We start from the raw sequence: 115,343 nt of genomic DNA on the forward strand, positions 1-115,343 counted from the left end.
TGATGAGTTCTTCCCGTTTATCCAAAATCAGCCCTCCCCTCTTAATAAAATATATGAGGGGAGGGCTGATTTATGCTTGCACTTTGTCCTTGTTTATGAGGTCTGTAAAACTCCGTTGCCATCGAAGCGGTAAACTACACCGTCTATGTTCCGTTCTCCGGTCACCATGGAACCCGCAGGAAGTCCGGCCGCCGTATCGGCTGCCGGCAGGCAATAGTAGCGCTGCCCGTTCCAGTCGATCCATCCGGTCATCATATAACCCTGCTCATTGAAGAAATACCATCTTGTGGTCGCCGGGTCCTGCCACCAGGTGTTGGCCGGGAACGTCCCGTCTGAATTGCGGTACCACCACGCCTGGGCCTGATCACTGTAAAGCCACTCGGCTTTATATACCACGCTGGTATCCTTCACCGGCTGTCCGGGGGTGCCGGTGGCTCCCGGGCCGGAGTTCTGGGTATCGATCACGCCGCCGTTCTTCATCAGCTCTGCAAAGGATGCGTCGATATAGATCCCGTCGGATTCGTCCGACCAGTAACCGTCACGGAACTCCTTGGACTTATTCTTGGCGAGGGCGCGGACCTTGAAGGTGTACTCTCCCTCCGCAGTCATCTTCCGTTCCATATTAAAATAATTCTTCTTTGTCTTAAAGGTATCTACACGGCTCTCATTGCGGTAAAGATAGACCTCGTACTGGTACGCATCCTCCACCTCTTCCCATCTTGCCATCGTGATATCATCGTCATCCCAATAAGTGTCCTGGACTGTAGCCAGCCTGGTCGCCGCCCATGCAGTCACCGTACCCGCCACGGACAACAATGCGACTGCCGCCAGCATAGCCAGCCGCCTGCCAAACTTCATATGTCTCATAACGTATCCTCCTTTATCTGTCTTCTGACATACCTGTTTTTCATAATCTCATTATAGCATAGATCCGGCGGATAAATATGGAAAATTTCTTTCGATTTTCTGACATTTCTACAATCTGATATCCCCTGTCCCACCCGCCTCACAGTCAGCAATATGGTATTAACAATACACCTTATCTTTACCCGTCTGACAATACTGAACATTTCAATCAATCGTGCATCATGTTCCGCTCTGCCCAAGGAGGTAGTGATTCATTCTCAATCACCAGAGATCTTGCTCGCCCTGCAAGGCTGCCAAAATGTCAGCTTTTCTTTGCTCTGTTTCCAGCCGCTTATCAGATGTACTTTTGTCAGTCCTCGATCAATTCCGTAGTCCAGTTCAGGCCCTGTATCTTCACGTCCAGTTCCCGCATTTCTTTGGAGATCCGGTCTGTCTCTTTCTGCATCTGGCTGACATTGACCGTGCTTTTGATACGGATCTCACTGCTGGAATAGCGCTCAAACTTTTCACTTGCGCACTTCACAAAATCCTGAAGGATCGAATTCTTCAGCGCCAGCGCATCACGTTTTGCTATCATATCCGTCAGGGAAACCCCATCCACGACGGTACCGCAGTTTGTCCTGTTGATATTCCGGATCAGTTTTTCAAGAAGCAAAATGCCTTCGTCCAGCTCCGCCAGCAGATCCTCCGGAGCTTCCGACGGCAGTTCCCCTTCCTGGACTTTCGCATTATTCACCAGGCGGACCCTAAGCTGTGCCAGTCTTTTTTGCAGGTCAGCCCTCAGGCTGAGCGCTTCTGCCAATTTCATGATGTATTCCTCCTTTTTACGAAGATACCGCTAAAACGCGGGGTCATTCTGTTCATACACATCTTGTCCATATGATTATAATCTATCTACACCGCTGAATCAAGTTAATCTCCTTCTTGAGTTCCCCAGAACTTCCCAATCTCATCCTCCGTCAGTTCTTCCACAAACTTCTTTTTGATCTCCAAAAACTGCTCCAGTTCCAGCAGGATCCGGTACAATACCGCGCGGCTCTCGAACTCCTCACGGGTATCCGGAAGGGGCTGCGTCCTCATGTCTTCCTTTACCCGGTCCAGCTCTGCTAACAGGCTTAAGGCATTGTTGTACTCATGAAAGCTCGCGCTGATCTGCCGGATAAACTCTGCAATCTGTTCTGACTGGACCGGCAGCATCCGCAGATGACCGATATTTTCTGCGATCCGTCCCAGCGCCGCAGACTGGTTCCACCGCATATTCATATACCGCAGATAATATTTTGTCTCCGTGAGCAGTTTGTTTTCCATCTCCTCGTAGGCGTTTTTCTCGCCTTCTTTCAGCTTTGATTCCAGCTCCTTCAAGCTGTTTCCAAGCTTCTCTGACCGCTCAAGTGAGCTGCATGGCCCCTGTGCACCACACTCCCGTGGCAGAAACGACAGCATATCCGCCATACTCTCCAGGATCCCCCGGATGCGGCTTTCGATCTCCCTCTGCTTTACACGGATCTGTTCTGCTTTTCCAGGAATATAGAGATTCAAGAGTACCCCAAGCCCCGCGCCGACGGTCAGCAGGGCCAGTTCATTGACAATATCCGGAAACGACATGGACTGCTCCGCCATAAAGTGGGTCATCAGCACCGTATTCACGGAAATCCCTTCCGGGATATGGAGCACCAAACTCACACCGGAGAAAAACAGCAGAAAAACCCCCAGAGCCAGCGCGCCGTATCCAAACACAGAAAAACAGGCAAAGGAGAAGGCAAGAGCCAGCCCAAAGGAAAACAGGCGGCGCACCATCACACGGATCGTCTCCTTCTTCGTATCCTGGATGCTTAGCAGGGTGATGACCCCGGCTGAAGCCGCATAGTTCAGCCCCAGCCCCTCCGCCAGAGCCATAGCCATGCCAGCCCCAGCGGCTATCTTTAGTACCTTTATATAATCAGGTTTTTGAAACATAGAATCTCCATCTCCATTTTTCTCTCTCAATTTCACCCCTGGATCAGAGTTCGTCCAGAGGCTTAACTCCGTTTACCATTCAGGATTTCCTCGCCTCTTACTCCGGTCCATGGCAGAGGTCCATAACTTCAAATACTGTCTGACTGTGTCAAAGCGCGGCGACGCATATGCCCTGTCCGGTGTGTTTTCTCTGTTCATATGAATGTACACAGAAACGTGGATATTCAGCTGCGCCTCGATCTGTTGTTTGCAGTCGTCCATAATACTTTGTATCCCATGATGGAGCATTCCCGGATGGACAGACAGAACCATGATCCCGCCCCTCTCCTCTGGCCCATAATCGTGAAATTCAAACAGCTCCATCTGGACCGCACTGCCGTAGGGACGAAGGATCTGTGCAATCCGCTCTGTCTCCTCCTGGCTCAAGCCTTCCCCTAAAAGCAGACTGACATTTTTCATAAATGACTTGATCCCATCCACAGCTATCATACCTGCAAGCAGCAGACCTGCAATCCCGTCAACAGGCAGCGAGGTAAGCTGGTGAAGGACAGGAGTCACTGCAACCAGAATGATCCCCTTTATATCCGCCAGCACATTTTTCTGATACGCTTCCATCGCAGGGGATTTCATCTCTTTATTTTCCTTCTCTATACACTTCGCCATCGCCATCTTCACACCAGCCCCGGCTGCTGCCGTCAGCAGGATCGGGAACAGCGCTCCAACCGGCTCTGGATGAAGCAGCCTCCCTACAGATTCTTTCCCCAGGGCAAATGCAGCCAGCAGGACCATCTCAGAGATAAGAAGTCCTGTAATATACTCAATCCGTCCATGTCCATTGGGGTGCATTGAATCTTTCCCCCTGCCGGAAATCTTAAATCCCAGCAGCATGAGCAGAGAATTGCATGCATCGATCAGATTATCTATTCCTTCCGAGACGACGGCAATACTGTTCCCCATTGTTCCCACAATAATATACACAAGAAACAGACAGAAATTCCCTGACGCCATCAGGATGCTTGTTTTGTATCCTTTTTCCTGCCTGCATGTTCCATCAGCCATAATATCACCTCCTAAAAGGTCCGGTTCCCGGGAAATGTTCGAATCCAAATCTGTTTTCTACGTCACCTTCAAATACCCGGTCCCGGTAATCCCCACCTCTGCGCTGTCCCATGTGCCTCCTGTCCAGGGTTCCATCATTCTGCCATGATGCGATCAGGCGTTCCAGGTATTCACCCAGATTCTTCTGTTCCTCCCGGGTCAGGCACTGAAACAGGTCCTCTGACCCATCTCCATCAAGATCCATCTCATCCGATACCGTCCGTCCTTTTTCCGTCAGCGTGACGATCATTACCCGGCCGTCTTCCTCAGACGGCGTCCTCGTAATATAGCCGCAATGCTCCAGCTTGCTTAAAAGCTCACCGATCGCCTGCTTGCTCATATCCAGGATATAAGTCAGTTCCTTTTGTGTGATTTCCCTCTTCATTCTCAATATGGACAGTACCCGCCCCTGCCCTCTGTGAGGATTCATCACTGCTCTTTGTCTTCCGCCCATCATTTGCCTGCGCAGCAAGCCTTCCAGTCTCATTAATAGATTCATTAACTTTTTACTTTCTTCACTCATTTTAACTGTCCTCCATCTCTTATTTCAAAAAGTAATGTACTTGACTATTATAATACAGGTACTTGACCATTTTGTCAAGTACCTGTATTATAATTCAAATTTTTCTATGTTATATATTCCTTCCCCGTCCTTTACCTCAACCACCGCCATAGTAACCGGAAGGTGAAAACGTTTTGGGCCACAGCCTCCCGGATTCAACATCGTAATCCCATTTCTCTGATCCAGATCAAACTTATGTGAATGTCCATAAACCACAAGGTCAAAATTCTCTGTGTTCTCAGGAATCTGCCTTTTATCATGGGTTATATAAATCCTTAAGCCAAATAATTCTATATCCAGGCTATTTGGCAGATTTTCAGCCCACTCCCTGTCATTATTTCCTCTTACCGCATAGACCGCAGCAATTTGTTCCAGTTCATGGAGCAGGGCCTCCCGGTCGATATCCCCGCCATGCAAGATCACTTCACAGGTGGCAAGGATTGCCTTTACTTCTTCTCTGAGCAGTCCATGCGTATCGGAGATCACCCCGATCCTGTGAAGCTTATGTTCTTTGACGGTATTATGATTGGTCATTATCAATTGTTTAACGTTCTCCAATCTTTCAAAAGGTCAAATTGCACCCCATCCCGCTCGTAAAACTGATCTGTAATGATCTGTGGATTCCTGTCATGGAGCGCCTGGATAACCTCATTACAGCTCGTTATTGTAAAATTTGCATTATAATAGAGCTCATCATCCTGTTTCGAAACAAAAACCAGACCTTGCTTATAACCACCGATCCCGGGAATTGTTTTACAATAAATCGCTGCCATCACATCTTCAAGCCTTCTTATGTAACTCTTTCCTAATGGCGACGGCATAACAAGGTAATTCCTGGTTATGAAACATCCAACCTGAAGGTCCTTCAGCGCAGTGCCTGCAGGCATAGTGCTGATGCAAATTACGTCAGAAGCCAACAGTTCCTGGTCGATCCGTTTTATCTCCTCCGCTCCATACCCTGATTCCTTCTGATAAAAGCTGAGATAACCATTCACTTTTTTCTTTTGTAAAATAAAACCCATTAGAAGCATAAGCACTCCGGGTATACCAAAGATTCCTCCAAAAAAAAGACCTATTATTGGTATGGACTTAAATAAAACTCCTGATACGACTGCAGTAATCACCAGAAAGATGCCACCTGCAAAGCATCCCTTATTCATCCCGCCAGTGTTCCTTAAGTACTTTAAAACGCTGCCGTCCTTTGTCATTTTTCTGCGCATCTCTTCTGTTACAGATATAATCATAATTACCTCCCGTCATTTGTGATATGGTTCTCCGTAACGCTACCAACGGTGAAACCATCATTCCTACTAGAATTATATACTATCTTCACTGATTTTTAAACATAGAATTCTATGTTTGAAGTATATGACATAAAAAAAGAAGGCATACCCTTTTGGGTTACATCCTCCTTAATTGTCAAGATACTAATAATGTCGTCATTTAACTGCCTTTAGCCTTTAATCTCTTGTCATTCCTTTAGCAAATCTAGTTTAAATATCCCATATTTATACTATTTTATGCTCCATAATCCATTTTAAAATGCCTTCATAATCAACAGTTCCACCTGCTACCCCCAATCCTAATATAATCAATTCCTCTTGACTATATTTCAAATCAATATGGTTTAGCTTGAGTGTCATTAACATAGATAACATCCCAATTCTCTTATTTCCATCTAAAAAAGCATGGTTATTCACAATACCAAAAGCAAGCCTGGCAGCTTTTTCTTCTATTGTGGAGTAGACCTCTATATCTCCAAATCCACTGGAAGTACTAAAAACAGCTGATTCCAGTAAACCTTTATCTCTAAGCCCGTCCAATCCACCTGTTTTCTTTATTAACAGGCTGTGAATTTCTATTATTTCATCCACTGTCAAAATAATCATTTCGCTAACTCCAGAAAAGCTTCCATGTTCTCTTTAATTAAGGTATCCGCAGTTTCTTTTATCTTCCTTCTTCTGGCTTCCTGAATTCCTTTCACTACCTCATATTCTTCAAAATCTACCACAATATATTTAGGCTTATTATTTTTTAGAATCACAGCAAGGCCATTTTCATCCACCATATGGGTTACTTTTGAAAAATTCTGATTTGCCTCAGTCATCGCCACAAGATTATCCGTATTTATCATCATATTCATCACCTCTCTATTTAGTATATGATAATTATAGGATAAATACAACCTATTTTCTGTAATTTTTTCTCTCCCTGTCATTTGTGATATGGTTCCCCATGTACAATCCGGTAGCTCCTGTAAATCTGCTCCAACAATATCACCCGCATCAGCTGATGCGGGAATGTCATCTTAGAAAAACTCAGCTTATAATCTGCCCGTCTCATAACCGCATCAGAAAGCCCGAGGGAACCGCCGATGATAAATACGATCTGGCTCTGTCCTCCGACGCCTAACCTGTCAATCTTCTCTGCAAGGCCCTCGGAGTCCAGCATTTCTCCCTCAATGGCAAGAGCCATCACATAGGAGCCGTCCTTAATCTGCGCCAGAATCCGCTCCCCTTCTTTTTCCTTGATCTGCCGCTCCTGCAGCTCACTGGCTCCATCCGGGGTCTTTTCATCTGCTACCTGAACAATATCCAGCTTGCAGTACCGGCTCAACCGCTTACTGTATTCTGCAATCGCATCCGTATAAAACTTTTCCTTGATCTTTCCTACGGTTATCAGCGTAATCTTCATATCTATAATGGTTTCCTTTTCCTAATTACCGCCACTCGTTTCTTCCTGGACTTTCTCAAGCCGTCCTATACCTTCTCATAGGTCTTCCGGTGACTTTCCAAACTCCGTTTTCTCCCGGACTTCACCACCTTGACCGGCATACCGGTCACCTTCCGGTCGATCCCGTAGATGATCTTCAAAAAGCGCCCGACCTCTGCCCAGGCCTCCCGGCTCTCCGGGATCAGCCGCAGAGCCATCTGGAACACATGGAACATCCCGTCATACACGGAAAGCCTCAGCCTGCCGTGGGAAGCCCGAAGCTTTGCCGCCACAGTGAGCGTATCACTGAGCAGCACTTCCTCACTGCCCACCTGCATCAGTGTGGGCGGAAAACCATGATAATCGCCGAACACCGGGGACATATACGGGTCTGTCGGGTCAGCTTCTCCAATATAACTGCTGTTATACAGCATGTTGTCCTTCGTGTTCCCAAACTGAGGGTCCCGGGAATAGTTGGTCGTATAGCTCTCCCCGCTGCAGGTTAAATCCGCCCAGGGCGACATCACAATGATACCTGCCGGCATGGGTATGGAGTGATCGCGCAGATACAGAGTCAGGGCAAGGGTAAGGCCGCCGCCTGCCGAGTCCCCGGCGATAATGATCTTCTCCGGCGCATACTTTTTTTCCTCGATCAGCCACAGGTAAGCAGCCACCGCATCCTCCAGCGCCGCCGGATACGGATGCTCCGGCGCCACGCGGTAATCGACGGTCAGTACGTCGCCGCCCAGGCTCCTTCTGGAATATTGGACCGCAAAATCACGGTAGGTATTCTTCATCGGACCAATATAGCCGCCACCGTGGATCTGCAGGATTACCCGCCCGGTGCACACCGCGGAGGGACGCAGATATTCCATCTTAAACGCATCCATCTCCACGATCTCATACTCAAAATCCGGCGGACAGATCCATGCCGGTTCCACCGGGTTCATACGAAACTCCCCGGTCTGAAACTTATGCCCCATGGCGGAATCCATCATGTTCCTCATCATGTCCCGCACCAGTTTGCCGCGCAGGCTTACCTTCTGGTCCCTCATTCATCCTCCTGTTTTACCATTTCTGTCAGATATGGAAGCGCCGGTTCAGCTCTTCCTTCCAGTTCCTTCTTCCGCTCATATAGTCGAAAAGCCCCCGCGCCGCAGTCTCTCCGGTATGGCCTACCTGCTTTGCCATGCGGGTGGCTTTGGCCTCTCCTCCCTTGCGCAGGATCAGCACCTTTCTGATCCGCGGATACATGGTCCTCTTTTTCGCCGCGCACAGCTCGTTCCCCTCCAGGCGCACAGACACACCGTCTTCCCTGAGCCTGCCAAAGAAACTCTTTTGAAGCCTGCTGTCTGCAAACACCGAGGTGAACGTCACCACCATCTCATCCCCATAAGCGCAGACCGCGCACTTGAGCGGCTGTCTCCTGGACACGCCGATCATCAGATGGAACCGCTCAATAGAATCCGCATACTCCGGCTCCATTTTGATCGGTCCCACATTGGAGAGCGTCATCGTATAGGCCCGGTCCTTCAGCCGGAACACCAGCCCCAGCGCCAGGCTTTTGAATACCAGCGGGATTGCTCTTAAATACCATTTCTTTTCATTGGAAACGTTGTAGGAAATACTCTCCTCCAGCTTCTCCCTGTCTATCTTTTTATCCATCTGCCTGCTGATTTTTTTGAGCAGTGCAGGAAATGTCATATCCGGATTCCGGAAGAGATGGCCGATCATGGTCACTGCAAAAAAGTTCGCCATGGTATCCGATCCGAAAAATGCCCGCAGGTTGATCGGCAGATTCAGCACCACCGGGCGTCCGGAGGTCCCGCCTTCTAAATACTCCTGCCAGACCGACCAGATCAGCGCCGCCGCCAGATACTTCGTGATACTGACCCCATGACTGTGGCAGACTTTCTTTAATTCCGCCACCTTTACATAGCCATGGAGCACCTGCCCCGCACCAAGGGGAAGATAATCTCCCTCCAGCCGGAAAGCCGGGCGGGAGCTGTAGCTGTGATGCTCCATCTCACGGTAATTCTCCAGATAGCTGTCCTGTACCTGGAAGTCCTGTTCCTCCGGGCATTTTTCATCCTCTGCGGTCCAGTAGCCCGACTCCCCCTTCGTCAGACGAAGATACTGCTCCGTCAGGCATTTTAAAAAATTCACCGCTCCAAGCCCGTCCGTCAGGGCATGGAACACCTCCAGGTTGATCCTCCGCTCATAGTAGGTGACACGGAACAAAAACTTCTGGCTCCCATGGGGATCGATATACCGGCAGGGATAGGTGTTCTCCCGCTGCACCTGCGGAACCTTCTTATTCTCCTCAAAATAGTACCAGAATATGCCCCTGCGCAGCTTTACCTGGAAATTCCTCATATGGGGCAGAATATCCTCCAGCGCCTGCTGCAATAGCTCCGGCTGCACCTCTTCCTTCAGGGTCGCGGAGATCCGGAACACCTGGCTCATATTCTCATTTGCGATCACAGGAAATATCTTTGCGGTATTGTCCAGTCTTCTCCATGCATTCTTCGACTTTGCCTGTTCCATAGAGCGCCTCTTTTCTTAGATTATCCATGTCATGCTAAAATTCTAATATCATATCGTACCAGACCGCCCCGCCGTGTACGGAATCCGACACGCCCAGGCTGTGGTAGCCAAATCCCTCGTAGAATCCGATCAGCCTGTCCTTGCAGGTCAGGATCAGCCCTTTCCTGCCCTTTTTCCTGGCATCCTCGATCAGATGCCTCATCAGCCGGGAGGCCAGTCCCTGATGCTGGCACTCCGGAACCACATCCAGGCCGAAGATGCTCTGATAGGCCCCATCCGCCTTATGGCAGCCGGTATCCTCGAACATCTCGTCCCGGATCGTCCTCTCATCCGTCACGCATCCGTTAATGAATCCAACGATCTCCCCATCCTTCTCCGCCACAAAAAAGCTCTCCGGAAAAGCTGCGATCCGCTGTGAAAAAGAATCCCGGGTTGCCGCCTCTGCTTCCGGGAAGCAGACCGACTCCACCCGGGCCACAGCGTCCAGATCGTCCGGTATCACCTGCCTGATCAAAACGTCCATGTTCTATTCTCCTCCTCTCCGGTTACTGTGCCCGGAAGTAATATCCTACGCCCCACTTGGTATGCACGTACTTGGGATCGCTGGGGCTTGGCTCGATCTTCTCTCTCAGCCGCCGCACATGCACATCCACCGTGCGCACATCCCCGGACTCGGAAGCCTTATTCCCCCACACAAAAGTCAGCAGGTTTTCCCGGCTGTACACCTTGTTGGGATTGCACACCAAAAGCTCTAAAAGATCAAACTCCTTTGCAGTCAGATTGATCTCTTTCTCACCGATAAACACCTGTCTGCCTTCCCGGTCCAGCTTTAAATCCCCGGCTGTGACCACCCGGTTCTCAGACTGGCCGGAACGCCTGGATTTCTTGGAATTGCGGCGCATGATAGCCTTGATCCTCGCTTTCACCTCCAGGATATTGAACGGCTTGGTGATATAGTCGTCAGCGCCGTACTCCAGCCCCAGGATCTTATCCATATCCCCGCCCTTTGCCGTCAGCATGATGATCGGCATCTCAGAGAACTCCCTGATGGCCTGGCACACCTCAAACCCGTCAAACTTCGGGAGCATCACATCCAGCAGCACCACATCGTATTCCTTCTGCTTTGCCAGATTGATGGCCTCCTCCCCGTCATATGCACAGTCCACTTCCATGCCGTCCTGTTCCAGGCTGAAGCGGATCCCTTTTACAATCAATTTTTCATCGTCAACTACCAATATCTTTGCCATATTCTCTCCTCTATCCCAACCGTGATGTCTCTTCCAGTGCTCTCGTGCCGCGCCACACGGTGATGTCTCTTCTTATGTTCCCGTTATGACCTACACAGTAATGTCATCTTTTATCTTCTGAAATGCTGCGTCTTTGATCCCGGACACCTTCATGATATCCTCAATACTTTCAAATCCGCCCCGCTGCTGCCGGTAACGGATGATATCCTCCGCACGCGCCTCCCCGATTCCCCGCAGGGTCATCAGTTCTTCTTTTGAGGCGGTATTGATATTGATCTTTGTATGGGCAGTATCCGCGTTCTCACCGCCCGGAATGATGATCCCCCCGCTGCTGTAAATACCGCCGCCTGGAAGGCCGGCCGCCACGCTGTCCTGCGCCATAGCCTTATCCGGCACCTGGACCTTCATGCCGTCCCTGACCGGTTCCGCCAGATTGAGAAAGCTCTCCGCCGCATCTGCGGTAAATCCGCCCGCCAGCTCCACTGCCTCAAAAACCCGCTGGCCCTCTGCCAGCTCATAGACTCCCGGACGCTGCACCTCGCCGCACACATGTACAAAGCATGTCTGTACCGGGCTGGATTCTGTACTTCCATCTCCTGCCGTCCCGACTTCCTCCTGGCTTTGTCCGCCGCTCCGGCTATCTCCGGACAGCTCTGCTGATCCGGGTTCAGACCCCTTCGCTGATCCATGTCCAGACGCCTCTGACGATCCGGATTCAGACGCCTTTGAAGCTCCGTCTTCCGTTTCGCTCTGCAGCTCCTCCGCATGGGATATCCCCACAGGCTCACCGCCCAGGCTGCAGCTATAACAGCACCCGACCGCCAGCACAAATACTGCTAACGCCAGCCACTTCACCATACCAGATATTCCTGTTTTCATGTTCATCTCTCCTTTTCCGAGAGAATCCCAAAATCAGCCTACTACTATTCTACCGAAATCCCCCTGCAAATACAAGCGGTATTTTTGGCAAATATTTCTGCTTGAGTTTCCGCATTTTGCAGCGGCAGCAGTCGGGGGATCAGACAGCACGGTTTTTGTGACTTTGCAGGTTTTTAGAAGATGTTAGCCCTCAGGATTTTCTGTTCTGGAAGCGGAAGGGGTTGTCTGAGCGTTAGCGAGTTGCCCCTTCCACTGGCAGGTTTTTAAGAAAATCCTGAGGTCTTACAGCTTCTTAGAACCGAAACCGGAACAAAAACCGTGCTGTCCGATCCCCCGCCTGCCGCCGCTGCAAAATGTGGAAACTCAAGATATTTCTGCGCTTGACATCTGATCCTCCATGGAGTATACTTCCGTTTGAAACGAATATATCACGCTAGGGGAGCCTTTACTGGCTGAGAAAGATGCAGATTCCATCTGACCCTCACTACTTGATCCGGTTCATACCGGCGTAAGGAAGCTTAATACTTCAAGGTAGTCCCCTCCTGTGTACACCACAAAGGAGGATTTTTTATGTCTATTGTTACCCCAGACGGCGGTCTGACCACATTTGGTTACATATTGTGCATCCTTGCCGCCCTCATCCTGTTTTTGATCGCAGGCCTGATCTCCAGGAACCGAAAAACAAAGCTGTCCACCAAACAGCTGGTATTCTGCGGAACCGCCATGGCCCTTGCTTTCGTCGCTTCCTACATAAGGATATTCCATATGCCTTACGGCGGCTCCGTCACCCTGTTCAGTATGCTGTTCATCTGCCTGATCGGCAACTGGTACGGCATTGGGGTTGGCGTCCTGACCGGGCTTGCCTACGGGATCCTCCAGTTTTTGCAGGAACCGTTCGTGCTCTCCCTGTTCCAGGTCTGCTGCGATTACGTGCTGGCATTTGCCGGGCTTGGCCTGGCCGGCGCTTTTGCAAACTCGAAGAACGGGCTGGCAAAAGGCTATCTTCTCGGTATCCTGGCAAGGGGATTTTTCCACTCTCTGGGGGGATACCTGTACTGGATGGATTACATGCCCGAGGATTTTCCGCAGGCCATAACCCAGCTATATCCGATTGTTTACAACTACTCCTACATTCTGGCGGAAGGCGCGTTGACCCTGATCGTGATCGCCCTGCCCCCGGTCCGGAAAGGGCTTGACCAGATAAAGAAAATGGCGCTGAGCTGACAGATCCGCCCCTGCGCCACAAACAATAAAAAATGAAAACACCTGTAGACTTCGGAAATCATGCTTTTCCCGATGCCGCCACAGGTGTTTTATTTTTTAAGCTGCTTTATCAGATAATCCCTCGCCTCATTCCCATCCCGGAAAGAGCCCTGATTTCTCCCAAGCAGGTAATTGATCGCATCCCGCCACTCTGCCAGAGAGTACTCCTCCGCACTTACCGCAGTAAGATGCTGCGCCAGTCTGTCCCAGCAGCAAGCCATCCGCAGATCTGACAGATACAGTATGCCCATCTGCTCCGCTAAATTCTCCAACAATCCCCGGCTCATTTTTATCCTCCGCATTTCGTACAGTATTAGAGTATATTACTCTAATTATAGTGTAATCTACTCTATAAGTCAATAATACCTCCAAACTTCTGTATAATTTGAGTTACTATTCATCCGTCCCTTGGTCTGTGCAGAAATATGTGTAACACTCAGGTTATTATGCGCAGTTCTGCACAAACTGACACCGAGTGCATAGTGACGCAATTTAACTATGAGGTGGAGTCATGACTTACTATGAAATGATCAGGGAGCTGCGGGAGGACAACCGCTATACGCAGAAAGCTATTGCCGAAATCTTAAGTATCGGCCAGCGCACTTATTGCGATTATGAAAGCGGGAGGACCCGGATTCCCGTAGAAAGCCTGATAATCCTTGCGCGTTTTTACAATGTGAGCCTGGATTATATCTGTGGTGTGAGTAATATAAAAAAAGAATTTCCCAAGATTTAAAAATACCAGAAGGCCGAATGCTCCTTAGCATCGCACCTCTGGTATTTTTCATTCGGCAGACGCTTCTTTTATCAGCTCCCGAACACTTCTTCCGCATAATTCACAGACGCCATGGCATCACGGCAGTAACGGTCCGCTCCCATGGTCTTTGCATATTCCTCCGTCAGCACTGCTCCGCCCACCATGACCTTTGTCCAGGGCGCAGCCTGGCGCAGCTGCCGGATCGTGGCTTCCATGCTGGGAACTGTGGTCGTCATCAGAGCGCTTAAGCCCACCAGCTTCACCTGCCGCTCAACCGCAGTCTCTACGATGGATTCCGGCGGTACGTCCTTCCCTAAATCCAGCACATCATAGCTGTAATTTTCCAACAGGACCTTGACAATATTCTTGCCGATGTCATGGATATCCCCCTTCACGGTCGCAAGGATAATGGTACCTTTCTTCTCCTGCTTCTGACCGCTTTTTGTCATCGCATCCTTTATGATCTCAAATGCTGCCTTGGCCGCCTCCGCGCTCATAAGGAGCTGCGGCAAAAACAGGGTGCCATTCTCAAACCCCCTGCCTACAAGATCCAGGGCCGGTATCATCTGCCCGCTTATGATATCCAGGGCATCTTTGGACTCCAGAAGGACACTCACGGCTTTTGCTGCCTGTTCCTTCAGCCCCCGCTCAATGCTGTTTCTTAAAACTGCGCCCGCATCATCCGTACCCATGCTGTCTGCGCCGTCCGCTGCCGCATTCCCGCTGCCGGTTCCTCTGCCCACTGCACCAGTGCGCGATCCCATCTGCCCCGGCGCGCCTGCCGCCTGTCCGCGGACCGCACTCTGTCCCAGGGTCGCGGCCTGCCCGCCGTAAACCTGGATATACTCTCCACATTGCGCATCCATGCCCATCAGCGCACGGAAGCTGTAATACGCGCGCATCATCGCCTCTGAGTTGGGATTGATGATCGCGGCGCTCAAACCATTCTGCATTGCCATCGTAAAGAATGCCGCATTGATGATCTCCCGCTGAGGCAGGCCAAAGGAAATATTGGACACGCCCAGGATCGTCTTTCCATGCAGCTCATCCCGGACCCTGCGCAGGGTCTCCAGAGTCGTTATGGCTCCCTGGCTGTCGGAGCTGACCGTCAGGCACAGTGCATCGATCAGGATATCCTCCGGCCCGATGCCATACTCCGCCGCAGTCCGGTAGATCTTTTCCGCCACGCGGATCCGTCCTTTTGCAGTCTCCGGGATTCCTTCCTCGTCAAGGGCCAGTGCAACCACCACGCCGCCGTACTTCTTCACCAGAGGGAATATGGCGCGCATGGATTCTTCTTTGCCATTCACCGAGTTGATGAGCGGTTTGCCGTTGTAGATGCGCATCGCCTGCTCCATCGCCACCGGGTCGGAAGTATCCAGCTGCAGGGGAAGATCGATAATGCTCTGAAGCTCCCGTACCACCTCCACCATCATAGACGGTTCGTCGATCTCAGGCAGCCCCACATTCACATCCAGCACATGAGCTCCGTGATCCTGTTGGGTCACGCCCTCCTTCAGGATATATTCCAGATTGTGGTCCCGCAGGGCCTGTTTGAATTTGGACTTTCCGGTGGGATTGATCCGCTCTCCGATGATGACCGGACTGCCGCCGATCTCCACCGCCTGGGCGAAGGAAGCCACTACCGTGCGGCTCTTTTTTGCCACCGGAACCGGTGTTTTCTCCCGGCACAGCTCCACCAACTTCCGGATATGCTCCGGAGTAGTTCCACAGCAGCCGCCCACGATCCGCGCCCCCATATCCACAAGCTCCGCCATGGTCTGTGCAAACGCGTCCGCGTCGATATCATAGACAGTATTTCCATGTTCACTGCGCGGCAGGCCCGCATTGGGGTTGACGATCACAGGGATCGAAGAAACCGCCAGGATCTCCTTTAAGGTATCCTTCATCTGTACCGGGCCAAGGCCGCAGTTCATCCCCAGCGCATCCACACCCAGCCCTTCTAACATCGCCACGATAGATGCGGGGCTGCCGCCGGTCAGAAGTTTTCCGCGCTCATCAAAGGTGACCGTCACGAATACAGGAAGGCTGCTGTTCTCCTTTGCCGCCAGCACCGCCGCCTTGGTCTCATAGCTGTCGCTCATGGTCTCGATCAGGATAAGGTCCACCCCTTCCCTGACAGCAATCTCGATCACTTCCTTATAAATCCCGCAGGCATCCTCAAATGCCAGATCCCCCAGGGGCTTTAAAAGCTTCCCGGTCGGCCCCAGATCAAGCGCCACATATGCCTGTTTTCCGCTGAGGCGTATGGCCTCCTTCCCATTGCGGATTGCAGCGGTAATGACCTGCTCCAGGCCATATTCTGTGCCTGCGTGATATTTTAATGAATCCACGCCAAAGGTATTGGTGGTCACAATATCCGCACCGGCTTCCAGATACGCCCTGTGAATATCCACCAGTACTTCCGGGTGGCTGATGTTCCATGTACCCGGCAGCTCCCCCGGTTTTAATCCGTTTGCCTGCAAAAGACTCCCCAATCCTCCGTCGCAGAACAGGATCCGGTTCTGCATTTCCTGTAAAATATCCATGATGTCTCCTTTATTTCATGTCAGTATTTTCTCACAGCCACAGCCGCATTTCTCCGCCGTCTTATCTGCGGTAGGCACAGTCTTTCTTCCCGCACGCCTCGCAGCCCTGCACGGTGCAGTTTCGCGGCAGGCGGCTGGCCCCGATCACAGCCGTCACCGATTTGGACGGCGCCATCAAAAGGCTGTCCGTCAGCGTGACGCCGATCCGTTTTCCCAGCTCCAGCGCCGGGACGAGCTGACGCTGGCACTCCAGGGGGAAATCCCCATATCCCGGGCTGAAACGTGGACGCAGATACCAGCCGGTTTCCAGATATTCCTGCTTGAGCGCTTCATTTTTTTCATCACAAAAGGTCTCCAGCATGGCGACGGACGCCGCCTGAAGGACCACCGCCCTGCTCATCTGGATCTTCCCATAACGCTGAAGCAGCACATCCACCTGGCTTCCCAGGGTCGCCGCAAACAGGATCACCTTTTCACAGTCCTTCAGATTCCGCTCCAGGCTGCGGCTCTCTGTCTGAAAACAGGTCATATCCAGCAGATGCCCCTCTATGGAAAACGGATACTCCCGCCAGACAGCCCTCGGCGCGGCAGTCTGCTCCAGCTCCCGCTCACAGGATTCCATAAGTTCTTTTACATTGTCCGGGATCTCCTGCCCTCTGTGGCCCAGATACCGCAGGACTTCCCGCTCATTCCATTCAAATCGCTCCATCTCAAGTCTCCATAAGCCTTCCCTCTGCATCCTCCGCCGCCCTGCCCCGCCGCAGCTCTACAGGATCTCCGACAGGCTCGCCTGGATTTTAGCCGCCACATCCGGTTTGTTCATGGAATAAATATGTATCCCGTTCACATGATTGGCGATCAGGTCGATGATCTGCTCCGTGGCATAGGCGATGCCCGCCTGTTTCATAGCCGCCGGATTGTCCCCGAACCGGTCTACGATCGCTTTGAACCGGGTTGGCATATAGGTGCCCGACATGGAAAGGATACGGCTGATCTGCGCGGCGTTGGTCACCGGCATAATGCCCGCGATCACCGGCACCGTGATTCCGCGCTCCCGGATCCGGTACAGATAATTATAGAGGATATTATTGTCAAAAAACATCTGGGTAGTCACAAAATCACAGCCCGCTTCCACTTTTTCTTTCAAATGCTGGATATCTGCGGTCTTGTTTGCCGACTCCACATGGCCTTCCGGATAGCAGGCCGCGCCAATGCAGAAATCCCCCGCCGCTTTGATCTCCGCAATCAGCTCAGAAGCATATTTATAATCATGCTCCACTCTGCCGTCCTTCGGAATATCACCCCGAAGCGCCAGCACATTCTCAATATTGTGAGACTTCAGCTCTTCTAAAACCGCATGGACCTTTTCCCTGGTAGATGACACGCAGGTAAGATGTGCAAGGGGCGTCACACCCTGTTTTTTAACGGAAGTCGCAATATCCACCGTATACCGGCTGGTTCCGCCGCCCGCGCCGTACGTCACGCTCATAAACGCAGGCCTCAGCTTGGCGATCTCCAAAGCTGCCGTCTCCACGGATTCGTATTTGTCCTCTGTCTTCGGCGGAAACACCTCAAAAGAAAGTGTCGGCTCCCCCTGTGCCAGGATGTCTTTGATCTTCATAATTGCTGTTCTCCTTCTTATGTCTTTTCTTATCCTCTGATGTCTATTATTTCTCCGCTGGAGCATTAGAGCAGTGAATGCATTGGCCTGCCTTCTGCCGGTCATTCCTCTATACGGTAAATGGATACTACATAATGGTCACCCTCATAATACCCATCCACAGAGAGGGCTCCGCTCTGAAGCTCATAGCTTCCGTCCTGTATCAGCAGACCGGGCATCTCCTCGCTCAGAAGCTCCGCACAGTTTTCTCCAGGGAGCAGCGCCCCGCTCTCCTCCAGCATTTCCAGGACTTCCCCTGACACATCCCCCAAAACCTGCGGGTCCTCAAGGGTGATATCAATCTGGTGGAGCGCCTCTGTCGCTGTGTCATAATCCAGCTCCGCATACTGATAAGCGCCATTCTCTCCGTCATTTAAATCGTACACGGTCCAGGTCACATACCAGGTATCCCCATTGTCATACTGCTCATTATAAGAATAAGTATTGCTGCCCGTCATATCCAGACCGTGGCGGTTCAGGATCTCAGCCAAAGGCTGTTCCATCGCTGTCCCTGACACAGCAAAATGGTACTCCCGGCTGCACTCCACCCCGGCCGCGATCACCTCATCCGCATCCAGCTCTATGTAATCCGCATCCCAGGTCTCTTCTTCTCCATAAAAATCCCCCAGATCCACATCATACTGCGGTTCCGGACTCTTGGGCATGACTGTATTGAACGCTTCCATCCCCATGGAAGCGCAGGAACCCAGCAATTTTATGACCACCAGGACAATGACCACTACAAGGGCTCCCGTGTTTTTCTTTGCTCCGGCACTCATTGGAACCTTTGGACGTTCCTGACGGACCGGAGCCGGAGGCTTCCCCGTACGGCCTGTTTGGCCCTGCGTACTACGTGCGCCCTGCGGCTGCCAGCTGCCCGTCGGGGAACTACCGTTGCCGCCGGATGGCCTGTCTCCATTGGGTGTCCAGCTTCCGCTGTTTTTTCCTGCTGCGGGCGCAGACTTTCCTGCTACTGGCGCTAAACCAGCATGATAGCTGCAGTCTGACTCATTTGCAGGATGGCGTTCATTTAGATAATAGGTAACGTCCCTGACATAAGGATGCTTCACCCAGCTTTTACAATTCTTGCAGTAATGAGACGCGCCCATCACCTGGTCGCATATCGGACAGATCTTCCGTACCATGCAGGTTTCCTCCTTTATTAGTTCTCAAGTGTTCATAGTATACCATGGTCACTAAATTCGTCCATCGCCTTCGGCTCGTTCTCATTAAGTGTCCAGGTATGCATTCTCACTAGGCTCGTAAATTCCTCGCCAAGTGTTCATAGTATACCATGGTCACTAAATTCGTCCATCGCCTTCGGCTCGTTCTCATTAAGTGTCCAGGTATGCATTCTCACCAGGCTCGTAAATTCCTCGCCAAGTGTTCATAGTATACCACAACTTTCCTGTATTTTCCACGTTGCAGTTTGTTATTTAATTAACAATATCGGATCTTTTTTTCCAGATTTCCTTTGCTTTTCCATGTTTTTGTGGTAATATAACACACAACTGCTTTGACCCGGGAAGTCAAATGTGTGCCTTTATGTCCCACAATACATAATATTAAGGAGATTTTATTATGGAACAGACAGGCGTAAAAGCATTTCTACAACGTAAAAACGTCAATATCACCGTCAAAACCTATCTGATCGACGCAATGGGGGCCATGGCATTCGGATTGTTCGCTTCCCTGCTCATCGGAACCATCTTCGGCACCCTCGGAGACAAAACCCATGTAACCTTATTTAACACCATATCGGAATACTGTAAGACCGCCACTGGGGCCGCTCTGGGTGTTTCCATCGCCTATGCGCTGAAAGCCCCGCAGCTGGTGCTGTTCTCCGCCGCTACGGTCGGGATCGCAGGCAACGCCCTGGGCGGGCCGGTTGGAGCTCTCGTATCCACGATTGTCGCGACGGAATTCGGCAAGATCGTCTCAAAGGAAACCCGAGTGGACATCCTGGTGACTCCGGGCGTGACCATTATTTCCGGTGTGCTGATCGCCCAGTTCGTAGGCCCCGGTGTGTCCGCATTCATGACAGCCTTCGGCAACCTGGTCAAGACTACTACCGAGATGCAGCCATTCTTTATGGGGATACTGGTCTCCGCTCTCATCGGCATTGCCCTGACCCTGCCGATCAGCAGCGCCGCCATCTGCATTATGCTGGGCTTAAACGGTCTTGCGGGCGGCGCCGCTACCGCCGGCTGCTGTGCCCAGATGATCGGTTTTGCAGTCCTAAGCTACCGTGAGAATGGCGTGGGCGGGCTTTTGGCCCAGGGGCTTGGAACCTCCATGCTCCAGATGGGCAACATCGTGAAAAACCCACGCATATGGATTGCGCCGACCCTCGCCTCCATGGTGACCGGGCCGATCGCCACCTGCGTCTTCCATCTGGAAAATATCGACGCCGGAGCCGGTATGGGAACCTGCGGCCTGGTCGGGCCGATCGGCGTCTACACTGCCATGGGCGGCGGCGCCAATATGTGGCTCGGGATCCTGCTGATCTGCCTGGTACTGCCGGCCATTCTGACGCTGGTATTTGGGGAGATCCTAAGAAAGATCGAGTGGATCAGGCTGGGGGACTTAAAGCTGGATCTGTGATCGCCAGTCCGGCCCCGACCCTGACTTCCACATAAAAACAGCGGGACTGAATGCACTGCGGACTCCATTTATCGTTCGCAGCCTGCACAATGCCCGCTGTTTTTATTCTCTGTGTTATACTACTTCCTGCTCGCTGTTTCCGGTTTAAGCATACCGGACTTCAAGTTTAAATATTTTGTAAAAACAGCTACTTTCCTGTTCTGCTGTCTGCAAAAAATCAGCCGCGTTTTCATAAACATTCATCAGCCATTCTTTATCGCCTTTGTCTCCCTCTCCAAGGACCGTTCTTCCTGCATTCCGCTCCAACACGATCATCGTTTCATCTGGAAAAACAGCAACAACTGCAACTGCATGAAAATCAGCTGAACCATTGTCTCCGGTGCTGGCAATCAGAATACCATCCCCCACATCAAAACTCCCGCGGTATTCCTTCGCAAGAACCATGCCATTATCCAACTCTCCACTGTCAACATTGCGGATGATCCTGCCAGAAGACGGCCCGCCGCCCACAACCTTTACAGATGTCTTCCTGCTTATAAATTCACTTATGGTCGGATGATAATCATAATGCTTCAGCTCATACGCTTTTGACACAGCAGTAAAATCTTCTATGGCAGAAGAGTCCAAAGCCTGGAACCCCTGCCATATTTTATCCAGGTATTCCCTATCAAAATCATACATCCAATCCGGGAATACCTTGGCACCGGGATAATCAGACCCTATAATACTGGCTTCACTCCCCTCCAATTTTTCAATGTCCATCAAATGCATGGCCCATGCGGCAGATTCAATGCAGGATACAGGCAGGCTGGGCGGAAGCGGTGTTTTCTCATATATATACTTTCCGTCCTGTTCATATTCAAAGAGAAAAATCCTGCTGTAGCCGCAAGCTTTCTGGTCCGATTCAAAAGAACGGTAACCGTCCTCAAAAGTCACCCGTTCTTCATTTTCCTCGCCCGCCTTATATTGATCCCCGTTAATAGAAACCAGCGGTCCCTCTTCCACATCCTGACCATAATACTGCTCCTGCTTCTCCCCAATTCCAGTGACAGTCCTCTGGACCACCGGCGTCCTCCCGCCCCCGACATCACAAATCACACCGCTTTCCCTCATCTGCCTGAGCAACTGCTGGTTCCCCACAACACGTTCAGCCGGGGCGCCGCACGCTCCGCCTGCCTGCTTCCTATACTGGTACATAGCACCTCCCTTATCCCGCAGTAATCACCGGACTGCCACCTGCCGCGTCATTGCTTCCGCTATCCGTCCCTGGTCCGTCGGACACGCCTGGTCCTTCCAGACTTACCGACATATCGGCCGAAGACTGGGAACCGCCTCCAGACTGCTGCCCTGCATCCTGTCCATTATAATCTTTGTATGAAAACTCCAGGCACACATCCCCGGCAATCCCGTTCACCCGTCCCTTGTCTGTCGGCTGCCAGATGGTCCGGTTCGCATACTCGCCTCCTGCGCCATACCTGGCCAGCCAGATATCATACGGGAACTGGCTGGTATCCATCTCATTGGTAAACTTCCAGTAATCGCTGTAAATGATCGGCGTATAACCAGCTGCCGCGATCACCTGGCAGAACGCATTGACCACATCCGTCAGCTCCTGGGTGGACAGATCCATGATATACTGGGACTCCACATCCACCGCGATCGGATAATTCACTGTATAATTCCGCGCCGTATCCACCGCAAACTGCGCCGCAGCCCGCGCCTCCTCCACAGTCTTCGTCTGAAGATAGATATAAGGAGCCGTCTTGATCCCGTGGGCGCTTGCCTCCCGCATGTTGCGGTCAAAATATTCATCCATGGTGATCTCACCCTCATACCCGTAAGAGACCATCCTGACCATGGCAAAAGAGATATCGTCCGCCGCCACCTGAGCCCAGTCAATATTCCCCTGCCATTTAGAAACACTGATCCCACGCTCAAGGACTCCGCTGATCACATTGCCCTGATCATCAAAATACTGTCCGCCAATCTTCGTCCACGGCTGCAGCGCCGCCGCCCCAGGGCCGCCTGGGCCTCCCGGACCGCTCTGGGCTGCACTGCCCTCCCCTGCCACGATCGTAGCCGCCATCGCCGTCATCACCGGCTGCGTACAAAGACACGCCGCCAGACAAGCCACCGCAACCCGTTTGTATTTCAGAATATTTCTATGTATCATAAACTGTCACCTCTCTTAATCCAGAATCATCCCCGGCACTCATACTTCCACGGACCGGAACATGTAGCATAAGTATACTATATTTCACCAGGAATAGAATTTAAAAAAAGCTTACGATTCATTACAGTTTCTGATATACTCGAACTATATGTTCAATCATACAGCCTTACAATAACACAATCGAGGTATCCAGTCATGTATAAGACACCCCAAAAGACCAACGAACCCGCCGACATTGTCATTTACCGGCAGGGCCAGGGCATCCTGCTGAAAGAAACATCTCTGCTGGCCTACGACACAACCACCCAGAAGATCCTGGAGCAAAATGTTACATGTATGTTCATTATGAAATACTTGCCTTAGGAAATGAAATCCTTTATACTTGACCCAAAAGGGTTTTACAAAAAACAGGGGGAGAAAGCTTGTGGAAGGTGAGCAAAGAAAAGAAACTATGATATCGATCATCATGTTTTTGGTGATCGGTATCCTTTTGTCAGGAATATACCTGATCGAAGCACGTCAATCTGTAGTCCAGAACCGGGAGCGGTACCGCTACATAGCCGCCAGCCAGTCCAATCTGATCTGCGGCCGGATCGATACGGTCCTTTCCAGAGTTTTTATGCTCAGCACATTGGTAAACGACAACGGCGGCGATACCAATTTCTTTGAGCGGCAGAGCAAACGCATCTATCAGGAAACCGAAAAAGATACCGGGATCGCACTGAAAAATATCGCCGTAGCCCCGCAGGGAATCGTAGAAAAAGTTTATCCGTCAAAAGGAAATGAGGCGCTGGTCGGCTTTGATTTTATGGACGAGACCAAGCCGGGAAACCTCGAAGCGATCGCGGCATACAAACGCGGAGAACTCATCATCACCAACCCGTTTGAACTGATCCAGGGCGGAAGCGGATTTGCCGGACGTCTACCCGTTTTCCTGGAAAATGACGGTCACCAGGACTTCTGGGGACTCGTCACTGTCACCATCGATTTCGATGAACTGATGAAAACGATCGATCTAAAAACGCTTTCCAACATGGGAGTAGACTATACATTCTGGTATCAAAACGATGACGGAAATAAAACCATCATGGAAGCCTCATCACAAGCCCCGGAACATCCGGTCAGCTATGAGTTCACAGTCGGGAATCTCTCCTGGCATCTGGACGTAGCCCCATCCGATGGCTGGATCGACTATATTGAACTGGCAATAGTACTCTGCGTGATTTTTGTAGTCGCACTGCTCATGGCCCTCCTGCAGCTGAACCGGGGACAGATCAAAAAAGCCAACGAGCGGCTCCAGCGTCTGGCACACTTAGACGGCCTGACCTCCTGTTACTCCAGAAACTATGTCAACACCATACTGCTCAACCAGCGCAACGGAGAATGGAACGACCCGAACCTGAAATATTCCCTGGCGATCGTCGATATCGATAATTTTAAATCCATCAACGACACCTACGGCCACGAAGTCGGAGACCGGGCGATCATCGCCATCTCCCAGACCTTAAAAGACAACTGCAAAAGCGCCAACGGCGACTGCGTGATCCGCCACGGCGGCGATGAATTTATCATTCTCTATAACGATGTAACAAAAGAACGTTTCCAGCAAAAACTCGCATCCATCGTCCAGGAAGTCCGCAACATCCATTTCCCGGACCTGCCGGAAATGAAGCTCTCCGTCAGCATCGGAGGCGAACACTATTCCACCCCCGACCAGTCCCTCTACTACAACATGGTCCGCCAGGCAGACAAAAAACTCTACCAGGCCAAAGAAACCGGCCGAAACAGATACAACCTGTAAATATGTCCCCTACCGCCCATTCACTTCCCCGCCGGCTCCCGCTGCCGTTCACCAGTACCGTCGCCGGGATAAGAAATCCCCCGGGGCGGCAGAAAAAAGATTTCTAAGTGTCTTCCGTTCGCAGACAGAGAAAGGCGGGAGTCGTGAGGATAGCGGACTGCACGCTTTTAGTGCTGTCCGATAGCCACATGACTCCCGCCTTTCCCTGTCGAAGACAGGAAGACACAGAAACTTTTTTCTGCCGCCCCGGGGGATTTCTTATCCCTCACTACCCCCTCACAGAACGTCCGCGTGTCCCCGGCAAGTTCTATTTTTTCAGCGTTTCAATCGCCTTCTGCACCTGATTATCTCTATCCAGCGGCACATCATACTGCCCCTTCAAGTCCTCATCCAGCTCCAGCTCCACTTCCACATCCGGCTCCAGCCCCTTCTTATGCAGGTCATGCCCGCCCGGCGTATAATAATGAGCCGTGGTCAGCTTCACCGCCGAACCGTCCGCCAAAGGCAGCAGGCTCTGTACAATGCCCTTCCCATAAGAAGTTGTGCCTACTAATACCGCTTTCCCATAATCCTTGAGCGCACCTGCAAGCACCTCCGAAGCACTTGCTGACTGTCCATTCATCAGGACTGCGATCGGGATATCCAGTTCAGAATCATCCTTCTTGGGATATTTGGGGTCCTTCTGCTTTCCATCATACACCTCATGACGGATCTGCCCGCCCTCGCAGTAATACCGCTCGGACTGACCTTTCTTGGTTGCCATGGATAAGATCGTCCCGTCAAACTGATCCTCCGGAAGGATATACGCAGCGATCTCCACACAAGAATCCACAACACCGCCCGGATTGTCCCGAAGATCGATGACCAGACGTTCCATTCCCTGGGCCTTTAAATCCTCCACCGCCGCGATAAACTGGTTCCCGGTCACCAGATCAAACTGGGTCACCAGCACATATCCGGTCTTATCCTCCAGAAGCTGGTGCTCCACTGTGGCTACCTCTACCTGCCTGCGTTCCACGCGCAGAGGGATCTCTTCCCCGTCCCGCACCACAGTCAGGTTCACAAAGGTACCTTCCTCGCCCCGGATATACTGCTGTACCAGCATATCCAGATCCTCGGACGTGGCCTCAATATCCTCCACCTTATACAGGATATCCCCTTTCTTCATACCGGCTTCCTCCGCCGGGGAGTTCGGGAATACCCGAAGGGCCGTCACGATCTTTGTCTGGATGTTCTGGCTGACCAGAACGCCGATCCCACAGTAGGTCCCTTCCGTCTCTTCATTGAATGCCTGGAATTCCTCCGGTGTGTAATACATTGCGTAGGGATCGTCCAGCCCTGCCAGCATCCCTTTGTAAATACCTGCCTCCACCTGCTCTATATCTTCATCAAAAAGATAATAATAATCCACAAGCTCCTGCAGGGTATCCAGCTTCTGCTCCACCGCATCCATGTCAAGCTCCTGCTTCACCGGCTGCGCCGTGCCTGAACTCTCCACGATCTGATTCTGCTGGTTATCGATCACCGAACGCCCGATCACCGAGATACCAGCCGCCACTCCCACGATGATAAGCCCGGCAAACGCTGTTACCAGCGCGCCGACTAAGACGCCCTTCCAAAATTTATTTCTGCTCTTATTCTCTCTATCCAATGATGTCACCTGTCTTTCTTCTGCCCGACCTTACGGCCTATATAATTGCCATCCCCGCCGCGGATCTGCACTACGGGCTGACATAATTGCGCGGGTCTACATACCGCCCGCCGGTCCTGACGCCAAAATGCAGATGCGGTCCTGTGGAATATCCCGTTGAACCGACCTTTGCAATGGTCTGCCCCTGGCTCACCTCCTGCCCCTCCGAGACAAGGAGCTGAGAACAGTGCATATACACCGTATAAACTCCTCCGCCATGGCTGAGCATGATATAGTTCCCGGCCGAATAGCTGTATGTAGAAACCACCACCGTGCCCGAAGCTGCCGCTATGATGGCGGATCCGCTGCTGGCGCCGATGTCGATTCCCTGATGGTTGCTGGACGCTCCCTCCGTCGGTGAACTGCGTCCGCCGAACCCTGAGGTGATCCTGCTGCTGGAAGGGCACGGCCATATAAAATTAATATTCCCAAGACTGACTGTTTTATACGATTTTCCTGCCGCCTCCGCCGCTTTCCTGGCCTCTTCCTCCTTGCGTTTGATCTCCGCCTCCAATTGCTGGATTCTTCCCTCCTGGGCCTTTAGATCCTTCTCATATTCACTGATCTGGCCCTGAGCTGCATCGATCTGGTTCTCAAAGTTTTTAAGCTCCCTGCTCTTCTGCGCCAGAAGGGTCTCCACAGACTGCTGCTTTGCCTCTGTCTGCTCCTGTAATCCCAAAAGCTCCGCATGTTCACTTTGAAGCAGCTGTTCATGAGCAGCAATGGTATCCTTTGTCGCCACATACTCATCCATCTTCTGCCTGTCGTACTCGGAGATCTTCTGGATATATTCCGCACGGTTCATCAGCTGCACCATGTCATCCGCCTGGAGGAGCATGTCGATATAGCTGGTCTCCCCCCGCTCATACATATATTTGATGCGCAGCTTCATATCCTCGTACTGCTGATGTTCCACTGCTTTTGCCTCATCAAGCTGCTGGTTCGCCAGGTCAATGTCCGACTCCTTGGCAGCGATCTGCCCCGCCAGCTGTTCCAGCTCCCCGTTTAACGCTTCTAAGTTCCCATCCAGCTGCTTTACATAGGCCGCCGCATCGCTCTTTAACCCCTCCAGGTTCTTTAAGGAGTCCTCGACTTTCTTTTTCTCCTGCTCCAGGGAGGAAACCTTCTTTTTTGCATCCTCCACATCCTGCTTCGTGGCGTATACCGGACTGATGCCCGCCACAGCCAGAAGAAGAGCCAGGACCGCCGAGGCCAGCTGTCTTTTCCTCTCTCGTCTCATCCAATATCACCTATACCCTTAAATATTTGCGAATGGTAAAAAAGCTTCCGAAAAATCCGATCCCCACACCCAGCACCAGCGCCACTCCGATCATCATGGGATAGATTTCCCTGATCGGAATGAAATAAAACATATTGGAGAGTATGCGGAACCGTTCCATCAGATACACCACTGCCCGGGTATACAGCACATACATCCCCGCCAGCGGGACCGCCGCGCCGATCAGGCCGATCAGCACGCCCTCCACAATAAACGGCGCCCGGATCATAAAATTGGTGGCTCCGATCAGACGCATGATCTGGCTCTCCTGCTTCCGGAATGCCGCCGCCACTGAGATGGTGTTGTTGATAAGGAACACCGCCACTGCCAGCAGCACGCCGATGATCACCAGGGACAACAGCCCCACTACCTTATTGAAACTGGAAAATCCCGCCACCGCCGAATTGGAATAATTCACCTGACGCACGCCGGGAATCCCCTGGAGATATTCCACAACCGCATCCTGGTCTGCAATATCATTCAGATAGATCTCATAGGAAGCCGAACCGGCAAGGGGATTGTCATCCGCAAAGCCTTCCGCAAGCTCCTCCCTGCCCGCAAAATATTCAGACTTGAAGGAATCCCACGCCTCCTCGGCGGAGACATAGTGCATCTCTTTGATCTCGCTGCGCTGACCGATCTCCTCACCCAGCGCCAGGATCGCATCTTCACCCAGATCCTCCGAAAACAACACGGTGATCCCCACAGTGCTCTCCACATTTTTCACCATATACTGTATATTCGCAATAATTGAGAAAAATAAACAAAATAAAAAAATACATGCAGAAATCGTGGCTACCGAAGCCAGGGAAAACCAGATATTCCTGCATATATTTTTCACGCCCTGTTTCAGGCAGTATAAAAACGTACTAATTCTCACTGCTAAGTCCACCCTTCGTCTCGTCACTGATTAGCCTGCCCCGGTCAAGGGTGATCACCCGCCCTCCCATCTGGTCTACGATCTCCTGGCTGTGCGTAACCACCACGACTGTGGTTCCCCGCTTGTTGATCTGCGCCAGCAGCTTCATGATCTCGATCGCATTCTCATGGTCCAGATTGCCGGTCGGCTCATCGGCGAGCAGAACCTCAGGCCGGTTGATCAGCGCCCTGGCAATGGCAACGCGCTGCTGTTCCCCGCCGGAGAGCTGCTGCGGCAGCGACTTGTATTTGGCGGAAAGGCCTACCAGCTTAAGCATCTCAGGCACAGACTCCCGGATGCTCCTGGCGGACGCCCCGACCACACGTTGCGCAAATGCCACGTTCTCAAATACATTCCGGTCCCGAAGAAGCCGGAAGTCCTGAAATACGACTCCCAGCCTCCTGCGGTACTTGGGAATGTATCGCCGCGGCATCTTATTCAACTCCATATGATTCACAATGATCCGGCCGGAAGTGGGCTCCGCCTCCTTCAGCAGCAGGCGGATGAGCGTGGACTTACCCGAACCGCTCCGGCCCATGATAAATACAAACTCACCGTCCTCTATCTCGATACTGATATCCTTGAGAGCCCTGTTCCCGGTCTCATATGCCTTACTGACATTTAAAATCTCTATCATCTTAGTAATCCAGGCTCTCCATGTATTTCATGTACTTTACAACCATCAGCGCGATCTTGAAAGTGATGGCGTCCTCAAACACCCGCAGGTCCAGGCCGGTGCTCTTCTGCAGCTTGTCCAGACGGTACACCAGGGTATTCCTGTGGATATAGAGCTGTCTGGAGGTCTCCGATACATTTAAGCTGTTCTCGAAGAACTTGTTGATGGTGGTCAGGGTCTCCTCGTCAAACTCATCCGGGGACTTGCCCTCAAAGATCTCCTTGATGAACATGCGGCACAGCGGCAGCGGCAGCTGGTAGATCAGACGTCCGATACCCAGATTGGAGTACGCCACCACGTTCTTTCCGCTGTAGAAGATCTTGCCGACATCCAGGGCCATCTTCGCTTCCTTGTAGGAGCGGGATACCTCCTTGATATCGCCGACCATGGTTCCGTATGATACATGCACCTTGGTCATGGCCTCGGTGTTCAGCATATCCAGGATCATATTGGCAGTCTTCTCCAGATCCTCATAGGTCTCGCCCGGCTTCACTTCCTTCACCAGGATGATATTCTTCTCATCCACAGCGGTGATAAAGTCCTTGGTCTTAGTCGCAAACAGGCTGCGGACAGTCTCTAATGCGTTCACATCCTTCTCGTGTTTGGTCTCGATCAGGAATACCACGCGCTTTACATTGGTCTCAATGTGCAGCTTCTTGGCGCGGTTGTAGATATCTACCAGCAGCAGGTTGTCCAGCAGCAGGTTCTTGATGAAGTTGTCCTTGTCAAAGCGCTCCTTGTAGGCTACTAACAGGTTCTGAACCTGGAATGCCGCCAGCTTGCCCACCATATATACATCGTCGCTCCCGCCCTTTGCAAGCAGGATATACTCCAGCTGATGCTCGTCAAACACCTTAAAAAACTGGTAGCCCTGGATCACCTGGCTGTCCGCCGGGGAATCCACGAAAGACAGGATGGAGCTCTCATACTCCTCCGCGTCCGGGAAAGTGGACGCCAGTACCTTGCCCTCGGTATCGCAGATACACAGATCAATTCTGGTAATGCCTTTTAATCCGTCAATGGTCGTCTGAAGAATCTGATTTGAAATCATAGCACACGCTCCTTATCGTAATTTTGCCAACATATCTATCAATCATAGCTAATACTGACAATTATAATTATCCTTATCTTATATCTTAATGCAAATTGCAAAAAAAAGCAAGCGAGTATATCACTCGCCTGCCAAATTTAACATATTTTCCAAAAATTTCCAACAACTGTGCCCTGTTGTTGTACATGCATCCTAGTTGGTGATAACCTGCTCGGTCTCCTTGTCGAATACGTGGATCTTGCTTAAATCTAAAGCCAGCTTCACGGTATCGCCAGGTCTTGCCGTGGTACGCGGATTCACACGTGCGGTGCAGTTTGCTTCGTTGATATCGAAGTACAGGTAAACCTCTGCGCCCAGCAGCTCATATACACGGATGGTAGCTTCGATCACGCTCTTCGGAGATGCTGCAAGGAATGCTTCCTCGTCATGCAGATCCTCCGGACGGATACCCAGGGTAACAGCCTTGCCAATATAACCGCCGGCTTCCAGCGCCTTGCCCTTCTCACCCGGCAGAGCGATGGTATGTCCGTCAAAGGTCAGGGTAACGTCTGCGCCGTCCTTGCCTACGGTCGCATCAATCAGGTTCATCTGCGGAGCGCCGATAAATCCTGCAACGAACTTGTTCTGAGGATTGTCGTACAGTCTCTGCGGGGAATCCACCTGCTGGATCACGCCGTCCTTCATAACTACGATCCTGGTACCCAGCGTCATAGCCTCGGTCTGGTCATGGGTTACATAGATGATGGTTGCCTGCAGTCTCTGATGCAGCTTGGAGATCTCGATACGCATCTGGCCTCTCAGCTTGGCATCCAGGTTGGACAGCGGCTCATCCATCAGGAATACTTTCGGGTTACGAACGATAGCACGACCCATGGCAACACGCTGTCTCTGACCGCCGGATAAAGCCTTCGGCTTACGGTCCAGCAAATGGGACAGGTCAAGGATCCTTGCGGCCTCCTGGACCAGCTTGTCGATCTCTTCCTTCGGGGTCTTTCTCAGTTTCAGGCCGAATGCCATGTTGTCATATACAGTCATATGCGGATACAGAGCGTAGTTCTGGAATACCATTGCGATATCTCTGTCCTTCGGCTCCACATCGTTCACCAGTTTACCGTCGATATACAGCTCACCGGAAGAAATATCTTCCAGACCTGCGATCATACGGAGAGTGGTGGACTTACCACATCCGGACGGGCCTACGAAGATAACGAATTCCTTATCCTCGATCTCCAGGTTAAAATCCTTTACTGCCACGAATCCGTTGGGATACGCCTTGGTTACATTCTTAAGTGATAAACTAGCCATACTTATTTTTCCTCCTGAAACAGCTCTTGTTGTTAGTCCTCATAGGTTTTTGTTACTGTAATCATGATACAATAGAAAGAAATTTTCTTCCATATGGCAATTGACCAAATTGTTTTTCTGCTTTTTGTAAAAATTGCTTAAGACCGGAAAAAAGTGCTTTATATTACAAAAGCAGGCTGTTTCCAGCCTGCTTTTACTGTCTAAATTCGATAAATCCCTCGCCTAAAACCTCCCTGGCGTCGGTTACGATCACAAAAGCTTGTGAATCATGCCCAACAACCAGCTCTTTTAATTGTACAATTTCTTTCTTTGACACGACGCAGAACAGAACATTCTTTTCCGCGCCTGAGTACATTCCCCTGGCATGCAGCCCGGTCACTCCCCGGTCTAGCTCCGCCATGACGGCGCGGGAGATCTCCTCGCTTTTTTCCGAGATGATAAATGCAACCTTGGAGAATTTCAGGCCTTCGATGATCCCGTCCGACACCTTCGCCACCGCAAAAATGGCGATCAGCGCATACAGCGCATAGGTGACGCCAAAGATCCCGGCGCCCACCAAAACGATGACCGCATCCAGCACCTGCATGATCTGTGCGATACTGTAATGCCGGTATTTCCTCTGGATCAGCGCCGCCAGCATATCCGTGCCGCCTGTGGTAGCCTGGCAGACAAACACCAGCCCGGCCCCCACTCCGCTGATCAGGCCTCCAAACAGCGCAGTCAAAAACAGATCATCCATCAAAAACGGGATCTCAGGGATCACATACAGAGAGAGGGAGAGAGTCACCGTTGCGATCAGGGTCCGCTTGATGAACCGCCAGCCCTTCAGCCGGATGGAAAACAAAAACAACGGAATATTGAGCACTGTATTGGTCACCCAGAGCGCTACCCCGAACTGGTTCTTGAAAATGATAGCCAGGCCGGATACACCGCCGGTGACAAGCCCCACAGGGTCATAAATATTCTTGATCGCAAATCCCATGATGAACGACCCAAGGATGATCAGCACGTAATCACGGGTCTCAGACTTTCTGTTAAAATTCATGGTTACTCCTTTTTGCCGCGGACAATCAGGATCTCTTCCTGGCGAGCACATGTAAAAGGCGGCTGCCGCTGTCCCGGTCCACATCCTCTGAGGTCCAGATCTTAAGGACCTCCAGGCGGCCCGTCTCCTTCAGCATACGCTCCAAATACTCCTGGGTATATTCACAGAAATAACGTCCGCTCCTAAACCCCTCAAAATCGCCTTCCAAAAACGACAGATACAGGATACCGCCCTGGCAGAGTGCGTCGATGACCCGCTTTAAGATGGCGTCAAGCTCCGCCTCCGGCACATGGATCAGCGCCTCGCTGCCCCAGATGCCGTCGAACACCTCGTCAAACTCCATCTGCTCATACTCCATGTTGAGCACTTCCAGACCGGTATGTATCTCTGCCAGCTTGCACATCTCCTCCGACGCGTCCAGAGGCGTCACATCATAACCCCTCTCGTAAAAGGCAAGGCTGTCCCTACCGGAGCCGCATCCCAGATCCAGGATAGTATCGCCCTCCTCCAGATAGTCAGAAAACTCCTGGCGAAGCTCCTCCGTGTCCTTATCCACCGTATCTTCAAAAATTTTCGATGCATACTTGTTATAGTATTCTATCGTGTCCAAAACCGTCCTCCTATATCCTTTCAATCGTCTTTTCCGTGATCCGGATCTTATTTTCTTTTAAAAGCCGGCCTACTGCGCGCTTGAACGCGTTTTTGCTCAGCTTGAACTCCCGCATGATGGTCTCCGGCTTCGCCTTGTCGTTGAACGGGAGCACGCCGTCAAACTCATCGATGACCTTCAGCACCAGCTCCGCATCCGCATCCATCTGCACATATGCCTTCTGACGGGGGCTCAGATCCAGCTTGCCGTCCTCCCGGACCCGGACCACCCTGGCCTGCACAGTATCACCCGGAAGCAGCTCCCCGTACAGCTCCGCCTTCGGTATCATCCCGTAATAGCGGTTATCCACCGCCACAAACGCCCCCAGGTTCTCATTGATCTCGTAGACCGTTCCGGTCACCTGGTCGTCCTTTTTATAGGGCGAATCTGCGTTCATATAGGGATATACGTTCATGGTCGCCGCCAGCCGTCCGCTCTTGTCAATATAGAGCGCCACCAGGCACTGCTCGCCGGGACGCACCTTGTGATTCTGCTCTTTAAACGGCAGCAGCAGGTCTTTCTCCAGCCCCATATCCAGGAAAGCACCGATCTTTGCCACCTCTTTCACCGGCAGCACCGCCGCTTCCCCGACTTCCAGCTTCGGGCATCCCGCGGTGGCGATCAGCCGGTCCTCAGAATCCCTGTAGACAAATACCCGGAGCTCATCCCCAGGCTTTGTCCCCTCCGGTACCTGCTTTTTCGGAAGCAGGACGGAGTGCTTATCATCCCCCGGTTCTCCCAAGTATACGCCAAAGTCTTTTTCTCGCTGGACGACCAGTGTCTGTGTTTTACCTAATTCTATCATTCTTCTCTCTTTCTGGCCGCACCCTCACGACCGGTTCCTGCTATATTATCACTATTACCACTATGTTTACTGCCCTGTACTTTACTTCTGCTGACCAGCGGCCTGCTCCATAACGGTCTGCTCGATCACCGCCCGCAGCCATACGACCGCATACGGAGTGCCCTCCTCGTCGCAGAGCGCCACGGTAAAGCAATCCCCCTCCCGGCTGACCCGCGGATGCAGGATGTCGCCCTGGACCGCCGCTTTTTTATATTCTGCCCGGAGTTCGCGGATTTTAATACCTGCCGGCAGCGCTTCTCTTGCAATCTCCACATACTGCGCGTTGTTCACATGATGATTGGTATCAATGTGGTGCCTCGCCACCGGGATCACCGGCGCCTCATCATATTGGGAAGGAAGCGCGATCCGTCTCGGCGCGTACTCCATCTCAAGTTTTTTGTCCCCTGCTGTCCCGTACCCCCGCACATCCTTCTCACCCACGCGCACCGGACGCCCGGCCTCCGTGTCAAAAAAGAACCAGACAGAATTCGCCTTAACCAGGTAATCCCCCTGCCTGTCCCGGATCGTAAAATTCCGGTATCCGTATATGCCCTTGAAATCATACGGCCATGTGCTGACGACGATCTCCTCTCCCAGCCTTGGATACCGCTCTATAACGATCTGCCAGGAAGACAGCCACCATGCCCGGTGGTTCTCATTGAGATAATCGATCCCCAGCTTCAAGTCCTCCGACTGGAATGTGGAACAGTCCTGCAGGTAATTGAGGATTCCTGTGACCGACAACTCCTGGTCCTCATCCACCTCGCTGTACCTTACCCGGCTGTTAAATGAATACATGTTTCTTCCTTCTTTCTGCCTGTCCGTGCGGCATTTCCAAGCCGCCGGCCGGCACCATACATTTCATTATCTCATACAACAGGCGGTTTCTCAACTGTTTTTTCACGATTTTGCCGGGATTTTATCGGGATATTATCGGAATTTTGTCCTGGGAGCTTTGATTTTCATAAGAATTTAAAACAGGCCCCGGTTCCGCTTTCGCAGTCCCGAAGCCTGTCTCTGCAATCTCGCCTTGCAGATCTATTATTTCTCACAGATCTTTACAACAACCTTTTTCACCTCGCAGGGCTCTCCTGCCATGGCCTTCGGCTTGTGGCCGTCCCACGGGTTGAAGATCAAAAACTCTCCCGCTCCAGTCACAACCTGCAGTCCCGGGTTGCTGTTGTCGTAGAAAACCACATCCTTGTCCGGATTGTATGGCACCTTCACCGTGAGCGCGTCAACCGGCGCGTAGGTCAGGGTCTCCTTACCGGAGATCACATACTGGATATCGGTGTAGTTCTCATGTGCCTCGAACTTGGCTTCCTCCCACGGAATCGTGGTGTAGCTCATCACGTTCGCAAACACATTCTTCCCGTCGATCTCATACTTGCCGTTCTCTAAAGCAGCCAGATCATGGCTTTTCAGCCAATCCACTGCCTTTGCGTAGCGGCCCTCGACGCCCAGGGTACGGTAAAAATCCAGATTCTTTGCCTGATCAAAAATCATAGTCCTGTCCTCCTTATTCCTGCGCTTATCTCAGCTCTGTAGTCGGGATAACGTCCATATCGTCAAAGGCCTGGTTCTCTCCGCCCATAGCCCAGATAAAGGTGTAGTTGCTGGTGCCTGCGCCTGCGTGGATGCTCCAGGACGGGCTGATGACAGCCTGCTCATTCTGCATCACGATATGGCGGGTCTCATTGCCCTCGCCCATCATATGGAATACCACATTGTCCTCCGGGATCTCGAAGTACATATACACTTCCATACGTCTCTCATGAGTGTGGGCCGGCATGGTGTTCCACACGCTGCCCGGGTCTAAGACCGTCATGCCCATGGAAAGCTGGCAGGTCTCTAAAACATCCGGATGGATGAACTGGTTGATCACGCGCTTGTTGGAAGTCTCCATAGCGCCGAGCGGCTTCTTGGCTGCCTTCTCGATCGGGATAAAGGTGGTCTTGCAGGCCTTGTGGGCCGGTGCGCTCACCATATAGAACTTGGCCGGCTTCTCAGCGTCGTCGCTCTCAAAATACACTTCCTTCGTGCCCTTGGTGATGTACAGGCAGTCCTTATAACCCATCTTGAACACCTCGCCGTCAGCGGTAATGGTGCCTGCGCCGCCGATATTGAAGATACCGATCTCTCTTCTCTCCAGGAAATACTGGGTGCCAAAATTCTTCCATACATCGATGCCCTTGTCGATCGAAACCTTCTCGGTGGTCGGCATACAGCCTAAGGTAACCATGCGGTCCACGTGGGAATATACGGCAACTACCTCATTGGCAGCGTACAGATTCTCAATCAGGAACTCTCTGCGGGTCTCCTCGGTAGTATAACGTTTGAAATCTCTCTGATTTGCGGAATAGCGAATATCCATCTCTCTCATCCTCCATGCATTTTCGTTTTCAGGCAAGATATGCGCAATCTTGCCTGTATACTATTATAATGTTTTTCCTGAAATATGCAATAGAACAATCTTCTGAAAACCCGCACTCTTTTATGAACATTCTCCACAATAAAATCTTGCTGTGCACTGTAAAATCTTGCTCAGTCCTTCCACCGTCTGTCCAGAAAGCACCAGAACCGGTACATCAGATACCCCCAGGCAAAGAACAGCCCGATCAGCACCGCCAGCGGCACATGATTGTCATAGGCATTGACCAGAAAATACTTCTGCCAGCCAGGGATGTCCGTGTAGTAGTACTGGCCCGGGCCAAAATCAATGCCCGGCACCTGCCCCATATTCTGGCTCATCATATACACAGACACTGCGATGGCCGCAATAAAGATGACCACGCCCGCAATCCCGGCGAGCTTAAGGATCTTTCCGTCTTTCTTGTTTTCCATAACGGCGCCTTTCTTTTTAAACCATAATGTTCGGAATCGGGAACAGTCTTCCGCTCAGCAGAAGCCATGCTACGAAAAAGGTCAGAACCAGGTTGAAGGTCTGTCCTACGATGTACAGGGTAAACGGCTTACCGCCCTGGAACTGCTCCGCCATCTCTTTAAAGTTGGTCTCCAGTCCGATGCAGGTGAATGCCAGTGCAAAGCACCAGGTCTGGAATTCTTTCAAGTTGCTTAAGATCGCAGCAGTCGCGTCCACACCGATCGTATTCTGGAACACGAAGGAGAAGAACAGGGATGCTCCCAGAAAGCCCAGGATGAATTTCGGGAATCTGTGCCAGATCTCAGAAGCGCCTACGGTCTGCCCAGATGTCTTGTCCACCTTTGTGGTAAAGAATACCGCCACTGCAAATGCGATAAAGCCGATCAGGATATTCTGGATCATTTTAACCAGCGCTGCCACCTGTCCTGCCACCTCGCCCAGAGCGTTTCCTGCCAGGACCACCGCACCGGTGGAATCCACCGTACCGCCGATCCATGCGCCGCCTACCATCGGGTCCATGGCGATAATTTTACAGAACAACGGCATACATACCATCATGATAACCGTAAAGATCAGGGAAATGCCCACTGCAAAGGTAAGGTCTGTCTTTTTCGCCTTGCAGGCCGCCGCTGTCGCGATCGCTGCAGAAGTTCCGCAGACAGAGGTTGCCGCCGCAATGGTCATGACCATGGGTTTGTTTTTCATCTTCAGCCCCTTAGTCCCCAGCATCCACATGAAAATGATAACGATCGGCGTTACCAGCCAGGCAATACCCAGACCGTACAGGCCAAACTTCTGGATGTTGGAAAACAGTACGGAAGCGCCCATCAGCACCAGTCCCGTCTTGATGTAAAATTCCGTCTGGATCGCCGGCTTCAGCCAGTTCGGAACGGTAAACACATTTGAGATCACCAGACCGATGATCAATGCCCAGAAGGCATACTCCAAATATTTGCTGAATACAACCTGGGAAGAGATCAGGCGGACTACAGCCGTCAGCGCAAAAACACCTACAAATGCGATCAGGTATTTCTTCCAGTCTTTCCCCATCAATTTATTGGCTACGGCAAAAACGACCGCCAGCGCCACCAGTGTCAAAAGAATGCCGGACCAGGTCTTCACACAGGTCTCGCTCCCGTTAAAAAACTTCATGATAGAACCGCTGTCCGCATCGCCCCACTTGCCAAAAGTCCCTGCTTTAAAAACATAGCTGCCTGAGATCACGCCGATCGCCGCCACCGCGATCATCAGAAACGCGCCCCAGATCGAAAGCCAGTCCTCCTTGTGAATCAAATCACTCATATGAAACTTGTCTGCAACTACCAAATCCTCTGCCATTGCCTTTTTGGAACCACTCGCTCCCATTATGTATCCTCCTGAAAATCAGATAGTGTCATGTTATTCCCGACCAGTGCAGATATCTTGTCAAAAAATTAACATGCACGCATAGTATATATAATAAACAATAATAAATCAATGTGTTAAATAGACAATATACGACTAGTTTTTTTAGTAAAATTGACAAGTTTTTTCCACTTGACAAAAAATACAAAATATTTTTCCATAACATTATGTTAACTTTTTGACATTGATGTGATACAGTGAAGTGCTGCTGTCTTGTGAGGTGTCCGCGCTGGGCGGTATAGGTTTCCTTTTATACAATTTTCCTGCATAATTGATATTATTTTCTAATTATGATAAAATCAAAAAAGAAATATCGAAAAGATAAAGCAGCTATTGGCAGGGATATGTCATAAAGATTCAATTGAACGCTTTATCGGACTAAAATACGAGGAGGTGCATCCGTTATCAAAAAAAGAGTTGCTATTTTATTAGTCGTGGTTTTGCTTTTGGTCTTATACTCAGCCGATCTGATTTATGAAAATTATTATAAGATTGACTATGGCGCCTATCATTCCATCCACCTCATAGCATCTGCGGATTCCCCGGATAAAAAGCACGCTTTCGGCGTCACTGCATATAAGGAGGCCTTTGAGGCCGATGAAGTATACCTGCATGTGCTTTTATATGATATTAAAGCGGATGGCCAGCAGGAACGGGGTGGAAAAACCATTATGTGGGATAAAGTGCAGGCATCAGATGTTGAAGCACCCGAGCGGACCCCAGGCGCACTTCCAGGCGCAATTAATTATTCGGTATATGCCGAATGGATCACCCCTGAGAGCATCCTGGTCAATGGAAGGATTGTAGATATAAATAAAGGGTATGACTACCGGAGGCATTAACCCCAGCTGCTTGCCATACCAAGTTATTGTGATATTAAATGCATGTTATGCAAGTATCGAGGGATCTGAGTATGGAAAGAGGCACTGACCGAATCAACTGCTTGGGTTCAAAAAAAGTCCGAAGACTTCGTAAATACAAGGTCTTCGGACTTTCTTCGAGCTGGGCTACAAGGATTCGAACCTTGAAATGACGGAGTCAGAGTCCGTTGCCTTACCATTTGGCGATAGCCCAATAGTCAATCTATCGGAATATGAAATTTTCTAAACTGGGCTACAAGGATTCGAACCTTGAAATGACGGAGTCAGAGTCCGTTGCCTTACCATTTGGCGATAGCCCATTGCTGTGCAACGAAAATCATTATACATGAAAGCGCGTCCGCGGTCAAGTACTTTTTTCAGGAAATTTTTTAAAATTTTTATTCTGTCACCCGCGACCTGCCGCCGGTCTGAAAAAAGGACCATGTCCTGATGGCATGGTCCCTCTGCATTCAAAATATTCACTGTGCGGCAGCTTCGCTGTCCTGTTCCGGAACATGGCCTGCCTTCTCCGGATGATCCTCCCCTGAGGTCTCTCTGCCAGGTGTCTCCTGGCTGGCAGTCTCCTCCTTCGGTCCGGTCTCCTCTTCCGTGGATTCTTCCGTCGTCTCTGCTTCAGACGGCTCGTTTCCAGTGCTGGCTTCAGTACTGTCCTGCGTACTGTCCCCGGCATGATTCCCGCCGCTCTCCTCTGTACTGCCCGGTTCACCGGCGTTTTCCGAATCCCCGCCGGAAGACGTCTCAGATTCCTCCGTCTCGTCCTCCTCCGGTTCCGTCGCCTCCCCGGCGATCTCCGGCTTTTCAAAATAACCGGTCACGGTGGTGGCATTGCCACCCTCCTTCGGGGTCAGCCCGCCCAGCACGAAGGTATAGCTCTTTCCGCCCTGGAGTCCCTTAACGGAAATGGAACACTCATCGCTGGAGGTATCCTCCACCAGCGCCGCGTAAGAATTCCCCTCCTCGTCCCGCACAGATACGGTCGGGTTCTTCCAGTTCACATGGGTGACAAAGTATACGTATACCATGCCATCCTCATATTCCGCATAATCAACCTTGACCCGGTCCGCCTTCACATCTTCCGGCTCCTCCTGCGTGGTCTCCTCTGTGGTGGGCTGTGTAGTCTCCTCTGCTGTGGCAGCCTCCTGAGTGGTAGTTGCCTCTGTGGGAGCTTCCGTAGTCTCCTCCGCCGTGGTAGTTGCCTCTGTAGCAGCTTCTGTGAACGGAGCCGCAGTGGTCTCCTCTGCCTTGTCTGCAAACTCGCCGAGAGCCAGGGAATTTTCTGTGATGCGCTTCGCGATCTCCTCCATGGACAGGGAAGACAGCTCTTCCATATCATCCATGGTCAGCGCCTGGTTCTGGTCGATCAACTCCATCAAAAAATATGCCTTGCCATAGGAAATTCCGTATTCTCCCGCAATCTCCTTCATCTCATCCTTTTCGATCACCTGCTGGTCATACACTACAGCCTGGACCTGGTTCTCCTCCAGTGTCTGTTCAATATCCCCGACCACGCTGGTGCGCAGCTCCGTGGCTTTCCTTATGCTGTCATTGCTGACCGTCACCAGGATCGCATTCTCCAGGTCATCCAGATATCCATGGGTCACCATGGAACCGATAACGGCGTTGACGGCAACATTTAAGTCCACGCCCTCCAGGTCCATACCGTCCATGATCTCCCGTGCATCCTCATTGAGCGGTTCGGCGCTCAACACACGGTTCTTCCGGTTGATGGACAGCTCTACGCTGGGGTTTACATCAATTCCGATGACGGAATCCACCTGCCGGTTCTGATACTGGTAATGGTATGCCCCGCCGCCCGTCAACACCAGGCAGAGGCAGGCTGCCGCAGCCAGGACCATACCGCGCATCCTTCTCTGGAGCGTCAAAAGATGTTCATCCCTGGACGGAAGGCCAGACAGCACCGGCACATCCTGCGGGACCGACAGATCTATCCTGTCAAATACATTGGGAGTAAGCGTGTCCACAGCCGACTTCAAATGCAGCTCAATCTGATCCGTATTCAGTTTTTGCCTGTCAGAATTCTGTGTCACTTACGCTCCCCCCTCTCCTAAATATTGTTTTAGCTTTTTAACGGCGCGGTTGTACTTGGACAGCACGGTTGCAAGCGGCATCTGAAGCCCTGCAGCGATCTCCCGGTGCTTCAGCCCCGCCGACGCATGCAGCAGCACGATCTGCCGTTCATCTTCTTTTAAGATCTCCAGGGCTGCGCGCAGCACCATAGCGTCCGCCAGGTTCTCCAGAGGAAGGCATACTTCCCCTATCTCCTCGCCGGACAGGTCATCCAGCCCGATGTCCGCCATCCGCTTCTGATCGCGGAATTTCATATAGCACAGGTTCCTGGCGATCGTAAACATCCATGCCAGGGGCTTTCCCTGCGCCTGATATGTGGATGCGGAGGTCCATATCTTTATATAGGTCTCCTGCATCACTTCTTCTGCATCCTGGGGATTCTTTAAAATAGACAATATGAAACTGTATATGGTCCTGTCAGTGTTCTGATAGAGCTGCCCAAACGCATCCCTGTCGCCAAGACCCACCTGTCTTAAAAGTTCTTCGTCGTTCAATCGAATACCCTTTCTGATAGTTTAATGCAATAAATAGAGATCTTATTGCACCATCCTGGTAATTATTTTCAATCTCTCTCAACCTGATAAGTGCATTCTGTGGTAATGACACAGTAACAGCGCTCATCCTGTTCCCTTATTCTCTGGCATACCTGCAGTTTTAATGCATCCTGCATCTGCTTTGTATATTCCCGCGGCACCACCAGGTCAAATATCAGGTTGATCCGCTTGGTCCCCTCCACGATCCGGAAATCATGCAGGGTCAGTCTCGCATCCAGTCCCTTGACCGTCGCCACCGCCATCTCCTTTAAAGATATTACCTGGGCATTGTTCGTCTCCACCGGGTCCATATGTATGACCAGGAAGATCCCCAGCTCCCGCTGTGCGTCCCGCTCGATCTTGTCAATGATCTCATGGGATATCTCAATATTTACGTCACTCGGCACCTCCGCATGGATCGACGCCATACTGTGGCCCGGTCCATAATTGTGCACGATCAGGTCATGGCTTCCCACAACCCCTTCGTATTTCTCCACAAATCCGGATATCCTCTGATAGATCTTCGGATCGATCGGCTCGCCGATCAGCGGTGCCAGCGTATCCCGCGCAATGTTTACACCGGCGATCATGACCAGCACAGACACGATCAGACCGACCGCCCCGTCGATATTGACGTGCCAGATGCCAAACACCAGGATCGACAGGATCGTAGCGGACGTGGCTCCCACATCGCCCAGGGAGTCCGCCGACGTCGCCAGCATCACCGCAGAATTGATCCGTTTTCCCAGCCTGCGGTTGAATACTGCCATCCAAAGCTTCATAAGGACCGACAGCACCAGAATCCCTACAGACACCAGGTTAAAGCTCAGCTCCTCCGGCTGGAATATCTTTCCAAGAGAAGTCTTGAACAGGGAAAAACCCACCTGTATCACGATAAACGCTACAATAAATGCGGAGATATACTCGATCCGGCCATGTCCAAAGGGATGATGTTCGTCCGCCGGCTTCTCAGCCATTTTAACGCCCACAAAACCGATAATGGAGGACGCTGCATCCGACAGATTGTTGAACGCGTCCGCCATAACAGAAATACTGTTGACCATCAGCCCGGTCAGCAGTTTTGCCGTAAACAGGATCAGATTGCAGCAGATGCCCACAATGCTGCCCAGCAGTCCGTAACGGGTCCTGACTACCAGGTTTTCTGTCTCTTTATAGTCTTTTACGAATGTTCTAACTAAAAATTCAGTCATGAAACTACTCCTCCTCATACAGCACGCCAGCCAGGCACAGCCCCTGCGCAGGCGCCGTAACTCCCGCCGCCTGCCGGTCCTTCGCCTCCAGCACGTTTTTCATGGACTGCCAGGACCGCTCGCCGAGTCCCACCTCGATCAGGGTGCCGGTCATGATCCGCACCATATTCTGCAAAAATCCATTTCCCACAAATGCCAGGGAAACCACGCTGCTTTTTGGGTCCTCATGGACCGTGATGGAATACACTGTGCGCACTGTGGATTTCTTCATTTTCGGATTGCCGCAGAAGCTCTTGTAATCGTGGGTGCCTTCCAGCAGCACAGCCGCCTTTTTCATGGCTTCCACATCCAGCGTCTTCCCCAGCCCATACTGCATACGCCGGATGAATACATCCCGCTTCTGTCCGGTCTCGATCTGATAGGTATACACCTTTTTCACCGCGCTGAGACGGCTGTGGAACCGGTCATGTACCGGCTCTATGGCTGTCACGGCAATATCCTCCGGAAGATACCGGTTTATGTACGCCATAACCGCGTCTGCCTGGTCCCACCCGTCCGGAAGGCGGAAATTGGCTACCTGACCTATGGCGTGGACTCCCGCATCTGTCCTGCCGGAGCCCTGGACCTCCACCGGCTGCCCCGTCATACGCTCCAGGACATGCTCCAGCTTCCCCTGGATGGTATTTTCCGTATTGCCCTGCTTCTGCCAGCCGTCGTAACGGGTCCCCTCATATTGTATGGTGATCTTATAATTCCGGCTCACTCTGTACCCCTCCATTTTCTATTTCTCCCGGCCGGGCCTTATCCCCGGCATCCTGGTTTTCGGGGGCCTCTCACTCCTGCCCCTTCAATATCCCGCTTCGCTCAATGGCTGCAATAGCCTTTTTAAGCTCCGGCTCGTCCTGCACCAGAGCCATGCGCACATGCCCCTCCCCGGACGGCCCAAAAGCGCTTCCCGGAGTCAACAGCACCCCGCACCGCTCCACCAGCTCCACCGCAAACTCCTCGGAATTCTCAAAACCTGCCGGAACAGGCGCCCACACAAACATGGTCGCCTCCGGTTTTTCCATATCCCAGCCGATGGCCTTCAGACCGTCGCAGAGAATGTCCCTTCGCTTTTCATATGCGGCGCAGGTCGCCTTCACACACTCCTGATCCCCGGTGATGGCTGCCACAGCCGCCTTCTGGAGCGGCAGGAACATGCCGTAATCCATGTTGGACTTGAGCATCTTTAAGTGAGACACCACTTCCTCATTGCCTACACAGAACCCGATCCTGGCGCCAGCCAGCCCGTAAGTCTTGGACAGGGAATTGAACTCCACGCCCACCTCCCGCGCGCCGGGATACTGCAAAAAGCTTCCGCAGCGTTTCCCGTCAAATACCAGCTCACTGTAGGCATTATCATGGAGCACGATGATATCATATTTCTTCGCAAAAGCCACCAGCTCCTCGTAAAAGGAATCGGGCGCCATCACTGTCGTCGGGTTGTTCGGATAGGATACCACCATGAACCTGGCCCGCCTGGCTGTCTCCTCCGGAATATCAGAAAGCCGGATGATATACCCGTTTTCTTCCTTTTGCGGCATATAATAAAGCTCTGCCCCCGCTAAAAGAGGGCCGTCTGCAAACACCGGATAACACGGGTCCGGCACCAGCACCAGCTCGCCCTCATCCACGATGGACATGGCAATATGGGCCAGCCCCTCCTGGGAGCCGAGCAGGGAGCAGATCTCCGTTTCTGGGTCCAGCTCCACGCCATACCTTCTGCGGTACCACTGTGCCACTGCCTCCAGAAGCTCTTTTTTATCGTTGATGGCATAGACATAGTTGCTCTTATCTGCCGCCGCAGTGCAGAGCGCATCCAGGATATGCTGCGCCGGAGGGATATTCGGCGCGCCGATGCTTAGGTCCACCACATCCTCCCCTGCCTCCAGTTTCTTCCGTTTCATCTCTGCCAGCCGGGAAAAAACACCCTCTCCGAACCGGTCCATACGCTCTGCAAATCTCATGGCTTCTTTCTCCTAATATCAATATTTAATGTACATCCTTATCTTCTGCAATGGAAATCTCATGCCGCCGGATCTTATCACGGGAATCCGCCTTTCCTGCCTCCAGAAACAGATACAGCGCCTCTACCACAACCGTCGCCGACACCCTGGAAAAACAGAATTCTTCCAGCAGAAGCTTCTCCCTGGTAGCCGTGATGATATGGCAGTCCGACGCCTTTGCCACCGGAGAATCCGGGTTGTTGGTGATGGCGATCACCTGGCATCCGTTCTCCTTTGCGCCCTCGATCAGGGTCATCAGGCGCCTGGAGGTACCAGAGTTGGAGATCACCACTACCACATCCTCTTTGTTTAAATTCAAGGTATAAGCCACCTGGGTCTCCCAGATGGTCCCTGCCACCGCAGGGATCCCCAGCTGGTTTAACTTGAACGAAAAATCCAGGGCGACCGGGATGGTGTTGCCCACCGCGGCTATCTGCACGGTCCGCGCCTGTTCGATGAGCTGGAGGATCTTTTCCAGATTGTCCGGATCGATCATGGAAAGAGTCTGGGTCAACTCCGCAACCTTGTTGGCCAGGATATTCTGCAGCGACTGCGAAATGTCTTCCCTCAGGATATCGTTGGATACCTGGATCGTACTGTTTTTCTCCTCCACCACTTCCCGCGCCAGGGACATTTTCAGCTGATGGAACCCCTTAAACCCGCACCGCCTGCAGAACCGGGATACGGTGGCGTCGCTGGTGCCGCTGGCCTTTGCCAGCTCCGCAACGGTCATATCGACGACCGCCTCCTTATGCTCAATGATACAATCAGCAATCTTTTTTTCCGCATCAAAATAGGAATCATAGGAGGAACAGATCGCCCCCACTACGCTCTGATTACCACTCATTTCTTCACGCTCCATCCTCATGTAATTTTATTTCATTATACTATTCCTTTTTATCAAGGGCAAGCAGAAATATGGTGGAGAGGATGCAGACAAACCCCAAAAGGTCCATGGCTCCAAAGCTCACATGCATCCAGATCACAGAGAACACAGTCGCAGACACCGGTTCGATCGAAGCAAACAGGCTGCCTTTCTTCGGCCCCACGCACCGGATTCCTTCCATATAGAAAGAAAACGCAATGACCGTTCCGATGATCACCACCGCCGCCATGCCGACCAGCACCTCCGTATCCATAGCCACCTCCATATTCCACGGGCGGAATATGGTACAGAGCATCACGCCGCCGATCAGCATGCCCCAGGCTGTAGTCACCGCAGACCCGTACTCCTCCAGAAGGCGTCCCGGCTGGACCGTATAGACTGCCAGCGCCAGCGCCGACAAAAGCCCCCAGGCAAGGGCCTCTCCCGACAGCACCATATTCCCCGGTTTCCCATGGGTCGCCAGAAGAAACGTCCCTGCCACCGCCAGGGTGATCGCCAAAAATTCCGACGGCCTCGGAAGCTTTTTATTCCTCAAAGACAGATAGATCAGGATCAGCACCGGGCCGATATACTGCAGCACCGTCGCCGTCCCCGCGTTGGACGCGCCGATCGCCGTAAAGTAGGTGTACTGGCACATGCTCATGCCAAAGATCCCAAACACCAGGATGCTGGCCGCATCCCGCTTCCACACATCAAATACCTTCCTGCCGTCCTTCAGCCAGCAGATAAAAAGCAGAAGCGCCCCCGCCGAAAGCAGGCGCACCGGCACCAGCCAGTTGGAGGTCAGTCCTTTGGTCTGCAAGAGGAACTGGCCGCAGGTGCCGGAAAATCCCCACATGGTCCCGCCCGCCAGTGTCAGCAGCGTTCCCCGTATCATTCGTTTCTTTTCCATCACTATTCTCCCCGGAATTCTGATTCCTAATATACAACATGAAAATCATTCTAGCATATTTTTTTTGAAAAGTCTCCCTTTACTTTTAAAAGCAGGCAGGTTATATTAAAACAGTAACAGGATACAGATTCAGAAAGGATAAATTATGCTTACGATCGGATGTCACCTGTCTTCCTCCAAGGGCTACCTTGCCATGGGGAAGGATGCTGTAAAGATAGACGCCAACACATTCCAGTTCTTCACCCGCAATCCCAGGGGAGGCAATGCCAAAGCCATCGTCCCCTCTGACGTGGAGGCGTACCTTGCCTGGGCCGCAGAGCATGGGATCAACCGGATCCTGGCCCACGCCCCCTACACCTTGAACGCCTGCTCCGCCGATGAGGGCCTCCGGGATTTCGCCCGGCGCACCATGGCTGATGATCTGGAGCGGATGGAATACACGCCGGGCAACTGCTACAACTTCCATCCCGGAAGCCATGTAAAACAGGGAACTGAGGTTGGGATCGCTTACATCGCAGATATGCTGAACCAGATATTAAAGCCGGAACAGTCCACCACCGTGCTCCTTGAGACCATGGCCGGAAAAGGCAGCGAGGTGGGCGCACGTTTTGAAGAACTTCGGGAGATCCTGGACCGGGTGGAGCTGACGGACAAGATGGGCGTCTGCCTGGATACCTGCCACGTATGGGACGGCGGATATGATATCGCCGGACATCTGGATGAAGTCCTCACGGAGTTTGACCGGGTCATCGGTCTTTCCCGTCTGCGGGCGATTCATTTGAACGACAGTATGAACCCTCTTGGCGCTCACAAGGACCGCCATGCGAAGATCGGAGAGGGACACATCGGCAAAGAGGCCCTGATCCGCGTGGTCAATCATCCGGCCCTCAAAGACCTGCCATTTTACTTAGAGACGCCCAATGAGCTTCCCGGATATGCGGCGGAGATCGCGCTGATGCGGGAGAATTATGTCTGATACGCCACTAAAATGATCTGGTTTTCAGTGATTCACTCGTCTGGATCTGTCTTTCGCAATCTTCTCTTGAACAACCTCCTATTCTTCCCTATAGTTAATATATAAAGAATGAAAAGGAGGTTGTCCATGTATTTGCATCTGCCGCACATCAAACAAGATACTGTACCTGTTTTCCGCAATATCTTGGGAAACCAGTCCCTTCTCCAGAGGATGACAACAGTTAACAGCAAGAATCCCCCTTCTGCTTTCCCAGGCGTCCTCCAGAGAAAGATAACCCAGGACTACAATACGTTTGCCCAGGCAATGCAGAACCCTGCCGGTACTGCTCCTGCACTTCCCTTAAACCGTATTCAATACATTTATGCGCTGCACGTCCTCACACCTGAGATTGATTTTATAAAAGAGCTTTATACCCGGAATTTTGGCTGGACCGATGATACTACGCAGAATGATCTCTTAACAGTTGATAAACTGGACGAGCTGCTGGAATTCCTAACCCCGATCCAATATTACATGAACCTTCCGTTGGCTGAAAGGGGACCTCTTCTGCAAAATGCAAGCCAACGCCTGATTGCTGCCCTGACCCCGCTCTGGAACCAGGCTCCAGAAAACTGTCGTCAGTTGGAAACCCAAACCCGATACGTAGATCCGGCTCCGGCAAGTGCTCCCGAACTCCAGGCACAGTCAAACGATATTTTTGAATCCAAAGGAATTGCGCTTACAGCGGATCAAAAATCAGGATTGGAATACGTCCCACAGACAGTACATATGACTGTACAGGAATTTCGGGCCGAGTTCCACTCCCCACAGCTCATTCAGCTGCTGTTTGACATATATTATACCTGGAGAACCAATAACGGAGCCCTGGACCGGCGCCGCACAGACCGTCTTTTGCATGCCCCCGAAAACGACGGACCTGCGAACCGTCAGATTCCCGGTGTCACCACAGACAATACTCCCGGCGCAATACGCAGTTTCCACGGAGATGCGCAAAATCGCCTTCCTGTCAGGACACCGGCAGAACTGGCTGCTCCCCCAATGGTTGCCACTACCTATCTGAATCATGCTGAAAACACCGCTAACACAGATCCCCGGAGGCCAAATAAAACTCTAATGGAATATACGGGCATACGTCTTGGTGCGGAGCCTAATCCACACAACAACAAAATTGTTTTTGACTATCATACCGGAATTATGTATGTAACCTTCAACCATTACCACATGCTTTATGAGGTCGATATGACTACATTTTAAACGGGTCACTGCAGAAACCCTGCAGTGACCCGCTTTTATACATTGCTTTGTCTATCTTTCAGAACATTCGTCCTGAAATGATCATAATTTATATTTCTGAACACAATCCGCAATGATCTCAACACACTGCTCCACTCCAAGCTTCCCGCTGTTCAGGCTCAGGTGATAGTTGCGGGGGCTGCCCCATTCATTGCCGCTGTAATACTGGTAATAATCACGGCGCTTCCTGTCGATCTCACGCATCCGCGTCTCTAACTTCTTCACAGTCTCGCCTGGTTCCAGCCTCTGCATACGCTCCACACGCTTCTTCATGCTGGCGCAGATAAATACATGGAAGCCGTCCTCCACGATGATGTCCGAGCACCTGCCGATGATCACACAGGGACCAGACTGCTCCAGCTTGCGGATCATCTGGGACTGAGCCAGGAATACCTGGTCAGAAACCGGCACTTCATATAATGGGGAAAATGGATTCACCGACACATACTCATGGTCGATCCGCTCTTTCCTGCCGATCACCTCGTCATTGGCATCGAACGCCTCTTCTGCAATATTGCTGTCTTCCGCAGCCAGGGATATGATCTCCTTGTCATAAAACGGGATCCCCAGTTTCTCCGACAGACGGAACCCTATCTCGCGCCCGCCGCTTCCAAACTCACGGCTGATCGTAATTACTCTACTCATAACTGCGTGCCTCCTCTCATGTATGAGGCTCCCCGTCTCAGGAACCGGCCTCATCTTCGGTGTAACTATCATATTACCATATCCGGACAAGAATTGCTACACATTCTTTTGTGCACACTCCGTCTTCTCATAAGCAAGCCGCTCCCCGCCGTCCTTCAGGCAGATGATGCCGCACCGGACAAAGCCATTCTTTTCCAGCATCCCCTGCATGGGGAGATTGTCACGATGGGTGTCGATCCGCAGATCGCCGCCGCTCTTTTCATAACACCAGTTTACACAGAACGTCGCCACTCCTTTTTTCTTACCCGGCGCCGCGACCCGGTGCATCACCCCGTAAGGCCCGCTGCCCAGCCAGCTGCCGTCATGGATGACCCGGTAATCCGGATCGTCCTCCTTTGCGAAATAAAAGACGCCCAACAGCTCTCCGTCCTCCGTGCAGACATAGCTTTTCCCTTCCGCGATATCCTGCTCCACCTGCTGCCTGGGGGGATAGACACTGCCCCACTGCTCCGGATTCCCGTGCTCTTTCATAAACCGACGGGCCTGTGCATATAACTCCAGGACTGCGCCTGTCTCCTGTGCGGTTGTTTTTCTGATCTCCATCTTCTCTCCTCCGTTTTCTATCTTAATCGTTCTGTAACGCGGGTTAACACCGTACGATCTCCAGGACCTCCGTCGATACCTTTTCGGTAAATGTCTCATCATGCTCCACCAGGATCATGGTTGGCTGGAATTTCAAGATCAGCGCCTCGATCTGCATCCTGGAGTACACATCGATAAAATTCAGCGGTTCATCCCAGATATACAGATGCGCCTGCTCACACAGGCTGCGCGCGATCAGTACTTTTTTCTTCTGCCCCTCGCTGTAAGTCTCCATCGGCTTGTCAAACTGCTCCCGCGAAAAATCCAGTTTTCTGAGCAGGGCATAAAAGAGCTGTTCCTCCACATCATATTCCCGGGCATATTGGCTCAGGCTGCCGCGAAGATAGCTGGTATCCTGGGAAACGTAGGAAATCTTCATGCCCGCAGCTTCCCATAGCTTTCCTGTACAGGACAGCGCGTTCTCTGATCTACCGTGCGGTCCGCCGTCCCGCCCCTCGTCTGCCCCCGCCAGGATCAGCCTGATCAGACTGGACTTTCCGCAGCCGTTCCTCCCCTGAAAGGACACCCGGCCGCCCCGTCTCAGTTCTAAGCCCACCGCCCGGCATACCGGACTGGGCGGTTCCCCGTAGCATGCCGCCACCTGTTCCAACACCACCAGCCTGTCTGAATGGTGTGTCAGCGGGAACAGCTTTAGATCCTCCACAGACTCTGCATTCTTTAGAAGGTCCTGCTTCTCCTCAATAGCAGCTTCCTGCCTCCGCTCCAGATTCTTCCTGCGCTGCTGCATACGCCGGGATTTTTCACCAATATACGCACGAGTCCCGATAAAGGTCTTTGCTTTCTTCGGACACCACCCGAGCTTCGTGTCCTCCACCTTGTCCGCCCAGTCCCGCGACTGGCGCGCCGCCGACTGAAGCCGCCTGATATCTTTCTTCAGCCGTTCATTCTCCCCCAGTTCAAAAGCATCCTGTCTCTGCCGGTTCTCATACCAGGAAGAGAAGTTCCCCTTCTGTACCTCAATATCCTCCCGGTTGATCGCCAGGATATGATCCACGCATCCGTCCAGGAACGCCCGGTCATGGGACACCAGGATAAAACCTTTTTTACTGTTTAAATACCGGCTGACCAACTGCCTCGCCTCGCGGTCCAGATGATTGGTCGGCTCGTCGATCAGCAGAAAATGCCCATCGCGCAAAAACAGCGCCGCCAGCAGTACCTTCGTCTGTTCCCCATTGGACAGGGTGGAAAATGGACGGTAAAGGACATCCTCCGCCACCTGCAGCCTCGACAGCTCCCGGTCCAGCTGCCAGAACGGCGTATCCCCGAGCACCTGCTCTAAAACCTCCCGCGTTTCCCGCTCCTTATCCTCCACCTGGAACGGAAAATAGTCAAATTCCACGCTGGAGCTGATCCTGCCGGTGTACTCAAGCTCCCCCATAAGCAGTCTTAAAAATGTCGTTTTGCCCCGTCCGTTCCGTCCCGTAAAACCCAGCTTCCAGTCCGTGTCAATCTGGAATGAGACATGCTCAAACACCGGGGCATAGCTTCCCTCATAAGTAAATGATAAATCCGTTACCTGGATCAATGACATATGCATCCCTCCTGTCAGAATACCGGCCGCAGGCCGGAAAACAACTGCAAGAATCCGCATCCCGCCGCCGTATCCTCCCAGGAATCCACCGGTACGCCCTCGTACCTTACATACTTCCTGCCATGAATCCGAAAAATTGCGTACAAAAAAAGAGGCGTGGATGAAATAACATTCTTGCAAATCAGGCATAACAAAAACTGCAGCATCCGCCGCATGATTCCATTATGCAGTTACATCCGCAAGAACTGTTATCTCATCCTTCCACCCCTTTCTGGTTTCCATTTATGGTGTAAGTCTATCACAATGCATACCGCTTGTCAATCCATCGGAAGCTCCGCCGCGGCAAATCCTCCGTTGTGAGTCTTCTTTGCCTCATAAAGCGCCGCATCCGCCGCTTTTGCCAGCGCAGTATAATTGTCCCCCTGTCTGGCGACAACCGCCCCCGCTGACAATGTGATAGAAGGCATATTGCGCTTCTGCGCCTCTTTCATCAAGGTGCTGTTAATATCCTCCATGATCCGTTTTGCCACCTGGTAATCATCCGTGCTGCATACAAAGATGGCAAATTCATCTCCGTGCAGGCGCGACGCAAGGTCTATGGTCCGGATACGTCCTATGATCATCTGTGCAGAAAGCTTGATGACCTCATCTCCCGCCTGGTGCCCGAAATTATCATTCACAGCCTTAAAATGATCTCCGTCGATCATGATCAGGATCCCTGCCTCCTCCGGCTCCATGGACTCCAGCAGCTCGCCAACCCCTTTACGGAACGACTTGAAATTCATAAGACCCGTCAGGTCATCGATCGCCGCAGCCTTTTGCGCCGCGGACAACGCGATCTCCAAACGCTTCTGTGTCTGTCCCAGTTCCACGTAGGCAGCTTTGAGTTCACGGTTTTTCTGCTCCTTGCTCACCCGCCCCAGAATATAGACCAGAAGGAGTTCCAATGCCAGAAGCGGCAAAAGCCATACCTGCACAGTAGCTTTCAGCATGGTCCATACCGGGACAAAAATAAGAAAGCGATATCCTTCTCCATTCAGAAAATATCCATAATTCTGCCTTCCATCCAGATTCACACGCATTACTTTTCTGTCATTTTCAAGAAGACTGTGCAGATCCTGGTCAAAATCCTCACGCATGGAAAGAAATGCCGAGGCCGACACCAGTTCATCCTTGAGCTTATCTGTCTTCTCGCCGACATTTACAGCAGAACGGTTCAGCTGTTCCTCCAAATCCGCCACAACCGCCCTGGCTTCATCAAGGGATGATGTGAGGCTCCCGCCCAGATAGCTCTCATTGCTGCTGCCGACAATCGTGCCATTGGCATCAAATATCATCAACTGCTCCCCGTCAAACGTTTGCAGGTCCGCCACAAGCCGCTGGATATCCCCCATCTTGATATCATAGGCAAAAACAGTCTCCCCGTCCGGCTGGAGCTGTGAGATGGTAGAAAGGATATAATGGTTGGCATAACTCATATAAGGAGGCGTGAATACGATCTCTCCCTTTCCCGCCACCGCATCCAGATACCAGGGGCGCTCAGTTGGGTCATACCCCGTATCCTCATACTCGGAATATGGGGTATTCCAGCTGTATAAATATCTCCCTTTATAATACATATATAAGCCATCAAAGGTATCACCCTCTATCGCCATCAGCTTCGGGTCGATTCCCTTTAAATAGTTCCAGATGTCATCCGGATCCGGCTTATTCTCAATCTCGCCTGCCATCATCTGTGCAAAAAGCTTGAAGGAATGACGGTAATTGTCCATCACCTCCGACACATTTTCCTGGCAATCCGCCCCGTGATCAAGAAAACTCTTCTGCACATAATCTTTCTCCCTGCCTGCAATCAGCAGAATGGCCAGGATATTAACAGCCAGAAATACAGCTGCAAAACGGAAATATCTGACCCGGTCATTTTTCTTCCCCTTTTTACTCCCCATGTTCTCCTCCGGATTACCGTATTATATATCAAAAAGACTCAGCTGTTCCATCTCGTAGCCACGCTTATACGCGCAGATGATATCCTTCATCCTGTAAAGGATCCCATATTTCTCACACTCTGATGCAAACAGTTTATAAAGTGATGACGCCTGCGGGCTATGGCACTCATACTGGTTCCGGTAACGTGTCAGATACCGGTCCTTCAGTCCCTGTCCGGGAAAGAGTTCCTCCAGCCTGTCCAGATACCATTCCCGCTGGTTGTTCCTCAGGGTCATTCCAAATGCCCCAAAGATGAACCTGGCTCCTACCTCATGCGCTCTCCGCACGATCGCCAGGACATTCTCCTCCGTGTCCTCCAGCCACGGCAGGACCGGCATCAGAAGGATGCCATGGAAGATCCCGTGACGGCTCAGCTCCTCCAGCATGGCAAAACGCTCCGAGGACACCGGCGCTCCCGGTTCTATCTTGCGTGACAGCCCGTCATCCGCCGTGGTGATCGTCACCTTGCAGAGCACCGGGGAGTGTTCCTTGATCCCCTCCAAAATATCGATGTCCCGCAAAAGCAGCGTGCTCTTTGTGGCAATCCCTATCCCAAACCCAAAGGCATCCACCAGTTCCAGCGCGTGCCGGGTCAGAAGAAGCTCCTTCTCAAAAGGATTGTACGGATCACTCATAGACCCGGTCCCCACAACCCCGGTCCTGACCTTCCGCCGCAGGTCGTCCCGGATGACCGAAAGCGCATTCTCTTTGGCCCGCACCGTGTCAAAATCATCAATATGATAGCAATCTGAACGGCTGTCGCAGTAAATGCAGCCATGGCAGCAGCCACGGTATATATTCATATTGTAATCCATGCCGAACCATCCGTTGGATTTCGTCTTGGTCACAATGGTTTTGGCTGGTATGTATTGCATGGGTGTCTCCTCTCCAGTGCCTCCTGTCAAAAATATAGGACCCAGGCGCTCACAGAATATTTCCTGCGAATCCTCCTGCGTCTTGTATGATGCACATTCAAAAGTATTGCTCCCTTATAGTATACTGAATTTGAGTGTCAACTGCAAGTAATAAGTGTCTTTTTTATGTAAATTTATCCTATTTTTTGTAACTGCTAAAAATATTTGCAAATAGTAAACTGTAATCTAAAGCTTTGTATAACAAAACGGAACCAGTATTTCTACCGGTTCCGTGCCTCTCATCTGATAAAATTGGTCTTTACCTTTTTCTCTGTCTGCGGATATGAGATCCCGGCCGCTTTGCCCGCCTCAATGCATTTGATCATCCACGCCATGTTCTGGCCGATGCCCCGCATGATCTGCAGGCCCTCCAGGTCCTGCTTCACCTCTTCCGGCGTGTTGCCGTGTACCATATTCCAGTAATTGGACGATACCACCGGCATCCTAGCTATGGTGAAGTACTTGTTGAGTACATCCAGGGACGCTGTCGTTCCCGCCCGTCTTGCCGATGCCACCGCTGCTCCTGGCTTGAACGCAAATGCTCCGCCGCCGGAATAGAACAGCCGGTCCAGGAACGAAAGTATCCTTCCGCTGGGATGCGCATAGTATACCGGCGTGCCGAACACAAAGCCGTCCGCTTCCAGAGCTTTTTCGTGCACCTGGTTTACCAGGTCGTCATCGAAGACGCATTTCCCAAGCTTTGCACAGGCTCCGCAGCCAATGCAGTCGCGGACCGGGTCCTTGCCAAGCTGGATGATCTCGGTTGTGATGCCTTCTTTTTCTAATGTTGCCGCTACCTCGGAGAGGGCGGTGTAAGTGCAGCCGTGCTCGTTGCCGCTGCCGTTGATGAGTAGTACTTTGGACATGTGGATGTTCCTCCTTTTTGTAATCATATTATTTTTTGTATTTGATTTTTATCTCTTCGCCGTCTTCATTTTTGAAAGAGACTTTCTCCAGTCTTTTCGGATTATCATCTTCGTCGAATTCTATATCAATACTGTGGATCCCATTTATATACTCCTCCGATGCTCCCGCATTTTTTAAAATGTACTCCAGGAATATCCGCCTGTCTTTTTCATTTGATATATCGTCTTCCTTGATCTCAATGATATTGTCCTTATCTATTCCCTCCTGCCCAACCAGTTTTTCCTGTAATGTTTTCTCAAAATCTTCCCTGTTGGTTCCACCTGCCACTGCATACTTTTCTCCATCTAATTCAAATATCTTATATGCGCCGGTCAGGTACTTCTCTCCCCAAATTTCAATCTTATTCCATCCTTCGTTAAAGAACCGGAATATATCCTGTGCGATCTGATTTTCAAGATTGGTTGGTTCTCGTTCCGTTTTAGCCTCAATCTCAATCTCGATATTGGAACCTGCCGGATGAAACGGAGCATCATTGCCCCCTTCATTCATGGTGTATTCAAATGTATATTGACACCCTTCCACATGATCAAGCTTCAAAGATGCAGACCATACTTTTGGCGAATAACCTGAAAAGGTTTTTGGACTCAACCATATCGTATCACCGTATTTTCCACTGGCAAGCGTATCCTTCGCCAATAAAATATCACCACATTTGTAGTAAATCGTATATGGCACGTCAACTGGATCACAGGGTATTCTAACTTCGTACCGTTTTGAATCTCCCCATCCACCTGCAGTTAGCTGGCATTTCCCATCTTTAAGAATAACACCATTATAATTCTTTTCCTCTACTTTATAACCATACAGCTTATCATACGGCACATCAAGAATTACCGTTTCATCAGTCCGGATACTCCCCTGCAGAACAGCCAAATCCTCACCACCTGTTCTATAGAAAACGATTCTATAGTTATTTACAAATGGCTCATAATAAAAGACGTATTCGTAATTATCTTTTGTGTATTCCGTCTCGACCCACCACTGTCCGTTAAGATTATATCCATCTATATCTACTGCCTCAAAAGTTATCTTATCACCGTAATTTGCGGAAATGACCCTTTTCTCCCTTATCTCCTTCCCCGTATAGGCAGATTTATAATAGATAGTGAATCCTACAGCTGATTCTTCTGCTCTATTATAATACAATGCAAAACGATTGTCTTTCTCTGTCATGATTTCTTCACGAATGGTTATCCCCAGCAGATAATCATATGAATCATCTTCATTAAATATATATCCGTCTATATCTGGAATTTCATCCGGTTTAAGGTATTTCTTTTCGTTTGGATATGCAAGTCCAACATTATCGTTCTGGTATATCACCTGATTGCCATAGTAACATATTACCCCATATGGGATTGTCGGTTCCTCAGTACCACCGCCGCCTCCGCTCCCATCATACTTGATCACAAAATGTTCTGCTTCCACCGGCGGCGTATCTTCCGGCATTCCAAACTTGTCCGGACGAACCCCCAGATATTTTTTAACCTGTTCCAGCTTATAATTATAGCACTCCGCATACCGGGAAGACCGGTAAGTGAAGCCTGTCCGGTCATTGTGGATTTCCAGATCAATACGGATCACATTGGGATGATTCTCCGGGTCTTCTCTTGAAAAGGTCAGTCCGCCTTCCGTAATGCGATAGCCCATATAAACGCCATTATCAAAATGCCAGTTCATCTCCGGAACTGTTTTTGAAGCACCGGTAATCGCAGCTCCCACCTCGCCCCGGACCGTCTCATAATACCGCAGGCACAAAGCGCCGTCCGGCTCCGCATAGATTGCCAGAGGACTTTTACTACGGTTCCACATGGTGATCCACTCAGAACCAGAGCCAAAATCCATGTTCCCGTCTTTTCCCAGCCAGATGTAATATCCTCCGTGATCAGACGCAACATCACCCTGCATATGGGGCTGCTTTGCAGCTGAGATTTCACCAGCTATCTTATCCAGGAGGATATCACTGACAGTAACCGCGCTGGATACAGACTGCATCCGCGTAAACAGCCTGAGGCTGGATGTCAGCACAAAAGATGCCGCGGTCATGAAAAGACCGATCAATGCAAAGGCTACGATCAGTTCCACCAATGTGATACCAGATTTTTCCTTCCACACCTTAGACCACCGCTGTCTCCACATGCCATCCGCCTCCCTTCGTCATGATTTCATATTTCTCGTTTCTGGACTGCTTTCACGGCTTTACTGCATTCTCTACCTCATACAATCGGATCTCTGAACTTCCTCCAGCCACACTTTTCGTATGGGTTCTAACCTTCGCCTGTACCTCAAAGCCATCTCCGGTATCCGCCCCGTCCTTGGTCACCCGCTTAAACTTAAGCACGGTTGCGTCTTCGCTGACCGAATCAGCCTTTTCCAGAAAATAGTCGCCTGCCAGCTGATGATATTTCACCATCGTGTCTGTAGACCGGTTCATCATCCTCCCTGCCAGTCCCATAGCCTGGGAAAATATTCCCATGAACAGCACCAGGATCACAAATGCAACCATTACTTCCACCATAGTGGTTCCGCTGGTCGTACTTTTGTTTTCCTTCATCATACTTCCCCGCCTTCCCACACATTTTCGTCAAAAGCCCATTCCCAGGAATAGTCTTCATTGACTAGATCAAGCTTGATGTTTTGCGGCCTATAGGTACTTATAATTGTACTTGCCTCCTCCCCAACCATGCAGGTCACCTTAACATACAAGGTTACTTCATTGAATTTCTCACTGCGAACAACAACATCATCAGTCACTACACGATCCTGTTCTTCCGCCTGAGTCCAGTACATCTGAACCATGGTTTTTGTGGAAGGCATATATTCATTTACCAATTCATAATTGTAAACGCCCTTTGCATCAATCCGAATTTGCTCAATTGTATTGGCGTCACTGTGATACTGAACCCAATCTTCAGAAAACACCGTGTGCAGCTTTCCTGCCAGAGTATCTGTCGGACCACCTTTCTTTGGCTCCGTGGCATAATTCCCATATGTTAAGATCTCATCCCGAAGCGCTTCGGACACAGAAACTGCTGCAATCCGGCACTGCTCCTTCTGATTGGAACGGTTTGCATTCATAGCCAAGACGGATGCGGTCAGAAGCAATGCCAGGCTTAATGCCATAACAAAGATCATCACACACATGACCAGTATCATTGCAGAGCCTTCCTGCCTTTTCTTCATAACCGCACCTCCTTCTACGTTTTTATTGTTTTTTACATTATTTCGCATTGCTTCTGTCACTGGGTCAAATTGTTGCGCAGTTCCCCATCCTCTGAATCCGCTTCTGTTCCAGCCTCTTCTTCATCCCGGTAAGAATGCAGGATCGCAAACCATTCCTGCTCCGGCAGTTCATAATAAGGGCTGACCACAGTCGGATACACGGAAATCTGTTCCGTGTTATAGAGACCGCCGTCGTAATAATACTCCGAATTCTGATACTGCTCCGCCGCATTCCCTTTCAACTGTCCTATGGCTGCATCCGGCAGGGTCAGGATGAATTTGAGTCCATCCTTCTTTTCTTCCACGCGCAGTGTGCAGTTCAGGATCAGGATTCCCGGCTGATCCATCACAGAGGATGTTGCCAGGGACGGAATCCTGTTTTGCGCTGCATCGGACGGAGTCGCATTGCTGTCCGTAGCTCTCTCCGGTGCCGCATCGGATGGAGAAGCTGTCGGGACGTCCGATGTAAACGGAATCATATCCCCCTCCAGGTCGTATGCCACGGAGTACAGGAGCCTCCCTTCAGCCGTCATATACTCTTTTAATCCTTCAAACCTGCCAAATTCATCTCTGGTCAGATCTAACTCCAGCGAATAATCCTCTGCCATATTTCCACCACGAACAGTCAGTTCATATCCGGCCGTCTTCGTATCCTTGTACCGGTAGAACCACTCAACCTGCCTCTGTCGGGCTGTTACCTTACGGGTCAGCACACTCCGGCTCCTGCCGTTTACTGTTGTTTCACAAACGATCGGCTCGGACGTATACTGTGCAAGTGAAACCACCGTTACCGGTGTTACCGGCGGGAGAACAAGCTCATAAGTTTCCTCCGAGAACCTGCAAAGACCGCCCTCATACCTGCCGCTGCTCCCTTTCTTTAAGCTGATTATGCTGGCAAAGTTCAGTTTTACCGTCCGCTCGGTATCCGCTGCCAGTTCAATGGGGAGCCAGACATTCTCCACATACTCGCTCTTACTGGTCTTACTGTTATACGGAACGCTGTAGATCCCTAAAAGATTGTCGTCCTCATCCGTTACGCGCACAAGATATCTTGTTGTGCCGCTAAAATCATCCTCCAGCTCATAAGCAAATCCTGTGTAATTTGATTCTTTCACCAATTCACCGTCAATTCCGGCGCCCAGTCCTGGCTCATCAGAACCGTCTGCCGCCATCTCAGGCATTGGTATCGCTTCTGATATTACCGTAAGCTTGTTATCCGTCCTGCCCGCTGCTGCCCAGTCGGAATCATAATAAATCTGATCACTCACACCGCTGGAGCCGGGTTCATTTTCTGCCAGTGACTGGATCAGGATCTGCTCTGTATATTCCAGACTCACACCTTCCGGAAGTTCGATCTCACCCCCTGACGTTTCGTCAATGGATTCTGAATCCGGCAAGACAAGTGAAATCACATTCTTACCCGTCTTCTCATCCCGCGCTGCCTTTATATACGCCTCTACCTGCAATGTATATCTGCCGTCGTCGGTCTCTACGACAGGTATGATTTTTTTGTATGGAAGCGCTGCCGGGTCTCCTCCGATTGTCAGATGGATACTTTGTACCTCTGCCGTCCCGTCATCTCCATCAGCCGCAACCGCGTCTGAAAGTTCGGATGACTGGTATTCCACCGTGTAGCCGTTTCCGTCATCATCCAGCACCAGCTTCATCTGAATCACATCAGATGCCACCATTTCCGCATTCGATGGGGAAGCCGTCCGCTCTGCAGTCTGAGGTGTCTGGATCAGATTGATCTGGTAGTCGTCCGCATAGTCCACCGTAGTAAAGGTCACCACATTCTGTACTGCTGTCACAGAATACCGGCTGTCAGGCTGTCCATTCATCAATAAATGATACTCGTGATTCTCTGTTCCTACGGATTCTTCCAGTTTCACCGGTTCTACCTGAACTGCCGGAAGCTGGAACAGACGGTATGGCTCTACCTTTGTGTGGTTCTTGATTGACGTCCCGTCAAAATATTCCATATCCACATCATCTTCTGTCCACAGAGAACTGATACTGTTGTCGGAAACGCCTCTTAAGATCACCCGAAGCCATTTACCTGCATATTCCGCAGGAATGCCCGTCACCTTATAGATGCAGTCGTCCGTCTGCTCACTCATATATGTGCGGTTTTCATCGCTCTTCTTCGGCAGGCCCTGGATCTCGCCTACAGGATTTTTATTATTCTCCGCATCCGACCGTGTCTCAAATACCTGAAGCGCGATCTGATACTTCACTCCGGTACGCCGCTCCATGTGCAGGGTGATACAGCCCTTTTCAAATTCCCCGACACTTACCAGCGTTTTTATGTCAGCAGTCATATTGGGCGAAGAGTCGCTGTCACTGCCCATATCCGGCGCCTCCAGGCGGATCGGAATATCGGTCTCCAGCGCTGCGCTGGTGATACCGTCCCGATAGGTATTCTTATCCGCTCTGGCAATGGCGGTAACTGTGATACTGATCTTCTCACCCTGGTAAAAGTATTTGTCCCCATCAGCAGATGCGACCGGTTTTGAAAAATCCAGATACATTGAACTGGCTGCCATATCATATTCCGGTGTATAACCTGTATAAACAGTCCCCGAAGTCTTACCGGCAACCACAACTTCATAGTGCCGGAACGCCTCTTTCTGGTCTGCCTTTTCCTGCGCAGTCAGGTTCATCCTGTCAATCCCGGTCCAATTGATCACATACTCCAGGCCATCCTTCTGGATCTCGCCATCCACAGTCCTGTTGGAGATCGAAGGCTTGCCGATCGTTGCCAGGCGTTTCCGCAAAGGATATTCCTTTGTATAGGTAGCCGGGAACTTATTTGTGATTCCGCCGGTACCGGTCTCTCCCAGACGGGTCAAGGTCACGCGTACTGAATCATAGGACCAGTTTGCTGAATTTGCTGTCCACGTATTGTACTCCGCCCTGTTCTCCGTCTTAAAACCGGCATTGGTCACAATAGGCGTGATCTGTTCCGTGACGGTCCCTGCTTCCGAGGTCTTCCGGCTGATCCCATCTACGGACAACATGTACTCCGCTCCAATCTTATACTGATTTTCTGCGGTTCCGTAGGCAGGCGTGTCACCATCCACATAAGCCTGGTCCCAGGTGAGGGTAAAATGATCTGTCGTCTGGTAGTCACCATCCTCCCAGACAGTCTCCCCCTCGCTGTTTTTTATTGTCCGCGCATTGACGTAAGCGATCGGCTCCGGCTGTATCCCTTTTCCGTTCAGCTCCGTATCCAGATCCACCGGATGATAGAATACCTGGCGGTACCGGTAGGTATTCTTCTGTCCATTATTGGTGTATTTCCAGTTATTATTATTGTTTTCCCCATCATTGCTGGCTTTCACCATCTCACGCAGCAAAGTGTTGTAATACAGCGTATACTCATCGTCTCCAGCATATTCGATCACATATCCCGGCTGTAAGGTCTTCTTGCCGCCATTCTCACTGACCAGCATCGGGTCCGAAGCCTTCTTTCCCAGTTGTCCGCCTGTTGTTACCTGAAGATCTGACAGTTCTTCCAGAGACATTGTCTCTCTGCCGTCCGGCAATCTGACCTGCCAGCCCTGGAAGAAAATATCATTGCTCATTTTAGTCGGATACATCCGGATTTTAACGTTGTCGTAGATATAACCGCCGCCCGCAGCCTCCGGTTCCTTGTCAAGAAAATCATTTGGAAGGCCAATCAGGACGATCTTGCTGGTCAGCGTCCCTGCCGGTGATGTTCTGGTAAACGGCGATACAGAATAAGCCACAGGAATTCCCAGAGCGTTCTTCGTCGCCACAAGCTCCGTCCGGTAATTAAGTCCCCATGGATCAATAGCCGTCAATGTGGTCTGATAATAAAGGCTCGTCATGGTATCGCCGAAAAATCCTGTTTCTCCGGAAGATTCCAGTCTGGCATTTGCCATCAGCACGGATGTGCCGTTTCCATTAACATACTGATTTTTGGAGGGAAGCTCTCCCTCTCTGATGCCCTCAGCAGAACGGTCAAATCCATCAACCGTAGTGGATGCATAGGCAACCAGATAGCGGTTTGAATTATCATAGCCTGCCAAAAATTCATAACCGCCGCTGGCATTCAACAACGCTCCCTGCTCTACGGTAAATGTTTTCTGAGTTCCGTCAACCTTACTTGAACCTTTCATCAGCCATGTATTGATCACAATCCTGCTCAGGTCCAGTTCAGGATATTCCTCTTTCAGTTCTTCATATTCACTTTTATTGTCCAGGATAATGCGGTAGCATTTATCCTGATCCAGCCTTGACAGTTCCCAGTGCACCCGTGGGATCGGGAGCGCTATGCCAAAACTAAGTTCTGAGTGCTCAGACCAGTCAGAAATGCTTTCTTTTCCTTCTGTTGTCCTTACAACCGCACGTACCCGGAGCTTTACTCCGTCTGCCGCCACCCCGCCATAACTGTAATCTGTAAGGATATCAATGGAGTTGGTATAAGCCGTATAATTGTTTGTCTGACCCAGCTCGCGGATCGTTCCATCCTCATTATTCGCATAGTAGACATACTCTACATAATAATACTGGGCCTGGACGTCGCCCTTCCAGGAGATCCGGTAATGTCCTCCCATAGGTTCCTTCTTGCTGATCTCCGGGCGTTCCGGCACTTTCTCGTCTTTTGACAGGACCATATATTTGTCTGCATTCAGATACAGCTGATACGACCATCTGGAATCATTCTGCCTTTTATCCACATGCGTCTTCAAAAGCAGGTTCTCCAGGGAATTATCAGTTCCCAGCGTATCGATCTTAGCCCCTGATATAATACTGGACGCCGTATAGATATTTCCCTTTTTCTCCACATAGAGCGGGATACCAAACTGTTTGTCTGTATTCTGCTGCGCCGTACTGCTGCTGCCCGCATTGCCTGCAAAGTAATACCCTCCCGCCACAGATGAGGATGCATTCTGAGAGATCGGATATCCTGCTGCCGCCCTGTCTGTCACGCCAAAGCATTCTGTCATCTTAATGGAATTTCCAGAATAATAGATCCCGCCAAAATTGTTGTTTTTGCCGTTCATATTATAACCGTAGTTCCTGCAGTAATAAAAATTAGCTTTCATGCTTCTCGGAAGGCCAAATATACCAGCGCTGCCATTTGTTCCATTCCCTCCGATGAGTCCCGTGTTCACACAGTTATAAAAATTGGCCGTACGCCCTGAATTGTAGGCGCCGTCTGCCTGACCTACAATACCGCCGGTTGGCGTATTTCTTGTTGCCACGCCAATATCCCCAAAGTTCTTACAGTCAATAAAGTTTATAACCTCCGCCAGATTCAGGCCATATGTCATGGCAATGATACCGCCGCAGGCATCATTGTCTGCAATGACTGTCCCGTAGTTTTCACATTTTTCAAAGGTACCGCCCTTGTATTTTAACTGTCCGAGGATTCCGCCGCCACGTGCCAGCGCTTTCACGGTCCCGTAGTTCCTGCAATCATAGAACCTCCAGGAGCTGGTGGTCGCATTTTCGTTTCTTCCTATGATACCGCCAACGGAGTTTCCTACCATTTTAAATACCCTGGCATGATTGTCACAGTATTCCAGATTCTTTTCTGAGATATTATAGCCTATGATTCCGCCGGTACCATTGTCCTGCTCCTGCTTCGTGGCGCCCACAACCCATCGTCTCCCGGTGACCGCATTGCGGATCGATCCGGTCCTTCTGTTATAGCCTGCCACACCGCCTGTATGTCCGGTACTGTAGATGATGACTGCTGAAAAATCCGTCTCTGCTTTTTCAAAATCTTCTGCATCCGGACCATTATCCACATCTGCATAACCATCCTTCGTATAATACCGGTCCCGGTTATCCTTATAATCCTCCCAGTCATTTACATAGGAAACAGCGCCCTGATTGTAGCCGGCCACTCCGCCTACATGACCAACGCCTTTTTCATGATCTGTCCCTATCCAGACATTTCCCTCGTGTTTCACTCCGCCCAGGGTAGATGTAAAATATTCCGATCCGCCTGTATAGAGTCCTTCCAGGCTGTCTTTGTTCCCAAACAGGACATGGCTGATCTCGGAATCCGTGCCATTGACGCCCGCAGCTCCACCCACGTTGGTCCGGTTGGTCGCACTCCCGATCCCGTTGACACGCGCCATATTGATCAGACAGCGGTTGATTTTGGCATCGCTCCGCCTTCTGTCATCGCCATTCACCCCTGCGATACCGCCATAGCCATAGATCGCACTGTCCGTCTGCTCATAGTCATAATTGGGATTATACTCCGGAGCATTCCCCGGATCATTAGCCGTTCCATGGATAAATCCATTAAACTCATAGGATTCAATCGTACCCTGATTGACACCGGCAACGCCGCCCATGTTCCCATAATAACTCTCAGACCGCTCCGCAAATCCAAGCTCCGCCAGTACCACAGTAAACGCCCGGTCTCCCCTGTTATCCTCATCGATACCCAGGATCGTTCCATTATCTTCATTTTTGCCTGCTTCTTCCGGGAAACGGTTGATACCGGCTACTCCTCCCATGGAAACGTCTGCGGAATTGGACTTCAGGATCACTGCGTTATCGTCATTCTCAAGTGTGTAAGCATCATCTGAATTTGCCTTATTTTGAGTTCTGGCAGTATGTACCGCTTCCATAACCCCTTTGGTAGCCGCCTCATGCCAGTCACCGTATTCAAACTTGCTGTTCTCGTTTTTTGTCTGCTCCGGCTCCCAATCCACACCTACCGTACAGTTCTCGATCATGCCCAGATTCTCTCCGGTCACGCCGCCCATATACCCTTCTGCGGTAAAGGTTTTATTCTGCAGCTCCAAAGCCAGGACCGCACAATTTTCAATCACCGCATCCGGTTTGTTCTTGGCTGTAATACCGCCCACATACTGGTTGCCGCTCAGCTCCATCCTGTCTCCGCTGGCCGTGCTGTTTCCAGCGCTTCCGCCAACTCTGGAATAAGAGATCTTTCCATAGTTTAATGCTGCGATTCCGCCGCTGTAGCCATTCCCGCCGTCCACGATCCCATAATCCACGCACTTTGTGATCGTTCCAAAATTGACGGCTGTAATGCCGCCTGCCGCGGAGCTAAGCAGATCATCATCCTCTGCCTCGATGATCCCGCTGTCTTCATTTTCTTCGGTCTCTCCCGGAAACAACTCGATATCATCATCGTCGCCTTCTGTCAGGGCGCTTATGGCGCCAAAATTCCTGCAATTTTGTATCACCGAGCCGTCTGTGCTTTCACCCGCGCCGCCGGAAGCGGCCTGGGAAACCCACGCGGCGATCCCGCCTGCGAATCCCTGCTCTGCCTGGACCTCCGCATAGTTATGCATATTCTGCAGGCTGGCTTTTCCTTTTTGTACACCAATGAAACCACCCACATAACTATGGCCGATGACACTGTTGCCTTCCATATTTTCAATCACCTGGTCCGTGCTGCTCCCGGCCATGGCTACCGTCACAGTCCCCTCGTTGGTTCCCATCACACCACCCACACGCCGTCCGCTTCCGTTGATATTGATATCAATGCTCACGCCTTTGTCCCAGGTCACACTGCTGCCTGCAAACCCATAACCGGCTACACCGCCCGCGTCCTGTCCGGTGACTTCGATGTAACAGCCCTCTGCTGCACCCACGGACGGATTGATGATCTGACCGTAGTTTTCAGAAACAAGACCGCCGATACGGGAATTCCCCATGATCATGCCGGACACACTGCAGTTTTCTATGATTCCCAGATTGACGCCAACCAGTCCTCCGATATAGTCACGGGTCCCATCTCCCAGGCTTCCCGCCCTGCAGTTCAGGATCCTGCCTTCGTTTAGTTCCGCCAGGCCGCCTGTATACGTACCCTGAGAGCGCACTTCGCCCACATCACGGTTCTTGCAGTTTTCCAGAGTGACATTCTGAGCCACCCTGCCGATGATCCCTCCCGCATAGGAGTAAAGTTTTGTATTGCCCTCCAGATCCACTCCAATCGTCACATTATGAGTGGTTCCATCCTGGTCTGTGACAGTACCGGACTCCTCGCGCTCAATATAGGCAGTGGCTTCCACCAGCGTGATATTTTCAACATTGCTGATCTCAAGAATGGTGGAACTCTGGTTATAGCCCACCACGCCGCCCACATAAACCAATGCTGAGATATTTCCCAGCCTCGCCTGGGTATCCAGGATGCTCTCATCGATCACATCTCCGGTAATGGTCAGCTTGTTGACTGTATTCTCATGTCCGGCCAGAAGCTGTTCCAGCGGCAGCTCCAGATTCTGAAGCATGTCGCTGATACCTGTAAGGCTCATATCTTCTGTGATCTCAGGCAGCGTTCCTGCCGTACATAAGAGGTTGACAGCCTGATCGATCGCTGACGCTTCCGTGTCCGCCTTCAGCAGATAATTATAACCGATAAATCCGCCTGCAAATGCTCCTCTGTCTGCCCGGAGGCTTCCAAGGAAGTTATCTGCCTTAAACCTGGCTGTTATATCCTGATCCGTAGGGATCAGGTTCGCGCCGATGATCCCGCCTGTGAAATAATCGCCCCTCACTTCATTTGGGTTAGAATAAACCCGGGTGTCAAATACACTGGCGTCTGCATTGAGCCCGATAAAGCCGCCGACAAATTTCTCCCCTTTGATATAACCGCCGCGCAGCTCATAGTGGTTGATCCTGCCGCCTACATCATTATAGCCAGCGATCCCGCCCACAAAATTCTTGCCTGATATGACGCTGACCGCAGAAAGGATACTGCTGTCGGCAGCATTCAGCCTCCCGTCGATCAGGCCTGCATTATAACCTGCAATACCGCCTGCGTACTGAGAATCCGTTGTCACCTGCGCTGAGTTTTTGATCTCGTCGGAGTAATCCACATCGCTGTTGCATCCCCGGATCTGCCCCAGATTATATCCGGTAATCCCACCTGCATAATCCCCGCACGCAATGATCGCGCCTTCATTGACCCAGTTGCTGATATAAATATCCTCCGCATCCTCCGCAGGTTTCCCGGCCGCCGCGTTGGCCTCTGCCCTGGAAAGGATCCTGGCTTCCCGTTTATCATCCTCCCACGCTCCGACCGCATTGCATCCGACAATGCCGCCCACAAAATCCATACCGATGACCTGAGTCTGGTTGCGTCCCCGGTCTCCACCGGTAATACCTGTGGTCCCCTCATTAAAACCGACAATACCTCCTACATACTTTTTGCCGATCACATATCCTTTGTCACCAGCTGTCTCACGCAGGGTATCGCAGTTCTCAATGGCAGCTCCCCTGTTTAGGCCCACGATACCGCCCACATAGATGCCGCTTAATTCCGTCGGTTCCCGGTCCTCTCTGATACTTGCTTCTATATCAGCCAGGATTTCCTGGACTCTCTCCGCTTCAAATGAAGGAGAGCTTGTGCAGGTGTCAAATCTAAGTGCAGCCGACCCCACTGCTGAATCTGTCAGCTCAGCATATCCTGCAATACCGCCAATATAATAAGAATCTGGATCTGGGACGCCCGTGCTTTTATCTACACCGGAAACTGCTCCATAGTTAGAGCATCCCTTTAAGGTAATGCCCTGTTTTTCCGCCCGCAGGCTGCCCGCAATGCCGCCCACATACAGATTGCCGGTCACTTCTGCGCGGTTCACAAGCCCGGTGAGAAGGACTTCCCCGACTCCCGCTGTTTTTTTGCTGCCTGTATCGACCGCGCCGAAAATTCCGCCCACATGACTGTCTCCGCTGACCCTTCCGCTCTGAACCTCCAGATTGGAGAGGCTGCCCTGATTCAGACCGCAAAATGCACCGGCAGCGCCCATCTTATAGACATCATCTGCATCGATATGGCTTCCGGAGCTTACTACGATGCTTCCCGGCTCAGCGCCGCGTACCTGTACCGCTTCCATCACCAGGTTTTCGATCACACCCTGATTCAGCACAAATAGACCTACTGTATTTTTCGGGACGATGCTGCCCTCCACCACAGTCGGCACATTGGTGAGATGAAGCTGAAAATTCTTCAGAGTATGAGCCGCTCCGCTCTCTGTAGTCGTCAGGCATGAATTCCTGCCAAGGCTCAGCACCGGTCTGAAATTGACCGCAGCCCTCTCGTCTTCCGGCAGACTGTCCAGGCTTTCGGGGACCACCGGAGAGGCCGTACCCTGATAGACAACTCCGCTGTTGACAGTTGCCGTCCAGTCTAAGTCTGCCAGCAGGCGGTATTCGGTGCTTACCTTTTTTCCACCGGAAACCGGATACTTCTTTTCATAATAACGGATATTATTGAACTGTCTTGTATTTAAGATCGTACAGACGCGGTTCACCTCTGTGTCTGTCTCTTCTTTTTGGAACAGGCCAAAATACTGGTGTTCTGTATTGCTCCGTTTGGGCTTGGTGGTCTCATAGACTCCCGGCCGCATTCCACTGACATAAATGTAGATATTCTCTGCATCCAACATCAGGCGTTCCACCGAGGCGCTGTAAAACATGTCTGTCGTGTCTGCGCTCTCATCTGCACTGATATCGACAGCATCCAGAGTCAAAACGATCGTCCCGTCCGTCTTGTTCACCTTGACGGGAAAACTCATAGCGGTATTCCCTGCTCCAGTCCCGTCATCGACCGTTCTCCAGTGCTCCGTTCCATCTGGATCTATGGATTCCAATACCTTGTATAATGCATTTACATAATAAAAACCATTCCCGGCGTCCTGGACATTAAGACCGGCATCTGCTGTTCCCAGCGTGATGTTACCCAGCCTGGTCTTGTCATCCTCTCCATCCGCCCGGTAAATATCCAGGCTGTAGAACATTTCCTCCAGCGCTTCTGAACCTTTCTCCCCTTTCAGGCTGACTGACCAGGAGAGGTTTAAAGTATCCTCATTATTCAATCTTACATTGTTGATGATCGGTCGGCGAAGATCGTTATCTGTACCTACCGAAAGTGTTTCCACACCATAATACCCAACCTGTTTCTCCCGCCTCTGTTTCACTGTTCTGCCGTCCTTGTCGATGGACGCAAACATCGGATCCAGCTCCGATGAATGATAGGTAAAGCCTTTCAGCCTGGGATTATAGAACGCAGAGTATACCTGCGCTACCTTTGGGTTTGGATCAAATTCAATACAGATAGCTGCATCCAGGATACTTTTATCTGCTATGTATGGATCCAGCATATCAAACAGAGCCTTCAGCCTTCTGCACTCCACAAGCGTGCGGCCCGGCTTCAGGGCGCCGCTCTCGACAACGTCCTTCAGCTCTTTTGTAGTCTTCCCTTTCAGGGCATTGCGGTATATCTGATAATCGCCTTTTTCTGCCTTCAGATAGTACACCTGACTCGTCTGCGTAACCTTGTTGTTGGCGTCTGGCTGCCACAGGGAACTGTCATCGATCCCTTCCTCACTGAGCAGGTATCCCGTCTTTTCTTTTCCATCATTGGTGATCTCATTTTTCAGGGCAGTGAGCTGTCCCCGCTCCCCATATTGGGTCAGCTGGATCTGCGCCGCCGTAAATATACTTTTTGCCGCCTCATTATTCTGTTTGAAGTCCGCATGCTTCTGCCACCCGACCAGGCTCATCACCGCCACAGACATCAAGATCCCCAGCACAACCAGGACCACGATCAGCTCTACCAAAGTAAAGCCGCCGTTGCCCTGGGATCTTTTCCATATGCTGTTTTCTGTCTTCCTTTTATGGCTGGCATTCATATGCGCACTTCCTGTATCTATTTCTTTCTGCCGCTTTCACTGCATTTACTGATGATCTCTGCTGCTTTTCCTCTTCATTCCGCCCGTGCATCTACGCCAAAAACTGCTCCAGATCCCTCTTGTCATTGGAATACTGGTAAGCGTACTCCCTGCTGATCACCCCTTCGCCCGCCAGCCTTGCAAGCTCGCTGTTTAAGGAGTGCATCCCCAGCGCCCTGCCGGACTGCATCACGCTGCCCAGCTGGTGGCACTTGTTCTCACGCACCAGGTTCATGGCGGCATCGGTTCCCAAGAGGATCTCCGTGGCGGCGATCCGGCCGCCGGTCTGCTTCGGGATCAGGCACTGGGTGACCACCGCCTTCAGTACTCCTGCAAGCTGGGTCCGCACCTGGTTCTGGCTGCCTGTGGGGCAGGCGTCGATGATGCGGTCGATGGTCTGGGCCGCGCCTGTGGTATGCAGGGTGGAAAGGACCAGATGTCCGGTCTCTGCCGCCGTCAGGGCCGCAGAAATAGTCTCGTAGTCGCGCATCTCTCCCACCAGGATGATATCCGGGTCTTCACGAAGGGCGGAGCGCAGCGCGGACGCAAAGTCAGTCACATCCCTGCCGGTCTCCCGCTGATGGATCAGGGCCAGCTTCCGCTCGTATACGTACTCGATCGGGTCTTCTATGGTTATGATATGCTCGGCGCGCTTCTGGTTGATATAGTCGATCATGGCCGCCAGGGTGGTGGATTTACCGCTTCCGGTCGGACCTGTCACCAGGATCAGCCCGCGGGGTTCCTCCGCCAGCTTCTGCAGTACGGACGGAAGTTTTAACTCCTGCAAGGTGGGGATATGATTGTTCAGGAGTCGGATGGTTGCCGCCAGTTTATTCTGCTGACGGAACACATTGACTCTCTGACGTTCGCCGCCCGGCAGCTCCACTGAAAAGTCCAAGTCCTCTCCTGCGTTCAGCCTCTCCGCCTGCCCCCCGTCCAGCATGGACAGGATTGCCTGGGCCGTCTCCGAGGCGCTCATTTGGATGGGCGCCTCCAGTATCGTCCCGTCAATGCGGAACATCATGGGAAGCCCCTCTGAGATATGCACATCTGACGCCCGCATCTGACGTCCTGTTTCGATTATGTTCTGTATGATATCTGCCATTTTATTTCCTTTCCTGATTCATACTGTGCCGCTTACTCGTAATACGCCACCTTCACCAGTTCTTCCATGCTGGTGACGCCCTGCTCTACCAGGGCCACGCCGCTCTCTTTTAAGGTCTTCATCCCCAGCTCCCGGATGGCGTAAACCTTGATCTCATCCATATTTGCTCCTGCCGAGATCATTTTCCGCAGTTCCTTATCCACGTATACCACCTCATGGATGGCAATACGCCCGGAATAACCGGTGTGGTTACACCTCGGACAGCCTACGGGAGCTTTGATCTTCGGGATATCTTTTTCCAAATAATCCCGGCTCTTGTCGTCTGTCTCGATCTCTTTTGCACACTCCGGGCACAGCTTGCGCATCAGACGCTGCGCCACCACGCCAACTAAGGAGTTTGCTACCATGTAAGGCTCCACTCCCATATCCTCCAAACGCACGATCGCAGAAAGGGCGTCGTTGGTATGCAGGGTGGAGAGAACTAAGTGTCCGGTGATCGCCGCGCGGACAGATATGGAAGCCGTCTCGCTGTCACGGGTCTCACCGACCATGATGATATCCGGGTCCTGTCTCAGCAGGGCGCGCAGGCCGCTTTCGAAGGTCATACCCGCCATATTGTTCACCTGGCACTGGTTGATCTTATCTAAGTTCCGCTCCACCGGGTCCTCAATGGTGGAAATATTCACCTGACGTTTTGCCAGCTCATTTAAGATCATGTAAAGGGTCGTGGTCTTACCGGAACCGGTCGGCCCCGTCATGTAGATCAGGCCATTGGGGGAACGCAGCATCCGGTTCAGCTTCTCGTAATCCTCCTGATGCATTCCGAAGGTCCCTGGATAATCGATCCTGGAATTGCCCGCCAGCAGACGGATAACCGCCTTCTCACCAAACACCGTTGGGATCACGGAAATACGCATATTGACCATCTGGTCTTCCACCTTCATGCGGAAATGGCCATCCTGCGGAACGCGCCGCTCTGCAATATCCATATCTCCCAATATCTTGATACGAGCGATCAGGGAAGCATGGAGGCTCTTCTGCAGGTTCACAAATTCCACGATCACGCCGTCTATCCTCATGCGGACCGTGGTCCTGTCCTCAAAGGGTTCGATATGGATATCACTGGCATTGTTGTGGAAAGCACGTTGGATCAGGCTGTTTAACAGGTTGATGACCGGTATATCGTCATCGCCCTCCTCCACATTCAGCTCCTCCACCTCCGGCTGCTGGCTGTCATTGGCTACGGAAGCCGCCTTACGCGCCTTGATCTCCGAGTAATAATAGCGGATTGCATTGTCCAAAGCCTGCCCCTCGCAGAGCATAAGCTGAAGGCTCATTCCCGTTGCCTGGCGCACATCCTCCAACCCGTAGAAATTGAGCGGGTCGTTGGTCAGCACAGTCAGGGTGTCCCCATCCTCGTGTATCCCCAGCATCCTGTATTTCTCCGCCATCTCCACCGGGATCCGCTGTACCGCCTGGATATCTACATGGGCCTGGCCCACATCTCCGATCTTCAGCGCAAGGCGGGCTGCCAGCGCTTCTAACATCTGGTGCTCCGTTATATATCCCAGCTCCACCAGTGCGCCTCCCAGGCGGACGCCGCGGTGGGTCTTTTGATATTCCAGCGCATTGCTGATCTGCTCGTCATTTACATAGCCGTATTCTTTTAAAACGTCACCAATCCGGACATTCCGAAAACCTTTTGCATTGTCCATCTGTCTTAATCCTTCCTGCTCATCAGCACTTCCAGCCCCAGGCTCAGGATATCATACCGCTCCGACATTCCGGTGAGCTCATCCGTGGTCCGCCTGTCGCTGCTCCAACTGATATGTGTAACGCGGACGCCCGGCGTATCCAGGGCAAGATCATCGATCAAGCCATCCATAGCCGCCATAGAACCTGCCACTTCCATGGTCACGGAAGCGACCCACACGCCGTCCTTTTTGTCCGGATTGCTCCCGTCGTCGTTAGAACGCCCATAACCGGCCACATTGGCGGATTCTTCCGGCATTGTGATCTGAAGCTTTCTGGCTGACAACCCGTGGAGCATGGTCTTTTCCGTCAGAAGGCGATCGATCTCCTGGCTCTTCAATCTGGGATAGAGATCCTGCTGTATCGTCTCAAGCTGCCCTAAGCGGGACTCATTTTCACTGCGGACCGTGGGCAGGTACAGTTCCTTCTCCTCAATCTCGGCTATCCGTATCTCATTGTCCTCAATCTGATCCTTCATGGCCGCATTGGCCGTATAGAGGGGCATAAAGACCATGACAACATACAACGCCAGTACGCAGAACACTCCCAGGCCCATAAGCAGCTTTTTATCCCGTTCCGTCATCTTGGTCGTCATGGGGTCACCTCCTCAAGTCCATTCTCCGGCGGGGTGAGATATCCCTTCACCGACGCCTTCCACAAACCGCTCTTCTCATCAAACTGGAACCCATCGTAGAAAACAGCCTGAAACAGATCTGTCCTCGCCTCCAGGCGGTCCACAAACTGGTGGGCGCCCTCTGCGTTTCCAGAGGATGCGCTGATGGAAACAGTACCGGTAGCCAGGTCGACATCCGTGACGTCAGCAGACGCAACTCCCGCCGCGCACTCCAGTATGGCCTGTTTCACCTGGCTTGTATAGACAGGATAGCTGTTTAGGTTTTCAACGGTCTTTGTGATCACGCCGATGCGGGAATCCAGCATCGCATTCTCACCGACCAGGCGGTCGTACTCCGCGGCCCGCTCGATGACCATCTGGTTGTCAAGATAGTCAAACTGCCGGTTCACTACCTCCGTGCGGGCAAACCACAGGGCTGCCTGAGCAACGCCTATCCCTCCCAGCAGAAATGCCGCAAGCGCCACAGGAATCACATACCGCAGCAGCTCCCTGTGCCGCCGCACGGTCTCCCGGTCCTGGCTATATTGGTAGAATAAATTGCTCTTTCCCCTGGGAGCCAAAAGCCCGCCCATCATCATGATAAAATTCTCAAACCAGACATGTCCGTCCGCCTGGAACCGGACAGCGCCGTCCTGCTCTTCATAGAGCTTCTCTACGTCCAGGCTGTCATCCATCTGCTGGATGCTCTCCCGGCAGATCTCCACATCTTCATCCTGAAATTCCCCGCCCAGATACACGTGGGTCATGACCTCATCCACCTGCTGGGTCTTTAAAAACTGCTGCATATTGCTGATGCTTCTGGCACATTCTATGCCAAATGCAGGAGTCCCGCGCTCACCGAATATACGGCTGGAATTGTATTGGAAATAAGCTCCGTTCACATAAAGGATATTGGTCAGGCTCATGCCGTCCAGCCCCTGGATGATACAGGTCTTTCCCTTTATGTAGGACAGGCAGTCCACGCTCATGATCTCTGCTACTGCCGACGAGACAACGGAATTAAGCTTAATGCCCATGTTCTTGAAGCGCTGCAGATGCGGCTCCAAATAGCTGCGGTCTATCATCGTGGCAGCCAGATTCACCATAGACCCTTCCTGTCCCAGCACCACATAGCCAAATGCCGGATCCTTGCGTTCCTCCGCAGTGGCAAATTCCCTGGGCAGATGGTCCATCAGCTTCCGGTGGGACATTTTGGGTACCTGAAGCACACGGTTCACTGCCTGGGAACTTCCAAGCACCAGGACCACATCCTTTCTGGGCAGTTCATTTTCCTCCCAGAATTCCGATAAAAACGAATCAAAAGCTTCCTCGTTAATGACCTGTCCATTGATGATGCTGCCGTCCGGCGCCTGGGCACGGCACGCCCGGGTAACCGTCATCCTGCCGTTTTTGCCGGTGCCGACTACCGCTTTTACATCTCTGTTTGACAGAAATATCACTGTACTCACGCCTATTGTCCTCCTAATTATACGCAGATGTCTCAATCGCAGAGTAGGATGCGTAGATCGGCATCATCACCGCAATCATAATGAATCCGACAATCAGAGCCATTAAAATGATCATTGCCGGTTCTAAATATGTCACCATTTTATTGATCGCCAGCTCAGACTCGTATTCCAGATCCTCCGCTGTAGAATTCAGCATCACATCCAGGCTTCCGGTCTCTTCACCGACCCTGACCGCAAATGCCAGCTTTTTGATAAATCCGTCCAGAGGCTCTATGGCCTCACTTAAATTCCCGCCGCCCCGGACAACCGGGATCGCCGTATCGAACTGCTTCTCGATATAGGTATTGCCAATGGAGCTTTTTGCAATCTGCATAGCCGTCACGATCGGAATACCGGCGCTGTAAAGAGAGCTTAAGGCCCGCGCAAACCGCGCCGTATAGATGACCTTCCACAGCTTGCCGATCAAAGGCATATGGATCAGCATTTTATCCAATGCGAGCCGCACTGCAACAATACTGCATATGGAACGGATCACGATCAATCCCGCGGCAATCCCAAAGATCACCACATACCAGTATTTACTCGTAAATCCGGTTATGGCATAAAGGATCCTCGTGGGCAGCGGCAGTTCATCCATCAGGCTGAACAGGGATTCAAACTGCGGCAGCACATATCCGATCAGGATCGCAACCACAACGACGATCAAAAATCCAAGAAACTTCGGGTAAGTCATGGAGCTTTTGATCTTGGAATTCAGCCGGTGCTGCTTGGAATACTGCTCCGCAAGCCGGTTAGCCGTCAGATCCATATTCCCCGCCGCCTCCGACGCCCGGAACATATTGATCATCATAGCCGGAAATACGCCGTCCATGGATTCCATCGCATCGGAAAGCGCAACGCCCTGCCGGATCAGACGAAGAAGCTCCGCGTACACCGCCCGTTCACGTGGACGGATACTTTCATTCTGCGCGATCATACCAAGCGCCCTCACAAGGGAGACACCGGCTGACAGAAGGGTTCCCATCTCCCGGCAGAAATCCGCCAGGGACTGGGTTTTTAACGGCCGCGTATTCTTCCTGGCTGTGACTTCTTTTGCTGAAACAAGATATTTCTCTTCGCTCTTCAGTTTTTCATAAAGCTCATTTTCATCTGCTGCCGTCATCACACCTTTGACATCCCTGCCCCTGGTATTGGTAGCGCGGTATTTATATTTCGGCAATGGCGTTCCCCCCCCCTGTCAGTTCCTTTTTGATCCTATTTTGCAGTTTCTGCCCTGCGTCTCCTTACAGGCCGCACAAGCCCAGATACCACGCAGTCAGCTGTCCACCCCAGAAGATGGACACAAACATACCCAGACAGAGAAACGGACCAAAAGCAAAGTGTTCCTTCCGTCCTTTTTTACCAGTTGAAAGCAGGTATATCCCATATATGCCCCCGGTCAGCACCGCCAGAAACAGGGAAACCAGATTCAGCTTCCACCCCAGCAGCAGGCCGCAGACACCCATCAGCTTGATATCGCCTCCCCCAAACGCCCCAGGCACCGCCAGGGTAATGAGGGTAAGAGGCAGGCTGACAGACAATACGCCGATCAGCCGTTCCGCCAGGGATACCCCCGGCAATGTCACGATGGAAACAAGTGCAATGATCAGGATCGCAAGAACAAATCCATTGGGTATTTCCATCGTATCTATATCCACAAAAGCAACCACCGTAAGCATCCCGAGGAATGCAAAAATGGTAAAAGCTGCCAGATTTATGCCTATTTTAAAAACGCACAAAAGGGCTATACAGCCCCCAAACAATTCAATCCATGTATAGCGGGAAGACACCCTGCCCCCGCAATATCTGCACCGCCCCTTCAGGGACAGCCAGCTAAACACCGGTATCATATCCAGCCCCGACAGCCGGTGGTCACAGTCAGGACAGTGGGAACAGCCTTTCACAAAAGACATCCCCTTCGGCACGCGGTAAATCACCACGTTGAGGAATGAAAATATGCTGGCGCCGAACAGCCAGATCAGTGCTGCTAAAGTTAGTTCTGCAATCTGTAGCATATGGGATATTTCCTTTTTCTTATGGCTATTTTTCTTATGGCTATTCTTCTTATAGCGATTCTTCTTGAAGCTTTCTTCTCAGTCATGCAGGGAATCCGGCAGCATCATTCTGCCGCCGGTGCCTCTGCCTGTGCCGACCAGTCAGGCTGGGCCGCCTTGCGGAACTGGTAATACAGCTTCCAGCAGTTGCCTTCCTGATCGTCATAGTTGTAAATCACTACCACTTTTTCTTTTATGTAGATGAAGCTTCGTGGCGCACGCCGCGCCGCATCCCAGGAGCTTAAGACAAGTTCGCCTTCGGCTCCGCTCAAATCTGCAACCTCCTCCGCTACGCCCTCGGCCAGGCCGTCGGGGGTGAGCGGGTCGTAGATTCGTTGGTCCCTGCCGTAGTATTCGGTCGCCAGGAGACGGAGGGCGAATTCGGCGTTTTTGGCCTCGGAGAGGGTGTGGCGGGTGAGGATGGTGAAAACACATACATAACTCCATCCCTCCACCAAAACCATTACTATCAATATCGTAATAACTAACCTCACCCTTTTCAACATTAATTGCTCCATTTCAAACTGAAAGTAACAATATTTTACTATTTTCCTATAGTGATTTCTTCCATATCTCCCTGTTTATATACTACCTTTGTAACCACACCATCAGCAGCAGTTATAGTTGCAGTATATGTATCCGTAACTGCTGCTAACGTTGCAATTTCTTCCGCAACAGAATCTGCCGTATTTCCACTATTTTTAACTTCAAAACCTGTACCAAAAACATCCGCAAATGTATCACCCGTTTCACCGGACGCTTCTGCGTATTTTTCAGATGCAATTGTTTGTGCCGCTAAGTATACCGTTCTTCCATTAATAGCTGCTTGTTTTTCCTTTGCTTTATCTATCCATCCAATTAATGCAGGAACCATTATCGCTGCCAAAATTGCCAGAATTACCAACACCACAATCAACTCAACCAACGTAAAGCCCTTCTTGGACTCCTGTTTTGCCCACAACTTCCTCATGAACTTGTTCATACTAAATAATTCCTTTCACCATATAATTCGCTTATACTTTTTGATTTTTAGTTCCAACTCGATTAAATAAAATGCTCAATATATACTATTAAACGTTTTAATTAAATCACTATTGATTGATTTATAGAACAAAAATCAGGTGAAAGGAAATTTAATTTCAGTTCAAGTTAAAGTATTATGGGTTTAAACAGTGATAAAAATCTAGTTCAATTTTCATTTTTACCACTTCATTTTTCCATAAATACCACAAGCTAATTAAACGTCCAACCTGCTGTTGGAGTGTATGTTGCTGCGATTCCATTTGATGTATACTTAAATTCTGTAATGACCGCCTTATCACTCCAAGTTATAGAACAGAGTGTTGTCTTATCTTCCCAGCCGTCTCCGCAAATTTCATCAATATAATTCTGAAGATTATAAGTATCTGCATCCCCGGTAGCCGATGTACCTTTATAAGTATTATGGCCTCCAGTAAATGTATCTGCATTCGCATACGCCTCATATAGCCCTGATTGTGCTGCCAGTTCTACATTTCTGGCTTCCAACTGCACCTGTCTTTGTTTTGCTCTATCAATCCATCCACTCATTGCCGGTATCATGATCGCGGCAAGTATTGCCAGAATCACCAGCACTACAATCAGCTCTACAAGTGTAAAGCCTTTTCGGGAGTTATGTTTCAGCCCCCCCCCCTGATTTGTTTCATCATTTTCTTCATTCTTATTACCTCTCTTTTTGATTTTCCATTGCTTCGGATTGCTTCGCTTACCGCCGGCCTGGGCGGTAGCCTGGTTTTTCCTCGCGCCGGATCATAATGGTTCGTCCATGGCTATGTAGTTGTCACTTCCATGGGGTGCTTCGCAGTTTGACTTCGCCGGGCCGGATGATGGACTTTGTGTGGAATACAACGGGATTTGCCTTATTGGGATTAGTCTGATTAACAGACTTGATTCTGCTTCGCAGAATCGACGTTTGGCCTTATCACGTTTCTTATCCGCAGTACACCTCAATTCCGCTTCGCTCCATGCCCTATGTGCACATTCGCATCAGGCTCGGAAAACTGTGCCAAATGTTCAATACGCAGGTCACGGACTTCGCCCTATGTGAACATGTGCATAGAAGATGGCTTTTGTGCAAGCACAACGCCATCTTCTATGCACATGTTCACGCACTGCTCACTGCTATCGTGGCTATTATATCACATACCTGTAATTTCCGTCAAATTTTTAGCTGCATTTAACCTTGTTTTCCATAAATTGTAACTATATTTTTCTATTTGTGCATTTTTTGCGTAATTTAGGGTTTTTGAGGTTCTTTTGACTCTGTGATATTATTGCCAGTTAATTTCATTTTAGAATCCTTTGCACGATTGTGACGCTACCATGCCCACGGCGGACGACCGGGTTTAGGCGGCGGAGGTGGGCCGGGTGGCCTGCCATGTCCAGGTGGACGCCCAGGTCCCGGAGGCGGTGGGGGCGGCGGTCCAGGTGGTCCCCATGGCGGTGGACCGTCGGGCCGGGGCGGTGGCCCCCATGGCGGCGGCTGTGGACGATGAGGTCTGGGTGGAATCCATGGTTTTGACGGTCTGCCGCAATTACTGCACCATGGACATATCTGGCATCTCGCCCAGTCGGCGAGTGAATGATTGATTGGATTAGACATATTCAGGCATATCCCTTTTCTTTCAGGATATGCCCGTAATCATAAAATGTTATCTTTTTCATTCATTTCTTGGGGACACCGCTGATAACGTCGGATACCATCGGTCCACAACCGTGTAATGATGTTCCCATTCTGCAATATCTGTAGCAAGATTTATAATGGATCCTGCCTGGCTATATTTATCTTTAAACATTTTATCCACTGAAAAAGCGCCCAGGACAAAAGTCCCAGGCACTCTTTCTTGTTCTGTACGGAAACGATCAGTTATCGTCTTCCTTCTTTCTTGTTGTTACTGCAAATGCTGCCAGCATCATACTGGACAAAAGCAGTATCAAACCATTCGCACCGGTTCTTCCGGTCTTTGGCAATGCACCTAGGGGTACATCTTCATCCTCGATCACAACAGTCGAATTGGACATGTTATCAATCGGCAGAGATGCTAATGGCACATCTTCCGGAAGAATAGTTGTGGTTGTTTCTCCAGGACCGCCGGAAGGCGTTGAGCCGTTATCGTTTGGTCCGGAGGAGTCTCCACCGCCGCCACCGCCACCACCACCGCCATTTGCGGTGCTTGTAGCGATTGCTCCGGTGTCTCCCCGTTCTTCTTCCGTTCCTATTGCTGCTACTGCAATGTTTGTAAAGCTCTTATTTCTAACATCATCTCTGGTCACCTTGTATGCTGCATTAAGCACTACCGACTCCCCTGTTCTGAGAGATGCTATGGTTGCTGAGCCGTCTGCATTAAGCGTATAACCATCTTTGGCTATCAGCATTGTTCCGGACAAAATATCGGTAACTTTGATATTTTCCAGAGTCTGGTTCCCGGTATTGGTTACGGTAATGTCAAACAGGGCGTCCTCTCCAATCCTAAATGATCCTCTGGACGGAAGATTCGTCACTGCCTTGGTTACCGTCCAGTTGCGCTCCGCATCAACTTTAGGTATATCAGGCGTCTCGCCTTCTTCTGTCTTCGATCCACCAGGTGTTGTAAATTCTGCTACAGCTATATTGGTGAAATGCTCTTTCCGCAAGTCTGCTTCGCTTACCTTGTAAGTGACTTTTATGATGATAGTTTCTCCGGCAGCTAAATGCTGAACCGTGGCGTAACCATTTTCTACATCGTAACCCGCGCCAGGCTGGATCTCTGCTCCATTCAACTGATCAATCACTCGGAAATAAGTGACCGCCGTGGTTCCGGTATTGGTGACTTTAATATCAAAGTTCACCGTATCATCCTTCTGGAACAGTCCGCCTTCGGCAGTCCCTGCATTTGTCACAGACTTTTCAACCTTCAGGCCAGTGGTCGGAATCGGATCCGTACTGCCTTCGCCTTCAGTTTCTGTGGATTTAACCACCGCTGTATTCTTAAACTCAGGATTGCCGACATCAGTTGCCTTTACTACATATCTGGCCGCCACATTCACCTCTGTCTGCGGATCCATGGTTTCAATTACTGCGGTATTTGCATCTACCGTGTAGCCCTCGCCTGGGAGGATCTCTGCATCTGCAAGCTGATCTTCCACTGTGATGTTATTCAATGTGGTATTTCCTGCATTGGTGACTTTGATGTTAAAGCGGATCTCATCACCTTCTGCAAAGCCCAATCCTGGTGCCGGAGCATTGGTTATGGTCTTTGTAACCTCCAGCAGATCCTGCCAGATGGTAAATGCCGCCGGAATGACTGTGATATTGTAGTTTGCATTTACCTCGCTCTTGTCATCTACGAGAACCTGTATAACATCGCCGTAAACGCCAAACTTCTCACCGTCTTCTGTTCCTGCATTTGTACGCGCTAACGTGTATGCCAGATTATCGCCTGGAACTACGTTGTCGTCTATCACTGCGGTAAATGCCGGATCGGCTGCACCAGCGAATTTCTCTGCTGGCTGGGCTGTGATGGTGACATCGCGTTTTTCAATATCCAGTTTTCCAGGTACATAAGTAATTGTTGTGTAGTTCTTTGTTACATCATTGCCATTTTCGTCTACAAGCTTCAGTTCACTCGGTACTAATTTATTCTCATAAGTGCCGGCATTGGTTTCCTCTCCGGTTATGGTGATTCCGCCAAGGCTGTGATTGGAAAGCTGACCGATTATGGACGCGGGGGCTCCTTCTGTTAATTTCCCGTGTGGGGCGCCGTCGTAGATGTATTTGGCATCGTTGGCAGTTACTATCACTTCGGTTTCGACAGGATTGATCTTCAGCCAGCCGTCTACATATGTGATGCTGTAGTTCGCTGTGATATCTTCTCCTGTGGTTTCATTTGTGATTCTGAAATCAGCGTCTGTAAGGCCCATCATATATGGGGTATCGCTTGCGTCCGTTCCTACTGCTTTGGCCTCTTTACCTTCCGCAACAGATGCCGTGGCAGTAGGATTGGTCAACGTTATTGGTGTGAATCCTTCGGCGTATTGCTCTGAGCCATTGTAAATCACCTCATTGGTTGCGCCAGTAAGATTTATCTGCTGTGGAGTTACTTCGATCATTGCCGTCACCGGCTCTGTCGTCTCATAGCCCTCTTTGCTGGCTCTTACCTGGACGGTCTGATTTCCTACATTGGTCTGGCTCGGTTCTTCAGTACTCCAATCAGCTTCCCCTACCTTATACTCGATGGTTGCATCTGCGATACTGGCTCCAATATCGGTCAGCTTATATGCTGTCCCATTATATACGCCGCCACCATTTGATGCTCCTACGGTCAAATCAGTTTTATTGATATTTACAGTCAATATACCCTCATTCGGAATAACATTGTAATTATCCGGGTTCGCTCCTTCCGAATATGTTACTTCTATGGTGTTCTTACTATTTCCAACCTCGGTCTGGCTTCCTGTTGCCGAAAAACTTGCCTCGTTATTGACAAACTCAAGACTGCCTTCTGCATACCCTGCGGTCGCATTCGTCAGCGGAGTGCCATCATATGGCTTCTCTCCTCCTCCGGACTCCAAAGTGACATCCCTCTGACCTATAATCACTGCCGCAGTTCCCGTACTCGGCTCATATCCGGTTCGCGTTGCCTGGAAACCTATAGTATACGTTCCCGCATCTATGTACATTGGGCTCGTCTCTAAAGTGTAGTTTCCTTCTGCATCCCGGTAACGTACAGTCGCATCTGCTATACTAGCTTTCGCTTCCACCCCATATGCATTTCCACTATAGGTCTCCGTCACATCTTTCGCAGACACCGTCAAGTCCGCTTTGTTAATATTTACAGTCAGTACACCTTCATTCCGAGTTACATTGTAATTGGCCGGGTTCGCTCCTTTCACATAAGTCACTTCTATGATATTTTTGCTATTCCCTACTTCGGTCTGGCTCCCTGTCGCAGTAAAGTTTGCTTCGCCATTTACAAATTCCGGGCTATTTTTCACGTAACCAACAGTCGCATTCGTCAGCGGAGTGCCATCGTACGGCTTTTCTCCGCCTCCAGACTCCAGTGACACTGCTCTCTTATTTATGATTACTGCCGCAGTTCCCGTACTTGGCTCATATCCGGTTCGCATTGCCTGGAAACCAATCATATAGGTTCCTGCATCTTTGTATAACGGGCTCGTCTCCAAGGTGTAATTTCCTTCTGCATCCTGGTAACGTATGATCGCATCTGCCACGTTTGCCGTTGCTTCTACCCCATATGAGTTTCCGTCATAGGTTTCTATCACATCTTTTGCAGACACCGTCAGGCCCGTTTTATTAACGTTTACAATCAGCGAACCTTCTTTCAGAATCACATCATAATTCTCCGGATTTGAGTTCTCTGCATAGGTCACTTTTATAACGTTATCGCTGTGCCCTACCTCGGTCTGACTTCCTGCCGCCGCAAATTTTGCCTCATTATTTACAAACTCCAGGCTGCCTTCCTCATACCCTACCTGTTCATTCGTCAGCGGAGTACCGTCATATGGCTTTACTCCACCTCCAGACTTCAGGGTTACTTTCCTCTTGCTTATGGTTATTGCCGCAGTTCCCGTACTTGACTCATATCCGGTCCGCGTTGCCTGGAAACCAATCATGTAGGTTCCTGCATCTTTATATACCGGGCTCGTCTCTAAGGTATAATTCCCTTCTGCATCCTGGTAACGTATGGTCGCATCTGCTATACTTGCCTTTGCTTCCACCCCATATTCGTTTCCATTATAGGTTTCCGTCACATCTTTCGCAGACACCGTCAAGCCCGCTTTGTTTATGTTTACAGTCAGTGTACCCTCGTTCCGAGACACATTATAGTTATCCGGCTTTGATCCTTCTATATAAGTCACTTCGATCGTGTTCTTACTGTAACCCACATCAGTCTGGCTTCCTACTGCTTTAAATTCCACCTCGCCTTTTACGAACTCCAGGCTGTCTTTCATGTAACCTACTGATGCATTTGTCAGCGGAGTGCCATCATACGGCTTCTCTCCGTCTCCAGACTCTAAAACAACATTCCTCCGACTTATCGTTACAGTCGCAGTTCCCGTTGCTGGCTTATATCCGTCCTTAACTGCCTGGAATTCTATCCTGTAGGTCCCAGCATCTTTGTATAACGGACTCCTCTCTAAGGTATAATTCCCCTCTGCATCCCGGTAACGTACGGTCGCATCTGCTATACTTGCCTTTGCTTCTACTCCGTATGAGTTTCCGTCATAGATTTTAGCCACATTGTTTGCGAGCACAGTCAGACCTGTTTCATTGAGTGTTACAGTCAATGTACCCTCGTTTCGAACTACATTATAGTTATTCGGATTTGCTCCTTCTGTATAAGTCACTTCGATCGTGTTCTTACTGTAACCTACCTCAGTCTGGCTTCCTGCTGCTTTGAAGCTTGCTTCGCCTTTTACAAACTCCAAACTGTCTTTCATATAGCCCACTGCTGTATTTGTCAACGGAGTGCCATCATACGGCTTCTCTCCGTCTCCAGACTCTAAAACAACATTTCTCTGACTTATCGTTACAGTCGCAGTTCCCGTCGCTGGCTTATATCCGTCCTTAACTGCCTGGAATTCTATCCTGTAGGTCCCAGCATCTTTGTATAACGGACTCTTCTCTAAGGTATAGTTCCCCTCTGCATCCCGGTAACGTACGGTCGCATCTGCTACATTTGCCTTTGCTTCTACTCCGTATGAGTTTCCGTCATAGATTTTAGCCACATTGTTTGCGAGCACAGTCAGACCTGTTTCATTGAGTGTTACAGTCAGTGTACCCTCGTTTCGGGCTACGTTATAGTTATCCGGTTTTGCTCCTTCTGTATAAGTCACTTCGATCGTGTTCTTACTGTAACCTACCTCAGTCTGGCTTCCTGCTGCTTTGAAGCTTGCTTCGCCTTTTACGAACTCCAGGCTGTCTTTTGTGTAACCTGCTTCCGCATTCGTCAGTGGGGTACCGTCATATGGCTTTTCTGCACCACCGGATACAAGCGAGACATCCCTCCTATTTATAGTCACAATTGCAGTTCCCACACTTGGCTTATACCCATTCCGCACAGCCTGGAAGCCTACGGTGTAAGTCCCTGCATCTTTGTATAATGGACTCTTTCCCAACGTATACCTGCCATCATCGTCCTGATACAGAATTACCGCATCTGCAATATTGGCTACCGCTTTTATTCCGTATGAGGTTCCGTCATAAATCACAATTACATCATTCGCTGACACAGTAAGGCCTGTTTCATTGCGGTTTACAGTCAGTATTCCCTCGTTTCGAGACACATTATAGTTGTTTTCGTTCACGCCTTCGGCATAGGTCACTTTGATGGTATTGTTGCTGTTGCCTACCTCGGTCTGACTTCCTGTCGCTGCAAAACTCGCTTCACCTTTTACAAACTCAAGACTGTCTTCTGCATATCCTACTGTTTGATTCGTCAGTGGAGTACCATCATACGGTTTCTCTCCGCCACCAGATTCCAACGACACTGTTCTCTTGCTTATTGTTACAGTTGCACGTCCCGTACTTGGCTCATATCCGGTCCGCGTTGCCTGGAAACCCACAATATAAGTCCCTGCATCTTTAAATAACGGACTCGTCTCTAAGGTATAGTTTCCATTTACATCCTGGTAACGTATAGCCGCATCCACAAGGCTTGCCTTTGCTTCCACTCCATATCCGTTTCCGTCATAGATCTTCGTCACATCGTCTGCCGACACAGTCAGGCCTGTTGTGTTGGTGAATACGCTTAGGGTACCTTCGTTCACACTTACATTGTAGTTGTCCGGGTTCGCACCTTCCGCATATGTCACCTCTATGGTGTTCTTGCTATCTCCCACCTCGGTCTGGCTTCCTGTCGCCAAAAAACTCGCCTCGTTATTGACAAATTCAAGACTACCTTTTGCATATCCTACTGTTTGATTCGTCAATGGGATGCCATCATACGGCTTCTCTCCACCGCCAGATTCCAGGATCACCCTTCTCTGCTTAATTGTAAACGGATCTGTCGCATTGATCTCTGCACAATTGTCCGTTGCCGCCCAAGTTGCCTTCACAACATAGTTGCCTGCCTGCGTTGGTTTCTCTGCCGCATAAGTATTGTCGTCTTCACCAGCTTTTTTGTAAGTATAAGTCGGAAGTGCATAATCACCTCCATTTACACTCGCAGTCACCTCGCTGGCAATTTCACCATAAGTCCAGTCATCAAGATTCACCATTCCGGTAAATGCCTCTACAGGTGCCTGCGAAATTTCCAGACTGCCTGCAGTTTCGGTGACAATATAATTCTCTGTCACATCCTTATGATCAGCTGTCAGAATTTTCACGCTGCCAGTAAACGCTCCCTTATAAGTTCCCACATTTGTACCGCTAATCCGGTAGCTGTAGTCCTCCTCATTTACTGACTGCCCTATTACAAGTCCACTGTTTTTCGTTCCATTAAAACGTTCTACGGTATAATCAGTTTTTGTATAGGCAGTCCCTGTATATGGTTGTTTTTCCTGCCATCCGGTGCCTGTTATCAATATCGGCCGTCTGGTGATTACCAGCTTCTGTTCACCGGTCACATAACCGTCATAGTTCTTGCCGGATGCACGTACCTGGATCGTCATATCCACCGCATCTGTTATTGTAATGCTGGTGTTATCGGTCGTCCATTTTATACCATCCACACTATACTCTATCAATACAGTTCCGCCATGAATATCCGTTGCGCTCGCCGCTGCTGCTTCCAGTGGCTGACCATCATATACTTTTCCTGCGTTAACCGTCGTCAACTGTATGTTACCTTTAATATCGCCTTCAACGATTGTAAGGGATCCGGACGCTGTTGTGATCGTATAGTTATCTGTCACATTCTTTTGCCCATCCATGATGACTGCAGTCCCCGTAAAGGCACCTGTATAAGTGTCTACATCCGTTCCACTCAATCGGTAGTTCAGCCCGCCCAGATCATGTCCTGCAACCAAACCACGATCCTCAGCTTCACTGAACTGCTCCACTGTATAGCCGCTTGTAGTATAAGCGTTTCCAGTATACGGCTGTATATCTGTCCACCCATCTCCTGTTATGGATACTGGGCGTTTGCTGATAATCAGGCTCTGTGTTCCCTTTGCATAGCCAGTATAGTTCTTTCCGCTCGCACGTACCTGGATCGTCATCTCTGCCACATCTTCTACCGCAATATCCGCAGCATTCTCCGTCCAACTCCTGCCGTCTGTACTATACTCTACTTTTACATCTTCACCATTTATATCTTCCGCGCTTGCAATCCCAGGCATCAGGGGCTGACCATCATATACTTTTCTTACATCTCTCGTTTCCAGAGTAATATTGGATCCGATGTCAGATTTATTAATAATCAGACCACCATCAACAACATTTATATGAATGATCAAAAATTCATCACTTGACGCTTCAAAATCAGATGGCGCCAGGTTCATCGGATAACTACCCGCATTCGTTTGAGTGACACTCGCTTTATTTGCAGAAGCTGAAACCAACTTTATCTGTACACGGGGATCACTGACGTCAAATCCTTCTACCGTATGTGGCTGCCCATTGTAATCTACAGTCGTCTTATGGCCTGTCACTGTTATTGTGATTTCCTTTGGAATCCACTTTGCATACAAATCTTTATCGCCGGTAGTGTACTTTTCGAGATTGGTGACTTTTTGAGTATACGCTTCATCACTATACCATCCATCAAATGTGTACGCCTTTCTGGTCGCATCCCCATACTGGAATTGATCCAGATAATTGTATGAATTTCGATTGGAGTGAATGGCATCTTCAACATTATGGTATGTGATCGTATATTCAATCAAATCGAAATATAGTTTGATCTCGCTTACCCCGGTGCCTGTCGTCACTTCTACTTCACGATTAGATTTTCCAGGATTAAATGCATAGCCGGTCCTTTCTGCCACATTTTGAAAATATCCAACTGTCGTATGAATCGGCGCCATCCCTGATATCAACGGCTCATCAGCTGCTTCATAACTTCCATCCGCCTGTTCAAAATATGTATATACAGCATACGGTGCATACTCTGCTATCTCAGGAGATACCCAGACTGCTTCCAGTTCTATGGATTTCCGATCTGCTGTCCCAGTTTCTTTCGCATATTTTATTACATCCTCCAGATTTATCACATCACCGGGAGCATAAACCCTATCGTTATCACCAAGCTTCCAGCCCTGGAAAATTTTGCCCTCCGTAAACGGAATCTGATTTGAGATATAGATCAGCTTATTATCTACAATATTATAAGCTTTCAAATCTTTTGGCAGATTCCCTGTTTCTGTTTCACTGGAATTATAAGCAATGTTATAAGTCTGCAGGTGTGCCCTGACTGTTAAGAACACCAATTTCACTTTGTTAAAGTTATCATTTGTGACAGAGAAATATTTTTTACCATCCTCTCCTTCGGTAATTTGAGGATAGACAGGTGCACCATTGGGTCCCAGAGTATACTGAACCTCGGCATTATCATATCCCAGCTGCAATTCATAGCGGAATTCCAGTGTATTTCTGTTGTAATTCCCCAAAGGCCCACTCACTGTAACAGTATCCCACCCTGGCTTATTATTTTTGTCAAGGGTCTCAAGGCCAACACCAATTATAGTTTCTGGCATAACTTCTGGCCATGTACTTCCACGGAAATTCCCTCTTGTCACCCTAATATCTTCATATGCATTCGTTACTGTGATGGTATACGTATATCTGGGATTGGAGTTTGTTTTTGTTTTTTTAGTCAGTTCAATCTTAACTGCCGTACCTGTCTTTAAGGTCGTTTCCGCTTTCGCCCCTACATCAAAAGTCTTCGGAACTCTGATGTCCTCTCCGTTGATCTGAAAGGAATCCATGCGCCAGTCAGAATCTTTTTGTGTTGTTACACTAAACCAGAACGGCTCGCCTGCTTTATATGACGTCTTGTTATCAGGATCTCCAATAGAAGGCGTAGGCTTATTATTCTCGTCATATGTATTCCAATCTGCGTTATGCCAGTTCTTCAGGTTTTTATCAACAACCCAATAATCATACGTAGCTACTTTTGTATAAGTCACTATAACCAGGATTGCATTACTGCCACTTTTAGGTTTTGCCTGAGTTGGGGTAACCTCATAGATCCCATCGCTGTTTTTGCTCTCACTGATTGAATATCCGTTGACCGTCACATCAACCCTGTATCCTCGTGCAACGCCAACCAGCAAGCTAAATCCCTTCCCTTCATCCACCTTTTCCGGGCACTGCAGAATCTTATTGGATGATTCTGAGACTGCTCCTTTCACCTCTGCATTGATCCGATAAGACTCGATGTGAGTCCTGTAATATAATTTGATCGCATCATTCTCGCCAAGTTTTACAGCCGGTACATCCGCAATGGTCTCGCCCTCACCAACATAACTCCAATATATGGTCCCATAATATACCTGGGCATAGTTAGCCGGGCTAGCCCCTACCTTTGCCTCTACAAAATCCAATCCATCTATCACATGGCTGTTTTCATTGATCGTTCCCTGCGGGATAAATACCTTTTCTATTAATTGATTATCTTTATAAATTGATACAGGTACTGTATCAGCAGCTTTATACCAGAAGTACAACGTATCCTCTATGGGCGTTTCCCTCCCCATGCTGTCAAGTCCTACAAGCGTATCAGAGATCATTTTTATCTGTTTGATCTCTATGCTGCCCGGATCACTTGCCAGTGTTGCCCTGTCAAAGTTGTAACTTGTTCCTTCTACAGTAATAAGCGCTTCTACAAAAGATGTCACTGGTACTGCATCTTCCCCCAGTCCAAACTCCAACAGATTTGTTCCGGCTTCCAGTTCTCTTCCCTCACTGTCTACCAGATGTACATTCAGCGTTTTTCTGGTAAGTTCCTTCAAAAATGTAACTGTATAAACGGAGAAATGCGTAGCCTCAATCTCCACCTTATCCAAATCAAAATTCCCGCTGACATCAAAGGTTTCTTTTCCATCCGCCTCTACTTCTATGTTGTCGGCAGATACCTGATTTAGCACAGCTATCTCTTCCGTTCCTCCCAGGGCTGCCTCAACAGTCTTCGTCGGTGTCTCCAGAGTTGCCACCTGGATCTGATCGGCTTCTCTGCTGGCTTCCCTGATCCTCTGACCGGAAAACTCAACCGTTACGAAGTTTTCTCCCCCCTGGGACCATGTGTTGTTAAGCTTCTTGCCATCCAGCATCAGGTTGATATCATAAGCCAGTACAGAGGTTACCATCTTCGGAGTGTTTTCTGCTGCAGAATCGTTTTCAACCTTTTCTTTTACGGCATCTGCCAGTTCTGCCGTCACCTCAGTCACTTCAAGTTTTGTTCCCTCTGGAATGATTCCTTCATCTGCATGGACGGTGATGATAACGCCATCACTTGACACGTATGGCTCCGGACTGAATTCCGGATGGTCCATGCCATCCATCTCTTCCAAAGAAGCTACAATCTCTAAATCTTCCTCCACAGCTTCTACTACATATACATATTCATACTGTGACAAATCAGAAGCGCTGGCAATATCCGCCGTCTCTATTACTTCCAGCTCTGCTCCGTTCGCGGTCACACCCGTCAACTCATATCCAACCTGCGGGTTCACCCCAAAATACAGGTCCTCACCCTCCATAACCGTATACGCACCAACAATGTCAGCCGATCCAACCGGATCTACGGAATAATCCACATGGTATGTACCTTCAACCTCCTCAGCGCCCTTTAAATCTTCCAGCGCCACACGGTAAGCCCTCGCGTTGGCCGAGTCCCAGATAGTAACAGTATTGAATGCCTTACCTTTTAGATCTCCAAAAAGCTGGATGGTGCCGTTGATATCGTCTTCCAGAAGCTGTCCGTCCTCCTCAGAAATGGGGGGGGCACTCGTGTTTACATCGTCGCTGGCATCCGGAGTTATGGTATCGTTGGACGCATTTCCATCTGACGGCGCACCAGTCTCGTCTTTCACTGTATTATCGGTGAGAGTCTCATCTGCTGCTGAACTTTCTTCTGCTGCGCTGCTTTCTTTAGACGGCTCTGTGGTCTCCTCGATTGCTTCAGAGCTTTCCTCAGCCGGTGCAGAAGTTTCCTCTGTGATCTCAGCTTTGGTTTCTTCCTCAGAAGCTTCTGTAGCCGCCTCGGTCTCCGGCTCTGTTGTGGGGATCTCTTCTACGACTGCTTTGTCTTCTGCCTCCGGGGTCTCCTCCTCATCAATAATCTCGGAAGTTGCCACGCGGAATACTTTATGATTGGAAATGCCCAACAGCTCTCCATCCATTGCATCGTCCGGCTCATCTGCTTCTGTCTCAGAAGCTGCCTCAGTCTCCGCCTCTGTTTCTGTCTCAGGAACTGCTTCTGTGGTTTTTTCGATTTCAGGAGCTGAATCGGTTTCTGCCTCTGTGGAAGCCTCAGTCTCAGATGCCGCTCCAGTCTCTGCCTCAGACGCCTTATCTGCTTCCGTCACATCTTCCGTCTCAGAATCCGCCTCGGAAGATTGATCTGTATTCTCATCTGCCGCATTATTTTCCCCAGAAATCTCAGTATCTTTCTCCGGCACGCTGTCAGTCTCGTCAGATACACCGCTCTCAGTTTCCGTGGGTTTTACAACCTCACCAGTAACCTTCTTGGTCTCATCGTCAATCATTGTCGTATCGCTGTAGTCTTCTGCGAAGGACAGATCCTCCTCGTCAGTATCTACATTAGCAGTATTAGGATTCACCGTAATGCGGGCGGTCTCGTATCCGTCAACGTTTGCACGGAAGGTCATGACCATGTCGCTCTCGTTTACGAACAGGAATACCACATCTTCCGTTCCTGCATTATAAAATACGGATAGACTGGTGTCTTCCGCCGCATATCTGTCGTCGACCTCCACATCCAGTTCATAAACAGCCCCCTGCTTGCCTCCTATCAATTTCTGGTAGGACGTCAGAAGACTTTTGGATTTGGCCTTCATGCTCAGGGATGCAAAGTCAAAAACATCTCCGCTGTCAACCGCATCTTCGATTGCCTCCCTTATATCATCACCGCTCAACAAAAACAGTGAGTTCTCCTCTTCACCTGCTGCAAAAGCAATGGTCAGATTCGTTCCAACATTCGTAAATGTCATGGCTACGATCAGCATAAATGCTATCGCACGTCTGTAATTCTTACGCAGTTTACTCCACATACCATGTTCTCCTTTTCCCAAAATTATCATAAAATGACAAAGTGGTCATACTCATCCATTGTTATTTACACTATACTCCATCAACCGTTATGCCAGGCGTTACTTTATTTGTTTTTTCTAAAAATTTTCTCTATTTTTGAAACCCCAAATCCCATTCTTTTACATTGGCGTTTTCAAGTCTGCGAATGTCTTCATCTGCAATCTGAATGGCCGGACAGAAACTGTCACAAATCATGACTTTTTTTCGTCGGTTCAGTCTGCGAAAATTGCTCTGGATCCGTTCCTTTGCAACTTGACAGCCTTCCTCATTTGTCCCTGTCATCAGCATCAAAAACTGATTCTTTCCATAACAACTGTAAAGGTCCGCCCTGCGCACCGCATTCCGGATCGATGTCTCCAAAACCTGCCTGGTATCCGTCAAAAGCTCCGGGTCCTCCAACGGCACCCCGTCTTTATCTACAATAGTAAACAACGTCAGATATGCAGATATACCGTGCCGCTCCAGCACCCACACCAGATAGCGATATATATCTACAAATGTCAGATAATCGCAGCGGGTCGCTCCATACACCTCTGTTTCTGGCTGAAGATGATGGTAAATATCTTCGATACTGTTCACCTCAAACTGTATACCATTACGAATGGCCCGGTAACGTCTTACCATATCGTCTGACGGCAGGATCCCAAACTCCTGTGCATTGTGCTGCGCTATCTGTTCGTAATACTCCAGCGCCTTTTTGTACTCTCCCAGAGCAGTCAGACTATCCAGCTTTACAAGCTGCCACTCTTCATACGGGAATTTTTTCAGCGTATATTCACAGCAGTTCAATATCTCCCGATACCTCCCCTGAGCCCGCAAAAGACTGATCAACTCCCGCAGGCATTTAAAGAAAAGCTCCTGATATTTCCAATTTGCCGCTGCCACCCAGTCATCGCCTGTCAATAACGGCAGAAATTCTCCACTATAGGAGCGGCATGCTTCTCCTAAAAGTTTCCTTCTCAGTTCCACATCCTTTTCGCCCAGCGCATCAGTCGCATACCGCTGGAACGCCTCCACGTCCAGTTCTATCTCGATACTCTCTGTGGCCCAACGATATATACCGCTTTTTGTTGATATGTATTCGCATTTTGGCAAACCTGCTGCCGCCAGGTCCTTCCTGAGACGATAAATAGTTGCCCGCAGGGAATTGGATGCCTGTTCTGTATCGCAGTCCGCATAGAGCTGCTCCAGCAGCCGCTCACGCCTGACGCCTGAGTCCCCTGCATAGATCAGGATCAATAAAAGATGCAGCGTCTTACTTCCCAGATTCTTGCCCTGCAAGATCGGTTTTCCCTGCCACATCATCTTAAATCCACCCAGCATCTGAACTTTTAAAGTATTATCATCTTCTTCTGGCATTTCCTCAGATTCCTTCCCCGTTTGCATTTTCTGTCTATTTTTAAGAACTTAATACTCTTGTACTTTATAGGTGTATCTTATGTTTCTATCATACTATATAAGAGTTACATTGTGGTTACATTTTGATCCAACAAAGAAGGAGGCTGTTATTTTCACAGACCTCCCACGACTTCCGGCTTTATATGGCTTTTACAGCCATGACGCAGTAATAGGGCAGGATTCCAATGAGTTCCACCCAACTGCTTACTTTTATTTATACGCGACCCACTGTGGATCGCTATTCAACGTATCTATATTAAAGCTTAAATCACTGACGGATGCAGAATCAATATTTCCATAGTTGTTATGATGGAAATAATACATTCCATTACAGTATACCATTGTAGCATTACCATTCCCTGTCCTGTTATCAGAAGTTATCATGATGACCACTTCACCGCCGTTCTTATCCTTGGCTATAATAGGCCGCCAGACAGCCTCCTTTGGGGTAAACTTATAGCCATCCGGGAACTTAAACTGATCCCAATCGACAGCAGGAAACTCTCCATACTTTTCAATGTATGCCACCTGCAACCTCTTTGTCGGATTATTATCCAACTCTGCTTGAGTGATCAGTCCCTTATATTTATCTTTCAGTTTTCCATTTTCATCTACAAAAAATTCTTTATCCCAGGCGTTCACATCATCTTTGATATCAGTTACCTGCTGATGATATCCTGGTGCATCATTTGCTGTACTGATTGATTCATCAATTTTATACACCGGATTACCGGTTGAATCATAAATAACGTATATGCCCTTTGAGCTCTTATATCTTAATTCTGTTACATTAGATGAATCAAGTAAGATTCTATTTATTCGTGCAATAGAGGAATCTCCTCCAACCCCTGCAATTTCCAAAACCGCTTTCTTTGTTTCCGCCCGATTCATTGTCTCCTGAAGGCCTTTGCCTGAATCTTTCGCATATTCTTCCGCCACCTGTCCCTGGGCCGCCATCACCACGCTCCGGCATTCCAAAATGGCATCCTGGTTCTTCGCCTTATCAATCCACCCAATCAAAGAAGGAACCATAATCGCTGCGAGAATTCCCAGTATCACCAGCACAACGATCAGCTCCACCAGTGTAAATCCTTTTTGGCTTATCCTTCTTGATTCTCTTGAGAGTCTATTCACAACTCTATCCTCACACTTCGTTCATCCATTTAAAACTAACCAGCCCGGGGATGATCCCCCCTGCCTGGTGCCATGCTTCCAGATCCAGCCAGGAGTATCCGCCCCAGGTGGACACTTTAACAATAACCTTTCCCGCCTGTTTTGTCAACATGGTTATTACAACCCAGTGCATTGAAAAGTGCGTCTGCATCCATTTGAAACCATCCGGCCGTTCTACCAGCTGCCGCTCATATCGCGGCTTTCTTCCGATCAGCATTGCCACCGGACAATCCCGCTCCAGGCTGTCTCTGATGAAGTCTGTCAGATCCGTCATGGAACGGCTGCTGCTTATCTTTACAGACTCCAGACGGATTCCACGGGACCGGGCAAAACGCTTCACCCCACAGGCGAAACGGCAGGGAGGCCAGACGCCCAGCCCCCAGCCAAAGCCTCTCCAGGGCGGATGTTTTTCTGACACAAACGGCACTTTCCACGGCTTCACCCATGCATAAAGTTCGCACATATGCGTCAAAAAATCTTCCTTCCGAATGGCAGAAATATCACCCGGCACATGGCACAACCCCTGCAGTCCCCTTTGCCGTCCTGCCAGATATGCGGTAATATCGGCTGCCGCTACGGTACCGCACCCGCTGTACTTTGCGACTGTAGTATCAAACCAGTCCTGGTCCCCGCCATAATAGACCTCATTCCCGTGTACGATCCGTAAAAATGTATTTTCTTTTTTCAAAGAAACTGTCCCCATCGCGTCCTCTCCAGTATCCGCCCGGCTGCCCTCCGCAGCTGCAGCGGCCGCACCGTTCCCGTCTCGTCAGCAACCACAGCCCGCTCACCCGGCGTCAGTCACATACCGCCCGCTGCCCGCACCAGGTGCTTTGCCAACACCGCTGTAGTCACTGCACCCACTCCTCCTGGAACCGGAGTCGCCATAGATGCGGTATCCTGTATGGTCTCAAAGTCCATGTCACCGCACAGCTTTCCGTTTTCATCCACATTGATCCCCACATCGATGACCACGGCATCCTGGCCCACATAGCTGCCGTCCAGCATCTTTGCCCGGCCTGCGGCGGCAACCAGGATCTCCGCATTGCGGCAGGTCTCTTTTAAATCCCGTGTGCGGGTATGGCAGATGGTGACTGTGGCATTTTCTTTCAGCATCAGCATGGACAGCGGCTTTCCCACCACCATGCTGCGTCCTACGATCGTCACGCGCTTCCCGGTGATCGGGATATCATTGGCTTTCAGCACCTCCACGACCGCCTCCGCCGTACACGGGGCAAAACCGGTGCTGTCGCCGGAAAACACCTTTGCAATGTTGGCGGGGGATATGCCGTCCAAGTCCTTTGACGGGTCGATCATCTGCTCAATATCCCGCTCACAGATCTGCTTGGGAAGCGGGCGCAGAAGCAGGATGCCGGTCACATCCGGGTCCTGGTTGATCTCTGCAAACGCCTCTTTAAACGCCTCGTCGCTGATATCGGCGGGATAAGCACAGGACTGTACCTGCAATCCGAAATTCTCCATCTTCTTTATAGCGCCGCGCTCATATGACATGTCGTCCGGATTCTCACCCACACGGACGATCGCCAGCTTCGGGACTCTGCCCTCCAGCCGCCCCAGCGCCTCCTGTACCTGTTCTTTGATCTTTGCAGAAACCTCTGCCCCTTTTAATACAACCATCATGATCCTCCTGTTTTCCCCATCTCTATTGGAGACGTGCAAGTACCTTCCCATAGATCTCATCTGCCTGGGCCGTGCCGGTCTCGATCAGCTTCCGGGCGCTTTCATTCAGCTCCTCTGCCTTTTCACGGTCCTTCATGGAACGCGTGTTGATATAAATATTCATGACCGCGCCGTTTAATGCGGCGCGTGCAAACTGAACCGCTACCCCCACATCAGATACTGCCATGCGGCTCCCCTTTTCCTCTAAAAGTCCCAGGATGTCCAGGACCGCCGATGCTTTCTCCATCATCTTAAGGGGCACCAGGCTGGCTGCCAGAAGATTCGCTTCCATGACCCGCTCTTTCTCCGCCTTCTGCTCCTCCGTCTCTGTCGGCATCCCGTATGATGCTGCCAGCGGCGCAAACACCTCCGCATCCTTGTCAGCCAGAGCCATCAGCTCCATCTGGAGGATATTGAGCGCAAACAAGCTTTGCTGCATCTCCTCCTCCACATCTGCATAACGTTTTTTCCCTACAGTCAGATTGGCTACCATCTGTCCCAGAGCAGCCGCCAGGGCGCCGCCCAAAGCGGAAGCCCCGCCGCCTCCGGGAACCGGCGCTTTAGACGCCAGAGTGTCCACCCACTGTCCTAATATCTCTTTCTCGATCATGTTCTTCTCCTTCTACGCATGAGGGATATTCGTATGGTCTGAAATCTCCCCGTTGACAGTACACAGATCGTCCACGCACAAATCATGCAGTTTGGCATGTCCGGTGATCCTTGCAAAGGTTTTAAGCTCCTCTAAGGAACAGTTCAGAAAATTGGCCACGCGGAGCGCCGCCGCATCCTGGTTCAGACGTTTCCTCAAAGCTTCATCCTGAGTGGCGATCCCTACCGGGCACCTTCCGCTGCCGCAGATCCGGTACTGCTGGCAGGCCGCCGCGATCAGGGCAGCTGACGCCACCGCCACCGCATCGGCTCCCATTGCGATCGCCTTGGCAAAATCAGAGGATACCCGCAGTCCGCCGGTAATGACCAGCTGGATGTCCGATCCCGCCTCATCCAGGTATTTCCTCGCACGGTAAAGGGCATAGACAGTCGGAACGCTGGTGGCATCCCGTACCAGCTTCGGGCTTGCCCCCGTAGCGCCGCCGCGCCCGTCAATGGTGATAAAATCCGGCTCTGCAAATACGCAGAACTCCAAATCCCGTTCAATCCGCCCTGCTGCGATCTTGATCCCGATCGGCCTGCCCTCTGAAGCCGCCCTTAGCTGGCTCACCAGATCACGCAGATCCTCTTTGGACTGTACTTCTGCAAATCTGGACGGGCTGATCACGTCCTTTCCCATAGGCTTGTTGCGGATACAGCTGATCTCCGGAGTCACCTTGCCGCCGGGCAGATGCCCGCCCATGCCGGGTTTGGTTCCCTGACCGATCTTGATCTCAATCGCATCCACATTCTTCAAGTTTTCCGGAGTCACGCTGTATTTGTTCGGAACATACTCAAATATGTATTTGCCCGCTGCTGCCATCTCCTCCGGCAGGATCCCGCCTTCACCGCTGCACATGGCGGAGCCTGCCATAGCTGTGCCTTTCGCCAGCGCGATCTTGGTCTCTTTTGACAGAGCGCCGAAGGACATATGAGACACATAAACCGGATTCTTCAGGACCATCGGCTTCCTGGCATGTTTCCCGATCACGGTGGTCGTGTCTACCTCGTCATGCTCCATCAGCGGCGGCGGATTCAGCTGCGCCCCCAAAATCAGGATGTCATCCCAGTCCGGCATGGGCATCCTGGTCCCCATGGCATCGATGATGCTCTTCCCGCTGACTGCCATCTGATGGATCTCAGACATATAGCGGCAGCTGTCATCCGCCCGTGCAAACTCCTCCGGGTAGTCCAGATCCTCCGGCTGTGAGTATTCCGTCCCGGCTCCAGCGGCTTCACTCCGGCTGTCATCCGCCCCCTCCACAGCTCCGGAAATCTTCTCAAACACGCTCACCGGCTGCATACACGCCGGGCATGCACCGGCTTCTTCAAGGGTTTTACCCTGCTTTTCCTCATCAAAAATGTATCCGCAGATCTTACATTTCCATATCGCCATAAACCTCTCCTTTCCACTGCGCGCTCAGGCGCCCAGTCCGCTCATTCACTGGTTTCAGTATAACACATCCCTGTCTGTTTTGAAATATTTTCCAAACACTCTTGTTTTTTTCATAAACCCGGCGGTTTCAGTGCAAAAAAACGGACAGGATTCTGTCTCCTGCCCGTTTGAACATACTACGCTATGTACCTGATTCTTTCTATAATTCTGTCTATGATTCTCTCTTTGATCCTGCTGTTAATTCTGCCTATGCTTCCGCCACAGGTTCTGCCGCTGCATCTGCCGCCGGCTCCACCGGAAGCTCGGACGTACAGTGCGCGCATCTGGTCGCGTCGATCGGGATCTCCGACTTACAGTAAGGACAGATCTTGGTGGTGGGCGCCGCCGGAGCTTCCTCTTTGGCGTTTAAATGAGCCAGCTTCACAGCCTCAGCCTCCATCGCGTTCATCGCCTTTACCATGCAGAAAATGATCAGCGCCATGATCAGGAAATTCACAACTGCCGTGATGAATTTGCCGTAGTTGAGTGTTACCTCACCAAAAATGTTCACAGAAAGCTGGTCAAAATTCATCCCGCCGAACAGTCCCAGTATCGGGGAAATGATATCCTCCGTCAGTGACGTCACAATGCTGGAAAACGCGCCGCCGATGATAACACCGACTGCCATATCCATCACGTTGCCGCGGCTGATAAACTCCCTGAATTCAGTGAAAAAACCTTTCTTTGCCATCCTGCATCCCCCTCTTTTGTAATAGTCTTACTAATATCTTTAAAAACTATTATAATACAGTCTGGCCATTTATTCAACTTCTGTAACTGCGCAAATGGCAGCCTCTAAACGGCAGGCCATCTCATCCACGTCTTCCCGGCTGATCACAAGCGGCGGCACAAACCGGATGATCTGAGCCCCGGCGCTGATCAGCACCAGCTTCTGCTCCAACAGCGCATTGGTGACAACCGGAGCCACCGGCCGGTCAAACTCCAGTCCCTGGATCAGTCCCCTGCCCCGATGAGCCGTAATACAGTCGTATTTATCCGGCAATCTGTCCAGCTTTTCCCACAGATATGAGCCGATTTCTTTTACGTGTCCTGTAATATGCTTCTCTTCAAACAAATCCAACACCTTTGACGCCGCGGCGCACACCAGCGGATTGCCTCCGTAGGTGGTGCCGTGATCGCCAGGTACCATGGCGGACGCCGCCTTGCCGCAGGCCAGGAATGCGCCGATCGGCACTCCGTTACCCAACGCCTTTGCAGATGTCATCACATCCGGCTTTACGCCGTATCCCTGCCAGGCAAACATCTCCCCGGTACGTCCCATTCCGCACTGGATCTCATCAAATATCAGCAGGGCGTCATGGTCATCACACAGCTTCCTCACCCCCTGGATGAATGCGTCCTCCGCCGGATAGATGCCGCCCTCGCCCTGGATGGTCTCCATCAGCACGGCGCAGGTCTTTTCGTCAAACAGCGACTTGACGCTCTCCAGATCGTTAAATTCTGCAAACCTGATATTGGGGATCAGCGGTGCAAACGGCTCCTGGTAGTGGTCGTTGCCCGTCACGGACAATGCCCCCAGGCTCCTTCCGTGAAAGGAATGCTTCATGGCAATGATCTCATAATCCGGCGCCATCCCCTTATCGTATGCGTAACGCTTCGCGATCTTTAAGGCTCCTTCTATGGCCTCAGTCCCGCTGTTGGTGAAGAAAACCTTATCCATTCCGGATGCCTTTAAAAGCTTCTCTCCCGCCTCCACAGCCGGCGCGTTGTAAAACAGATTGGAAATATGGTACAGCTTATCCACCTGCTCCTTGACGGCCTCATCCAGTTCCGGACATCCATACCCCAGTCCCATGACGGCGATCCCTGCGCCAAAATCCAGATATTCATTCCCATCCGTGTCATAGAGTCTTACGCCCTTCCCGTGGTCGAACACTACCGGGAAACGGTTGTAGGTTTTGTAAAGCACATGCTCTGCACGGTCTATGTACTGTGCCGTCTTGTTCTGTGCCGTCTTGTTCTGTCCGGTTCCATGCTGTTCTATTTCTTTTATCTGTTCCATCTCTATCCCCTTCTATTTTTCCGTCCCTGTTTCATCACGGTAGTAACGTTCTTCATCGGATTTGAAGATTGCGGTTCCGATCCCCCGGTTGGTAAATATCTCCAGCAGCAGGCAATGGGGAATCCGCCCGTCTGCAATATGTACGCGCGACACGCCGTTGTTCATGGCGTCAATGCAGTTCTGGAGCTTCGGCAGCATTCCTCCGCCCAGGCTTCCGCCCTCCACAAACTTCTGCGCCTCATCCACCGTCATCTCAGGGATCAGGGATTTCTTATCTGCAAAATCCCGGTACACCCCTTCCACATCCGTTAAAAATGCCAGCTTCTCCGCGTGGACTGCCTGGGCGATGGCGCAGGCTGCATCGTCCGCATTGATATTATAGCTTAAGAAATTGTCATCAAAACCGATGGGACAGATGATCGGCAGGAAATCCTTTTCCAGCAGGTCGTAGATGATCTGGGGATCCACCTTCTCAATTTCACCCACGTAGCCAATGTCCTCGCCTTTGGAATATTTCTTCCTGCATTTTAACATCATGCCGTCCTTGCCGCTGATGCCCACCGCCTTGACGCCCAGTTCATGGACCAGCTGCACCAGGCTTTTGTTGACCTTATTGAGCACCATCTCGGCGATCTCCATGGTCGGCTCGTCGGTGACCCGCAGGCCATTTACAAAATGCGGCTCCATGCCTACCTTGTTCACCCATTTGCTGATCTCTTTGCCCCCGCCATGGACGATGATCGGTTTGAATCCCACCAGCTTTAACAGCACCACATCCTGGATGACCTGGTGCTTTAAGTGATCGTCCACCATGGCGCTGCCGCCATATTTCACCACAATGATCTTCCGGTTGAATCTCTGGATATAAGGAAGTGCCTCGATCAGCACCTCCGCCTTCTGCATCTCATTCATTTCCATATTCATAATCTCGCTCCTCCACATTCCCTGTATTACTGCACATCATGACCGATGATCTGCCTCTGTCCCCGCTCAACACATCATGACCGGTAATCCGCATTGATCTTCACGTAATCTAATGTTAGATCGCAGCCCCACGCAGTTGCACAGGCATCGCCCATTTTCACATCGGCAATGGCTGTCACTTCCGGTTCGGAAAGGATCTTCGTCGCCTCCTCCTCGCTGTATGGAAGCGCCACGCCGTCTTTTATGATCTGCAGCTTTCCGGCTGCGCTCTCAAAGTACAGGTCCACCTGCTCCGGATCAAACTGCGCGCCGGAATAACCCATGGCGCAGAGAATCCTTCCCCAGTTGGCATCATGTCCGAATATCGCCGCTTTTGTCAGGCTGGAAGTAATGATGGATTTGGACAGGGTCACCGCCTGAGCCTTATCCTCAGCGCCTACCACCTTCACCTCAAAGAGCGCGGTACAGCCCTCGCCGTCCCCCGCCATCTTTTTTGCCAGGGTTTCATTGACGTAGTTGAGCGCTTTGCAGAACGCTTCATAGTCCTCATTCTTTTCTGTGATCTCCGGATTCCCCGCCATGCCGTTTGCAAGCAGCAGAACGGTATCGTTGGTAGAGGTATCACCGTCCACGGAGATCATATTGTAGGTGTCCTTGATATCTTCACTCAGCGCTTCCTGCAAAAGCTCTTTGGAGATCGCCAGGTCGGTTGTGACAAATGCAAGCATCGTGCACATGTTGGGATGGATCATTCCTGAGCCTTTGCACATACCGCCCACCGTCACGGTCTTTCCGCCGATCTCTACCTGTACAGCCGCTTCTTTTTTCTTTGTGTCCGTGGTCATGATCGCCTGGGCCGCTGACGTTCCGCTCTCCAGGCTGCCATCCAATGCCGGGACCATTGCCTGGATCCCCGCCTTCAGCTTATCCATAGGAAGCTGCATGCCAATGACTCCGGTGGAAGCCACTAAAACCGCCTGCTCCGGGATCCCCAGCTCTGCGCCTGCTGCCCTGGCAGTCTCCAGACAGTAACCATATCCTTCTGCGCCAGTGCAGGCATTGGCGATCCCCGCATTGATGACCACGCACTGGGCATAATCAGATTCTGTCACTATCTGCTTATCCCACTTGACGGGCGCGGCTTTTACCACATTGGTGGTAAATGTACCTGCCGCCCTGCAGGGCGTCTCACTGCAAATCAACGCCATATCCTTCCGGTCCTTATACTTGATCCCTGCCGCGGTGGATGCCGCTTTGAAACCTGCCGCTGCGGTCACGCCGCCCTCGATTATATTCATGTCATATTCCTCCCTACTGCATTTTCATTTTTATGATCACTTCACAAAGCTTGTGATATTTTCCTGGTTCAGGGTAAAATCGTAATAGTTTAGATCCTCCCGCTCGGTCCAGCCCAGGCCTTTCCAAAAAGCATTGCCCACAGCATTATCCTTAAAGGCGATCAGGCTTACCTTGCTGATGCCCTCCTTCTTAAGCGCACGCATGGCAAACTGCGCCATCCGGTCCCCGATCCCGTGCTGCCGGTAATCCTTCGCCACGCATACGTGGTAGAAGCAGCCGCGCCTGCCGTCATGCCCGCAGAGGATCGCTCCCACGATCCGCCCGTTCTGCACTGCCACCACACTGGTGGTCGGATTACGCTTCAGAAAGCGGGCCACTCCCTCCCTGGAGTCATCAATACTGCGGATCCCAAAGCCCTGGATACTCATCCACAGTGCATATACGCCGTCATAATCATCCAGAGTCATCTCCCGGATGATGATACTCATGGTCCCTCCCATTTTCAAATCCCTTTCTGGCTTTTTGTTATACAGCAGTCTGAAATAATATGTACAGCGACACAAGCAATCGGTACAGCACTAAAATTCCGAATATGCCCAGTATCGTATGGAGAAGGGTCATTTCTTCTGTTTCTGCCGCTTCCGTATATCCGTCCTGGTACTCCGCTCCACATTTGGGACATATCATCTGATCATTTCCATTCTCCTTACGGGAATACCGGAATCTGCTTAAGCCCCATATTCTCCGGCAGCCCAAACATCAGGTTCATGTTCTGCATGGCCTGGCCTGCGGCGCCCTTCACCATATTGTCGATAGCTCCCATCATAACGATGCGGTCCGTCCGCGGGTCGATCTGGAATGCTATATCAGCAAAGTTGCTGCCCTCTACCCAGCGGGTCTGCGGCACCATGCCGATATCCATCACCCGCACGAAATACTCCTCTTTATAATACTTATCATATACCGCCTTTACTTCCTCCGCGGTCACCTTTTTTGCAAGCTTCGCATACGCTGTCGCCAGAATCCCCCGGTTCATGGGGACCAGGTGGGGAGTAAAGCTGATCGTCACCGGTTTGCCCGCTGCATAGGACAGCTGCTCCTCAATCTCCGGTGTGTGGCGGTGACTTGCGACCCCGTACGGTTTCATGCTCTCGTTGACCTCACAATAAAGGCTTGGCACCTTGGCGCTCCTTCCTGCCCCCGAGGTACCGGACTTGGCGTCGATAATAATAGTATCCGTGTCGATCAGCCCTTCCTTCACCATAGGATAGAGGGTCAGAAAGGAGCAGGTCGGATAGCAGCCCGGATTGGCAATCAGCCTTGCCCCCCGGATCTCCTCCCGGTTCACCTCCGGCAGGCCATAGACGGCTTCCTCAATAAACTGCGGGGTCGGGTGCTTTAACTTGTACCACCGCTCATAAATATCAACATCCTTAATACGGAAATCCGCGCTTAAATCAATGATCTTTGTTTTTGACAGGATCTCCTCTGTCACCTGCGTGGCACAGAATCCCTGGGGCGTTGCCGTGAAGATCACATCCGCCAGATCTGCCAGCTTCGCCATATCATCATCGCTGCAAGCTGCATCCACCAGATGAGTGACATTTCTATAAATAGAAGCAAAATCCTCGCCCACATAACTTCTGGAACCGTACCACACGATCTCCACATCATCCCTCTGCAGCAGAAGCCGCACCAATTCCGCACCGGCATATCCAGTAGCTCCGATAATCCCAACCTTAATCATATGCATTTCCCTCTCATAATCATACATTTTGTGCTCTCTTTATTATAGTAATTTTCCGTCTATAAAGAAAGCCTTTTCCCAAATATTTCCGCCCCTTCCACCGTCCTGCGCAGCGTTCGGGCCGGACGCCTTTCGCGTTTCTCTCACGAGATTTCATAATTATACATTATATATGAATATTATGCAATATATTTTTAAAAAATTTCATTTTATACTTGCATTATCCAATAAATTGTTGTATATTTATGAAGTCAAATCAAACAAGAACATCCTATTTTAACGTTATTATAAGACTGAGGAGGATTATGAAGATGAAAGAGAAAGTTATTTTAGCCTATTCTGGAGGCCTGGATACCACAGCGATCATTCCGTGGCTGAAAGAAAATTTTGATTATGAAGTTGTCTGCTGCTGCATCGACTGCGGACAGGGCAGCGAACTGGACGGCCTGGAGGAGCGTGCAAAGCTTTCCGGCGCTTCCAAATTGTATATCGAAGATCTGGTGGACGATTTCTGCGACAATTATATCGTACCGTGCGTTCAGGCCAATGCAGTATACGAGAATAAGTATCTTCTCGGAACCTCCATGGCGCGCCCGGCGATCGCAAAACGTCTGGTTGAGATCGCCAGAAAAGAAGGCGCCACTGCTATCTGCCACGGCGCTACTGGAAAAGGGAACGACCAGATCCGTTTCGAGCTTGGTATCAAGGCTCTCGCTCCGGATTTAAAGATCATCGCTCCGTGGCGCATGACCGACGTATGGACCATGCAGTCCCGCGAAGATGAGATCGAGTACTGCAGGCAGCACGGCATCCATCTTCCGTTCTCCGCAGACAACAGCTACAGCCGCGACCGTAACCTGTGGCACATCAGCCATGAGGGCCTGGAACTGGAAGACCCGGCAAATGAGCCGAACTACGACCATCTGCTGGTGCTGGGCGTAAGTCCTGAGAAAGCGCCGGAGGAAGGCGAGTACATTACCATGACCTTTGAAAAAGGCGTGCCTGTAAGCGTCAACGGCGAGAGCATGAAGGTCTCCGACATTATCCGCAAGTTGAATGACCTGGGCGGCAAGCATGGGATCGGCATCGTGGACATTGTGGAGAACCGCGTTGTGGGCATGAAATCCCGCGGCGTATATGAGACCCCTGGCGGTACCATTCTGATGGAAGCACATCAGCAGCTGGAGGAACTGGTATTAGACCGCGCCACTATGGAGGTGAAAAAGGATATGGGCAACAAATTCGCCCAGATCGTATATGAGGGCAAGTGGTTTACCCCTCTGCGCGAAGCAGTCCAGGCATTTGTGGAGTCCACCCAGCAGTATGTGACCGGCGAAGTGAAATTCAAGCTGTACAAGGGCAATATCATCAAGGCCGGGACCACTTCCCCATATTCCTTATACAGCGAATCCCTGGCCTCCTTTACCACTGGCGATCTGTATGACCATCACGATGCAGACGGCTTCATCACTCTGTTCGGCCTGCCGCTCAAAGTCCGTGCAATGAAGATGGCGGAGCTTGAAAAACAGGAGCAGAAATAGAAGATAAACCATCCTGAACAGTTACAATACAATAAACAAAATACATATTGAAAACATGAAAATCGGCATGCAACCTATCCTTTGGTGTGCATGCCGATTTTATTGCTTTGTGTCTGCTATTTTTTGTCTGTTATTCTGCTGTCTGTGGCTATTCTGATTTACTGCATCAATGGAAGGATCCCCTTCGACTCGAGTACCGTTATCAGCGTATCATTCGCATCCTTCAGCCTGGAAATATCAGCGCGGATTGCTCTCTCAGATCGTTTCACATCCAGCTCCAGACTGCTTACATGGATATCCACATCCTCAATCCGCCGGCCATTTTTGCTGACCAGCAGTCCGAGTCGCTCCTGGCCTTCTTCCAGGCTTGTGATCTTACTGCTGAGTCGCTCCTGACCCTCTTCCAAGTTTATGATCTTGCTGCTGAGACACTTCTGGCCCTCTTCCAGGTTTATGATCTTACTGCTGAGTCGCTCCTGGCCCTCTTCCAGATTTGCCACCCTGCCGTCGAGACGGTCAATCTTCTTCAATTCCTCATAAATTGGCGCCAGCTTCTGATCGAACGTCTGATTCAGCCTTCGATCCAAGTTATGATCAAACTTCTGATCCATCTTTTCTTCTAATTTCAGCTCCAGCTTCTCTTCCAGTTTCTGGTCCAGCTTTTCCTCCAGCTTCTGCTCCAATTTTTCTTCCAGTTTCTGTTCCAGCTTCTCTTCCAGCTTCTGGTCCAGCTTTTCCTCCAGTTTCTGATCCAGCTTTTCCTCCAGCTTCTGGTCCAACTTTTCTTCCAGCTTACACTCCAGTTTTTCTTCCAGCTTCCGCTCCAACTTTTCTTCCAGCTGTTTATCCAGCTCTTCAGACAAGATCACACGGAATTCCTTAAAAAACAACTCGCTTTCTGCTATCTGCATACAATATCCCCCTATCACAAAAATCCTCACAGGCTCCCGCTCCATTTACTCTGCCTGCTCTGTGCACGGTTCTCTGGTCTTATACATACAGCCTCCTCCCTGGGGGCCATATAAAAACTATCTCCATTATACTGTTTTTTTACAGACCAGACAACAGCTTCCTAAATTTTCATACTTAATCGATCTTTACCGGGATTCTGCCTGATAACAGGCGGAATGTCAGATTCAGACACTTTGTGCCGGACGGCACAGGGAATTCCCAACGACAAAAATGTGGTGATAGTTTTTATATGACGAGCTATCATCTGGTAACCATACTTTAACACAGTCATCATAAAATTGCAACATTAAAACAACTGTCCCGGATCACCCATTTCAGGCTCCCGGGACAGGCTGATCACGCCCTGTCATACATCCGCTTAAACAATCCTGCCGGAATCTGCGCCAGTATGATAGCCCCAAACACGAATACACACCCCAACAACTCTCTGGCAGAAAGGCTCTGCCCAAGCAGCACCCATCCGGCCAGCACGGAAAACACCGACTCCAGGCTCATAATGAGAGATGCAACGGTGGGCTCCACATGTTTTTGTGCCACAACCTGCAGCGTATACCCAACGCCGCAGGACATAACGCCCGCATACAACACCGGCGCCCAGGCTGAAAAGACAGCGCTCCAGGAGGGCTTCTCAAAAACCATCATCAAAACGCAGGATATGATGCCCGCCGTAAAAAACTGCACACAGGAGATCACCACCCCATCCGCCTTCGGAGAAAAATAATCGATCACCAGGATATGCAGAGAGAATCCTATAGCACACAAAAACACCAGAAAATCTCCCCGACCAATGGAAAATCCCTCTGTGATACAGAGAAGGTACATCCCCACCGCCGCGATCACAACACTAACCCAAATATTCATGCCTGCTTTCTTTTTCAAAAAAAGGCCAAACAACGGCACGATCACAATATAAAGCGCCGTGATGAAACCGGCCTTTCCGACCGTTGTATAGGCAATCCCAAACTGCTGCAGACTGCTGGCAATGCAGATAAATATACCGCAGCAAATACCTCCGGTCAGACCCACCCGCCTCCGGGATCTCCGGTCAGCAACGCTTAATTCTTCCAGCTGGGTCCCATTTACCTTTCTCAAAAAGAAAATGCACGGGATCAGCACAAAACCGCCTACCAGAAACCGGCAGCAATTGAATGTAAAACCGCCTACATAGTTCATTCCCTCACTCTGGGCCACAAAAGCCACACCCCAGATGAGCGCAGTCAGCGCCAGCATTGCGCTGCTGCGCAGGGACTTCTTTTTTGAAACTTCCATCTTCTGTATTCCTCCAGGTCAATCTATCGTATCTTCCTTCAAGCTAAACTTCCATAAATTCCTTAAGCCCGGAGCTTTCCACCTCACTGCCGTCCGGAAGGATCCACAGAGCCTCCGTATCCTCCAGCGATTCTATCAATGCTTTTCCTTCTTCCAGGTTCATATTGAACACCGCCGTGGAGAGTGCATCCGCCTTCGCACTTCCCCTGCACAGGATCGTCACAGAAAGGTATTCATCCCATGGCATCAGCGTATCCGGATTGATGATATGATGGTAACGCACACCATCTGCCTCATAATACCGCTGGTAGGTCCCGCTGGTCACCAGGCACATGTCCGTTAAGTCCAGCGCATGGAGATAGCTCTGCCCGCCGGACGGGTCCGGGTTCTGGATACCTACCCGCCAGGGCTTGCCGTCCCCTTTCGCTCCAATGGTCTCAACATTACCTCCAAGGCTTAAAAGTGCCGAAGTCACGCCAGCTTCCCTAAGCTTCTCTGAAATCCGCTGCGCTGCATATCCTTTTGCAATGGCGCCCACATCCAGCTTCATATCCTTGTCCGGCAGATAAACCGTGGAAGCCTCCTTATCAATCTCCATTCTGTGAATATCCGTATGCTCAGCCGCTTTTAAAAGCATGTCCATATCCGGCACCTGGGCATGCTCCGGGTTTGCCTTTGCCATCTCGCGGTAATCATGCCAAATCGACAGCACGCTGCCCATGGCGACATTGACCTTTCCGTCCGTCAGCTCATACTCCTGAAGAGAAAATTCCAGCATATCAAGAACATCCTGATCCACCGTCACCGGCGCGATCCCCGCGTTGTCGTTGACAGTCTTTAAATTGTTGACCCCTTCATAGCTGTTGTAAATGTCAAAGACCTGATGGTAATACTGAAGCTCCGACTTTACAAGCTGTGCATAGCCGTCGAACTGTGCTTTGTCCTCCGCATAGATCGTCACCGTTGTAAACGTATCAAAATAGTCCAGATACTGGACGTCAAAGGACGTCAGCGTCTTTTGCTTCTGTCCGCAGCCTGCAAGCATCAGAGAAATAAGTCCCGCACAAATCAAACACAATCTTTTTTTCATATAACACCTTTTCTATGTTCTGTTTTTCCTTTTTCGCTTTCATCATCTGCCCCTGCTCTCGGGCACAGGCTTTTTTATCATAACACAAAAAAGGAATGATGCAAAGTCCATCATTCCTTTTTCTCTATTTTCTGCTTATTATGGAACTATTCCCTGCACCTGCCCTTTTTCCTGTCACCTTATATTATACCTGTTTTGTTTTCTATGCTTGTCCCTTAAATCCTACACTTATCAAAAACCGTCCAAACCCGGCTCTGCCCTCAGGCGTACATTTATATACCCCGGCATCCTCCAGCACACGGGCAAACACGCGGCCCACCTCGTCCTGCAGGATCCCTTCTATATTTTCGGCAGTGATCTCACCATACCGGGGCATAAACTCCTCTACCCAGTCGGCATGCTTTTCCAGCATCTCATTGCTGCGGATATCCTTCCCCGCCACGATGTACTCACCCAGAAGCGCCAGCTCATCCTTTAACCGGGAAGGCAGCACCGCCAGCCCCATCACTTCGATCAGGCCGATATTCTCCTTTTTGATGTGATGCAGCTCCTGATGAGGATGGTAAACGCCCAGCGGAAATTCCTCCGTGGTGATATTGTTGCGCAGCACCAGATCCAGCTCGTACTTATCGCTGCTTTTCCTGGCGATCGGCGTGATCGTATTGTGCGGCTCCCCATCGGTCTCAGCGTACACAAAGGACGCCTCGTCCGTATAGCCTCTCCACGCCGCAAGAACCCTATCGCCAAGATCGATCAACCGGTCCGGATCCTCCCCCCGCAGGCGCAGGACCGACATGGGCCAGTGGACAATCCCGGCCTCCACATCCTCAAAGCCCGGCATCACATAGGCCTTCGCTATCGGCGCCTTCGCCATGGCAAAGGTATAGTGTCCGCCCTGGAAATGGTCATGGCTTAAGATAGAGCCTCCCACGATCGGCAGGTCCGCATTGGAACCCAGGAAATAATGAGGAAACTGTTTCACAAAATCAAACAGCTTCACAAACGCCGCCCGCTCGATCTTCATCGGCGTATGCTGTCCGTTAAATACGATACAATGCTCATTGTAATATACATACGGAGAATACTGGAATCCCCAGCTGCTGTCATTGACCGTAATGCGGATGATCCGGTGATTATTCCGCGCCGGATGGTTCAGACGCCCGGCATAACCCTCATTCTCCATACAGAGAAGGCACTTGGGATATCCGCTCTGCTTCGCCAGCTTGGCCGCCGCGATCGCCTTTGGATCCTTCTCCGGCTTTGACAGATTGATGGTAATATCCAGATCCCCGTAAGGTGTGCTGGTCACCCACTTTTTATCCTTACACACCCGGTAACGGCGGATGTAATCCGAATCCTGGCTCAACTTATAAAAATAATCCGTGGCCGCTTCCGCTCCCTGAGCCTCATACAGCCCCCAGAACTTTGCCGCCACCTCAGAAGGACGCGGCATCAGGCAGTTCATCAGCTTCGTGTCGAACAGATCCCGGTATCCGATACTGTCCTCAATGATCCCCTGCTCACAGGCGAAGTCCAGAAGCTCCTTTAAGATGTCTTCCAGGCTCTCCACCTGATCCACCTCTGAAAAATCCTGCTCCGGTTCCTCATACTCCTCCAGATGCAGAGCCTCCAGGATCTGATTGGCCGCGTAAATCTCATCCGTCTTCTCAATCAGACCTGTCTGCAGACCATACTGTACCAGTTTTTTAATCGCTTCGTTTACCATGCTCAACCTCCCGTTTTTATTCCAATCTCTTTTTAAGTATACACCCCTGATTTTCAAAAAACCATAGAATATCCTTTGATTTTCTATCAAATTCATATATTCCGGGATCATATATTCCGGAGGACCGGAGCGATCCGATCCACGATCATGCCGCCCAGGATCCCGATCACGCCGCCGGTTATCACTCCAGCCACCATCAGCACCGGAAGATAAGAAAATACACCGCCGGTCCCGGTCACGTACATAGCCACCGTGAGCTGTCCAATGTTATGAAAAATGCCGCCCAGGATACTGACCCCGGCTTTTGAGAACCAGCCACTCTTTTTTGCCAGCACCATGACCACCAGGCTGAAGGCCCCTCCTGCCAGGGAATACATCATACTGGCAGGGTTGCTGAAGGTGAATCCCACCAGCACGATCCGTACCAGGGACACCGCCACCGTTCCTACAATGCCAACCGTATATAGCCCAACCACATTCACCAGATTCGCCAGCCCCAGCTTCACGCCAGGCACCGGTACCGGCATGGGGATCAATGCCTCAATATAACTGAATATAAATGCCAGCGCGATCAAAAGACCATACAGTGCAACACTCTTAGCCCTGTTATGTCCGGCTGGATGGCTCCTGCCGGCTGCCCGGCCGCCCTTATGTTTTCTCTCCATAAATAAACTGCATTATCTCCTTCCAACGGTTGCAAATTGACATCACACCGTATCTGTGTTATAGTTTCAAACATTGAGAGTCCCGTCCACGAGACTCTGATTTTAAGTATACCATTTAAACTGTGTTTTAGAAAGAGGTTATTCCCATGCTCAAACAAAAAAAAGACCTGCTGCTGATAGCCATTGTACTGGTTATCGCAGCAGGAGGATTCCTGGTTAACTATATGATCCACAAAAAGCCGGCAGCCACCGTGGAAGTCACGGTAGACGGACAAACCGTCGTCACCTTCGACTTGACAAAAGATACCGACACCGTCATAGACGGCTACAACGGCGGCACCAACCACCTGATCATCCAGGACGGCGTGGTCTGGATCAGCGAAGCTTCCTGTCCGGACAAGGTCTGCATCCACCAGGGGCGCATCACCATGAACGGCGAGCTGATCGTCTGCCTGCCAAACCGTATGATCGCCAAGATTGTCGCGCCGGAGGAATAGGCTTTTGCCTATTCCTGCGACTTCCATTTGAAGTTGGGGATCACATCGCTCCATTTCTGGATCCCGATGATCTCTTTTGCAAATTCCGTATTCTCCAACGTTGTTTTCCTGTTGTCGATATTCTTATAAACCGACCATGCCTTTTTCCTCATAGTAGGAATGATCTCATTGGGCCGGGTCATATCACAGTGCCACAATCCAAACATCAGGGACGAATTCACCTCCAGCGGTGCATCCACCTGTCTGCTCATAATAAATGCATCGATATAGGGGTTGCTGTCCGCAATATAATACGCATAAGCGATGGCCGCTGCCTGAAGATCATTGTTCTCGCCCCGTGTCAGGCTCTTAGAAGTAAAGCCCTGCTCTGAAAGAATGATATGACGCACCTCCCCTTTGGGATTCCTCATATTGCCGTTCTGCATATAATCCGTCAGCACGCTCAAATTCTTTAAATTCACCACTGGAGAACCAGCATCATAGGTGATCAGCCCGGTCTGGTCGTCATCCCAGAACTCCGGCTCCGTCATGGGAATGGAATATGGATGGTACGCCAGTCCCCAGTCCATAGGACCGCCCGCTCCCGTCATATCCGCAAACCGGTCGATAATATCCTTTGCATTGTACTTATTCTTTCCATTTGCATCATGATTCCAGTTATAATCAGTTGAAAAATACAACCGGTCATTCTGGTTCGTACTCTTGATCGCCGTGTAGAACACCCGGAATGCCCGCTCATACTCATGGACATACTGGTCAATGGGCATATCACCCATATAATTCCACTGCTGGTTGTTGATCTCATTTCCAATGATCCAGTTAGATACCTTCCCATAAGGAGAACGCAGGCTGCTGTACCGGTCCGCCAAAAACGATGCGATCGCCTTGATCGTCTCATATCCTTCCTGTGTGGACGCATTAAACCCATAATAGAACACCTGGTTCTCCGGCTGCTTCGTCACACCCGGATATACCAGCTGCGGCGTACTGTCATTCCAGCCATTTAAGATCACTGCCGTCACCGTCATGCTCTTTTCCGACATCTTGCGGATCGTGCTGTCATACTGTTCCATCAAAGCCTTGTTAAAGCTGTAGGTCTTCCCGTCATACTCATAATTGATCCCTTCTCCCAGAATATGATGGAACGGAATATTGACGATCACATGATTGACGCCCAGTTCAAACGCATCCGCCACCATGCTGTCCGTATTCTCGATCAAAAGCCCCTTCTTGGTCTGAGCGTTCTTATACGGGTCCGTATGCTTCGCAACCGCCTCCGGGTTCGTCACATAAGCCGTATTACTCACCTTCGTATACTTCTGCCCGTCAAACACAGCCACTACAAACTTGGAATACAGCCGGTCTTCTGCCGTACCCAGATTCAGAGGCACATCAAACGACAGGGCATCCCCCTTGGTGATCCAAGCCAGATAATCCGTCCTGTCCCCGATCTCATCCTCATATGGCTGCAGTTCAAACAGATACAGATAATTGTCATAAAAAGCCGGGTCCGACCATGTCCCCTCCATCTGCCCGCGGATAGCGATCTGATTCCCGCCCTCTATCCCGCAGGTCAGAATATGCGCAAACTCCGTCGGCGCCGGAGTCGCCGGAGCTGTACTCTCTGCCGCCGCGCTCTCCGTAACAGTATCCGCAAAAGCCTCTATACTCCCCATCCCCATCACCGCTGCCAATACCACCGCCGCCAGCCTTCCGATGTGGCCTCTCTTCATTACCATATATTGTCTCCTCCTTAAGATGTAAGTCTTCCCTATTATACCCAATCCCCCCTCAAATACAAGTCCCCGCCGCCTTACGTTGTCTTACATTTTCCTTAAACCATATCATTCCTCACGCAGCCAGTACACAGCAGCAACACAGCCTGGGCGGGTGGGGGAACGGTGGAAAACCCTGTCGGCGATCTGTGAAGGAGTGTTAGAACCGGTTACTAAAAAACGGCTCCAATCAGGGCCGAGCACGGGACCACAAGTCCCGCGCGCAGTGGTCACCTGAACAAGACCCGCATCAAGCGGGGGTTGCGAATGTGACCATTGCCCTGATTGGAGCCGTTTTTTCAGTTACCGGTTCTTCACTCCGGAGCCGTGAGCCGACGGGGTTTTCCACCGTTCCCCCGCCCGCCCAGGTCTGCGTCGCTGCG

Annotated in this window: 93 protein-coding genes, 2 tRNA genes and 1 riboswitch (1 of these 96 cut by a window edge); of the genes, 11 read left to right on the plus strand and 84 right to left on the minus strand. The window is 50.7% G+C overall.

The genetic code is table 11. The features are described 5' to 3' along the window. From spoIIIAA to AB1I67_RS19020, 16 genes are all read right to left on the minus strand, one after another. Positions 1-25 carry the 5' end (the start) of a stage III sporulation protein AA gene (gene spoIIIAA / locus AB1I67_RS18945; RefSeq protein ID WP_367031660.1) on the minus strand. Its footprint begins 941 nt before the window's first position, so the window shows 25 of its 966 coding nt (coding positions 1-25); its start codon is at positions 23-25; its stop codon lies beyond the left edge, outside the window. Between the two features lie 68 nt (positions 26-93). Then, positions 94-867 carry a hypothetical protein gene (locus AB1I67_RS18950; RefSeq protein WP_367031662.1) on the minus strand — a complete coding sequence of 258 codons (774 nt, stop codon included), beginning with the start codon at positions 865-867 and terminating at the stop codon, positions 94-96. Positions 868-1,216: 349 nt separating this feature from the next. Beyond that, the gene (locus tag AB1I67_RS18955) at positions 1,217-1,675 is read right to left on the minus strand and encodes a DIP1984 family protein (protein WP_367031663.1); all 459 of its coding nucleotides are present in this window, start codon (positions 1,673-1,675) and stop codon (positions 1,217-1,219) included. A gap of 104 nt (positions 1,676-1,779) precedes the next feature. Next, complete coding sequence (locus AB1I67_RS18960) at positions 1,780-2,823, minus strand: aromatic acid exporter family protein (RefSeq protein WP_367031664.1); 1,044 nt, start codon at positions 2,821-2,823, stop codon at positions 1,780-1,782. A gap of 72 nt (positions 2,824-2,895) precedes the next feature. After that, on the minus strand, positions 2,896-3,882 hold the full coding sequence (locus AB1I67_RS18965; RefSeq protein WP_367031666.1) for a cation diffusion facilitator family transporter: 987 nt from the start codon (positions 3,880-3,882) through the stop codon (positions 2,896-2,898). Between the two features lie 4 nt (positions 3,883-3,886). Continuing rightward, complete coding sequence (locus AB1I67_RS18970; RefSeq protein ID WP_367031668.1) at positions 3,887-4,444, minus strand: MarR family transcriptional regulator; 558 nt, start codon at positions 4,442-4,444, stop codon at positions 3,887-3,889. An 87-nt stretch (positions 4,445-4,531) separates the two neighbouring features. Beyond that, on the minus strand, positions 4,532-5,017 hold the full coding sequence (locus AB1I67_RS18975; RefSeq protein WP_367032663.1) for a metallophosphoesterase family protein: 486 nt from the start codon (positions 5,015-5,017) through the stop codon (positions 4,532-4,534). A gap of 2 nt (positions 5,018-5,019) precedes the next feature. Next, on the minus strand, positions 5,020-5,727 hold the full coding sequence (locus tag AB1I67_RS18980; RefSeq protein ID WP_367031669.1) for a hypothetical protein: 708 nt from the start codon (positions 5,725-5,727) through the stop codon (positions 5,020-5,022). A gap of 264 nt (positions 5,728-5,991) precedes the next feature. Next, on the minus strand, positions 5,992-6,372 hold the full coding sequence (locus AB1I67_RS18985) for a type II toxin-antitoxin system death-on-curing family toxin (RefSeq protein WP_367031671.1): 381 nt from the start codon (positions 6,370-6,372) through the stop codon (positions 5,992-5,994). Continuing rightward, positions 6,369-6,620, minus strand: a complete 252-nt coding sequence (locus AB1I67_RS18990; protein WP_367031672.1) for a type II toxin-antitoxin system Phd/YefM family antitoxin — start codon at positions 6,618-6,620, stop codon at positions 6,369-6,371. Before AB1I67_RS18990 ends, AB1I67_RS18985 begins: the two co-directional genes overlap by 4 nt. 77 nt (positions 6,621-6,697) lie before the next feature. Beyond that, positions 6,698-7,177: a 23S rRNA (pseudouridine(1915)-N(3))-methyltransferase RlmH gene (gene rlmH, locus AB1I67_RS18995; protein WP_367031674.1), complete on the minus strand. Its 480-nt coding sequence runs from the start codon at positions 7,175-7,177 to the stop codon at positions 6,698-6,700. Positions 7,178-7,242: 65 nt separating this feature from the next. After that, the gene (locus AB1I67_RS19000; protein WP_367031675.1) at positions 7,243-8,250 is read right to left on the minus strand and encodes an alpha/beta hydrolase; all 1,008 of its coding nucleotides are present in this window, start codon (positions 8,248-8,250) and stop codon (positions 7,243-7,245) included. A 25-nt stretch (positions 8,251-8,275) separates the two neighbouring features. Next, positions 8,276-9,742 carry a hypothetical protein gene (locus AB1I67_RS19005; protein ID WP_367031676.1) on the minus strand — a complete coding sequence of 489 codons (1,467 nt, stop codon included), beginning with the start codon at positions 9,740-9,742 and terminating at the stop codon, positions 8,276-8,278. Between the two features lie 34 nt (positions 9,743-9,776). Beyond that, entirely contained in the window at positions 9,777-10,265 is a 489-nt protein-coding gene (locus tag AB1I67_RS19010) for a GNAT family N-acetyltransferase (protein ID WP_367031677.1), read from the minus strand. 22 nt (positions 10,266-10,287) lie between these two features. Continuing rightward, positions 10,288-10,989 (minus strand): response regulator transcription factor, encoded by a 702-nt coding sequence (locus AB1I67_RS19015; protein ID WP_367031679.1) that lies wholly within the window; start codon positions 10,987-10,989, stop codon positions 10,288-10,290. 90 nt (positions 10,990-11,079) lie between these two features. Beyond that, positions 11,080-11,868, minus strand: coding sequence for a helix-hairpin-helix domain-containing protein (locus AB1I67_RS19020; protein ID WP_367031680.1), 789 nt, complete (start codon positions 11,866-11,868; stop codon positions 11,080-11,082). Between the two features lie 425 nt (positions 11,869-12,293). After that, positions 12,294-12,400, plus strand: a riboswitch (TPP riboswitch). 38 nt (positions 12,401-12,438) lie between these two features. Between AB1I67_RS19020 and AB1I67_RS19025 the strand changes: the two genes are divergently transcribed. After that, positions 12,439-13,092, plus strand: coding sequence for an energy-coupled thiamine transporter ThiT (locus AB1I67_RS19025; RefSeq protein ID WP_367031682.1), 654 nt, complete (start codon positions 12,439-12,441; stop codon positions 13,090-13,092). Between the two features lie 89 nt (positions 13,093-13,181). On the opposite strand, the gene AB1I67_RS19030 is transcribed toward AB1I67_RS19025, so the two are convergent. Then, positions 13,182-13,418 carry a hypothetical protein gene (locus AB1I67_RS19030; protein ID WP_367031683.1) on the minus strand — a complete coding sequence of 79 codons (237 nt, stop codon included), beginning with the start codon at positions 13,416-13,418 and terminating at the stop codon, positions 13,182-13,184. Positions 13,419-13,642: 224 nt separating this feature from the next. Between AB1I67_RS19030 and AB1I67_RS19035 the strand changes: the two genes are divergently transcribed. After that, positions 13,643-13,867 carry a helix-turn-helix transcriptional regulator gene (locus AB1I67_RS19035; protein ID WP_367031685.1) on the plus strand — a complete coding sequence of 75 codons (225 nt, stop codon included), beginning with the start codon at positions 13,643-13,645 and terminating at the stop codon, positions 13,865-13,867. A gap of 71 nt (positions 13,868-13,938) precedes the next feature. Here AB1I67_RS19035 and AB1I67_RS19040 read toward each other — a convergent pair whose 3' ends face one another. The 4 genes from AB1I67_RS19040 to AB1I67_RS19055 form a co-directional block, all read right to left on the minus strand. After that, positions 13,939-16,437, minus strand: coding sequence for a homocysteine S-methyltransferase family protein (locus tag AB1I67_RS19040; protein WP_367031687.1), 2,499 nt, complete (start codon positions 16,435-16,437; stop codon positions 13,939-13,941). Positions 16,438-16,498: 61 nt separating this feature from the next. Then, positions 16,499-17,146: a vitamin B12 dependent-methionine synthase activation domain-containing protein gene (locus AB1I67_RS19045; protein ID WP_367031688.1), complete on the minus strand. Its 648-nt coding sequence runs from the start codon at positions 17,144-17,146 to the stop codon at positions 16,499-16,501. A 57-nt stretch (positions 17,147-17,203) separates the two neighbouring features. After that, entirely contained in the window at positions 17,204-18,058 is an 855-nt protein-coding gene (gene metF, locus AB1I67_RS19050) for a methylenetetrahydrofolate reductase [NAD(P)H] (RefSeq protein ID WP_367031690.1), read from the minus strand. A 101-nt stretch (positions 18,059-18,159) separates the two neighbouring features. Next, complete coding sequence (locus tag AB1I67_RS19055; protein WP_367031691.1) at positions 18,160-19,242, minus strand: hypothetical protein; 1,083 nt, start codon at positions 19,240-19,242, stop codon at positions 18,160-18,162. Positions 19,243-19,678: 436 nt separating this feature from the next. Between AB1I67_RS19055 and AB1I67_RS19060 the strand changes: the two genes are divergently transcribed. Beyond that, complete coding sequence (locus AB1I67_RS19060; protein ID WP_367031693.1) at positions 19,679-20,701, plus strand: PTS sugar transporter subunit IIC; 1,023 nt, start codon at positions 19,679-19,681, stop codon at positions 20,699-20,701. Between the two features lie 144 nt (positions 20,702-20,845). Here the strand turns inward: AB1I67_RS19060 and AB1I67_RS19065 are convergent, their stop codons facing one another. Beyond that, a complete protein-coding gene (locus AB1I67_RS19065; RefSeq protein WP_367031694.1) occupies positions 20,846-21,898 on the minus strand; it encodes a hypothetical protein in 1,053 nt (350 codons plus the stop codon). Between the two features lie 10 nt (positions 21,899-21,908). After that, complete coding sequence (locus AB1I67_RS19070; RefSeq protein ID WP_367031696.1) at positions 21,909-22,874, minus strand: GH25 family lysozyme; 966 nt, start codon at positions 22,872-22,874, stop codon at positions 21,909-21,911. 195 nt (positions 22,875-23,069) lie between these two features. On the opposite strand from AB1I67_RS19070, the gene AB1I67_RS19075 reads away from it, so the two are divergent. Next, complete coding sequence (locus AB1I67_RS19075; protein WP_367031697.1) at positions 23,070-23,237, plus strand: hypothetical protein; 168 nt, start codon at positions 23,070-23,072, stop codon at positions 23,235-23,237. A gap of 61 nt (positions 23,238-23,298) precedes the next feature. After that, a complete protein-coding gene (locus tag AB1I67_RS19080) occupies positions 23,299-24,675 on the plus strand; it encodes a diguanylate cyclase (protein WP_367031699.1) in 1,377 nt (458 codons plus the stop codon). Between the two features lie 307 nt (positions 24,676-24,982). Here AB1I67_RS19080 and AB1I67_RS19085 read toward each other — a convergent pair whose 3' ends face one another. The 14 genes from AB1I67_RS19085 to AB1I67_RS19150 form a co-directional block, all read right to left on the minus strand. Further along, positions 24,983-26,335 carry a S41 family peptidase gene (locus AB1I67_RS19085; RefSeq protein WP_367031700.1) on the minus strand — a complete coding sequence of 451 codons (1,353 nt, stop codon included), beginning with the start codon at positions 26,333-26,335 and terminating at the stop codon, positions 24,983-24,985. Between the two features lie 61 nt (positions 26,336-26,396). Beyond that, positions 26,397-27,605 carry a peptidoglycan DD-metalloendopeptidase family protein gene (locus tag AB1I67_RS19090; RefSeq protein WP_367031702.1) on the minus strand — a complete coding sequence of 403 codons (1,209 nt, stop codon included), beginning with the start codon at positions 27,603-27,605 and terminating at the stop codon, positions 26,397-26,399. Between the two features lie 10 nt (positions 27,606-27,615). Next, entirely contained in the window at positions 27,616-28,551 is a 936-nt protein-coding gene (gene ftsX / locus AB1I67_RS19095; RefSeq protein WP_367031704.1) for a permease-like cell division protein FtsX, read from the minus strand. Further along, positions 28,514-29,200 carry a cell division ATP-binding protein FtsE gene (gene ftsE, locus AB1I67_RS19100; protein ID WP_367031706.1) on the minus strand — a complete coding sequence of 229 codons (687 nt, stop codon included), beginning with the start codon at positions 29,198-29,200 and terminating at the stop codon, positions 28,514-28,516. Before ftsE ends, ftsX begins: the two co-directional genes overlap by 38 nt. Position 29,201: 1 nt before the next feature. Next, positions 29,202-30,290 carry a helix-turn-helix domain-containing protein gene (locus tag AB1I67_RS19105; protein ID WP_367031707.1) on the minus strand — a complete coding sequence of 363 codons (1,089 nt, stop codon included), beginning with the start codon at positions 30,288-30,290 and terminating at the stop codon, positions 29,202-29,204. Between the two features lie 192 nt (positions 30,291-30,482). Then, positions 30,483-31,595: a sn-glycerol-3-phosphate ABC transporter ATP-binding protein UgpC gene (gene ugpC, locus AB1I67_RS19110; RefSeq protein ID WP_367031708.1), complete on the minus strand. Its 1,113-nt coding sequence runs from the start codon at positions 31,593-31,595 to the stop codon at positions 30,483-30,485. 193 nt (positions 31,596-31,788) lie between these two features. Further along, the gene (locus AB1I67_RS19115; RefSeq protein ID WP_367031709.1) at positions 31,789-32,640 is read right to left on the minus strand and encodes a YitT family protein; all 852 of its coding nucleotides are present in this window, start codon (positions 32,638-32,640) and stop codon (positions 31,789-31,791) included. A 25-nt stretch (positions 32,641-32,665) separates the two neighbouring features. Beyond that, positions 32,666-33,250, minus strand: a complete 585-nt coding sequence (locus tag AB1I67_RS19120; protein ID WP_367031711.1) for a class I SAM-dependent methyltransferase — start codon at positions 33,248-33,250, stop codon at positions 32,666-32,668. Between the two features lie 10 nt (positions 33,251-33,260). Further along, positions 33,261-34,094 (minus strand): S1-like domain-containing RNA-binding protein, encoded by an 834-nt coding sequence (locus AB1I67_RS19125; protein ID WP_367031713.1) that lies wholly within the window; start codon positions 34,092-34,094, stop codon positions 33,261-33,263. An 81-nt stretch (positions 34,095-34,175) separates the two neighbouring features. Beyond that, the gene (locus tag AB1I67_RS19130; protein ID WP_367031714.1) at positions 34,176-34,931 is read right to left on the minus strand and encodes an acyl-ACP thioesterase domain-containing protein; all 756 of its coding nucleotides are present in this window, start codon (positions 34,929-34,931) and stop codon (positions 34,176-34,178) included. Between the two features lie 243 nt (positions 34,932-35,174). Continuing rightward, positions 35,175-35,639: a YhcH/YjgK/YiaL family protein gene (locus AB1I67_RS19135; RefSeq protein ID WP_367031715.1), complete on the minus strand. Its 465-nt coding sequence runs from the start codon at positions 35,637-35,639 to the stop codon at positions 35,175-35,177. A 25-nt stretch (positions 35,640-35,664) separates the two neighbouring features. Next, the gene (kduI, locus tag AB1I67_RS19140; protein ID WP_367031716.1) at positions 35,665-36,507 is read right to left on the minus strand and encodes a 5-dehydro-4-deoxy-D-glucuronate isomerase; all 843 of its coding nucleotides are present in this window, start codon (positions 36,505-36,507) and stop codon (positions 35,665-35,667) included. Positions 36,508-36,677: 170 nt separating this feature from the next. After that, positions 36,678-36,977 (minus strand): hypothetical protein, encoded by a 300-nt coding sequence (locus AB1I67_RS19145; RefSeq protein ID WP_367031717.1) that lies wholly within the window; start codon positions 36,975-36,977, stop codon positions 36,678-36,680. 16 nt (positions 36,978-36,993) lie between these two features. Then, a complete protein-coding gene (locus tag AB1I67_RS19150; protein ID WP_367031719.1) occupies positions 36,994-38,382 on the minus strand; it encodes a putative sulfate exporter family transporter in 1,389 nt (462 codons plus the stop codon). Positions 38,383-38,867: 485 nt separating this feature from the next. Between AB1I67_RS19150 and AB1I67_RS19155 the strand changes: the two genes are divergently transcribed. Further along, positions 38,868-39,263 (plus strand): hypothetical protein, encoded by a 396-nt coding sequence (locus tag AB1I67_RS19155; RefSeq protein ID WP_367031721.1) that lies wholly within the window; start codon positions 38,868-38,870, stop codon positions 39,261-39,263. Positions 39,264-39,423: 160 nt separating this feature from the next. Here the strand turns inward: AB1I67_RS19155 and AB1I67_RS19160 are convergent. The 9 genes from AB1I67_RS19160 to AB1I67_RS19200 all read right to left on the minus strand — a co-directional run bounded on the left by AB1I67_RS19160 (position 39,424) and on the right by AB1I67_RS19200 (position 46,960). Next, positions 39,424-39,495 (minus strand) — tRNA-Gln (locus AB1I67_RS19160). Positions 39,496-39,529: 34 nt separating this feature from the next. Then, positions 39,530-39,601, minus strand: a tRNA-Gln gene (locus AB1I67_RS19165). 159 nt (positions 39,602-39,760) lie between these two features. Then, entirely contained in the window at positions 39,761-41,350 is a 1,590-nt protein-coding gene (locus tag AB1I67_RS19170; protein WP_367031723.1) for a hypothetical protein, read from the minus strand. Then, positions 41,351-41,884 carry an RNA polymerase sigma factor gene (locus AB1I67_RS19175; protein ID WP_367031725.1) on the minus strand — a complete coding sequence of 178 codons (534 nt, stop codon included), beginning with the start codon at positions 41,882-41,884 and terminating at the stop codon, positions 41,351-41,353. A 68-nt stretch (positions 41,885-41,952) separates the two neighbouring features. Beyond that, entirely contained in the window at positions 41,953-43,134 is a 1,182-nt protein-coding gene (locus AB1I67_RS19180; RefSeq protein WP_367031726.1) for a cation diffusion facilitator family transporter, read from the minus strand. 4 nt (positions 43,135-43,138) lie between these two features. Next, entirely contained in the window at positions 43,139-43,912 is a 774-nt protein-coding gene (gene truA / locus AB1I67_RS19185) for a tRNA pseudouridine(38-40) synthase TruA (protein ID WP_367031727.1), read from the minus strand. 55 nt (positions 43,913-43,967) lie between these two features. Next, complete coding sequence (locus AB1I67_RS19190; RefSeq protein ID WP_367031728.1) at positions 43,968-45,143, minus strand: aminotransferase class I/II-fold pyridoxal phosphate-dependent enzyme; 1,176 nt, start codon at positions 45,141-45,143, stop codon at positions 43,968-43,970. A 25-nt stretch (positions 45,144-45,168) separates the two neighbouring features. Beyond that, positions 45,169-46,029: a MurR/RpiR family transcriptional regulator gene (locus tag AB1I67_RS19195; protein WP_367031730.1), complete on the minus strand. Its 861-nt coding sequence runs from the start codon at positions 46,027-46,029 to the stop codon at positions 45,169-45,171. 40 nt (positions 46,030-46,069) lie between these two features. Next, positions 46,070-46,960, minus strand: coding sequence for a DMT family transporter (locus AB1I67_RS19200; protein WP_367031731.1), 891 nt, complete (start codon positions 46,958-46,960; stop codon positions 46,070-46,072). 145 nt (positions 46,961-47,105) lie between these two features. On the opposite strand from AB1I67_RS19200, the gene AB1I67_RS19205 reads away from it, so the two are divergent. After that, positions 47,106-47,936 carry a deoxyribonuclease IV gene (locus AB1I67_RS19205; RefSeq protein ID WP_367031732.1) on the plus strand — a complete coding sequence of 277 codons (831 nt, stop codon included), beginning with the start codon at positions 47,106-47,108 and terminating at the stop codon, positions 47,934-47,936. A 126-nt stretch (positions 47,937-48,062) separates the two neighbouring features. After that, on the plus strand, positions 48,063-49,190 hold the full coding sequence (locus tag AB1I67_RS19210) for a hypothetical protein (RefSeq protein WP_367031733.1): 1,128 nt from the start codon (positions 48,063-48,065) through the stop codon (positions 49,188-49,190). 81 nt (positions 49,191-49,271) lie between these two features. Here the strand turns inward: AB1I67_RS19210 and AB1I67_RS19215 are convergent, their stop codons facing one another. From AB1I67_RS19215 to AB1I67_RS19305, 19 genes are all read right to left on the minus strand, one after another. Next, positions 49,272-49,874: a cytidylate kinase-like family protein gene (locus AB1I67_RS19215; RefSeq protein WP_367031735.1), complete on the minus strand. Its 603-nt coding sequence runs from the start codon at positions 49,872-49,874 to the stop codon at positions 49,272-49,274. 96 nt (positions 49,875-49,970) lie between these two features. Next, positions 49,971-50,477 carry a GNAT family N-acetyltransferase gene (locus AB1I67_RS19220; RefSeq protein WP_367031736.1) on the minus strand — a complete coding sequence of 169 codons (507 nt, stop codon included), beginning with the start codon at positions 50,475-50,477 and terminating at the stop codon, positions 49,971-49,973. Positions 50,478-50,520: 43 nt separating this feature from the next. Continuing rightward, a complete protein-coding gene (gene abc-f / locus AB1I67_RS19225; RefSeq protein ID WP_367031737.1) occupies positions 50,521-52,068 on the minus strand; it encodes a ribosomal protection-like ABC-F family protein in 1,548 nt (515 codons plus the stop codon). A 317-nt stretch (positions 52,069-52,385) separates the two neighbouring features. Beyond that, positions 52,386-54,014 (minus strand): sensor domain-containing diguanylate cyclase, encoded by a 1,629-nt coding sequence (locus AB1I67_RS19230; RefSeq protein WP_367031738.1) that lies wholly within the window; start codon positions 54,012-54,014, stop codon positions 52,386-52,388. Between the two features lie 21 nt (positions 54,015-54,035). Next, the gene (locus tag AB1I67_RS19235; RefSeq protein ID WP_367031739.1) at positions 54,036-54,929 is read right to left on the minus strand and encodes a radical SAM protein; all 894 of its coding nucleotides are present in this window, start codon (positions 54,927-54,929) and stop codon (positions 54,036-54,038) included. 278 nt (positions 54,930-55,207) lie between these two features. Beyond that, positions 55,208-55,834, minus strand: coding sequence for a flavodoxin family protein (locus AB1I67_RS19240; protein WP_367031740.1), 627 nt, complete (start codon positions 55,832-55,834; stop codon positions 55,208-55,210). Between the two features lie 28 nt (positions 55,835-55,862). Further along, positions 55,863-58,010 (minus strand): prepilin-type N-terminal cleavage/methylation domain-containing protein, encoded by a 2,148-nt coding sequence (locus AB1I67_RS19245; protein ID WP_367031741.1) that lies wholly within the window; start codon positions 58,008-58,010, stop codon positions 55,863-55,865. Between the two features lie 76 nt (positions 58,011-58,086). After that, a complete protein-coding gene (locus AB1I67_RS19250) occupies positions 58,087-58,452 on the minus strand; it encodes a hypothetical protein (RefSeq protein ID WP_367031742.1) in 366 nt (121 codons plus the stop codon). Beyond that, positions 58,449-59,078 carry a hypothetical protein gene (locus AB1I67_RS19255; protein ID WP_367031743.1) on the minus strand — a complete coding sequence of 210 codons (630 nt, stop codon included), beginning with the start codon at positions 59,076-59,078 and terminating at the stop codon, positions 58,449-58,451. The genes AB1I67_RS19250 and AB1I67_RS19255 overlap by 4 nt, the downstream gene beginning before the upstream one ends. 56 nt (positions 59,079-59,134) lie before the next feature. After that, complete coding sequence (locus AB1I67_RS19260) at positions 59,135-70,774, minus strand: prepilin-type N-terminal cleavage/methylation domain-containing protein (RefSeq protein WP_367031744.1); 11,640 nt, start codon at positions 70,772-70,774, stop codon at positions 59,135-59,137. A 91-nt stretch (positions 70,775-70,865) separates the two neighbouring features. Next, entirely contained in the window at positions 70,866-71,918 is a 1,053-nt protein-coding gene (locus AB1I67_RS19265) for a type IV pilus twitching motility protein PilT (protein WP_367031745.1), read from the minus strand. A gap of 32 nt (positions 71,919-71,950) precedes the next feature. After that, the gene (locus tag AB1I67_RS19270; RefSeq protein WP_367031747.1) at positions 71,951-73,633 is read right to left on the minus strand and encodes a GspE/PulE family protein; all 1,683 of its coding nucleotides are present in this window, start codon (positions 73,631-73,633) and stop codon (positions 71,951-71,953) included. A 5-nt stretch (positions 73,634-73,638) separates the two neighbouring features. Continuing rightward, a complete protein-coding gene (locus tag AB1I67_RS19275) occupies positions 73,639-74,265 on the minus strand; it encodes a hypothetical protein (RefSeq protein WP_367031749.1) in 627 nt (208 codons plus the stop codon). Next, entirely contained in the window at positions 74,262-75,752 is a 1,491-nt protein-coding gene (locus AB1I67_RS19280) for a hypothetical protein (RefSeq protein WP_367031750.1), read from the minus strand. The genes AB1I67_RS19275 and AB1I67_RS19280 overlap by 4 nt, the downstream gene beginning before the upstream one ends. Before the next feature lie 13 nt (positions 75,753-75,765). Beyond that, positions 75,766-76,971 (minus strand): type II secretion system F family protein, encoded by a 1,206-nt coding sequence (locus tag AB1I67_RS19285; RefSeq protein ID WP_367031751.1) that lies wholly within the window; start codon positions 76,969-76,971, stop codon positions 75,766-75,768. Positions 76,972-77,035: 64 nt separating this feature from the next. Further along, entirely contained in the window at positions 77,036-77,806 is a 771-nt protein-coding gene (locus tag AB1I67_RS19290; protein ID WP_367031752.1) for a prepilin peptidase, read from the minus strand. A 104-nt stretch (positions 77,807-77,910) separates the two neighbouring features. Next, a complete protein-coding gene (locus tag AB1I67_RS19295; protein ID WP_367031753.1) occupies positions 77,911-78,318 on the minus strand; it encodes a hypothetical protein in 408 nt (135 codons plus the stop codon). Positions 78,319-78,389: 71 nt separating this feature from the next. Then, the gene (locus tag AB1I67_RS19300) at positions 78,390-78,827 is read right to left on the minus strand and encodes a type II secretion system protein (protein WP_367031755.1); all 438 of its coding nucleotides are present in this window, start codon (positions 78,825-78,827) and stop codon (positions 78,390-78,392) included. Between the two features lie 251 nt (positions 78,828-79,078). Further along, entirely contained in the window at positions 79,079-79,564 is a 486-nt protein-coding gene (locus AB1I67_RS19305) for a type II secretion system protein (RefSeq protein ID WP_367032665.1), read from the minus strand. Between the two features lie 678 nt (positions 79,565-80,242). Between AB1I67_RS19305 and AB1I67_RS19310 the strand changes: the two genes are divergently transcribed. Continuing rightward, positions 80,243-80,473 carry a hypothetical protein gene (locus tag AB1I67_RS19310; protein WP_367031756.1) on the plus strand — a complete coding sequence of 77 codons (231 nt, stop codon included), beginning with the start codon at positions 80,243-80,245 and terminating at the stop codon, positions 80,471-80,473. A 273-nt stretch (positions 80,474-80,746) separates the two neighbouring features. On the opposite strand, the gene AB1I67_RS19315 is transcribed toward AB1I67_RS19310, so the two are convergent. The 13 genes from AB1I67_RS19315 to argC form a co-directional block, all read right to left on the minus strand. Then, positions 80,747-93,058, minus strand: a complete 12,312-nt coding sequence (locus AB1I67_RS19315; protein WP_367031758.1) for a doubled motif LPXTG anchor domain-containing protein — start codon at positions 93,056-93,058, stop codon at positions 80,747-80,749. A 130-nt stretch (positions 93,059-93,188) separates the two neighbouring features. Next, on the minus strand, positions 93,189-94,457 hold the full coding sequence (locus tag AB1I67_RS19320) for a BTAD domain-containing putative transcriptional regulator (RefSeq protein WP_367031759.1): 1,269 nt from the start codon (positions 94,455-94,457) through the stop codon (positions 93,189-93,191). Between the two features lie 249 nt (positions 94,458-94,706). Further along, a complete protein-coding gene (locus AB1I67_RS19325; protein WP_367031760.1) occupies positions 94,707-95,630 on the minus strand; it encodes a type II secretion system protein in 924 nt (307 codons plus the stop codon). 10 nt (positions 95,631-95,640) lie between these two features. Next, the gene (locus AB1I67_RS19330; protein WP_367031761.1) at positions 95,641-96,372 is read right to left on the minus strand and encodes a hypothetical protein; all 732 of its coding nucleotides are present in this window, start codon (positions 96,370-96,372) and stop codon (positions 95,641-95,643) included. A gap of 98 nt (positions 96,373-96,470) precedes the next feature. Beyond that, positions 96,471-97,310, minus strand: a complete 840-nt coding sequence (locus AB1I67_RS19335) for a bifunctional 5,10-methylenetetrahydrofolate dehydrogenase/5,10-methenyltetrahydrofolate cyclohydrolase (RefSeq protein WP_367031762.1) — start codon at positions 97,308-97,310, stop codon at positions 96,471-96,473. 22 nt (positions 97,311-97,332) lie between these two features. Continuing rightward, entirely contained in the window at positions 97,333-97,959 is a 627-nt protein-coding gene (locus AB1I67_RS19340) for a cyclodeaminase/cyclohydrolase family protein (RefSeq protein ID WP_367031763.1), read from the minus strand. A 12-nt stretch (positions 97,960-97,971) separates the two neighbouring features. Beyond that, entirely contained in the window at positions 97,972-99,393 is a 1,422-nt protein-coding gene (locus AB1I67_RS19345) for a glutamate synthase-related protein (protein ID WP_367031765.1), read from the minus strand. Between the two features lie 247 nt (positions 99,394-99,640). Next, the gene (gene mscL / locus AB1I67_RS19350; RefSeq protein ID WP_367031766.1) at positions 99,641-100,123 is read right to left on the minus strand and encodes a large conductance mechanosensitive channel protein MscL; all 483 of its coding nucleotides are present in this window, start codon (positions 100,121-100,123) and stop codon (positions 99,641-99,643) included. 69 nt (positions 100,124-100,192) lie between these two features. Then, positions 100,193-101,455, minus strand: coding sequence for an aspartate aminotransferase family protein (locus AB1I67_RS19355; RefSeq protein WP_367031767.1), 1,263 nt, complete (start codon positions 101,453-101,455; stop codon positions 100,193-100,195). A gap of 12 nt (positions 101,456-101,467) precedes the next feature. Then, on the minus strand, positions 101,468-102,373 hold the full coding sequence (argB, locus tag AB1I67_RS19360) for an acetylglutamate kinase (protein WP_367032667.1): 906 nt from the start codon (positions 102,371-102,373) through the stop codon (positions 101,468-101,470). A gap of 80 nt (positions 102,374-102,453) precedes the next feature. Beyond that, complete coding sequence (gene argJ, locus AB1I67_RS19365; protein ID WP_367031768.1) at positions 102,454-103,677, minus strand: bifunctional glutamate N-acetyltransferase/amino-acid acetyltransferase ArgJ; 1,224 nt, start codon at positions 103,675-103,677, stop codon at positions 102,454-102,456. Positions 103,678-103,713: 36 nt separating this feature from the next. Continuing rightward, positions 103,714-104,178: a GNAT family N-acetyltransferase gene (locus tag AB1I67_RS19370; protein WP_367031770.1), complete on the minus strand. Its 465-nt coding sequence runs from the start codon at positions 104,176-104,178 to the stop codon at positions 103,714-103,716. A gap of 206 nt (positions 104,179-104,384) precedes the next feature. After that, complete coding sequence (gene argC / locus AB1I67_RS19375; protein WP_367031771.1) at positions 104,385-105,425, minus strand: N-acetyl-gamma-glutamyl-phosphate reductase; 1,041 nt, start codon at positions 105,423-105,425, stop codon at positions 104,385-104,387. A gap of 311 nt (positions 105,426-105,736) precedes the next feature. On the opposite strand from argC, the gene AB1I67_RS19380 reads away from it, so the two are divergent. Beyond that, positions 105,737-106,966 carry an argininosuccinate synthase gene (locus AB1I67_RS19380; protein WP_367031772.1) on the plus strand — a complete coding sequence of 410 codons (1,230 nt, stop codon included), beginning with the start codon at positions 105,737-105,739 and terminating at the stop codon, positions 106,964-106,966. 158 nt (positions 106,967-107,124) lie between these two features. On the opposite strand, the gene AB1I67_RS19385 is transcribed toward AB1I67_RS19380, so the two are convergent. From AB1I67_RS19385 to AB1I67_RS19405, 5 genes are all read right to left on the minus strand, one after another. After that, the gene (locus AB1I67_RS19385; RefSeq protein ID WP_367031773.1) at positions 107,125-107,877 is read right to left on the minus strand and encodes a hypothetical protein; all 753 of its coding nucleotides are present in this window, start codon (positions 107,875-107,877) and stop codon (positions 107,125-107,127) included. 397 nt (positions 107,878-108,274) lie between these two features. Further along, a complete protein-coding gene (locus AB1I67_RS19390; protein WP_367031774.1) occupies positions 108,275-109,207 on the minus strand; it encodes a DMT family transporter in 933 nt (310 codons plus the stop codon). Positions 109,208-109,250: 43 nt separating this feature from the next. Next, positions 109,251-110,297, minus strand: coding sequence for an FAD:protein FMN transferase (locus AB1I67_RS19395; RefSeq protein WP_367031775.1), 1,047 nt, complete (start codon positions 110,295-110,297; stop codon positions 109,251-109,253). 202 nt (positions 110,298-110,499) lie between these two features. Continuing rightward, on the minus strand, positions 110,500-112,023 hold the full coding sequence (gene galT / locus AB1I67_RS19400; RefSeq protein ID WP_367031778.1) for a UDP-glucose--hexose-1-phosphate uridylyltransferase: 1,524 nt from the start codon (positions 112,021-112,023) through the stop codon (positions 110,500-110,502). Positions 112,024-112,130: 107 nt separating this feature from the next. Then, positions 112,131-112,688: a Gx transporter family protein gene (locus AB1I67_RS19405; RefSeq protein ID WP_367031779.1), complete on the minus strand. Its 558-nt coding sequence runs from the start codon at positions 112,686-112,688 to the stop codon at positions 112,131-112,133. Positions 112,689-112,834: 146 nt separating this feature from the next. Between AB1I67_RS19405 and AB1I67_RS19410 the strand changes: the two genes are divergently transcribed. Then, entirely contained in the window at positions 112,835-113,185 is a 351-nt protein-coding gene (locus tag AB1I67_RS19410) for a NusG domain II-containing protein (RefSeq protein ID WP_367031780.1), read from the plus strand. An 8-nt stretch (positions 113,186-113,193) separates the two neighbouring features. Here AB1I67_RS19410 and AB1I67_RS19415 read toward each other — a convergent pair whose 3' ends face one another. After that, a complete protein-coding gene (locus tag AB1I67_RS19415; RefSeq protein ID WP_367031782.1) occupies positions 113,194-114,924 on the minus strand; it encodes a DUF5722 domain-containing protein in 1,731 nt (576 codons plus the stop codon). Positions 114,925-115,343 lie beyond the last annotated feature (419 nt).

Origin of the sequence: Clostridium sp. AN503 (assembly GCF_040719375.1) — a bacterium.
In the GTDB taxonomy this organism is placed as follows: Bacteria; Bacillota; Clostridia; order Lachnospirales; family Lachnospiraceae; genus Brotaphodocola.

Coding starts and splice junctions, on each gene's coding strand:
- AB1I67_RS18950 (WP_367031662.1), bottom strand. CDS start 867: ATGAGACATATGAAGTTTGGCAGGCGGCTGGCTATGCTGGCGGCAGTC.
- AB1I67_RS18955 (WP_367031663.1), bottom strand. CDS start 1,675: ATGAAATTGGCAGAAGCGCTCAGCCTGAGGGCTGACCTGCAAAAAAGA.
- AB1I67_RS18960 (WP_367031664.1), bottom strand. CDS start 2,823: ATGTTTCAAAAACCTGATTATATAAAGGTACTAAAGATAGCCGCTGGG.
- AB1I67_RS18965 (WP_367031666.1), bottom strand. CDS start 3,882: ATGGCTGATGGAACATGCAGGCAGGAAAAAGGATACAAAACAAGCATC.
- AB1I67_RS18970 (WP_367031668.1), bottom strand. CDS start 4,444: ATGAGTGAAGAAAGTAAAAAGTTAATGAATCTATTAATGAGACTGGAA.
- AB1I67_RS18975 (WP_367032663.1), bottom strand. CDS start 5,017: ATGACCAATCATAATACCGTCAAAGAACATAAGCTTCACAGGATCGGG.
- AB1I67_RS18980 (WP_367031669.1), bottom strand. CDS start 5,727: ATGATTATATCTGTAACAGAAGAGATGCGCAGAAAAATGACAAAGGAC.
- AB1I67_RS18985 (WP_367031671.1), bottom strand. CDS start 6,372: ATGATTATTTTGACAGTGGATGAAATAATAGAAATTCACAGCCTGTTA.
- AB1I67_RS18990 (WP_367031672.1), bottom strand. CDS start 6,620: ATGATGATAAATACGGATAATCTTGTGGCGATGACTGAGGCAAATCAG.
- rlmH (WP_367031674.1), bottom strand. CDS start 7,177: ATGAAGATTACGCTGATAACCGTAGGAAAGATCAAGGAAAAGTTTTAT.
- AB1I67_RS19000 (WP_367031675.1), bottom strand. CDS start 8,250: ATGAGGGACCAGAAGGTAAGCCTGCGCGGCAAACTGGTGCGGGACATG.
- AB1I67_RS19005 (WP_367031676.1), bottom strand. CDS start 9,742: ATGGAACAGGCAAAGTCGAAGAATGCATGGAGAAGACTGGACAATACC.
- AB1I67_RS19010 (WP_367031677.1), bottom strand. CDS start 10,265: ATGGACGTTTTGATCAGGCAGGTGATACCGGACGATCTGGACGCTGTG.
- AB1I67_RS19015 (WP_367031679.1), bottom strand. CDS start 10,989: ATGGCAAAGATATTGGTAGTTGACGATGAAAAATTGATTGTAAAAGGG.
- AB1I67_RS19020 (WP_367031680.1), bottom strand. CDS start 11,868: ATGAAAACAGGAATATCTGGTATGGTGAAGTGGCTGGCGTTAGCAGTA.
- AB1I67_RS19025 (WP_367031682.1), top strand. CDS start 12,439: ATGTCTATTGTTACCCCAGACGGCGGTCTGACCACATTTGGTTACATA.
- AB1I67_RS19030 (WP_367031683.1), bottom strand. CDS start 13,418: ATGAGCCGGGGATTGTTGGAGAATTTAGCGGAGCAGATGGGCATACTG.
- AB1I67_RS19035 (WP_367031685.1), top strand. CDS start 13,643: ATGACTTACTATGAAATGATCAGGGAGCTGCGGGAGGACAACCGCTAT.
- AB1I67_RS19040 (WP_367031687.1), bottom strand. CDS start 16,437: ATGGATATTTTACAGGAAATGCAGAACCGGATCCTGTTCTGCGACGGA.
- AB1I67_RS19045 (WP_367031688.1), bottom strand. CDS start 17,146: ATGGAGCGATTTGAATGGAATGAGCGGGAAGTCCTGCGGTATCTGGGC.
- metF (WP_367031690.1), bottom strand. CDS start 18,058: ATGAAGATCAAAGACATCCTGGCACAGGGGGAGCCGACACTTTCTTTT.
- AB1I67_RS19055 (WP_367031691.1), bottom strand. CDS start 19,242: ATGGTACGGAAGATCTGTCCGATATGCGACCAGGTGATGGGCGCGTCT.
- AB1I67_RS19060 (WP_367031693.1), top strand. CDS start 19,679: ATGGAACAGACAGGCGTAAAAGCATTTCTACAACGTAAAAACGTCAAT.
- AB1I67_RS19065 (WP_367031694.1), bottom strand. CDS start 21,898: ATGTACCAGTATAGGAAGCAGGCAGGCGGAGCGTGCGGCGCCCCGGCT.
- AB1I67_RS19070 (WP_367031696.1), bottom strand. CDS start 22,874: ATGATACATAGAAATATTCTGAAATACAAACGGGTTGCGGTGGCTTGT.
- AB1I67_RS19075 (WP_367031697.1), top strand. CDS start 23,070: ATGTATAAGACACCCCAAAAGACCAACGAACCCGCCGACATTGTCATT.
- AB1I67_RS19090 (WP_367031702.1), bottom strand. CDS start 27,605: ATGAGACGAGAGAGGAAAAGACAGCTGGCCTCGGCGGTCCTGGCTCTT.
- ftsE (WP_367031706.1), bottom strand. CDS start 29,200: ATGATAGAGATTTTAAATGTCAGTAAGGCATATGAGACCGGGAACAGG.
- AB1I67_RS19105 (WP_367031707.1), bottom strand. CDS start 30,290: ATGATTTCAAATCAGATTCTTCAGACGACCATTGACGGATTAAAAGGC.
- ugpC (WP_367031708.1), bottom strand. CDS start 31,595: ATGGCTAGTTTATCACTTAAGAATGTAACCAAGGCGTATCCCAACGGA.
- AB1I67_RS19115 (WP_367031709.1), bottom strand. CDS start 32,640: ATGAATTTTAACAGAAAGTCTGAGACCCGTGATTACGTGCTGATCATC.
- AB1I67_RS19125 (WP_367031713.1), bottom strand. CDS start 34,094: ATGATAGAATTAGGTAAAACACAGACACTGGTCGTCCAGCGAGAAAAA.
- AB1I67_RS19130 (WP_367031714.1), bottom strand. CDS start 34,931: ATGTATTCATTTAACAGCCGGGTAAGGTACAGCGAGGTGGATGAGGAC.
- AB1I67_RS19135 (WP_367031715.1), bottom strand. CDS start 35,639: ATGATTTTTGATCAGGCAAAGAATCTGGATTTTTACCGTACCCTGGGC.
- kduI (WP_367031716.1), bottom strand. CDS start 36,507: ATGGATATTCGCTATTCCGCAAATCAGAGAGATTTCAAACGTTATACT.
- AB1I67_RS19145 (WP_367031717.1), bottom strand. CDS start 36,977: ATGGAAAACAAGAAAGACGGAAAGATCCTTAAGCTCGCCGGGATTGCG.
- AB1I67_RS19150 (WP_367031719.1), bottom strand. CDS start 38,382: ATGGGAGCGAGTGGTTCCAAAAAGGCAATGGCAGAGGATTTGGTAGTT.
- AB1I67_RS19180 (WP_367031726.1), bottom strand. CDS start 43,134: ATGACTGAATTTTTAGTTAGAACATTCGTAAAAGACTATAAAGAGACA.
- truA (WP_367031727.1), bottom strand. CDS start 43,912: ATGGAGGGGTACAGAGTGAGCCGGAATTATAAGATCACCATACAATAT.
- AB1I67_RS19190 (WP_367031728.1), bottom strand. CDS start 45,143: ATGAGATTTGCAGAGCGTATGGACCGGTTCGGAGAGGGTGTTTTTTCC.
- AB1I67_RS19195 (WP_367031730.1), bottom strand. CDS start 46,029: ATGAGTGGTAATCAGAGCGTAGTGGGGGCGATCTGTTCCTCCTATGAT.
- AB1I67_RS19200 (WP_367031731.1), bottom strand. CDS start 46,960: ATGGAAAAGAAACGAATGATACGGGGAACGCTGCTGACACTGGCGGGC.
- AB1I67_RS19205 (WP_367031732.1), top strand. CDS start 47,106: ATGCTTACGATCGGATGTCACCTGTCTTCCTCCAAGGGCTACCTTGCC.
- AB1I67_RS19210 (WP_367031733.1), top strand. CDS start 48,063: ATGTATTTGCATCTGCCGCACATCAAACAAGATACTGTACCTGTTTTC.
- AB1I67_RS19215 (WP_367031735.1), bottom strand. CDS start 49,874: ATGAGTAGAGTAATTACGATCAGCCGTGAGTTTGGAAGCGGCGGGCGC.
- AB1I67_RS19220 (WP_367031736.1), bottom strand. CDS start 50,477: ATGGAGATCAGAAAAACAACCGCACAGGAGACAGGCGCAGTCCTGGAG.
- abc-f (WP_367031737.1), bottom strand. CDS start 52,068: ATGTCATTGATCCAGGTAACGGATTTATCATTTACTTATGAGGGAAGC.
- AB1I67_RS19230 (WP_367031738.1), bottom strand. CDS start 54,014: ATGGGGAGTAAAAAGGGGAAGAAAAATGACCGGGTCAGATATTTCCGT.
- AB1I67_RS19235 (WP_367031739.1), bottom strand. CDS start 54,929: ATGCAATACATACCAGCCAAAACCATTGTGACCAAGACGAAATCCAAC.
- AB1I67_RS19240 (WP_367031740.1), bottom strand. CDS start 55,834: ATGTCCAAAGTACTACTCATCAACGGCAGCGGCAACGAGCACGGCTGC.
- AB1I67_RS19250 (WP_367031742.1), bottom strand. CDS start 58,452: ATGATGAAGGAAAACAAAAGTACGACCAGCGGAACCACTATGGTGGAA.
- AB1I67_RS19255 (WP_367031743.1), bottom strand. CDS start 59,078: ATGAAGAAAAGGCAGGAAGGCTCTGCAATGATACTGGTCATGTGTGTG.
- AB1I67_RS19260 (WP_367031744.1), bottom strand. CDS start 70,774: ATGAATGCCAGCCATAAAAGGAAGACAGAAAACAGCATATGGAAAAGA.
- AB1I67_RS19265 (WP_367031745.1), bottom strand. CDS start 71,918: ATGGCAGATATCATACAGAACATAATCGAAACAGGACGTCAGATGCGG.
- AB1I67_RS19270 (WP_367031747.1), bottom strand. CDS start 73,633: ATGGACAATGCAAAAGGTTTTCGGAATGTCCGGATTGGTGACGTTTTA.
- AB1I67_RS19275 (WP_367031749.1), bottom strand. CDS start 74,265: ATGACGACCAAGATGACGGAACGGGATAAAAAGCTGCTTATGGGCCTG.
- AB1I67_RS19290 (WP_367031752.1), bottom strand. CDS start 77,806: ATGCTACAGATTGCAGAACTAACTTTAGCAGCACTGATCTGGCTGTTC.
- AB1I67_RS19300 (WP_367031755.1), bottom strand. CDS start 78,827: ATGAACAAGTTCATGAGGAAGTTGTGGGCAAAACAGGAGTCCAAGAAG.
- AB1I67_RS19315 (WP_367031758.1), bottom strand. CDS start 93,058: ATGTGGAGTAAACTGCGTAAGAATTACAGACGTGCGATAGCATTTATG.
- AB1I67_RS19320 (WP_367031759.1), bottom strand. CDS start 94,457: ATGCCAGAAGAAGATGATAATACTTTAAAAGTTCAGATGCTGGGTGGA.
- AB1I67_RS19330 (WP_367031761.1), bottom strand. CDS start 96,372: ATGGGGACAGTTTCTTTGAAAAAAGAAAATACATTTTTACGGATCGTA.
- AB1I67_RS19335 (WP_367031762.1), bottom strand. CDS start 97,310: ATGATGGTTGTATTAAAAGGGGCAGAGGTTTCTGCAAAGATCAAAGAA.
- AB1I67_RS19340 (WP_367031763.1), bottom strand. CDS start 97,959: ATGATCGAGAAAGAGATATTAGGACAGTGGGTGGACACTCTGGCGTCT.
- AB1I67_RS19345 (WP_367031765.1), bottom strand. CDS start 99,393: ATGGCGATATGGAAATGTAAGATCTGCGGATACATTTTTGATGAGGAA.
- mscL (WP_367031766.1), bottom strand. CDS start 100,123: ATGGCAAAGAAAGGTTTTTTCACTGAATTCAGGGAGTTTATCAGCCGC.
- AB1I67_RS19355 (WP_367031767.1), bottom strand. CDS start 101,455: ATGGAACAGATAAAAGAAATAGAACAGCATGGAACCGGACAGAACAAG.
- argB (WP_367032667.1), bottom strand. CDS start 102,373: ATGGAAATGAATGAGATGCAGAAGGCGGAGGTGCTGATCGAGGCACTT.
- argJ (WP_367031768.1), bottom strand. CDS start 103,677: ATGAATATAATCGAGGGCGGCGTGACCGCAGCGGCAGGTTTCAAAGCG.
- AB1I67_RS19370 (WP_367031770.1), bottom strand. CDS start 104,178: ATGGGAGGGACCATGAGTATCATCATCCGGGAGATGACTCTGGATGAT.
- argC (WP_367031771.1), bottom strand. CDS start 105,425: ATGATTAAGGTTGGGATTATCGGAGCTACTGGATATGCCGGTGCGGAA.
- AB1I67_RS19380 (WP_367031772.1), top strand. CDS start 105,737: ATGAAAGAGAAAGTTATTTTAGCCTATTCTGGAGGCCTGGATACCACA.
- AB1I67_RS19385 (WP_367031773.1), bottom strand. CDS start 107,877: ATGCAGATAGCAGAAAGCGAGTTGTTTTTTAAGGAATTCCGTGTGATC.
- AB1I67_RS19390 (WP_367031774.1), bottom strand. CDS start 109,207: ATGGAAGTTTCAAAAAAGAAGTCCCTGCGCAGCAGCGCAATGCTGGCG.
- AB1I67_RS19395 (WP_367031775.1), bottom strand. CDS start 110,297: ATGAAAAAAAGATTGTGTTTGATTTGTGCGGGACTTATTTCTCTGATG.
- galT (WP_367031778.1), bottom strand. CDS start 112,023: ATGGTAAACGAAGCGATTAAAAAACTGGTACAGTATGGTCTGCAGACA.
- AB1I67_RS19405 (WP_367031779.1), bottom strand. CDS start 112,688: ATGGAGAGAAAACATAAGGGCGGCCGGGCAGCCGGCAGGAGCCATCCA.
- AB1I67_RS19410 (WP_367031780.1), top strand. CDS start 112,835: ATGCTCAAACAAAAAAAAGACCTGCTGCTGATAGCCATTGTACTGGTT.
- AB1I67_RS19415 (WP_367031782.1), bottom strand. CDS start 114,924: ATGGTAATGAAGAGAGGCCACATCGGAAGGCTGGCGGCGGTGGTATTG.